General features: G+C 35.6%; 112 protein-coding genes and 4 riboswitches (2 of these 116 cut by a window edge). Of the genes, 79 read left to right on the forward strand and 33 right to left on the reverse strand.

Annotation, left to right across the window (positions count from 1 at the left end; translation table 11 throughout):
* The 12 genes from nfsA to MKX83_RS08135 form a co-directional block, all read left to right on the forward strand.
* A protein-coding gene (nfsA, locus tag MKX83_RS08080) for an oxygen-insensitive NADPH nitroreductase (RefSeq protein ID WP_095373493.1) crosses the window boundary here: on the forward strand, window positions 1–490 show its 3' portion. Its footprint begins 260 nt before the window's first position; only the last 490 of its 750 coding nucleotides appear in the window; its start codon lies beyond the left edge, outside the window; it ends in the stop codon at window positions 488–490.
* A 460-nt stretch (window positions 491–950) separates the two neighbouring features.
* A complete protein-coding gene (locus MKX83_RS08085; protein ID WP_307318272.1) occupies window positions 951–2846 on the forward strand; it encodes a PrkA family serine protein kinase in 1896 nt (631 codons plus the stop codon).
* Window positions 2847–2909: 63 nt separating this feature from the next.
* Window positions 2910–3074, forward strand: a complete 165-nt coding sequence (locus tag MKX83_RS08090) for a hypothetical protein (protein WP_180316988.1) — start codon at window positions 2910–2912, stop codon at window positions 3072–3074.
* 307 nt (window positions 3075–3381) lie between these two features.
* Window positions 3382–4554, forward strand: a complete 1173-nt coding sequence (gene yhbH / locus MKX83_RS08095) for a sporulation protein YhbH (RefSeq protein WP_095369979.1) — start codon at window positions 3382–3384, stop codon at window positions 4552–4554.
* A 267-nt stretch (window positions 4555–4821) separates the two neighbouring features.
* Window positions 4822–5772 carry an MBL fold metallo-hydrolase gene (locus tag MKX83_RS08100; protein ID WP_341054949.1) on the forward strand — a complete coding sequence of 317 codons (951 nt, stop codon included), beginning with the start codon at window positions 4822–4824 and terminating at the stop codon, window positions 5770–5772.
* 33 nt (window positions 5773–5805) lie between these two features.
* Complete coding sequence (locus tag MKX83_RS08105; protein WP_341054951.1) at window positions 5806–6432, forward strand: NUDIX hydrolase; 627 nt, start codon at window positions 5806–5808, stop codon at window positions 6430–6432.
* 65 nt (window positions 6433–6497) lie between these two features.
* Window positions 6498–6598, forward strand: a riboswitch (SAM riboswitch).
* A 180-nt stretch (window positions 6599–6778) separates the two neighbouring features.
* A riboswitch (SAM riboswitch) is annotated at window positions 6779–6889 on the forward strand.
* Window positions 6890–6965: 76 nt separating this feature from the next.
* Window positions 6966–8765, forward strand: a complete 1800-nt coding sequence (locus MKX83_RS08110) for a PLP-dependent aspartate aminotransferase family protein (protein ID WP_341054953.1) — start codon at window positions 6966–6968, stop codon at window positions 8763–8765.
* Window positions 8766–8789: 24 nt separating this feature from the next.
* The gene (locus tag MKX83_RS08115) at window positions 8790–9782 is read left to right on the forward strand and encodes an aliphatic sulfonate ABC transporter substrate-binding protein (RefSeq protein WP_341054956.1); all 993 of its coding nucleotides are present in this window, start codon (window positions 8790–8792) and stop codon (window positions 9780–9782) included.
* Between the two features lie 21 nt (window positions 9783–9803).
* Window positions 9804–10631 carry an ABC transporter permease gene (locus MKX83_RS08120; RefSeq protein ID WP_233435275.1) on the forward strand — a complete coding sequence of 276 codons (828 nt, stop codon included), beginning with the start codon at window positions 9804–9806 and terminating at the stop codon, window positions 10629–10631.
* A gap of 12 nt (window positions 10632–10643) precedes the next feature.
* A complete protein-coding gene (locus MKX83_RS08125; protein ID WP_095369973.1) occupies window positions 10644–11372 on the forward strand; it encodes an ABC transporter ATP-binding protein in 729 nt (242 codons plus the stop codon).
* Between the two features lie 21 nt (window positions 11373–11393).
* Window positions 11394–13118 carry an acetate--CoA ligase gene (acsA, locus tag MKX83_RS08130; RefSeq protein WP_341054958.1) on the forward strand — a complete coding sequence of 575 codons (1725 nt, stop codon included), beginning with the start codon at window positions 11394–11396 and terminating at the stop codon, window positions 13116–13118.
* A gap of 25 nt (window positions 13119–13143) precedes the next feature.
* Window positions 13144–14340, forward strand: coding sequence for a homoserine dehydrogenase (locus tag MKX83_RS08135; RefSeq protein ID WP_341054960.1), 1197 nt, complete (start codon window positions 13144–13146; stop codon window positions 14338–14340).
* 506 nt (window positions 14341–14846) lie between these two features.
* Here MKX83_RS08135 and MKX83_RS08140 read toward each other — a convergent pair.
* Together MKX83_RS08140 and MKX83_RS08145 are read right to left on the reverse strand one after the other, a co-directional pair.
* Complete coding sequence (locus MKX83_RS08140; RefSeq protein WP_191814601.1) at window positions 14847–15071, reverse strand: hypothetical protein; 225 nt, start codon at window positions 15069–15071, stop codon at window positions 14847–14849.
* A 157-nt stretch (window positions 15072–15228) separates the two neighbouring features.
* Window positions 15229–16074, reverse strand: coding sequence for a TetR/AcrR family transcriptional regulator (locus tag MKX83_RS08145; protein WP_224939063.1), 846 nt, complete (start codon window positions 16072–16074; stop codon window positions 15229–15231).
* A gap of 309 nt (window positions 16075–16383) precedes the next feature.
* On the opposite strand from MKX83_RS08145, the gene MKX83_RS08150 reads away from it, so the two are divergent.
* From MKX83_RS08150 to MKX83_RS08160, 3 genes are all read left to right on the forward strand, one after another.
* Entirely contained in the window at window positions 16384–19473 is a 3090-nt protein-coding gene (locus MKX83_RS08150; protein ID WP_341054963.1) for an efflux RND transporter permease subunit, read from the forward strand.
* A gap of 195 nt (window positions 19474–19668) precedes the next feature.
* Window positions 19669–20469 carry a pyrroline-5-carboxylate reductase gene (gene proC / locus MKX83_RS08155; RefSeq protein WP_341054966.1) on the forward strand — a complete coding sequence of 267 codons (801 nt, stop codon included), beginning with the start codon at window positions 19669–19671 and terminating at the stop codon, window positions 20467–20469.
* 265 nt (window positions 20470–20734) lie between these two features.
* Window positions 20735–22126: an L-cystine transporter gene (locus tag MKX83_RS08160; protein ID WP_224939066.1), complete on the forward strand. Its 1392-nt coding sequence runs from the start codon at window positions 20735–20737 to the stop codon at window positions 22124–22126.
* 129 nt (window positions 22127–22255) lie between these two features.
* On the opposite strand, the gene MKX83_RS08165 is transcribed toward MKX83_RS08160, so the two are convergent.
* The 3 genes from MKX83_RS08165 to MKX83_RS08175 form a co-directional block, all read right to left on the reverse strand.
* Window positions 22256–23551 carry an NCS2 family permease gene (locus MKX83_RS08165; RefSeq protein ID WP_341054970.1) on the reverse strand — a complete coding sequence of 432 codons (1296 nt, stop codon included), beginning with the start codon at window positions 23549–23551 and terminating at the stop codon, window positions 22256–22258.
* Window positions 23552–23735: 184 nt separating this feature from the next.
* Complete coding sequence (locus MKX83_RS08170) at window positions 23736–24734, reverse strand: inorganic phosphate transporter (protein ID WP_224939067.1); 999 nt, start codon at window positions 24732–24734, stop codon at window positions 23736–23738.
* Between the two features lie 13 nt (window positions 24735–24747).
* Window positions 24748–25365: a DUF47 domain-containing protein gene (locus tag MKX83_RS08175; protein WP_095369963.1), complete on the reverse strand. Its 618-nt coding sequence runs from the start codon at window positions 25363–25365 to the stop codon at window positions 24748–24750.
* A gap of 451 nt (window positions 25366–25816) precedes the next feature.
* Between MKX83_RS08175 and MKX83_RS08180 the strand changes: the two genes are divergently transcribed.
* The 3 genes from MKX83_RS08180 (at window position 25817) to MKX83_RS08190 (ending at window position 29276) form a co-directional block, all read left to right on the forward strand.
* Complete coding sequence (locus MKX83_RS08180) at window positions 25817–28084, forward strand: HelD family protein (protein ID WP_341054975.1); 2268 nt, start codon at window positions 25817–25819, stop codon at window positions 28082–28084.
* Between the two features lies 1 nt (window position 28085).
* Window positions 28086–28904, forward strand: a complete 819-nt coding sequence (locus MKX83_RS08185; protein WP_341054976.1) for an aldo/keto reductase — start codon at window positions 28086–28088, stop codon at window positions 28902–28904.
* A gap of 111 nt (window positions 28905–29015) precedes the next feature.
* Window positions 29016–29276, forward strand: coding sequence for a GlsB/YeaQ/YmgE family stress response membrane protein (locus MKX83_RS08190; RefSeq protein WP_224939070.1), 261 nt, complete (start codon window positions 29016–29018; stop codon window positions 29274–29276).
* A 190-nt stretch (window positions 29277–29466) separates the two neighbouring features.
* Here the strand turns inward: MKX83_RS08190 and MKX83_RS08195 are convergent, their stop codons facing one another.
* Entirely contained in the window at window positions 29467–30378 is a 912-nt protein-coding gene (locus MKX83_RS08195) for an RluA family pseudouridine synthase (RefSeq protein WP_341054979.1), read from the reverse strand.
* Between the two features lie 212 nt (window positions 30379–30590).
* Here MKX83_RS08195 and MKX83_RS08200 point away from each other — a divergent pair, with 212 nt between their 5' ends.
* On the forward strand, window positions 30591–30962 hold the full coding sequence (locus tag MKX83_RS08200; protein ID WP_224939072.1) for a DUF5365 family protein: 372 nt from the start codon (window positions 30591–30593) through the stop codon (window positions 30960–30962).
* Window positions 30963–31039: 77 nt separating this feature from the next.
* Here the strand turns inward: MKX83_RS08200 and MKX83_RS08205 are convergent, their stop codons facing one another.
* Both MKX83_RS08205 and MKX83_RS08210 read right to left on the reverse strand, forming a co-directional pair.
* A complete protein-coding gene (locus MKX83_RS08205; protein ID WP_341054984.1) occupies window positions 31040–31513 on the reverse strand; it encodes a thioredoxin family protein in 474 nt (157 codons plus the stop codon).
* Window positions 31510–31956, reverse strand: a complete 447-nt coding sequence (locus tag MKX83_RS08210; protein WP_251161268.1) for a disulfide oxidoreductase — start codon at window positions 31954–31956, stop codon at window positions 31510–31512. Before MKX83_RS08210 ends, MKX83_RS08205 begins: the two co-directional genes overlap by 4 nt.
* Before the next feature lie 263 nt (window positions 31957–32219).
* On the opposite strand from MKX83_RS08210, the gene MKX83_RS08215 reads away from it, so the two are divergent.
* The 4 genes from MKX83_RS08215 (at window position 32220) to MKX83_RS08230 (ending at window position 37848) form a co-directional block, all read left to right on the forward strand.
* Window positions 32220–33764 carry a bifunctional GNAT family N-acetyltransferase/carbon-nitrogen hydrolase family protein gene (locus tag MKX83_RS08215; RefSeq protein WP_341054991.1) on the forward strand — a complete coding sequence of 515 codons (1545 nt, stop codon included), beginning with the start codon at window positions 32220–32222 and terminating at the stop codon, window positions 33762–33764.
* 230 nt (window positions 33765–33994) lie between these two features.
* Window positions 33995–35737 (forward strand): phospho-sugar mutase, encoded by a 1743-nt coding sequence (locus MKX83_RS08220; RefSeq protein WP_341054993.1) that lies wholly within the window; start codon window positions 33995–33997, stop codon window positions 35735–35737.
* A 343-nt stretch (window positions 35738–36080) separates the two neighbouring features.
* Window positions 36081–37199: a GAF domain-containing sensor histidine kinase gene (locus MKX83_RS08225; protein WP_341054995.1), complete on the forward strand. Its 1119-nt coding sequence runs from the start codon at window positions 36081–36083 to the stop codon at window positions 37197–37199.
* Window positions 37200–37215: 16 nt separating this feature from the next.
* A complete protein-coding gene (locus tag MKX83_RS08230) occupies window positions 37216–37848 on the forward strand; it encodes a response regulator (RefSeq protein ID WP_095369952.1) in 633 nt (210 codons plus the stop codon).
* A 49-nt stretch (window positions 37849–37897) separates the two neighbouring features.
* Here the strand turns inward: MKX83_RS08230 and MKX83_RS08235 are convergent, their stop codons facing one another.
* The gene (locus MKX83_RS08235) at window positions 37898–38149 is read right to left on the reverse strand and encodes a YhdB family protein (protein WP_095369951.1); all 252 of its coding nucleotides are present in this window, start codon (window positions 38147–38149) and stop codon (window positions 37898–37900) included.
* A 199-nt stretch (window positions 38150–38348) separates the two neighbouring features.
* Between MKX83_RS08235 and MKX83_RS08240 the strand changes: the two genes are divergently transcribed.
* Window positions 38349–38693, forward strand: coding sequence for a DUF3889 domain-containing protein (locus MKX83_RS08240; RefSeq protein ID WP_095369950.1), 345 nt, complete (start codon window positions 38349–38351; stop codon window positions 38691–38693).
* A gap of 202 nt (window positions 38694–38895) precedes the next feature.
* Window positions 38896–40302: a SpoVR family protein gene (locus MKX83_RS08245; RefSeq protein WP_095369949.1), complete on the forward strand. Its 1407-nt coding sequence runs from the start codon at window positions 38896–38898 to the stop codon at window positions 40300–40302.
* Between the two features lie 117 nt (window positions 40303–40419).
* Here the strand turns inward: MKX83_RS08245 and MKX83_RS08250 are convergent, their stop codons facing one another.
* Window positions 40420–41283 carry a YitT family protein gene (locus tag MKX83_RS08250; RefSeq protein WP_095369948.1) on the reverse strand — a complete coding sequence of 288 codons (864 nt, stop codon included), beginning with the start codon at window positions 41281–41283 and terminating at the stop codon, window positions 40420–40422.
* Window positions 41284–41485: 202 nt separating this feature from the next.
* Here MKX83_RS08250 and MKX83_RS08255 point away from each other — a divergent pair, with 202 nt between their 5' ends.
* The gene (locus MKX83_RS08255) at window positions 41486–42397 is read left to right on the forward strand and encodes a cation diffusion facilitator family transporter (protein WP_341054997.1); all 912 of its coding nucleotides are present in this window, start codon (window positions 41486–41488) and stop codon (window positions 42395–42397) included.
* Here the strand turns inward: MKX83_RS08255 and MKX83_RS08260 are convergent.
* Complete coding sequence (locus MKX83_RS08260; protein ID WP_095369946.1) at window positions 42394–42705, reverse strand: ArsR/SmtB family transcription factor; 312 nt, start codon at window positions 42703–42705, stop codon at window positions 42394–42396. The genes MKX83_RS08255 and MKX83_RS08260 overlap by 4 nt on opposite strands.
* A gap of 217 nt (window positions 42706–42922) precedes the next feature.
* Here MKX83_RS08260 and MKX83_RS08265 point away from each other — a divergent pair, with 217 nt between their 5' ends.
* Together MKX83_RS08265 and MKX83_RS08270 are read left to right on the forward strand one after the other, a co-directional pair.
* Window positions 42923–43621: a response regulator transcription factor gene (locus tag MKX83_RS08265; protein WP_095369945.1), complete on the forward strand. Its 699-nt coding sequence runs from the start codon at window positions 42923–42925 to the stop codon at window positions 43619–43621.
* 58 nt (window positions 43622–43679) lie between these two features.
* Window positions 43680–45017: a HAMP domain-containing sensor histidine kinase gene (locus MKX83_RS08270; RefSeq protein WP_322909124.1), complete on the forward strand. Its 1338-nt coding sequence runs from the start codon at window positions 43680–43682 to the stop codon at window positions 45015–45017.
* Between the two features lie 47 nt (window positions 45018–45064).
* On the opposite strand, the gene MKX83_RS08275 is transcribed toward MKX83_RS08270, so the two are convergent.
* Together MKX83_RS08275 and MKX83_RS08280 are read right to left on the reverse strand one after the other, a co-directional pair.
* The gene (locus MKX83_RS08275; RefSeq protein ID WP_307318311.1) at window positions 45065–46423 is read right to left on the reverse strand and encodes a hemolysin family protein; all 1359 of its coding nucleotides are present in this window, start codon (window positions 46421–46423) and stop codon (window positions 45065–45067) included.
* 501 nt (window positions 46424–46924) lie between these two features.
* Window positions 46925–47473 carry a GNAT family N-acetyltransferase gene (locus tag MKX83_RS08280; protein ID WP_341055000.1) on the reverse strand — a complete coding sequence of 183 codons (549 nt, stop codon included), beginning with the start codon at window positions 47471–47473 and terminating at the stop codon, window positions 46925–46927.
* Between the two features lie 155 nt (window positions 47474–47628).
* On the opposite strand from MKX83_RS08280, the gene MKX83_RS08285 reads away from it, so the two are divergent.
* Window positions 47629–48858 carry a dicarboxylate/amino acid:cation symporter gene (locus tag MKX83_RS08285; RefSeq protein WP_095369941.1) on the forward strand — a complete coding sequence of 410 codons (1230 nt, stop codon included), beginning with the start codon at window positions 47629–47631 and terminating at the stop codon, window positions 48856–48858.
* 534 nt (window positions 48859–49392) lie between these two features.
* On the forward strand, window positions 49393–49860 hold the full coding sequence (locus MKX83_RS08290) for a helix-turn-helix transcriptional regulator (protein WP_191815030.1): 468 nt from the start codon (window positions 49393–49395) through the stop codon (window positions 49858–49860).
* 52 nt (window positions 49861–49912) lie between these two features.
* Here the strand turns inward: MKX83_RS08290 and MKX83_RS08295 are convergent, their stop codons facing one another.
* Complete coding sequence (locus MKX83_RS08295; RefSeq protein ID WP_157733753.1) at window positions 49913–50419, reverse strand: universal stress protein; 507 nt, start codon at window positions 50417–50419, stop codon at window positions 49913–49915.
* A gap of 102 nt (window positions 50420–50521) precedes the next feature.
* On the opposite strand from MKX83_RS08295, the gene MKX83_RS08300 reads away from it, so the two are divergent.
* Window positions 50522–52522 (forward strand): transglycosylase domain-containing protein, encoded by a 2001-nt coding sequence (locus MKX83_RS08300; protein WP_322909125.1) that lies wholly within the window; start codon window positions 50522–50524, stop codon window positions 52520–52522.
* A gap of 102 nt (window positions 52523–52624) precedes the next feature.
* Here the strand turns inward: MKX83_RS08300 and MKX83_RS08305 are convergent, their stop codons facing one another.
* Complete coding sequence (locus tag MKX83_RS08305) at window positions 52625–52945, reverse strand: hypothetical protein (protein WP_095369938.1); 321 nt, start codon at window positions 52943–52945, stop codon at window positions 52625–52627.
* Between the two features lie 240 nt (window positions 52946–53185).
* Here MKX83_RS08305 and fumC point away from each other — a divergent pair, with 240 nt between their 5' ends.
* Window positions 53186–54559 carry a class II fumarate hydratase gene (fumC, locus tag MKX83_RS08310; RefSeq protein ID WP_322909126.1) on the forward strand — a complete coding sequence of 458 codons (1374 nt, stop codon included), beginning with the start codon at window positions 53186–53188 and terminating at the stop codon, window positions 54557–54559.
* 56 nt (window positions 54560–54615) lie between these two features.
* On the opposite strand, the gene MKX83_RS08315 is transcribed toward fumC, so the two are convergent.
* Window positions 54616–54816, reverse strand: coding sequence for an alpha/beta-type small acid-soluble spore protein (locus MKX83_RS08315; RefSeq protein WP_157733752.1), 201 nt, complete (start codon window positions 54814–54816; stop codon window positions 54616–54618).
* A gap of 362 nt (window positions 54817–55178) precedes the next feature.
* Here MKX83_RS08315 and MKX83_RS08320 point away from each other — a divergent pair, with 362 nt between their 5' ends.
* Entirely contained in the window at window positions 55179–55439 is a 261-nt protein-coding gene (locus tag MKX83_RS08320; RefSeq protein WP_095369936.1) for a metal-sensitive transcriptional regulator, read from the forward strand.
* 53 nt (window positions 55440–55492) lie between these two features.
* Here MKX83_RS08320 and MKX83_RS08325 read toward each other — a convergent pair whose 3' ends face one another.
* The 6 genes from MKX83_RS08325 to MKX83_RS08350 all read right to left on the reverse strand — a co-directional run bounded on the left by MKX83_RS08325 (window position 55493) and on the right by MKX83_RS08350 (window position 61036).
* Entirely contained in the window at window positions 55493–55687 is a 195-nt protein-coding gene (locus MKX83_RS08325; protein WP_341055004.1) for a hypothetical protein, read from the reverse strand.
* Window positions 55688–55738: 51 nt separating this feature from the next.
* Window positions 55739–55951 (reverse strand): YheE family protein, encoded by a 213-nt coding sequence (locus MKX83_RS08330; RefSeq protein WP_251161279.1) that lies wholly within the window; start codon window positions 55949–55951, stop codon window positions 55739–55741.
* 66 nt (window positions 55952–56017) lie between these two features.
* Window positions 56018–57205: a YheC/YheD family endospore coat-associated protein gene (locus MKX83_RS08335; protein ID WP_341055007.1), complete on the reverse strand. Its 1188-nt coding sequence runs from the start codon at window positions 57203–57205 to the stop codon at window positions 56018–56020.
* On the reverse strand, window positions 57202–58572 hold the full coding sequence (locus MKX83_RS08340; protein WP_445293181.1) for a YheC/YheD family endospore coat-associated protein: 1371 nt from the start codon (window positions 58570–58572) through the stop codon (window positions 57202–57204). Before MKX83_RS08340 ends, MKX83_RS08335 begins: the two co-directional genes overlap by 4 nt.
* A gap of 7 nt (window positions 58573–58579) precedes the next feature.
* Window positions 58580–59656 (reverse strand): YheC/YheD family endospore coat-associated protein, encoded by a 1077-nt coding sequence (locus tag MKX83_RS08345; RefSeq protein ID WP_341055011.1) that lies wholly within the window; start codon window positions 59654–59656, stop codon window positions 58580–58582.
* Between the two features lie 21 nt (window positions 59657–59677).
* The gene (locus MKX83_RS08350; protein ID WP_341055013.1) at window positions 59678–61036 is read right to left on the reverse strand and encodes a YheC/YheD family endospore coat-associated protein; all 1359 of its coding nucleotides are present in this window, start codon (window positions 61034–61036) and stop codon (window positions 59678–59680) included.
* A 142-nt stretch (window positions 61037–61178) separates the two neighbouring features.
* Here MKX83_RS08350 and MKX83_RS08355 point away from each other — a divergent pair, with 142 nt between their 5' ends.
* From MKX83_RS08355 to MKX83_RS08380, 6 genes are all read left to right on the forward strand, one after another.
* Window positions 61179–62321: a DUF445 domain-containing protein gene (locus MKX83_RS08355; protein WP_307318328.1), complete on the forward strand. Its 1143-nt coding sequence runs from the start codon at window positions 61179–61181 to the stop codon at window positions 62319–62321.
* Window positions 62322–62406: 85 nt separating this feature from the next.
* On the forward strand, window positions 62407–62757 hold the full coding sequence (locus tag MKX83_RS08360) for a YlbF family regulator (protein WP_095369928.1): 351 nt from the start codon (window positions 62407–62409) through the stop codon (window positions 62755–62757).
* 304 nt (window positions 62758–63061) lie between these two features.
* Window positions 63062–63931, forward strand: coding sequence for a Cof-type HAD-IIB family hydrolase (locus tag MKX83_RS08365; protein WP_095369927.1), 870 nt, complete (start codon window positions 63062–63064; stop codon window positions 63929–63931).
* A 222-nt stretch (window positions 63932–64153) separates the two neighbouring features.
* Window positions 64154–65665, forward strand: a complete 1512-nt coding sequence (locus MKX83_RS08370; RefSeq protein WP_341055016.1) for a coproporphyrinogen III oxidase — start codon at window positions 64154–64156, stop codon at window positions 65663–65665.
* Between the two features lie 182 nt (window positions 65666–65847).
* Window positions 65848–67467, forward strand: coding sequence for a long-chain fatty acid--CoA ligase (locus tag MKX83_RS08375; protein ID WP_224939101.1), 1620 nt, complete (start codon window positions 65848–65850; stop codon window positions 67465–67467).
* Window positions 67468–67580: 113 nt separating this feature from the next.
* A complete protein-coding gene (locus MKX83_RS08380) occupies window positions 67581–68369 on the forward strand; it encodes an enoyl-CoA hydratase (RefSeq protein ID WP_341055020.1) in 789 nt (262 codons plus the stop codon).
* Between the two features lie 79 nt (window positions 68370–68448).
* On the opposite strand, the gene MKX83_RS08385 is transcribed toward MKX83_RS08380, so the two are convergent.
* Window positions 68449–68634, reverse strand: coding sequence for a YhzD family protein (locus MKX83_RS08385; RefSeq protein WP_341055023.1), 186 nt, complete (start codon window positions 68632–68634; stop codon window positions 68449–68451).
* Between the two features lie 151 nt (window positions 68635–68785).
* Here MKX83_RS08385 and MKX83_RS08390 point away from each other — a divergent pair, with 151 nt between their 5' ends.
* The 11 genes from MKX83_RS08390 (at window position 68786) to MKX83_RS08440 (ending at window position 81188) form a co-directional block, all read left to right on the forward strand.
* A complete protein-coding gene (locus MKX83_RS08390; protein ID WP_224939103.1) occupies window positions 68786–69685 on the forward strand; it encodes an ABC transporter ATP-binding protein in 900 nt (299 codons plus the stop codon).
* Window positions 69678–70931 (forward strand): ABC transporter permease, encoded by a 1254-nt coding sequence (locus tag MKX83_RS08395; RefSeq protein ID WP_224939104.1) that lies wholly within the window; start codon window positions 69678–69680, stop codon window positions 70929–70931. The genes MKX83_RS08390 and MKX83_RS08395 overlap by 8 nt, the downstream gene beginning before the upstream one ends.
* A gap of 279 nt (window positions 70932–71210) precedes the next feature.
* A complete protein-coding gene (locus MKX83_RS08400; RefSeq protein WP_251161285.1) occupies window positions 71211–72152 on the forward strand; it encodes an ABC transporter ATP-binding protein in 942 nt (313 codons plus the stop codon).
* Complete coding sequence (locus tag MKX83_RS08405) at window positions 72149–72880, forward strand: ABC transporter permease (RefSeq protein ID WP_341055028.1); 732 nt, start codon at window positions 72149–72151, stop codon at window positions 72878–72880. Before MKX83_RS08400 ends, MKX83_RS08405 begins: the two co-directional genes overlap by 4 nt.
* Window positions 72881–73567, forward strand: a complete 687-nt coding sequence (locus MKX83_RS08410; protein ID WP_224939107.1) for an ABC transporter permease — start codon at window positions 72881–72883, stop codon at window positions 73565–73567.
* A gap of 21 nt (window positions 73568–73588) precedes the next feature.
* The gene (locus MKX83_RS08415) at window positions 73589–74674 is read left to right on the forward strand and encodes a histidine kinase (RefSeq protein ID WP_341055031.1); all 1086 of its coding nucleotides are present in this window, start codon (window positions 73589–73591) and stop codon (window positions 74672–74674) included.
* Between the two features lie 2 nt (window positions 74675–74676).
* A complete protein-coding gene (locus MKX83_RS08420; RefSeq protein WP_341055033.1) occupies window positions 74677–75288 on the forward strand; it encodes a response regulator transcription factor in 612 nt (203 codons plus the stop codon).
* A 287-nt stretch (window positions 75289–75575) separates the two neighbouring features.
* Entirely contained in the window at window positions 75576–76799 is a 1224-nt protein-coding gene (locus tag MKX83_RS08425) for a metallophosphoesterase family protein (RefSeq protein ID WP_095369918.1), read from the forward strand.
* Complete coding sequence (locus tag MKX83_RS08430; RefSeq protein WP_341055036.1) at window positions 76796–79792, forward strand: ATP-binding protein; 2997 nt, start codon at window positions 76796–76798, stop codon at window positions 79790–79792. Before MKX83_RS08425 ends, MKX83_RS08430 begins: the two co-directional genes overlap by 4 nt.
* Before the next feature lie 71 nt (window positions 79793–79863).
* Entirely contained in the window at window positions 79864–80808 is a 945-nt protein-coding gene (gene yhaM, locus MKX83_RS08435) for a 3'-5' exoribonuclease YhaM (RefSeq protein ID WP_095369916.1), read from the forward strand.
* 191 nt (window positions 80809–80999) lie between these two features.
* Entirely contained in the window at window positions 81000–81188 is a 189-nt protein-coding gene (locus MKX83_RS08440) for a sporulation YhaL family protein (RefSeq protein ID WP_095369915.1), read from the forward strand.
* 105 nt (window positions 81189–81293) lie between these two features.
* On the opposite strand, the gene MKX83_RS08445 is transcribed toward MKX83_RS08440, so the two are convergent.
* Window positions 81294–82181 (reverse strand): peptidylprolyl isomerase, encoded by an 888-nt coding sequence (locus tag MKX83_RS08445; RefSeq protein ID WP_095369914.1) that lies wholly within the window; start codon window positions 82179–82181, stop codon window positions 81294–81296.
* A gap of 281 nt (window positions 82182–82462) precedes the next feature.
* Between MKX83_RS08445 and MKX83_RS08450 the strand changes: the two genes are divergently transcribed.
* Both MKX83_RS08450 and MKX83_RS08455 read left to right on the forward strand, forming a co-directional pair.
* Window positions 82463–82552, forward strand: a complete 90-nt coding sequence (locus tag MKX83_RS08450) for a YjcZ family sporulation protein (RefSeq protein ID WP_095369913.1) — start codon at window positions 82463–82465, stop codon at window positions 82550–82552.
* A gap of 63 nt (window positions 82553–82615) precedes the next feature.
* Window positions 82616–82717: a YjcZ family sporulation protein gene (locus tag MKX83_RS08455; protein WP_095369912.1), complete on the forward strand. Its 102-nt coding sequence runs from the start codon at window positions 82616–82618 to the stop codon at window positions 82715–82717.
* Window positions 82718–82790: 73 nt separating this feature from the next.
* Here the strand turns inward: MKX83_RS08455 and MKX83_RS08460 are convergent, their stop codons facing one another.
* The 7 genes from MKX83_RS08460 to MKX83_RS08490 form a co-directional block, all read right to left on the reverse strand.
* Entirely contained in the window at window positions 82791–82970 is a 180-nt protein-coding gene (locus MKX83_RS08460; RefSeq protein ID WP_095369911.1) for a hypothetical protein, read from the reverse strand.
* A 94-nt stretch (window positions 82971–83064) separates the two neighbouring features.
* A complete protein-coding gene (locus MKX83_RS08465; RefSeq protein ID WP_180316987.1) occupies window positions 83065–83616 on the reverse strand; it encodes a DUF3267 domain-containing protein in 552 nt (183 codons plus the stop codon).
* 243 nt (window positions 83617–83859) lie between these two features.
* Window positions 83860–84435, reverse strand: a complete 576-nt coding sequence (locus tag MKX83_RS08470; protein WP_224937656.1) for an HTH-type transcriptional regulator Hpr — start codon at window positions 84433–84435, stop codon at window positions 83860–83862.
* A 255-nt stretch (window positions 84436–84690) separates the two neighbouring features.
* Window positions 84691–85065: a YtxH domain-containing protein gene (locus MKX83_RS08475; RefSeq protein WP_157733750.1), complete on the reverse strand. Its 375-nt coding sequence runs from the start codon at window positions 85063–85065 to the stop codon at window positions 84691–84693.
* Window positions 85066–85209: 144 nt separating this feature from the next.
* Window positions 85210–85737, reverse strand: a complete 528-nt coding sequence (locus MKX83_RS08480) for a tryptophan transporter (protein WP_095369907.1) — start codon at window positions 85735–85737, stop codon at window positions 85210–85212.
* Between the two features lie 127 nt (window positions 85738–85864).
* Window positions 85865–86941 (reverse strand): 3-phosphoserine/phosphohydroxythreonine transaminase, encoded by a 1077-nt coding sequence (gene serC, locus MKX83_RS08485; protein ID WP_341055044.1) that lies wholly within the window; start codon window positions 86939–86941, stop codon window positions 85865–85867.
* A 301-nt stretch (window positions 86942–87242) separates the two neighbouring features.
* Window positions 87243–87665, reverse strand: coding sequence for an HIT family protein (locus MKX83_RS08490; protein WP_251161292.1), 423 nt, complete (start codon window positions 87663–87665; stop codon window positions 87243–87245).
* Window positions 87666–88233: 568 nt separating this feature from the next.
* Between MKX83_RS08490 and MKX83_RS08495 the strand changes: the two genes are divergently transcribed.
* The 4 genes from MKX83_RS08495 to MKX83_RS08510 all read left to right on the forward strand — a co-directional run bounded on the left by MKX83_RS08495 (window position 88234) and on the right by MKX83_RS08510 (window position 92527).
* Window positions 88234–88974, forward strand: coding sequence for an ABC transporter ATP-binding protein (locus MKX83_RS08495; RefSeq protein WP_095369905.1), 741 nt, complete (start codon window positions 88234–88236; stop codon window positions 88972–88974).
* Complete coding sequence (locus tag MKX83_RS08500) at window positions 88967–90184, forward strand: ABC transporter permease (RefSeq protein WP_341055046.1); 1218 nt, start codon at window positions 88967–88969, stop codon at window positions 90182–90184. Before MKX83_RS08495 ends, MKX83_RS08500 begins: the two co-directional genes overlap by 8 nt.
* 42 nt (window positions 90185–90226) lie before the next feature.
* Window positions 90227–90943, forward strand: a complete 717-nt coding sequence (locus MKX83_RS08505) for an EcsC family protein (RefSeq protein WP_224937662.1) — start codon at window positions 90227–90229, stop codon at window positions 90941–90943.
* Between the two features lie 183 nt (window positions 90944–91126).
* Window positions 91127–92527: a hypothetical protein gene (locus MKX83_RS08510; protein WP_095373488.1), complete on the forward strand. Its 1401-nt coding sequence runs from the start codon at window positions 91127–91129 to the stop codon at window positions 92525–92527.
* 122 nt (window positions 92528–92649) lie between these two features.
* On the opposite strand, the gene MKX83_RS08515 is transcribed toward MKX83_RS08510, so the two are convergent.
* Window positions 92650–93150: an antibiotic biosynthesis monooxygenase family protein gene (locus MKX83_RS08515; RefSeq protein ID WP_095369902.1), complete on the reverse strand. Its 501-nt coding sequence runs from the start codon at window positions 93148–93150 to the stop codon at window positions 92650–92652.
* A 175-nt stretch (window positions 93151–93325) separates the two neighbouring features.
* Between MKX83_RS08515 and hemE the strand changes: the two genes are divergently transcribed.
* The 3 genes from hemE to MKX83_RS08530 all read left to right on the forward strand — a co-directional run bounded on the left by hemE (window position 93326) and on the right by MKX83_RS08530 (window position 96022).
* Window positions 93326–94366 carry a uroporphyrinogen decarboxylase gene (hemE, locus tag MKX83_RS08520; RefSeq protein WP_095369901.1) on the forward strand — a complete coding sequence of 347 codons (1041 nt, stop codon included), beginning with the start codon at window positions 93326–93328 and terminating at the stop codon, window positions 94364–94366.
* Window positions 94367–94403: 37 nt separating this feature from the next.
* The gene (hemH, locus tag MKX83_RS08525; RefSeq protein ID WP_095369900.1) at window positions 94404–95339 is read left to right on the forward strand and encodes a ferrochelatase; all 936 of its coding nucleotides are present in this window, start codon (window positions 94404–94406) and stop codon (window positions 95337–95339) included.
* 104 nt (window positions 95340–95443) lie between these two features.
* Entirely contained in the window at window positions 95444–96022 is a 579-nt protein-coding gene (locus MKX83_RS08530; protein ID WP_095369899.1) for a TetR/AcrR family transcriptional regulator, read from the forward strand.
* Between the two features lie 501 nt (window positions 96023–96523).
* Here MKX83_RS08530 and yhfH read toward each other — a convergent pair.
* Complete coding sequence (gene yhfH / locus MKX83_RS08535; protein WP_095369898.1) at window positions 96524–96658, reverse strand: protein YhfH; 135 nt, start codon at window positions 96656–96658, stop codon at window positions 96524–96526.
* A gap of 158 nt (window positions 96659–96816) precedes the next feature.
* Here yhfH and MKX83_RS08540 point away from each other — a divergent pair, with 158 nt between their 5' ends.
* The 20 genes from MKX83_RS08540 to MKX83_RS08635 form a co-directional block, all read left to right on the forward strand.
* Window positions 96817–97551 carry an MBL fold metallo-hydrolase gene (locus MKX83_RS08540; protein WP_307318727.1) on the forward strand — a complete coding sequence of 245 codons (735 nt, stop codon included), beginning with the start codon at window positions 96817–96819 and terminating at the stop codon, window positions 97549–97551.
* 12 nt (window positions 97552–97563) lie between these two features.
* Window positions 97564–98550: a lipoate--protein ligase gene (locus MKX83_RS08545; RefSeq protein ID WP_095369897.1), complete on the forward strand. Its 987-nt coding sequence runs from the start codon at window positions 97564–97566 to the stop codon at window positions 98548–98550.
* Between the two features lie 208 nt (window positions 98551–98758).
* A complete protein-coding gene (locus MKX83_RS08550) occupies window positions 98759–100318 on the forward strand; it encodes a fatty acid--CoA ligase family protein (RefSeq protein ID WP_341055049.1) in 1560 nt (519 codons plus the stop codon).
* A gap of 61 nt (window positions 100319–100379) precedes the next feature.
* Window positions 100380–100491, forward strand: a riboswitch (SAM riboswitch).
* A 158-nt stretch (window positions 100492–100649) separates the two neighbouring features.
* The gene (locus tag MKX83_RS08555; RefSeq protein ID WP_095369895.1) at window positions 100650–102047 is read left to right on the forward strand and encodes an LLM class flavin-dependent oxidoreductase; all 1398 of its coding nucleotides are present in this window, start codon (window positions 100650–100652) and stop codon (window positions 102045–102047) included.
* Between the two features lie 17 nt (window positions 102048–102064).
* A complete protein-coding gene (locus MKX83_RS08560; protein ID WP_095369894.1) occupies window positions 102065–102880 on the forward strand; it encodes a MetQ/NlpA family ABC transporter substrate-binding protein in 816 nt (271 codons plus the stop codon).
* An 83-nt stretch (window positions 102881–102963) separates the two neighbouring features.
* Window positions 102964–103066, forward strand: a riboswitch (SAM riboswitch).
* A 257-nt stretch (window positions 103067–103323) separates the two neighbouring features.
* Complete coding sequence (locus MKX83_RS08565; RefSeq protein WP_095369893.1) at window positions 103324–104112, forward strand: alpha/beta hydrolase; 789 nt, start codon at window positions 103324–103326, stop codon at window positions 104110–104112.
* Window positions 104105–104254 carry a hypothetical protein gene (locus MKX83_RS08570; protein ID WP_157733748.1) on the forward strand — a complete coding sequence of 50 codons (150 nt, stop codon included), beginning with the start codon at window positions 104105–104107 and terminating at the stop codon, window positions 104252–104254. Before MKX83_RS08565 ends, MKX83_RS08570 begins: the two co-directional genes overlap by 8 nt.
* Before the next feature lie 20 nt (window positions 104255–104274).
* Window positions 104275–104442, forward strand: coding sequence for a YezD family protein (locus tag MKX83_RS08575; protein ID WP_095369892.1), 168 nt, complete (start codon window positions 104275–104277; stop codon window positions 104440–104442).
* Between the two features lie 32 nt (window positions 104443–104474).
* Window positions 104475–104795: a hypothetical protein gene (locus MKX83_RS08580; RefSeq protein WP_095369891.1), complete on the forward strand. Its 321-nt coding sequence runs from the start codon at window positions 104475–104477 to the stop codon at window positions 104793–104795.
* Window positions 104796–104808: 13 nt separating this feature from the next.
* Window positions 104809–106185, forward strand: coding sequence for an LLM class flavin-dependent oxidoreductase (locus MKX83_RS08585; protein WP_341055052.1), 1377 nt, complete (start codon window positions 104809–104811; stop codon window positions 106183–106185).
* Window positions 106186–106198: 13 nt separating this feature from the next.
* Window positions 106199–106747, forward strand: a complete 549-nt coding sequence (ssuE, locus tag MKX83_RS08590) for an NADPH-dependent FMN reductase (protein WP_095369889.1) — start codon at window positions 106199–106201, stop codon at window positions 106745–106747.
* A 207-nt stretch (window positions 106748–106954) separates the two neighbouring features.
* Window positions 106955–107758 (forward strand): alpha/beta fold hydrolase, encoded by an 804-nt coding sequence (locus tag MKX83_RS08595; protein ID WP_180316986.1) that lies wholly within the window; start codon window positions 106955–106957, stop codon window positions 107756–107758.
* A 152-nt stretch (window positions 107759–107910) separates the two neighbouring features.
* Window positions 107911–108687 carry an enoyl-CoA hydratase-related protein gene (locus tag MKX83_RS08600; protein WP_307318708.1) on the forward strand — a complete coding sequence of 259 codons (777 nt, stop codon included), beginning with the start codon at window positions 107911–107913 and terminating at the stop codon, window positions 108685–108687.
* 677 nt (window positions 108688–109364) lie between these two features.
* Entirely contained in the window at window positions 109365–109991 is a 627-nt protein-coding gene (locus tag MKX83_RS08605) for an NEAT domain-containing protein (protein ID WP_157733747.1), read from the forward strand.
* A gap of 2 nt (window positions 109992–109993) precedes the next feature.
* Window positions 109994–111787, forward strand: coding sequence for an NEAT domain-containing protein (locus MKX83_RS08610; protein ID WP_341055054.1), 1794 nt, complete (start codon window positions 109994–109996; stop codon window positions 111785–111787).
* A gap of 60 nt (window positions 111788–111847) precedes the next feature.
* Entirely contained in the window at window positions 111848–112741 is an 894-nt protein-coding gene (gene isdE, locus MKX83_RS08615) for a heme ABC transporter substrate-binding protein IsdE (protein WP_341055056.1), read from the forward strand.
* A gap of 13 nt (window positions 112742–112754) precedes the next feature.
* Window positions 112755–113738, forward strand: coding sequence for a FecCD family ABC transporter permease (locus tag MKX83_RS08620; protein ID WP_095369883.1), 984 nt, complete (start codon window positions 112755–112757; stop codon window positions 113736–113738).
* Window positions 113728–114498: an ABC transporter ATP-binding protein gene (locus MKX83_RS08625; RefSeq protein ID WP_307318695.1), complete on the forward strand. Its 771-nt coding sequence runs from the start codon at window positions 113728–113730 to the stop codon at window positions 114496–114498. Before MKX83_RS08620 ends, MKX83_RS08625 begins: the two co-directional genes overlap by 11 nt.
* Before the next feature lie 2 nt (window positions 114499–114500).
* Window positions 114501–115241: a class B sortase gene (gene srtB, locus MKX83_RS08630; protein WP_307318692.1), complete on the forward strand. Its 741-nt coding sequence runs from the start codon at window positions 114501–114503 to the stop codon at window positions 115239–115241.
* A gap of 6 nt (window positions 115242–115247) precedes the next feature.
* On the forward strand, window positions 115248–115343 hold the 5' portion of the coding sequence (locus MKX83_RS08635; RefSeq protein WP_341055059.1) for an ABC transporter substrate-binding protein. 834 nt of this gene lie beyond the right edge of the window; 96 of the gene's 930 nt are visible here — the first part of the coding sequence; the start codon lies at window positions 115248–115250; its stop codon lies beyond the right edge, outside the window.

The raw sequence follows: 115343 nt of genomic DNA on the forward strand, positions 1-115343 counted from the left end.
AGTCATTGCAGAACTAGAAGGGATAGATTTAACTGAGTCCATTGAAAGTACGGAAAAATTTATGGTGGCTTTAATCGATGCAGCTTTAGCAGCCGAAAACGCAAGCTTAGCAGCTGAATCCATGGGTCTTGGCATTTGTTATGTTGGTGGCTTACGGAATCAACTTCAAGAAGTAAGCGAAGTATTAAAAACACCTGATCATGTGATACCATTATTCGGACTAGCAGTTGGGTACCCAGCGAAAAGGAATGCGCAAAAGCCGCGTCTACCAATGAACCATATTTATCATGAAAATGAATATGAACAGGACAAGGACATATATATTCAAGAATTACAAGCATACAATGAAGTGATTTCTGCTTACTATAAAGAGCGAACAGCAGGTAAGCGTGATGATACTTGGACAAGTCAGATTGCTGGTATGTTTGAGCGTAAAAAGAGAATGTACATGAAGCAATTTGTTCAAGAAAAAGGTTTAGATAAACGATAAAAAAACTGCGGGAGTTAGACTCTCGCAGTTTTTTTTTGTGTTAGCGCATATTATTTAATGTGCTTACCAGGCTTATCATCATAGCCCGCTGTGAAAATTGAAACTAAAAATGCCACCATCACACCTAAAATTAGGACTGTACCCATTATGTATGGCCTCCTTTTTCCTAAAAATAGAAACACAACATATAACTTTATTATATCCTAATAAATTTAAATAGTGAATGCAAATCATGGATATTATTGGACAGTTCTGCATAGGAATGTGTATTAGATATTAGCGTTATTCAAGACCCACTTTTTATAGATCTTGGGGGATGGATAATCTAATGTTGTTTTTATTTGTAAAAGCCCTTTAACCGACTAAATTTTTTGTCATTTGTTTTCGGTAAGCATGTTTGTTTTTCTTCAAGCATAGATTGTAATAATCGTCTCTGATAATGTGACAGGGGGAGGTCCATATGGATATTCTAAAAAAAGTGGAGTTGTATAGACGAGAAGAGGAAAAGTTGAAATGGGAAGGGACTTTTGGAGAGTACTTAGAAATCATAAAAGAAAAGCCATGGGTTGCCCAGTCCGCACATTCACGGGTTTATAATATGATCAAAGACGCTGGTGTTAATGATGTGAAAGGGCAGAAAACATATGAATTCTTTAGCAATCAATTATTTGGCCTAGAAGAGTCATTAGAACGACTTGTCGAAGAATATTTTCATCCGTCGGCGAAAAGATTAGATGTGAGAAAGCGGATATTATTATTAATGGGGCCGGTAAGCGGCGGGAAATCAACCCTTGTGACGATGTTAAAGAGAGGGTTAGAAGCCTATTCATTAACAGATAAAGGAGCGGTATATGCCATTAAAGGCTGTCCAATGCATGAGGACCCACTTCATCTTATCCCACATCATTTGCGCAAAGACTTTTTAGATGAATATGGAATTAGAATTGAAGGAAACTTATCACCACTCAATATGATGAGGCTTGAACAAGAATATAATGGAAAAATTGAAGATGTAATAGTCGAAAGAGTGATGTTTTCAGAAGATAAGCGGGTAGGGATTGGTACATTTAGCCCCTCTGACCCTAAATCTCAAGACATTGCTGATTTAACAGGAAGTATAGACTTCTCCACAATTGCCGAATATGGTTCCGAGTCTGATCCAAGAGCTTATCGATTTGATGGGGAACTGAATAAGGCCAATCGGGGTATGATGGAATTCCAAGAAATGCTTAAATGCGATGAAAAATTTCTATGGCATCTCCTATCATTAACGCAAGAAGGAAACTTCAAAGCAGGCCGGTTTGCCTTAATATCAGCGGATGAATTGATTGTTGCTCATACAAATGAAACGGAATATCGTTCGTTTATAAGTAATAAGAAAAATGAGGCACTGCATTCACGGATTATTGTGATGCCAATTCCATATAATTTGAAGGTAACCGAGGAAGAGAAAATTTATGAGAAAATGATTTTTGAAAGTGATGTGTCAGATGTTCATATTGCTCCCCATACATTAAAAGTTGCTGCTATGTTTACAATATTAACAAGAATGAAGGATCCGAAAAAAGGCGATATTGACTTAGTTAAGAAGATGCGTTTATACGATGGTGAAAGTGTAGAAGGTTTTAATCGTGCAGACGTAGAAGAAATGAAAAAAGAACATGCAGATGAGGGAATGAGTGGCATCGACCCCCGTTACGTAATCAATCGCATTTCCTCTACCATCATTCGTAAAGAGATGACGTCGATTAATGCCTTAGATGTATTAAGGTCATTAAAAGAGGGATTAGATCAACATCCATCCATTACTGCTGAACTGAAAGAACGATATTTGAACTTTATTTCACTTGCTCGAAAAGAATACGATGAAATTGCGAAGAAAGAAGTGCAAAAGGCATTTGTTTACTCTTATGAAGAATCAGCGAAAACATTAATGGAGAATTACCTTGATAATGTTGAGGCTTATTGCAATAAGGCTAAACTAAGAGACCCACTTACTGGAGAAGAAATCAATCCAGATGAAAAACTAATGCGCTCGATTGAGGAGCAAATCGGGATTTCAGAAAATGCTAAAAAAGCATTTCGTGAAGAAATTCTCATTCGTATTAGTGCTTATGCTAGAAAAGGTAAACGATTTGATTATAATTCGCATGATCGCCTGCGTGAAGCTATTCAAAAGAAATTATTTGCTGACTTAAAGGATGTCGTCAAAATTACAACTTCTTCAAAAACACCGGATGAACAACAATTGAAGAAGATTAATGAAGTAGTAGCACGTCTTATTGATGAACATGGCTATAATTCCACATCTGCAAATGATTTACTTCGTTATGTGGGTAGTCTATTAAATAGGTAAACCGTCCAGTCTATTGTTTAAAAAAGACAGAAATAGGGTATTTAAACAATAGAGGTGACGAATATGTCAAAAGAAGAAAAAGTACCGGAAAATAGCTCAATGGCAAGCAATGAAGAAGAAATAGAAACTCTTGGAAAAGAAATGGAACAAATGAAATCGAAAGAAGAATTGAAAGAAATGCAAAAAACACCTGATCCTAAACAGGAAGTCGGTAAGCGAAAATCATAAAAGCTACAAACAATGAAAAAAGCAATGGACCCCATTGCTTTTTTCATTATATTCAATTTTGTATTAGTTGAACGATGGATGATAGATAGTAATCGCCCAACTTTAATAATTGTCTAAATAATATGTAAATAATTCTGTTTTAAAGCATAGGATAGAGTAATCAACATTTTTTGAACCTAGCTATAAGTAAATATTTTCAGGTTAGCAATGGACACTCGTCATAGTGTATGTTTTTGGGTGAGATATGTGAATGAATTCCGTAAAATCCTTAAAGTTTTTTATAAACAAAAAAGGAGGGCAAATGAGAATGACCGAAAAAAATCAAAACCATCAGTTTGTCGTGTCACAGGAAGATTGGTCCCTCCATCGTAAAGGGCATGATGATCAACAACGCCATCAAGAAAAAGTACAGGATGCCATCAGAAACAATTTACCTGACCTGATTACAGAAGAAAACATTGTCATGTCCAATGGTCGTGATGTCGTTAAAATACCGATTCGTTCCTTAGATGAATATAAAATTCGCTACAATTATGATAAGAATAAGCATGTCGGTCAAGGTGATGGCGATAGTCAAGTTGGTGATGTAGTAGCGAGAGATGGGTCAGGTCAGAAAGGGCAAGGTAAAGGGCAAGGTGCAGGGGATCAAGCGGGTGAGGATTACTTTGAAGCAGAAGTCTCTTTAATGGAAATTGAGGAAGCGTTATTTAAACAATTGGAGCTACCGAACTTAAAGAAAAAGGAACAAGATCAAATTGTCGTCGAGAATATTGAATTTAATGATATTCGCAAAACTGGTCTTATGGGGAATATAGATAAAAAGAGAACAATGATGTCAGCTTTTAAGCGAAATGCGATGCACGGGAAATCAGCTTTTCACCCCATTTATCAAGAAGACTTAAAGTTCAAGACTTGGAATGAAGTCGTGAAGCCTGAATCGAAAGCAGTTGTGCTAGCAATGATGGATACAAGTGGTTCGATGGGTATCTGGGAGAAATATATGGCGAGAAGTTTCTTCTTTTGGATGACTCGGTTTTTACGAACGAAATATGAAACGGTAGAAATTGAATTTATTGCGCATCATACAGAAGCAAAGGTAGTATCAGAAGAAGATTTCTTTTCTAAAGGAGAAAGTGGCGGCACAATCTGTTCGTCTGCTTATCGTAAAGCATTGGAGTTAATTGATCAAAAGTATAACCCAGTCAGATATAATATATATCCATTCCATTTCTCAGATGGGGATAATTTAACTTCAGATAATGCAAGATGTGTAAAACTTGTTGAAGAGTTAATGAAAGTATCAAGTATGTTTGGATACGGGGAAGTGAATCAATATAACCGCCATTCTACTTTAATGTCAGCATACAAAAATATAAAAAATGATTTGTTCCGTTATTATATTTTAAAGCAGAAGGCTGATGTATTCCATGCGATGAAAGGCTTTTTTAAAGAACAAGAACAGAAGGAAAAGTTAGCGTAATGAGAGCCTGTTTTGAAAGGTTCGCAACTAAGTTCTGAAGTGTAATAGCTTACTTACGAGCGTTTCGGAGGCAGGTTTTGAAAAATGATGAGAACAAAGCAATCGAGCTTTTTAGTTATATCACAGCGATTGATGCTGTGTTTTTTTTTTGCTCAACTGACTAAGCACTAGGTAGATTTGAGCACTTTTATCTGTAATTCTTTTAAGTAGCTCTCTTCATCTACTTATGTCATAATTTTCATAAAGAGTAATATGGAGGGGTTTCCTTTGCACAAAATTCAAGATTTAGGTAATGATATTCAACTGATTGATTTAATGGATTTACAAACACCTGAGCGTACGGGGGCGTATATATTAGGTGCTGAAGAATTAACAGTGATTGAAACAAGCGCTAGTCCTTCGATTCCTCACCTTATAGAAGGGTTGCAAGAATTGAACATTAACCTAGAAGATATCAAGCATATTATTGTCACCCATGTACATTTAGACCATGCTGGTGGAACTGGTTTGTTCTTAGAACAATGTCCAGAAGCAAAAGTATATGTTCATCCAAGAGGTAAACGGCATTTAGCTGACCCTAGTAAATTAATTGCTGGTGCTAGAATGGTATATGGCGATGAGTTTGATCAACTATTTAATCCGATTGTGCCAATTGATGAGAAGAGGTTAGTCGCGATGGAAGAGGGACAATCATTGGATATCGGTGGACGTTTGTTAACTTTCTATGATACCCCTGGCCATGCAAAGCACCACTTTTCAATCCATGATTCGAAAAGTAATGGCTTCTTTACTGGCGATACAATTGGCGTATTTTATCCTGGCATAGCAAGAAAAGGATATCCATTAGTCCTGCCATCGACTTCTCCTAATCAGTTTGATCCAGAGGCGATGTTATCTTCTGTTGAAAAAATCGAATCACTTCAACCACAACATATCTTTTTTGGGCATTATGGTGAGGGCCCTGAACCAAAGGATGTTTTTACACAAATTCGTTATTGGTTACCTATATTTACTTCAGTTGCAGATGACGTTTTTCTCCAAGGAAATGACATAATAAAAATGCAGGAAGCCATACAATCGGAATTGTTGGAACAAGTAAAACATTATTTATTAACAGCGCACGATGTTGAACTTAGTGCAGAGGATAAGAAGCTAATAGGCTTAGATTTAAATGTCTGCACAATGGGGATGATTGATAGATTGCAGAAAGAGAAATAAAGATTTAAGTCGTGTGGTTTGGAGGTAATTAACATGGATTTGGAAGAAATAAGATCAGAGATACAGCATCGTCAATCAGATATATTGGGTAGCTCTAGATTGGATAAATTCGCTGTTCTTCTTCCCCTAATAGAAAAAGATGGAGAAATACATATTTTGTTTGAAGTACGGTCTTTATCTATGAGAAGACAGCCAGGGGAAATTTGCTTTCCTGGGGGGAAAATGGATCAAGACGATGTGGATTTGATTGAGACGGCAAAAAGGGAGACCAGTGAAGAGTTAGGTATCCCAATTGGAGAAGTCTCTGTTTTTTCAGAACTTGATTATGTAGTGACACCTTATGATACAGTGATTTATCCGTTTGTAGGCACAATAGAGAGCATCAGTGATCTTAAGCTAAATCCAGAGGAAGTGGATCAAATTTTCACAGTACCACTTACTTATTTTTTGAAAGAGGGACCATCAATTCATTATATTGAGATGAAGCCAGAGCCTAATAGTAGCTTCCCTTATCATCTCATTCCTAATGGGGAAAAATATAAATGGCAAACGCGAAGGATGCAAGAAATTTTTTATACTTATAAAGGTCATGTGATATGGGGGTTAACAGCTAAGATACTGTATCATTTTTTGACACTTATCCAGGATGAAAATAAATAAATTTTCAAAATGTTATTGACGATTCCCTATAAAAGGGTATATGATGTTAAACAAATAAATAGAACTTCTTATCCAGAGAGGCGGAGGGACTGACCCAGTGAAGCCTCGGCAACCAGCAATCTTTTGTATGGTGCCAATTTCAGAGGATATTATCCAAAGATAAGGAGAAGGTGAGCGTGTGAATTCAAAGCCCTTCTGCCCTTCTTGGTGGAAGGGTTTTTTATGTGATAGAGCCAATATTTTATTGGAATATAAAATATATTCAGATTTTATATTGACGACAATTTGTTTTTTGGATATAATTCTATTTGTAATTAAAGTATTAACGCTTTAAAAAATAAAATATTTCTTATCGAGAGTGACGGAGGGATCAGGCCCTATGAAGTCCGGCAACCTTCAAGCAAATGCTTGAAAAGGTGCTAAATCCTGCAGGCAGTGAATGTCTGGAAGATAAGATGAGGCAACCCCCTCTTCTTATGAAGAGGGGGTTATTTATTTTAATTATCCGACTAAAAAGTAGAGGAGAGTATATAATGACGAATCAATTTAACACTTATGATGATGAGACGATTTTATTACATGGAGGTCAATCACCAGACCCGACAACGGGATCTCGTGCAGTTCCTATTTATCAAACGAGTTCATATGTTTTTCATAATACAGATCATGCGCAAAGCCTATTTTCATTGGATGAGACGGGAAATATCTATTCACGAATCGGTAATCCAACGGTAGATGTATTAGAAAAACGTATTGCTTTATTAGAAGATGGGGTAGCGGCAGTAGCGACTTCATCTGGAATGGCAGCTATAGCTCTTTCGATTATGAATATTGCCCAAGCGGGTGATGAGATTGTTGCAGCTTCGAACCTTTATGGTGGAACATATAATCTTTTTGCTATAACACTTCCGAAATATGGGATTAAAGTTCATTTTGTTGATGGTTCTGACCCTGAGAATTACCGTAAAGCGATTACGCCAAAAACTAAGGCTTTATATGGAGAGATTATTGGGAACCCAAGTCTTCATGTCCTAGATGTAGAGGCAGTTGCAAATATTGCTCATGAAAATGATATTCCTCTTATTATTGATAATACTTTCGCTTCACCTTATCTTTGCAAACCAATCCAATGGGGTGCAGATATTGTCATTCACTCGGCAACAAAATGGATTGGAGGTCATGGAACAACAATTGGTGGACTTGTAGTTGATGGCGGACGATTTAATTGGAATCATGATAAGTTTCCTGGTTTTACTCAGCCAGACCCAAGTTATAACGGTATTGTTTATGCGAATGAGTTTGGTACTCTCGCTTTCAGTACAAAGCTTCGTGTTCAGTTGCTGCGCGATTTTGGGTCATCATTAAGCCCACATAGTGCATTTCTTTTACTCCAAGGATTGGAAACACTCCATTTACGTATAGAGAAACATACGGAAAATGCAGCGAAGATAGCCCATTTCTTAAACGCTCATCCAGCTGTCGATTGGGTCGCATATCCAGGTTTAGCAGAGCATCCAGGGCATGAACTCGCGAAGAAATATTTAAACACTGGCTTCGGTTCCATTGTGAACTTCGGTATTAAAGGTGGCCGAGATGCGGGTAAAAAAGTGATAGATACCATTGCATTGTGGTCTCATGTAGCCAATGTAGGTGATGCGAAGTCACTCATTATTCATCCGGCTTCAACCACACATCAACAGTTAAGTGCAGAAGATTTAATTAAAAGCGGTGTAAGTGAGGAACTCATACGTTTATCAGTTGGGATTGAATCGGTTAGAGATTTAACCAATGACTTAGATCAAGCCTTCTATGAAGCGACTGGTATTTCTTCGAAGGGAGAACAAAAAGGAGAAACAGCAGTAAATGATGAAGGTGTTATTCGATGGGCATTACAATCATCCTCATTAAAAGAAGATGTGGATGGCAAAGAACTGCAAAGAGCAAAAAGGATAGCTGTTGTTGGATTAAGTGGAAATCCTGCTAGACCAAGTTACCGTTTAGCAAGAAAAATGCAAAGATTAGGTTATCAAATCGTGCCAGTTAATCCAAGAGAAACAGAAGTATTAGGTGAACAGGCATATCCAAATTTAAAATCCATTCCTTTTACCATTGATATTGTGCAAGTATTTAGAAGCCCTGAAGCTGCGATAGAAGTGGCGAAAGAGGCAGTAGAAATCCAACCGAAAGTTTTCTGGCTACAAGAAGGTGTCATTTCACCAAAAGCAGTTGAAATAGCAAAAGAAGCCGGACTTGAAGTGGTACAAAATCGCTGCACATATAAAGAGGCACAGAGATTAAGAGGTTCTATTGTAACCTTTGCTTGTGAAATTTAAAACCGAGATTGAGGAGAGTCATCGATGAAAAAATGGTTCGTATTTTTAATTGTCGTTTTATCAATTGGATTCATTAGTGCTTGCGGGGATAGTGAGGCAAACACCGATGATAGTAATGGCGAAGGAAAACCAGAAAAAATTGTTTTAGACTATGCCTATTATTCTCCAACAAGTGTAGTTTTAAAGAAATTCGGCTGGGCAGAAGAAGCGTTTGCCGAAGATGATATTGATGTTGAGTTTGTCCTCAGTCAAGGGAGTAATAAGGCACTTGAGTTTCTTAATAGTAGCAGTGTTGATTTTGGCTCAACTGCAGGTGCAGCGGCATTAATTGCAAAAGCAAATGGTGCTCCAATTGAATCAGTCTATATATACTCAAAACCAGAATGGACGGCATTAGTTGCACCGAAAGAATCAGCTATCAAATCAGTTGAAGACTTGAAGGGAAAGAAAGTAGCAGCAACGATTGGAACAGATCCATATATCTTTTTACTGCGCTCATTAAATGAAGCCGGATTAACATCAGCGGATGTTGAAATCGTTAACTTGCAACATGCTGACGGTGGAACGGCATTAACAACAGGGCAAGTAGACGCTTGGGCTGGTTTAGATCCACATATGGCTAAATTAGAACTTGAAGCAGACACAGAATTTATTTATCGAAATATCGATTTTAACACTTATGGCACATTAAATGTGAGAAGCGAATTTGCTGAGAAGTATCCTGAACAAGTGAAAAAAGTAATTGAGCTTTATGAAAAAGCTCGTACATGGGTATTAGAAAATCCTGAAGAAGCGGCAGAGATACTGGCAGAAGAAGCACAAATCACCCTAGAGGTAGCGAAAAAAGAATTAGAGAGAAATGACTTTAATGAACCAATACCTGGTGAAGTGCAAATAGAAGCATTAAATGCTGCTGGTGAGGTTTTAAAAGAAGAAGGCATTATTAAGAGTGATGACGTAGGTAAAGTGGTTGATGAATTAATAAACCCAGATTTCTCAACAGAGGTCATTCAATAGGGTTGGTAAAGGAGAATGAATATGAAGGAAGTCATAGCGATCCCCAAAGTAAATGAGGGTAAGGAGAAGCATAGAAAAATTAACCCTAGTATTCAAAGGGTATTACTTGGAAGTATCGTGCCAATCTTACTTATTCTTGCATGGGAGTACTTGAGTCGGATCGGTGTGTTCCCTCCTCATTTACTCCCGGCTCCATCAATCATTTTGCAATCACTTATGACAATGACGACAGATGGAAGTTTATGGACACATACGAGCATTACATTATATCGCCTTGTGCTTGGTTTCTTATTTGGCACTGCTGCAGCTTTAATTATCGGCGCCGCTGTTGGCTACTTTTCAACAGTTGAAAGTTTATTAGATCCGCTGATCCAAGCTTTTCGTTCCATACCTTCATTGGCATGGGTGCCATTATTTATTCTTTGGATGGGAATTGGGGAACCTTCCAAGGTGGTTTTAATCGCTGTCGGTGTTTTCTTCCCAGTTTATCTAAATATTGTTTCAGGCATTCAAGGAATTGACCGTAAACTAATTGAAGTGGGGAAAATCTATCATTTTAGCTCATGGCAATTAATTTGTAAGATTATCTTACCAGCAGCTTTGCCATCTTTTTTAGTAGGGCTGAGAAGCGGATTGGGACTTGGTTGGATGTTTGTTGTTGCAGCTGAATTAATGGGAGCTTCTACAGGTATTGGCTACTTGCTTGTTTATGGCCAAAACACTTATGCACCGGAATTAATTATTTCTAGTATCGTCTTATTTGCCATATTAGGAAAAATAACAGATGCCATTTTAAAAGGGTTAGAGACAAAAACATTGCATTGGCAAGATACGATCGTCAAGAAGTAGGAGGTGGCAAGATTGTTATCTATTGAGCGAGTGTCTAGAACTTTTTCAAATGGAACAACGGGATTCGAAAATATTGACTTAAAGGTAGAAAAAGGTGAAGTCATTGGAATCTTAGGAACAAGTGGTTGCGGTAAAAGTACGCTCTTACGTGTATTATCCGGCTTGGATAAACAATATGATGGCCAGGTTGTAATAGATGGCGAAACTGTCCATGATGTTCATAAGAAAATCGGGATGATTTTCCAAGAACCTAGATTGATGCCTTGGTTAAAAGTTTATGACAATATCGGATTCGGTCTACAAAAAAAAGTTCAAAGTAAAATAGCGCAATATATTAAAGCCGTTGGGCTAGAAGGATTTGAAAACCATTACCCGAAAGATTTATCTGGAGGGATGGCGCAAAGGGTGGCCATTGCCAGAGCCCTCGTTACCTCACCAGAAATATTACTTTTAGATGAACCGTTTAGTGCATTAGATGCTTTTACAAAAATGCAATTACAAGATTTATTACTGAATCTCTGGCAAACCTATCAATCAACTATCCTCTTAGTAACGCACGATATTGATGAAGCATTATATTTAGCCGATCGCATTATTATTCTTAGGGGACAGCCGGGAGAATTATATCAAGAAATAAAAATTGAAAAATCAAAACCAAGATCAAGAGGAGATAAAGATCTTGCTGCACTAAAAGATGAGATTTTGCAATTATTAGATTTATCTCATTCGAAAGCAATCTAAAGATAAAGGAGCTAATGAATTATGACAGTGATAGAGCGGCAACAGCTTGCCCCCATTGAAGGAGATTACAACTTAACAAACTATGAAGAGGCATGTCAAAATATTTCATGGGATGAGGTTAAACAACAGTTTAGCTGGAGCCAATCAGGTCTAGTCAATATGGCTCATGAATGTATTGATAAACATGTGGTTGACGGTTATGGAAACAAAATAGGGTTGCATTATGTGAATGGTTCATATGAAGAGACATACACATTCGCAGAGATTAAAGAAAAAACGGATCATATCGCCACCGTTTTAAGAAACCAAGGGGTGAAAAAAGGTGATTTCGTTTTTATTTTTCTACCTAAACATCCCGATTGTTATTTTACAATGATTGCCACCATTAAACTCGGCGCAATTGCGGGTCCTCTTTTTGAAGCATTTATGGAGGAAGCAGTAAAAGATAGAATCTCTGATTGTGATGGGAGATTTTTGATTACGGATACTGACTTACTTAACAGGGTACCAAAGAACGAACTGCCTTGTTTAGAGAAGATATTTCTTACTGATGCTGATGACGTACAATTATTAGGTGAAAAAGAAATTTCACTCATCAAAGAATTAGAGAAAACAGTAAAAGAAGAAGATATCACGACGTGGGTTGATCTCGAGCATGGTTTAAACATCCACTATACGAGCGGTTCAACAGGAAAGCCAAAAGGAATTATTCATGCTCATAGAGCGATGGTTCATCAATATCAAACAGGGAAATGGGTACTCGATTTAAAAGATGATGATGTGTATTGGTGTACCGCACATCCAGGTTGGGTTACGGGAACTGTGTATGGCATTTTCACACCTTGGTTAAATAGAGCGACAATTGTTGTTAATGGTGGCCGCTTTGATGCAAAGGGTTGGTATCATACATTAGAAACAACTGGAGTATCTGTATGGTATAGTGCACCGACCGCATACAGAATGTTAATGGCAGAAGGAAATGACCTACCAAATGATTATGATTTATCCAACGTAAGACATTTATTAAGTGTTGGTGAGCCGTTAAATCCTGAGGTCATTTATTGGGGACAAGAAACGTTAGGGAAAAGAATTCATGATACATGGTGGATGACTGAAACAGGGGCACAATTAATTGTCAATTTACCTTCAGAAGTAATTAAACCCGGATCAATGGGTCGACCTTTTCCTGGTATAAGCATCGCTATCCTCGATGATGATGGTGTCGAACAATCAAGAGGGTCGATTGGTCACTTAGCAATTAAAGCACCATGGCCAGGAATCATGAAAGAAGTATGGAAGAATGAGGAGAAATACCAGTCATATTTTCCTTTTGAAGGTTGGTATGTATCAGGAGATCTAGCTGTTCAAGATGAAGATGGATATATATTCTTCCAAGGTAGGAGTGATGATATGATCAATTCTTCCGGGGAGAGAATCGGACCTTTTGAGGTTGAAAGTAAGCTCATTGAACATCCTGCTGTAGCAGAAGCTGGAGTCATTGGAAAACCAGATGCATTAAGAGGAGAAATCGTCAAAGCCTTTATTGTCCTAAGAAAAGGATTTACAGGCAGTGATGTACTACTTGAAGAGATTAGAAGGTTTGTAAAAACAAGATTAGCTGCTCATTCTGCCCCACGAGAAATGGAAATTGTCACAGAACTTCCTAAAACAAAAATCAGTGGCAAAATATTACGCAGAGAATTAAAGGCAAGAGAGCTTGCCAAACTTAGTCAAAAAGTACAGTAATATGATGTAATGGGAGGTAAAAGGTTTGACGATTAATATCGCTTTACTTGGCTATGGTACTGTTGGTAAAGGCGTTTACCGTACAATTCAACAGCATCAAGGGCGTTTGCAAAAGTTATTAAGTGAAGAAGTAAAGGTTGTTGCTATTTTAGTGAGAGACATTGAGAAGCATACTGCCCCCGATCAGTCAGTTATTTTGACAAACCAATATGAAAAAATCCAACAACTGGAGAATATTGATGTAGTAATTGATGCAATTGTTGGTATTGAACCGGCTGCAACTTATTTACAAAGTGCGATTGAAAAAGGTCGCCACGTGATTACGGCAAATAAAGAGATGTTTGCTGAAAAAAGTAATATCTTAAGAGAATTAGCAAAAAAATATCACGTCTCAGTCGGCTACGAGGCTACTGTGGCAGGTGGTATTCCTATTATTCAAACTTTAAAAAAACTGCTAAATGCTAATAAAGTAACGAAGGTTGAAGGCATATTGAATGGTACATCTAATTTTATATTAACCAAAATGAGAGAAGAGCAATTATCATTTGATAATGCTCTGGCGCTAGCGCAAAAATTAGGTTATGCGGAAGTGGATCCGACGAATGATGTTGAAGGCTTTGATGCGTATTATAAAGCAGCTATCTTAAGTGAATTGATTTATGGAGAGAAACCAATAAGCGAACAGATTGAAAGAAACGGGATTACGAGTATTGCTAAATCAGATATTACTTTCTTTAATGAATTAGGTCTTAGATACAAGCACGTGGCAACTATTGAATACGCTCATTCTCAAGTGAAATGTGCTGTTCGGCCAGTGTTAGTTGAGGGTAACCATCCTTTATATCAGGTGGAAGGTGTGCAAAATGCTATCCATATCGAGGCGGATATTGTCGGGAGTATTAGTTTGCAGGGGCCAGGTGCAGGTATGTATCCAACAGCAAGTGCAATTATAGAAGATTTGATTCATTTAACAGAAAAGGATCAGGAGTATACTTTTAATGAAGAGTCCACCCTTGATCAACACCGTAGTGCGAAAACGAGTTGGATTGCATATGGACGTTCAGTCTTACAGCAATTACCTGAAGGAGCAGAAATTATGAAGATGATTGCTGATGATACATGGGTAGTAGAAATAGAGGGAGATTTACGTATAGAAGATGCTTCCTTTATTCAAATATTAGGTGATGCTACAAGATTAAAAGAAATGAAAAAAATCCATTAAAGTAGTAAATGATAAAACCTTATAGTTCTGTTGAAAAAACTAGACAATTGCAAGGATCATGGTCTATTTTACTTACCTTGTTCAACTTGAGGAAGCGTTCGTTGAACAAGGTAAGTATTTTTATGGCTCTGTTTGCATTGGTCAATAACAATAACTATGCAGTGAAAAGAAATCATCCATGAAATATTTGAATGATACGAATATTTATATGGTTCTTTTTGTAGTCCTGCTTACCTAAAATGAAGAAAAGAAGAATCCCCGTATTCATCAAAGTATATAAAATAATAGAGTTGAAATTCATTTGTGGCAATGTCATATTGTTAAAAAATAAAAATATCTAGTGAAAATAAGCGAAGGATGAATAAATTTTTTATGTAAACTTTTACATCATCAACAACCAACTGTTTTAATTTCATATATGTATCGTTCATTATCTAAATAAAAAAGGATAACTAGCCTTATTTTTATAGGCTAACTATCCCAGGAAATAGAATCTTTACCAGTTTTTAGACGGATTGCGATGGTGTTTTTACTGATTGTTTTGGAAGTAGCGTTTGGTTGATTTCTGAATATAAATCCTTTATATTGACAGTGACAATTTTAGCCCCGATCTGTACGTGAACCATATTATCAAAGACTGCTGTAACGAGACCATTTAAAGACACGCTTGTTCCGATACTTACATCTTTCTTTTCATTCTTTCTGATATTCGTAACTTTGTTATTTGCCATATTCTCCACCATCCATTCTTATAAATTATAAGTACAGAAGTTTTCTACTTCGTTTACACTATATCTCTTTATATTACCTGTTTATAGTAAAATAAACGTTTAAAGTGAAAATGTCCAGTAAAAAGGTTGGTCTTTTTATCGACAAATTTCTCTCATTCTATAATTGTAATAAATCATTCAGTTGCTTCTTTAAATCAGGATATTGATTAAAGTTAGTAATCATTCCTTTAATGACAGGAAGTCTGGGATATTCCCTTTGAGTTTCTTCTTCTATCATGTCGAGGGAAACCTCTAATGTTTCTTTATCATCGCATTCTTGTATTTGTTGTCTAATATCTGCGATGGTAGTCGATGGACTAGTATTTGGTAAAAATATATTAAATTTTTGCAGGAAACGGTTCATCTTAGCTTCAGTGATCAAAGGTTCTTCTTTTTTTAGACCCTCTGCTAAAGAGTCCATTCTATTTAATAAATAATCAGTCACATGCTCAGGCTTAAATATTTCTTTGTCAATAATTAATATTTTTACGTATGAATGAAAAAGACCATCAAGAAGTTGAGATAAATCCCATAAATAAGGAGTCATTTCTTCTCCATATATAGAAGATAAACTTTTGCGGTAAAATTCATTCATTTCAATTTGCTTTGTGAATAATAATTCTTTTATTGATTCATTAATAGGTATGGTTTGTTCTCTTGTTTGAGTAATAATAAAATCCTTATGTTGGATTAACATATCAATGGTTGTATTGATTTGTGCCTTGAATTTTTCTCTTGCAGTAAGGTTCTTGTTGTCCCACTGCATGATTTCTTCAGTTAATTGATCAAAATAATATATTAATAAAGACTCTAACAATTTTTCTTTCGATTTAAAATATAAATAAAATGCACCTTTGGAAATGCCGCTATCAGTGGCGATATCTTGTACAGATGTGGCAGTATATCCTTTTTTAGCGAATAATTTGATCGCAGCTTCAATAATTATTTTTTCTTTTTCTTTCATCTGTAACAACTCCTTAACCGAAGAAGTATCTCCGTGTTAACAAAAACTTCACAATAATATAATTGACACATGACTGACCGGTCAGTTATATTTATTGGTGATGTGACCCACTAGTCATATTCTATAGGATACCCGAGTTTGTCGTCAAGAAAACAAACAAAATAGATTCTATAGAACCAGTAATGGCTTCCTTTTGGGTATGATAGTTAGTATTCTTATTTGTTAGACTTCGTTTACACTGATTTCTACTATATACATAATGGTTATCGGGTAAAGGAGAATCGAATTTTTAAAAAAAGAGGTGTCAATGTGAAGGGCATAGTCAATTTCGTTTTAAAGAATAAGCTCGCTGTGTGGTTATTAACCATAATTATTACAGTTTCAGGTGTTTACTCAACTACACAGATGAAAACTGAAACAATCCCAGATATCTCTATTCCATTTTTAATGGTAAATGGTGTTTATCCTGGTGCCACCCCTGAGCAGGTGATGGAAGAAGTTTCAGTGCCAATTGAACAGGCAGTTGAAGGACTTGAAGATGTCAATGCTGTTTATTCTAATTCAAGTGCGAATGTAGGAAGTATTCAAGTAGAATATAAATATGGCGCTGATATGGATGATAAAAAGGTTGAGCTAGAAAGAGCGATTGCTAATTTAGATCTTCCTGAAGATGTGGAAGAGCCGACTGTGACATCTATCAGCATGAATATGATGCCAGTAGTTGCACTTTCAATTAGTAGTACAGAAGAAGATATTGTTGGACTGACTGAATTAGTTGAAGATGTAATCTTGCCTGATATTGAAAAGATTGAAGGTGTAGCATCTGCAACAATGACCGGTCAACATATTGAACAAGTTGAATTTACTTGGGATGAAGAAGAGCTAGCCAAGTTTGAATTGAATCAAGATGATGTAAAAGAACTGATTCAAGCAAGTGATATGGCATTATCTTTAGGGTTATTTGATTTTGAAGAAGCTGAAGAAGCTGTTTCGGTAGATGGGAAAGTAACAACTATTGATGAGTTGAAAGAAATGATGATCCCAGTAACACCAACTGCCGACCACCCACAACCATTTGTTGAGCTAAGTGAACTTGCTCAAATTGAACAAGTAGGTAAAGTAGAGTCTGTTTCTCGTACAAATGGAGAAAATGCGATTGCGATCCAAATTGTAAAAGGACAACAGGATAACACAGTAGATGTAGTTAATCGTGTAAAAGATTATGTTGAAGAAGAAACAGAAAAGTATGATGGCCTTGCCATTGATATTTCTTTAGACCAGGGTGAACCGATTGAAAAGTCTGTTAGCACAATGGTTGAAAAAGCACTTTTTGGTGGTTTAATTGCTGTATTAATTATTTTACTCTTTTTAAGAGACTTTAAGTCAACGATTATATCCATTGTTTCTATTCCGGTGTCGATTTTTATGGCATTTTTAGTGCTTAATTGGTTGGATATTACGTTAAATATTATGACTCTTGGAGCGGTTACAGTAGCAATTGGTCGTGTAATTGATGACTCGATTGTTGTTGTGGAAAATATATACCGTCGCTTACATTTGAAAGAGGAAAAATTAAATGGTCGTGCTTTAGTAAGGGAAGCGACTATTGAAATGTTTAAGCCGATTCTTTCGTCTACATTAGTAACTGTGGCCGTTTTTGCGCCGTTAATTTTCGTAGGTGGAATGGTTGGTGAACTATTTGTTCCGTTTGCTTTAACGATGACATTTGCATTGGGCGCTTCATTAATTGTTGCGATTACAATTGTCCCAGCCCTCTCTCATTTCTTATTTAAGAAAAAACTTTACGGTAAGAAAGAGGAGAGCAATCATAAAGAAGTAGGTAAACTTGCTTTATGGTATAAAGGCATTCTAAGTAAAGCGTTAAACCATAAAATTATTACGTCAGCTATTGCTATTCTTTTATTAGCTGGATCATTAGCATTGACTCCATTAATCGGTTTTAGCTTCCTTGGAAGTGAAGAAGAGAAGGTAATGTATTTAACATATACTCCTGAAACCGGCGAGAAGATGGATATAACGGAAGAGAATATTTCTGAAGTAGAAGAAGAATTATTAAAACGCGATGATATTGATATACTACAATTGTCCATTAATGACCCAGACAATGTAGATCCTGCTGCTATGATGATGGGTGGCGGCGCTAGTGGGGCTCTTATGTATCTGATTTTTGATCCAGATATGAAGAACTTCCCAGAGGTAAGAGAAGAAATTGAAGAATATGTATTTAATATTGAACAATCTGGTGAGTGGAAATCTCAGGACTTTTCTTCAATGGGTGCGAATACTAGTGAAGTAAGCTATACATTGTATAGTGAGGATTTAGATAAACTAAATGATGCCGTGGCACAAGTGGAAGATGTCATGCATGATACCGATAACTTAGAAGATATTTCATCTACAGCAGAAGATGCTTATGTAGAACATATCTTAAAAGTTGAGCAAGCAGACGTTATGCAGTATGGCTTAACGACAGGTCAAATCGTTATGGCGTTAAACGATAAAGGTAATAGTGAAGTGCTGACAACTGTTCAAAGTGATGGTAATGAAATAGATGTCATTATTCAAACTGAAGCCGCTGAGCCTGCGAAATCAATTGATGAGTTATTAGATACACAGGTTCCGACTGCAACAGGCCAAGAAATGCCATTATCTGAGCTTGTTAATGTAGAAGAAGGGACAACATTAAATACATTGTCTCGTAGTAAAGGTGAGTACTATGCAACTGTCTCTGCCACAGTAACTTCAGATAATTTATCCAAAGTTACGAGTGAACTGGATAAAGGTATCGATGATTTAGACTTGGCACAAGGGGTAACTCTTGATGTTGCTGGTGTAACTGCAGATATGAACGAAACGTTTACGCAATTAGGTTTAGCAATGCTTGCCGCTATTGCGATTGTATATTTCATCTTAGTTGTTACATTTGGTGAGGGTGTTGCACCGTTTGCCATTCTGTTCTCACTACCGTTTGCAGTCATTGGCTCCTTTGTCGGATTATACATTGCAGGGGAAACAATCTCTGTTACGGTTATGATGGGTCTACTCATGTTAATCGGTATTGTTGTTACGAACGCTATCGTATTAGTTGACCGGATCATTCATATGGAAAGAGATGGTATGACGATGAGAGACGCTATTCTAGAAGCGGGTGCCACTCGTCTTCGTCCGATACTAATGACAGCTATTGCTACAATGGGTGCGCTAGTTCCATTATTATTTGGTTCAGGCGGTGGAGGCTTAATCTCTAAAGGATTAGGTATCACAGTTATCGGTGGTCTTGCAAGTTCGACCTTATTAACTCTAGTCGTTGTTCCTATTGTGTATGAAGTATTATCAAAAATGTTTAAAAAGAATCGAAAAGATGTTCAAGATAATTAATTAATAAATAACCCAAAGCATTGATGCTTTGGGTTATTTTTTTCATGAAGTTTATCTAATGAATAAGGGTAGCTTATAGCAAATATGGTTATCATTTGTTCTGCGATTACCTTAAAGGAGTATATTAAACTTTTTTTCAATACAGCTGTGATAATGTTAAAATGAACCAGAGCATGGAAAAGGTGAGTGATAACAATGGAAAAAAAGATAGGGTTTATCGGTTGTGGAAAAATGGCACAAGCGATTATTGGCGGCATATTAAAAAACGGTTTAGTCAGTCATCATGAAATGATTTCAAGTGCAAGAACGAAAGAAACACTACATAAGGTAGAAGAAAAGTATGCGATTCATACAACCCACTCCAATAAAGAAGTGGCGAGAAGCGCCGAAGTAATCTTTTTAGCGGTTCCTCCTAATGATCATAAGGAAGTAATTGATGAAATAAAAGGGGAAGTAAATGAACATAGCATTATCGTAACCATTGCTGCTGGCATTACTCTACATGATATCGAAAAGTACTTTGAACGAAATGTAATGGCAGTACGTACAATGCCAAATACACCTTCATTGGTTGGTGAGGGAATGAGTGTGCTAAGTAGCAACCAGTATATTAATGAAGAGAAATTAAGTAAAGTAATACGCATCTTTTCTGCTATCGGGAAAGTGGAAGTAGTGGATGAGTCATTAATGGATGGCATTCCAGCAATTAGCGGGTCTTCTCCTGCATATGTGTTTTTATTTATAGAAGCATTGGCCGATGGAGCGGTAAAAGACGGTATACCAAGAGACACTGCTTATAAACTAGGTGCTCAGGCAGTATTAGGTGCAGCAAAGATGGTGCTTGAATCTGGTAAACATCCTGGAATGTTAAAAGATGAGGTTTGTACCCCTGGAGGTGCGACTATTGATGCGGTCAGCAAGTTAGAAGAAACAGGATTTCGTTCATCTGTTCTCACTGCTATGAAAGCATGCAGCGAGAAGGTAAGAAGCTTATAAGCAATAAGAGTTTTTATTTTAGCTGTAGCATCGTTAGCTTATTTTAAGCGATGCTGCAGCTTTTTGGCTTTCAAAGGGGATTAAAAAAATCGGCAAAAACAGTTGAAAATGTTAAGTAAGAAAGGCCTATAGATAGATTGGTATATATTCATGAAAAAAGCATATACCATAAAGGATAATTAAATCGTAATTCATACTTGACGTATAGGAATAATCGTATTATCATATAAAATTGTGCAAAAGTAAGATATTAGGAGGGGTAATGATGGATAATGTATGGTTTATTATTAACTTAGCATTAATGATTGGTTTTATTAGTTTATTATTTATTATGCAACGTAAACATATTTCATTTTCTAAAAGAGTCTTTACGGCATTGGGAATAGGTATATTGTTTGGTTTAGCATTGCAACTGATTTATGGATCAACTTCAGAAGTATTGGCAAGGTCGACGGATTGGTTTCAACTAGTTGGTGGGGGTTATGTTAAATTCTTACAAATGATTGTGATGCCACTCGTGTTTATTTCCATTTTAGGAGCATTTACAAGATTGAGCCTCTCAAGTAATATTGGTAAAATTAGTGTATTAATTATCGGAATACTACTTGGAACTACTGCTGTGGCTGCTATTGTAGGTATTGGTTCGGCAACCGTCTTTAATTTAGAAGCCATCCAAATTGAAGAGGGAGATGCAGAGGTCAGTAGAGGGACACAAATGGAAGAAACATCTCAATCACTAGCAGCTCAAACATTGCCTCAACAAATTTTAGAGTTACTTCCTGCAAACCCTTTTCTTGACTTAACAGGAGCGAGAGCGACTTCAACGATATCAGTCGTTATATTTGCAGCAATTTTAGGTATTGCCTACTTGGGCGTACGAAGAAAAACACCTGAGCAAGCAGAGATATTTGCAAAAATTGTCGATGCCTTTTATAGCATTATTATGCGTGTGGTTACACTAATCCTTAGATTAACTCCTTATGGCGTGCTTGCTATTATGACAAAGACAGTTGCGTTAAGTGATTTCTCTGCAATCTACAATTTAGGGAAATTTGTTATTGCTTCATATGTAGCGTTAGCGGTTATGATGCTAATTCACTTGTTATTATTACTATTTGTCGGATTAAGTCCACTACAATACTTAAGAAAAGCATTTCCGGTGCTTGCGTTTGCCTTTACGTCAAGAACAAGTGCTGGGGCATTACCTTTAAATATTAAGGCGCAAAAATCATTAGGGGTATCAGATGGAATAGCCAATTTCGCAGGCTCATTTGGTCTCTCTATTGGACAAAATGGTTGTGCGGGTATTTATCCGGCTATGTTAGCTGTTATGATTGCACCTACGGTTGGGATTAATCCATTACAACCAAGTTTTCTCCTTTCTGTTATCGCTATAGTTGTTATCAGCTCATTTGGCGTTGCGGGAGTAGGTGGAGGAGCAACTTTTGCAGCCATTCTCGTCCTTTCAGCCTTAGATTTACCTATTGCTCTTGCGGGTTTATTAATCTCAATTGAACCATTAATTGATATGGGAAGAACAGCGGTAAATGTAAGTGGATCTATGACTTCGGGTATATTAACGAGTAAAATGACGAAAGATATCGACCAAGAAGTTTATAATGACCCACATAATAAAATTGAAGAAGTAGAAGTCTAACTCATTCAATCCTATACTGGTAAAAAAGAAAATCCGAACACTCATCAATCAGATGCTTGCATTGCTTTAGCATTTGAAGAGGTGTTCGGATTTTTTATTTAGCCAATAGATGTTTCTATTCCTTCCACTTTAATGTGGTAAAAAGAGTAATTGAATGAGAAATAATACAGCGAAAATATAAACGAGTGGATGAACTTGTTTACCTTTGCCTTTAAATATTTTTAAGATGGGATGTGTTATAAACCCGAGTGCAATACCTGTAGCAATACTAGAAGTGAGCGGCATCGTCAAAATAATTAAAAACGCTGGGAAAGCTTCATCAAACTCACCCCATTTAACTTTAACTAAGCTTCCCATCATTAAGCTACCAACAATTATGAGTGCAGGCGAAGTAATGGCAGCAATGCCTGAAACCGCACTGACAAGCGGACTAAAGAATGCAGCAACGATAAAAAGGATACCTACTGTCAAAGAAGTTAGTCCGGTTCGACCACCGGCTGCAACCCCACTAGAAGATTCAATGAAAGCAGTTGTAGGGCTTGTTCCGAACATAGAACCGACAGATGTGGCTAATGAATCAGATAATAAAGCCTGTCTTGCACGTGGCAATTTATTCCCCTTCATTAAACCAGCTTGTTGGGCAACACCAATCATTGTTCCGGTTGTATCAAATATTGTTACTAATAAAAACGAGAAAACCACCGCATAAAGACCATGAGTGATGACGTCCCCAATAGCTGAAATGGGATTGAATACTAAAATGCCTTCTGGAAGCGAAGGTAAAGATGTTAGCCCGTCACTAAACTGTAGTTGCCCAGTAAAGAACGCGATTAAGCCTGTTATAATCATGCCGAAAAACAGTGCTCCAGATACATTTAATATGATTAAAATGAGTGTGATGACTAAACCAACTAGCGTTAATATTGCCGAAGTTGCTGTTAAATCCCCTAAAGCCACAAGATTGCTAGGATCACTTGTAATAATGCCGGACATTCGCAGTCCAACAAATGCAATAAATAAACCAATACCAGCAGAAATTCCTGCTTTTAAGTTTTCTGGAATGGCTTCAATTAATTTTTCACGAAAAGCAGTTAAAGATAAAATCACAAAGATGAGACCTGCTACGAATACGGCAGCGAAAGCTGTTACATAATCTAAGCCCCCACCAACGACAGAATACGCGAAATAAGCATTTAATCCCATACCGGGAGCGATAGCAATTGGATAATTAGCAAAAAGGGCCATCCAAAGTGTACCAACAACTGCTGCAATAATTGTTGCAGTAAAGACTTGATCAAATGGGACACCAGCGTCAGAGAGAATGACTGGGTTAACAACAACAATGTATGCCATTGTTAAAAAAGTTGTAAAACCGGCGAGTATTTCTGTTTTTGCTGTAGAATTGTTTTCTTTTAACTTAAACATTAGAATCCTCCAAGCTGTAAATACATGGTCGTGGAATAATACGAACGAAAAAAGGTCACATGGACTATAGTATTCGTTTTTATGAAGATTTTCAAGTTCTTTATAGTATTTGTTATATATGAGTTCTTATTAGAAGAAGACAAAAAAATCCTTAAGGATGTAAACCCTTAAGGATTTGTATGCATTATAAGAAAGAACTCAAAATCAAATAAGTTAACCCGGCTATTGTTGCTGAAATCGGCAAAGTAATAACCCAAGTTATTAACATACGTTGTGCTGTTCCCCATTTGACTCCTTTTACTCGATGGGCTGAACCTACACCGAGGATAGATGAAGAAATAACATGAGTTGTACTAACTGGCATATGCAGTGCGGTTGCACCAAAAATGACCATTGCCCCCGTAATGTCTGCTGCTACTCCGTTAACAGGGCGAATCTTCATGATTTTACCGCCAACTGTTTTAATGATTTTCCAACCACCAACAGATGTACCTAGTCCCATCGCGATTGCACAAGATAATTGGACCCAAAAAGGAATGTCCGTAGAAGTTACATAGTTATTGGAGATTAACGCTAGTGTGATAATCCCCATCGCTTTTTGTGCATCATTTGTACCGTGGGTATATGATTGCAATGCAGCGGTGAAAATTTGTATCGTTCTAAAATTTCTATTTGTCTTTGTTAAATTATTATTTCTAAAAACAACTTTAAAAATGCTATAAATAATAAATCCGGCTGCAAAAGCAATCAGTGGCGAAAAAATGAGTGCCTGTATGATACCGATAAATCCACTATAGTTTAATGCAGAAAACCCAGCTGACGCAATGGCAGCACCTGCAATTGAGCCAATTAAAGCATGAGAGGATGAACTTGGTATGCCGAAATACCAAGTCAATAGGTTCCAGAAAATCGCTGCTATAAGGGCAGATAGTATGACAATTGAGCCATTTTGTAATGTGAAAGGATCGACAATATCCTTCGTAATCGTTTTCGCTACACCTGTAAAAGTCATTGCACCTACAAAGTTCATTGTTGCAGCTAGTATAATAGCGTGTCTAGGTTTCAAAGCTTTCGTTGACACTGAAGTTGCAATAGCATTTGCTGTATCGTGAAATCCGTTAATAAAGTCAAAAATTAAAGCGAAAATGACGATTAATACTGTGATAATTAAAATTGCATCCATTAGTTATTGCTCCTCACGCGTTTTTCATTATAATTGTTTCGAATGCGTTGGCAACTGTTTGGCAGCTGTCAGCAATTTCCTCTAGGTTTTCGTAAATTTCTTTTTTCTGAATGATGCGAATTGGATCTTTTTCAACGGAAAAAAGATGTTTAATAGATTGGCGTAATACGCCGTCGCATTTTGATTCGAGGTCTTTGATTTTAATTGCATGATCTCGTATTTTTAGCAACTTTTTAGAGGATAATAGCTCAACTGATTTTTCAATTTCTACTGCACTTTGTTGAATAGCTTCTACAAACTTCAACATATATTCATCAGCATTAATGATGGAGTACATTTCAAATAAATCTGCTGTTTGTTCAAAACCATCTAATACGTCATCCATAGCCATTGCAAGATGAAGAATATCTTCTCTTTCAATTGGTGTAATGAAGGCATTGTTTAATTCTTTAATTGTTTCATGAACAAGTGTGTCGCCTTTTGTTTCGTATTCTTTCATTTTTTCTGAGAAAATTTTCAAGTCACTAATGTTATTTAGCTTATAATCGGCGAAATACATTGCTCCTTCTTTTAAGTTGATTGCAATATCACTTAACAATTTATTGAATTTATCTTGTTTTTTAAAAACCATCATTAATACCCCCAGTAATTTTCGGAAAATAAACCCTTCAAACGTTATTATTTTAAACGAAAAATTTTATTGTATAAAGCGTAATTTTCGGGTCTAGAAGAAAAATGTCGAATTGTGTTTAATTGTAATCATATTGTAATGTTTCTTATTATTCAATAAAAATCTTCATATCCCCTGTTACTACTGACTTTATAAGAGTGTGAGTGGGTAAAATTTATTCTATCTTTCATGAATTTGTTGTGTTCGCCTTTACAAAAAATTAATAAAGTTTTTCTTTACTTTTACATTATTCCTTAACTTAATTAATATCTATTCAAATTAGTGCGACTTAAAAGTACTGCGCATTTATTTGATTGTTATGTATTTTTCTGATAATATATATTTCTTCTCACTTACACAACGTCAGATTACTCTCCATCAGCGGCTAATTATAAAAATGGAGGTAAATGATATGACAACGGTACATCAACACCCCGATTACAATGAAGAAAACCAGCGCTTAGAATATACCAAAAGATATATGGAAGCTGTTATTAAAACAGCAGAGACATCGAAGGATAATTTTCAAGACAATATGAAAGCAGCCTTTAAAGATGTCGATTCCAGTTTGGGTTATTCGTCTTTATTAACGAATGCTCGCTTTTTTGATATGTCAAAAGAAGAGCTATCAAGCTTGAAAAAGTCCCGACTGAAACCATATTTTGCAAGAATTGATTTTTCCAGAGATGATCCACCAGTGGAAGAAGTCATCTATATTGGAAAAACATCTTTATACTCAAGAGAAAATCAGGATCAATTAATTGTCGATTGGCGTTCACCAATAGCAAATCTTTATTATGAAGGCAGACTAGGGGATGTTTCGTATGTCTCTAATGGAGAGAATTTTAACGGTGAGCTTTTATTAAAAAGACAATTTATGATGGAGCGTGGCCTCCTTACTGAGATTCGTGATATTGATTTGACAACAAATGATCAATTGCTACAAGAAACGCTAGCTGGAAGTGCAAGTAATCGCCTCACAGAAATCGTATCTACTATACAAGAGGAACAAAATAAAGTTATCAGAGCTGATTTGAATAAACCTATCATCGTTCAAGGCGGTGCGGGAAGTGGTAAAACGACGATTGCTTTACACCGAATTAGTTATTTTATCTTCCAATACAAAGAAAACTTTCAACCTGAGCAATTGATGATTATTGCCCCAAGTAATCTATTCCTTGATTATATTTCCGAAGCGCTACCTGAGCTTGGTGTTGAGAATATTAAGCAAAAAACGTACGAGGATTATGTCATAGGAGCATTACAAAAGAAAAATATAAAATTGAAAAAAGACGATAAGTTAATTCAATTGTTAGAGAAAAATCATCAAAAGGAAACAGTTCATGCGCTTCAAATATCAAAATTGAAGGGATCTAAAGTTTTTCAAACCATACTGAATGAATATATGAAAGAAATATTTCTAACTTTTCATCCGCCTACTGATTTTTATGTTGATAAGTATCGATTATATAAAAGTGCGCGATTTGTAAAATTATTGGAAGAAGATTTTTATTATTTACCTTTGTATAAGAGACTAAATAAGTTACGTTCGATTTTACAAAATGAAATAAAACATAAAAAAAAGAAAATGCTTGAGAAAATTGAAATGTTTTATGATGACAAAATTGAAAGAGCATTATATCAAGCGAAAGATCCCGTGAAGAGAAAAAAATATGTCTCACAAGCCCTTGATAAGAAAGAAGCAAGGTTGAAAGAGATGACAACGGCAATAAAGACATCGGTTGCTACATATATGAAGCAATTTCCTAAAAAGAATATTTGGACTTATTATAAAGATTTATTTCAAAACCCACAGCAATTAGTGAAACGTTCACTTAATCAGTTAACACAAGTAGAAGCAGAAAATATTATTCGTTATCAACAAGACTTGTTTAAGAGGCGAATGTATGAAAGAGAAGATTTAGCTTTATTATTGTATTTGCAGGTTCATTTGTTTGGAATTGAAAAAGAGTGGAAAGTAAAAAACATAGTCATCGATGAGGCGCAAGATTATACGTTCATGGAACTTCTTTCTCTTAAGAAAGCAGCTGATACCGATATGTTTACATTAGTTGGAGACTTAGCGCAAGGTATACACTCTTATAGAGGGCTTACATCTTGGGAGGACGTAAAAGCCGAGATTTTCCCTCGAGCCACTTATACAGAATTGCAGAAGAGTTACCGGACTACTGTAGAAATTATGAAAGCAGCTAATCATATATTAAAAAAACTGCCGTATACCTTTCCTGAAGTAAAGCCAGTTGTTAGACATGGAGAGCATCCGCAGTTTATTCCATCCCGCGAAGGCAAGCACTATATACATGTCCTAGAGGCTAAATTACTTAAAGTCAAAGAAGAAGGGTTTAAAACTTTTGCATTAATTGGGAAAACGATGAACGATTGTATGAAGCTTTATCAACAATTTGAAAAAAATGGCGAAATGCCGGTTTATTTACTAGGAGAACATGGACAAATTCCTAAAGAATCAGTCGTCATTGTTCCGGCTTATTTAGCCAAAGGTTTAGAGTTTGACGTAGTATTTATCTTTTCAATTGATGAAGTATTTACCTCAAAAGCTCCTTTAGAAATACAATTGTTATATGTGGCAATGACTAGACCGCTTCATCGTTTATATTTTTATGGAAATAAAAAAACAGACTTTTTACTTGAGGAGGATTAAGATGGTAAAAATACCTAATGTAAAATTAGCAAATGGGGTCTTGATGCCCCAATTTGGTTTAGGTGTATATAAAGTAGAAGAAGGTAAGGAAGTGGAAAATGTCGTAAGGAATGCGATTCAACTAGGTTATCGCTTAATCGATACTGCAAGCTTCTATGATAATGAAGAAGGTGTTGGTAGAGCAATTGAACAAAGTGGCATACCTAGAGAAGAGCTGTTTATTACGACAAAGGTTTGGAATGATGATCATGGATATGAGCAGACGATTGCAGCTTTTAAGAAAAGTTTGAAAAAATTACATTTATCTTATATTGATTTATATTTAATCCATTGGCCTATGCCAAATAAGTATAAAGATACGTGGCGAGCACTTGAGTATTTGTATGAAGAAGGGTTAATAAAGGCAATAGGCGTTAGTAATTTTCACGAACATCACTTAGAAGAAATAAAAAAAGTCGCAAAAATAATGCCAATGGTCAATCAGGTTGAGTTGCACCCGCAATTATCACAACAACCACTTCGTGAATATTGCTGGAGTAACAACATTCAAGTTGAGGCGTGGGCGCCAATTGCAAGAGGTGAACTTTCTTCGGAGCCACAATTTGTTACCTTAAGTAAAAAATATAATAAAACAGTCTCGCAAATTATTCTGCGTTGGCATATACAAAAACAGGTAATCGTTATACCTAAAACAACGAAATTAAAGAGGCTAGAGGAAAATCAAGCTATATTTGATTTTGCTCTGTCTGACGAGGATATGAGCGTTATTGACGATTATAATAAAAATAAACGGATGGGTAAAAATCCTGACGATTTGTAATTGCTATTTCCATATTAGGAAAAAACTGAATGAATGATTCGTTGAGTGCTTTCACAACCTAAGTGTACATCTAATGAAGATGAAATAGATGTAATGAAGGAGTGAAGAGCATTGTTTAGCTTTTTATGGTCATTAATTATAGGTGGACTTATCGGCTGGGTAGCGAGTTTAATCGCAGGTAGAGATATCCCAGGAGGAGTTATAGGCAATATTATTGCTGGCTTCATCGGAGCTTGGTTAGGGACTCTTATTTTAGGAGACTGGGGACCAGTAATCGCAGATTTTGCTATAATTCCAGCGATCATTGGTGCGATTGTGCTTGCCTTTATCGTAAGTTTCATCATGAGGTCCATGAGGAAATCGACAGATTAAAATAAGTAAAACGAACAATTTGAACTGTACTCCAATTGTTAGAAATGAGCTAACAATTGGAGGTGCAGTTTTTTTATGGCTAAATTTAAGGAGCACTTCACTTCGAATTTGCTCGTTGTTTTGTGTTTTTATTATCGATTGTAAATAGATAAATAAAAGAGCTGATAATAGACTTTGTACTTTGTTTCCTTTATGGACATAATGAGCGGAAGTCTGCTGGTGCCGGACAAGTGATCTCCTGTTTTTCTTTTGTGAAGGGGTGCTGCCATTCAAGTTTATAAGCATGTAATGCTTGTCTAGTTAGCAGGTTCTTTCCTCCATATAAATGATCACCAACGAGTGGATGTCCGATATGACTTAAATGGACACGAATTTGATGGGTTCTGCCTGTATCGAGTTGACAAGTAATGAGTGAAATATTTTTTTTGCTATCATAAGCTTGGACGTCATAGGTCGTTTTGGCATATTGCCCTGTAGTTGAGACTCTCCGCTTATTGGAATGATGGCGATCCTTTCCGATTGGGAGTTCAATACTATCATGTTTACTTTTTAGTTGGCCATGGACGAGAGCCATATACGTGCGCTTGATAGATCTTTGTGCAAGTGCTGTATCAAGGATAGCACCTGCTAAAGAATGTTTAGCAAACAGTATCACTCCAGATGTCTCCTTATCTAATCGGTGAATATGTCGAATGTAAGTAGATTCACCCTGAAGTTGCATATAATATTTGGCTGCATCTAAAAGGGTATTTTTTTGAACTAAGGTGTGTGGGTGTGTTTCCATCCCAGCAGGTTTGTTAAAAATGATTAAATGATCATCCTCGTACCTAACATCTACATCTGTATAGAAACCATCATTCTCAAGCGTTTCTACCTGAGGGTCCGTTAAAAGTTTGAATTGTAACCGATCTCCTTGGATTAGTGGCTTTTCCCATACAATAGGGTTGTTATTCTTTTTTACGCATCCCTCCATGCGCATTTGATGGGTCAGCTTTTTAGGGGCGCCCCAAATCTCTCTAAACAATTGCGTTGCAGATTGACCAGCCCATTTTTTTGGAATGGTTAATTCAAACCATTCTCCTTTTTTACTTACTGTTACCATTATTTACTTCCTTCCTTTTAAGCATATCATATAGTGTTTATTCATATAGATGAAAGTGTATTTAACAAGGATTATTCAAGTTCTCTTGTAGAAAACGATATTTGCATCAATAGTATATAAAATCATGGTGATAATTACCACCGAGAGGCAAAAGTAGTTTATGCTATTCTATTGGTAATCATGAAGTATTAGTGAACAAAGGTGGGTTACTTGTGAAAGTAGTTTTTGCGGCAACAACAGAACAAGAGGAGCAAATTGAAGCATTGGTCGATAAAATGTTTCATCATGTTTTACCTCATTATTTTTCAGAAAAAGAATTACAGACATTTGGTGACATGAATATTTTAAAGCCGACAGAGAAGTGTATGGAAACTTTAGGAGATGCTTATTCGGTATTGGCTAGCTTACAAACTTTAATGCACCTCCTTGAAGATGCAGGGCTGAAGAAAGAGCATTGTGAGTTATTTAAAAGAAATACTGAGATTTTAAATCGTTTTGATATCTCTTTTCCATTTTCCTTTCATCATTTCCTTCCTGAACAAACGAAAGAGCCAATAAATATAGACCAAGCATACTTACAGTAAGAATCATTTAAAAGGGAAATACAAAAAAACGACCAAATTTATTTATGAACATTGGTCGTTTTTTTATTTATCCGTTTTTATTCTGTTACGTTTTCTTCAAACCAATCTTGAAATACAGCTTCTTCTTGGTATCCTGTAATACGAGCTACTTCTTTTCCATCTTCATAATGCACAATAGTTGGTGTTTCTGAAATACCAAAGTCATTCCAACCTTGATCGAATTCTAGTAAGTTGTATTGTAATAAGTTAACGCCCATATCATCAGATAAAGGAGCAACAATCGGAGTTGTTCTTTGGCAGTGAGGGCATGTTGGGCTAAAAAAGTATACCGTAGCTTCGCCGCTTTCACTTAATTGACTCTCTAAATCCTCTGGTAACACAATATTGCTATAATTAGGATCATCTAACTGATCAATCGTTTCTTGCTCTAAATCAGTTGTTCCATAAGGGTTGTCCCCTGAAACTTTTTGATCGTTCTGCATTTTTGTTAACAGTGCAACTCCGCCAAAAAGAATAATAATGACTGCTAAGAATATGATGATTTTTTTCATTTGGTCTTCTCCCCCTTTGTTTTTTTCCATATCATGACACTACAAATAAAAATAATAATAAATGCAACCAATGCTAGAAATGGAATAGTGATAAAGCCAAACCAGTTAATATACTGTCCCGTACAAGGAACTCTGCCACATGCTGGAGCACTTTCAGTTAAAAAAGAAAGCTTTTGAATACCGTAATGGTAAATAGAGATGAGTCCTCCAATTCCAGATAAAATCATAGTATAAAAGCTGATTCGAAAGTCTTTTTTAACTACTGCTATGCCTAAAATGGCAATTAGAGGATACATAAGAATTCTTTGGTACCAGCATAATTCACATGGTTCATACTGTCTAATTTCCGAAAAATATAAACTGCCGAAAACAGCAATGACTGAGGCAGCCCATGCAGTAAACAGAATACTTTCCCTAGCATCCTTCTTTTCTGTTGGTTTCATAACGTTCTCCCTTTTTTCATATTTATAGGCGAAATGAAAAATATGTATACTAACGTATTTTAACAAATTATACGTCTCTTTAACGTAAAAATAAACGATGCTTGAGAAAATTCTATAAAAAGTCATAAAATCAACACAAATCAAGCATAGTTATGTGTTGACAAACGAATCTATAGGGAGAACATTTGACCAAGATTAGAAAAGGGTAAATAGGGGTATAAGAGTAACAAACGTTTGTTTCAATGAACATAAGGGGAGTATTTATGAGAAAATTAGATTTAAGCAAATTTGAGAAAAAAATGATTATTAGAAACATGAGAGAAGAAGATATCGATAAAATTATTGCGCTACAAGAGGTATGTTTTCCAGGAATGGATCCATGGAAAAGAGATCACCTTGAAAGCCATTTAAATATATTTTCGGAAGGACAATTTGTAGCAGAGTATGATGGTGAAATCATTGGTTCTTGTTCCAGTTTAATTATTAATTTTGATGAATATGATGATCGCCATACTTGGGCTGATGTCACTGATGACGGTTATATAACTAACCATAATGATGATGGCTACAATCTGTATGGTATTGAAGTAATGGTTCATCCTGAATATCGTAGAATGAAGATTGGTCACCGTCTATACGAGCAAAGAAAGGACCTAGCTCGGGAGTTAAATCTCAAGAGTATTATTATTGGAGGGCGAATCCCTAATTATCATAAGCATGCAAAAGAGATGAGTCCGAGAGAATATGTTAATGAAGTATCCCTTCATAAAATATATGACCCTGTACTATCCTTTCAATTATTAAATGGTTTTACACTAATGAGGATAAATCCTAATTACTTGCCAGATGATAGGCAATCCAATAAATACGCAACGTTAATGGAATGGAATAATGTTGATTATAAATCAACAACGAAAAGATTTTATAAAACAAGTTATCCAGTTAGAATTTGTGTTGTACAATATATGATGCGTCAAATTCAATCGTTCGAAGACTTCGCCAGTCAAGTCGAGTATTTCACAGATGTTGCCTCAGATGCAGAAGCGGACTTCGCAGTTTTTCCAGAGATATTTACGACGCAATTAATGTCATTTCTGGACGAGAAAGTACCGAGTCTTGCCATAAGGAAGCTTACTGAGTATACAGAAGAGTATATTCAATTATTCACTGATTTAGCAGTTAGGTATAACATAAATATTATAGGTGGATCTCATTTTGTAAAAGAGGATGAGGATAAAATTTATAATATAGCCTATTTATTTAGACGTGATGGTACGATTGAAAAGCAATATAAACTCCATATTACGCCTAATGAAAGAAAATGGTGGGGGATATCCCCTGGTGACGCTGTCCGCGTTTTTGATACGGATTGTGGAAAAATTGCGATTCAAATTTGTTATGATATTGAATTCCCAGAATTAGCGCGAATTGCGACTGATATGGGAGCAAAAATTATATTCGTTCCTTTTTGTACCGAGGACAGAGAAGGTTATTTACGTGTTCGATACTGTGCACAAGCTCGGGCCATTGAAAATCAAATTTATACAGCAATATCAGGTACAGTCGGGAATTTACCACAAACAGAAAATATGGATATACAGTATGCACAATCAGCGATTTTTTCACCTTCAGATTTCGAGTTTGCTAAGGATGGAATTGTCGGGGAGACGAATGCAAATATTGAAATGGTGCAAATTGGTGATGTAGACTTAGAGGTATTAAGAAGGAAAAGACAAGACGGTACAGTAAGACATTTGAAAGATAGAAGGCATGATATTTATCAAATTCAATATCGTAATCATAAATAAATTCTATAGACAGCTATCCTGCACGAACAAATTTATTTGTTCGTGTTCTTTTTGGGAAATGATGAATGTGGACTCTTAGGGATATATCCTTTAAAGAAATTGAAATAGAAACTGCAGTAATTGATTGAAAATTTTATAAAAATCCACTATTTTTAATAAGAGAGAATAGCTTACAAAATGGATTAATTTAGTCGATAATGGAAAGAGGTATTTAACTAGGGGGGAAAACGATGGATTGGAAAAGCAATGTAGATAGATGGAATACATATTCGCAATTGACTACTGAAATGAAAGAAGAATTAATTCAATTAAATGACAATGAAAACCACTTAGAAGATGCATTTTATAAAGACCTCGAGTTCGGAACAGGTGGGATGAGAGGAGAGATTGGTGTAGGCACAAATAGAATGAATATTTATACCGTTAGAAAAGCATCTTACGGTTTAGCCAAATACATAATTGAAAAGGGACAGGAAGCAAAAGCAAGAGGTGTAGTGATTGCCCATGATTCAAGACATATGTCACCAGAATTTGCTTTAGAAGCGGCAAAAACGCTTGCTTCAAATGATATTCAAACATATATCTTCGATGAGTTAAAACCCACACCTGAGCTTTCGTTTGCTGTAAGGTATTTGCATGCATATGCTGGTATTGTCATTACGGCTAGTCATAATCCAAAAGAATACAATGGTTTCAAAGTATACGGGCCGGATGGAGCACAATTGATACCAGAAGATGCCGATACAGTTATAGCAAAAGTAAATCAAATTGAAAACGAGTTACTTATTGAAGTAGAGGAAGAAGCACTGTTAAGAGAGAGAGAACTGATTGTTACAATCGGCGAATCTATTGATCGTGCTTATGTTCAAAAGTTACAGACAATTTCAGAAGACCGTTCTATAGGAGAAAAAACGGATCTTTCTATCGTATTTTCTCCATTACATGGCACTGGCAATAAACCGGTTAGAGAAGGGCTTGCAAGCTTGAATTATAAGCATGTTCATATTGTAGAGGAACAAGAAAAACCTGATGGTGATTTTCCTACAGTAGATAGCCCTAATCCTGAAGAAAGGTCTGCATTTACGTTGGCTATAAAAAAAGGGAAAGAGGTAAATGCTGATTTACTTATTGCTACTGACCCCGATGCGGACAGATTAGGAATAGCAGTTAAAAATGATAAAAATGAGTATGAGCTTCTGACAGGCAATCAGACAGGTGCTCTAATTCTTTACTACATGCTAGCACAAAAGAAGGATAAAGATAGCATTCCGTCAAATGGAATTGTATTGAAAACAATTGTAACTTCAGAGCTAGGAAGAGAAATTGCAGCTTCGTTTGGTTTAACTACAAAAGATGTACTTACAGGCTTTAAATTTATTGCTGAGAAAATAAAAGAATATGAAACAACAGGTGAGTATAAATTCCTTTTTGGTTATGAAGAAAGCTATGGTTATTTGATTGGTGATTTTGCAAGAGATAAGGATGCTGTTCAAGCAGCACTATTAATTGCTGAAGCAGCTGCTTTTTATAAAGAAAAGGGCCAAACCCTTTATGATGTATTAATGATGATTTATGAAAAGTATGGTTATTTCCGTGAAGGATTAAAGTCGATAACTTTAAAAGGCAAAGCAGGTACAGAAACAATTGCAAACATACTCTCTACGTTTAGAAATGCATCTTCAATTGATATAGAAGGTCTTAGTCATATCGCGACAGAAGATTATTTAATAAGTATTCGTACAGAAAGTGATCATCGTTCGGATATTCATCTTCCGAAATCTAATGTATTAAAGTACTTCTTCGCTGATGGTACATGGATTTGTTTACGCCCATCAGGAACGGAACCAAAGATTAAGTTTTACTTCGGTGTTAAAAGCGAATCATTAAGCTTGAGTCAAGAAAAGCTTGACCATGTTCAAGTGGAACTAATGAAGAAAGTGGATCAATTGATACAAGAGGAATTGAAAAACTAAAAAAATTCGAACATCATTCAAATCTTAAAGGATGAGAATATGTTCGATTTTTTTATTCAAGTAATGGCCTTGTTAATCCCTCATGAACCCTAGGGTAAATAAAAGTAAAGTTCATTAAAGAGATCATTGTAGTAAAGGTTTGTTTTAGCAGTAGCTTATTTAAAGCCAAACAAAGTGGATTCGCGTTTTGAGGATAATTGCTGAGGATTCACCAATTTTAGTTAAAAGTAGTAGCAAATAAGCTTCATATATACGACCTTAGGCTGAGATATTTTCATCGATGCGAATGAAGATCATTACATAAATACTCGTTATAATAGTCATAAAGAGAGGGTTAAAGAGAATGGCGGATCAACAAATTCGTGAAGCAGTCATACTTAAGGAAATAGCGGAATTACTTAATGAAGGAAGCGAAATGAAAGAAACATTGTCTGCTGTATTAGAAAGATTGCTACAAGTCACTCAATTACAAACAGGCTGGCTTTTTTTAATCAAGAACCATGAACCAACACTAATCGCACATCATCAATTGCCCCAAGCATTAACAACAAATCAGTTAGCTCCGATGTGTTCGAAAGAATGCTGGTGTGTAAATCGTTACAATAACGGTGAATTAAACCGTGCGAGTAATATTATCAATTGTAAAAGAATTGAAGAGGCAAAAAAGAATGGATATGCTGACATTGAAGGTTTAACCCATCATGCAACAGTTCCCCTTCGCTTTGGTGAAGAAATGTTCGGCATTTTAAATGTAGGAGCTCCGAATAAAATTCATTTCACAGAAAAGGAACTTTCTTTATTAGAATCTGTTGCTTTTCAAATAGGATCGACATTAAAAAGAATGGCATTAACTGAGAGGGAACGAGAAATGGCACTTATTGAGGAAAGAAATCGCCTTGCACAGGAATTGCATGACTCTGTCAATCAATTGTTATTTTCGGTTAGTTTAACGGCTCGAGGAGGAAGAGAGATAACAAAATCTAAAACTGTTCAAGAAACATTTACTTATATACAAGAGCTTTCCCAACAAGCACTTCATGAAATGCGTGATCTGATCTGGCAGTTACAACCAAAAAGTCTAGAAAACGGGTTGCTTACATCATTAAAAGAATACAGTGAAATGCTTGGGCTTCAGTTACATTGTCATGTTAATACATTAACAAATATTTCTCCACAAACAGAAGAAACTTTATGGAGGATAGCTCAAGAGGCAATGATGAATTGTAAGAAGCATTCTGGTCAGGATAAGATTGATATTGCAATTGATTTCAACCAGGATAAACAGATAATACAGATGAGTATAACTGATCAGGGTGTAGGATTTAATTACAGTCCATCTGTATTCTTACCTTCCCATGGATTGCGAAATATGCGTCAACGAGCTGAACGGCGGAATGGTACAATGGAAATAACTACTAGTGAAGGGGAGGGGACGAAGATCATTATACGCCTGTTCAATTGAGAGGAGGGTCTAACGGGTGAATGTATTAATTATTGACGATCATCATGTTGTAAGAAAAGGGCTTATCTTTTTTTTGAAAACACAAAAGGATATCCATATTGTTGGTGAAGGAAGTACTGGAGAGGAAGCAATAAAATTAACAGAACAATGTATGCCTGATCTTATTTTAATGGATCTTGATATGCCTGACATGAATGGAATCGAAGCAACTAAAGCAATTAGAAAGAAATTTCCTCAAGTAAAAATACTCATACTGACAAGTTATTCAGATCAAAGCCATTGTATCCCTGCAATAGCAGCCGGCGCATCAGGTTATCAACTTAAGGATGTTGAACCAGATGAGCTCGTAAAAACGATGAATGAAATAATGGACGGGGAAAATTATATCCACCCTAAAGCGACCACTCATTTAATGTCAAAATTCTCACATGAAAATGAGGACATACATTTATGGCATGAACTTACAAAAAGAGAAAAAGAAGTATTATCCGAAATGGGTAAAGGTAAATCCAATAAAGAAATAGCGACCGATTTATTTATAACAGAGAAAACGGTAAAAACACATGTGTCTCATATATTATCAAAGTTAGACGTCGATGACCGCACGCAAGCGGCCATTTTTGCAGTGAAAAATAACTTTGTCAAATAAAAGAAGAGCACTACAAATAGATAGTGCTCTTACATTATTTGGTGGAATTCTACATAAAATAGGGTGAAGCTGTTTTCATTTCTTCTTCCGATAATTGATTGGCGTGATCAATATAACGTAGAAGTGTATATAGATGCTGTTCGATAATCGTGTAATCTTTTTCAAAATTGTACGCATGTAGAAAATGCTCGATTTTTTTCGCTAAAAATTGATCACTTGTTCTAACCATAAGAATGAGTAAATTATCCCATTCGGATCGGTGAGTATAATATAACGCACGGTCATAATCCACTTTATTCATTTTCATTCTCCTCCCTTGGGAGTTAAGATTAGTTTGAGCCATAATGAATTATTTTTTCAACCAAAAATTTGGTCAACCTGTTATTGCACGTTTATCAAGTTTTACCTGTATAAAAATAAATTTCTTACATTGATACATAATCGAGTTACAATTTGAAAAAGATAGAAGTAGTAATTTTAGATAAACGGGGGTTTATTGTATGAAAAAGCTACTTTTATTGTTACTTACTGTAGTATGTTTAAACTACATTCAGGCACCAGTATTTGCCGACGTACATACACATGGAGAACATAAAGAAAAAGTCGATTATAAAAAATACGGCAGAATTGCAACAGTGGTTGTGAAGGAAGATTACCCAGAGGAAGAAGTTGTTGATTATCAGTATGCTGGAAGACGGATGATTTCAGAAAATGAAGTCATTGATACTTTTATATTTCAAGTAAAAGAGGATGGAAAAGATTTGACTGTGCTTGTTAAAGTAACTCATCGACTAGACGATAGTAAATTTTTAAATTTAACTGTTGAAGAGCAGGAGCGAAAGTGAAAAGAATGTAGTAAACGCCTAGCGTCTCCTTTAGAAAAAAATAATTATTTCACAAAGGATGCTCATTTTAAGGGCATCCTTTGTTTGTCTAAATGAGGATTAAATGGATCACTAAAAGTCTTGTTTGAAAGACTGAAGTATACTCATCATTCTCTTTTTTCTATCATAGATTATGTTAAAGGTGAAGATAGGGAGTGAGAGAATGCTTGGTAGTGAACATAAATCGTTAGAGTATGCAATAGACGAAATCACAGAAATCGCCACAGGTTTTGGGCTGGATTTTTATCCGATGAGATATGAGGTATGTCCAGCAGAAATAATTTATACTTTTGGTGCTTATGGGATGCCAACAAGGTTTTCCCACTGGAGTTTTGGAAAGCAATTTTTTAAGATGAAACTACATTATGATCTCGGTTTGTCGAAAATATATGAATTGGTGATTAACTCTGATCCCTGTTATGCTTTTTTATTAAATTCCAACTCTTTAATTCAAAACAAATTAATTGTCGCACATGTCCTTGCTCACTGTGACTTTTTTAAAAATAATGTTCGATTCCAAAATACAAAGAGAGATATGGTTGAAAGCATGTCTGCTACGGCAGAGCGTATTAGAAAATATGAAATTGACTATGGAAAAAAAGAAGTAGAGACATTTTTAGATGCCATTTTAGCTATTGAAGAGCATATAGATCCTTCTCTTATGCGCCCGAAATTTATTTGGGATCATGAAGAAGAAGAAGAGAGCTCGTCTTTCCATGTTGAAACGCCTTATGACGATTTATGGGGACTTGATCAAAAAGAAGTAAAACAGAAAAAGAAAAAAATGAAGAAGTTCCCACCTAAGCCAGAAAAAGATATACTTTTATTCATTGAACAATACAGCCGTGAATTGACTGATTGGCAGAGAGATATCTTAACAATGATGCGAGAAGAGATGCTCTACTTTTGGCCACAACTTGAGACGAAAATTATGAACGAAGGCTGGGCCTCCTTTTGGCATCAACGAATTTTAAGGGAGATGGATCTTACTTCTGGAGAAGCTTTGGAATTTGCGAAATTAAATGCTGGTGTTGTGCAACCATCAAAAACAAGTATTAACCCTTATTACCTTGGCTTGAAGATTTTTGAGGATATTGAAGAACGATATAATCACCCTACGGAAGAAATGATTAGGAGAGGAGTAGAGGTTGGCTCTGGTAGGGAAAAAATGTTTGAAGTACGAGAAATTGAATCTGATATCTCGTTTATCCGGAATTACTTGACAAAAGATTTAGTGATGAGAGAGGATATGTATTTATTTCAAAAGCAAGGAAAAGATTATAAAGTTGTCGATAAAGGATGGGAAAATGTGCGCGATCAGCTAGTTAGTATGAGAGTAAATGGGGGATTTCCTTATCTGACGGTAAATGATGGAGATTATATGAAGAATGGTGAGTTGTATTTAAAGCATTGGTTTGAAGGGATTGAGCTTGATTTGAAATACTTAGAGAAAGTTCTGCCTTATGTATATCAGTTATGGGGAAGAGCGGTTCATATGGAAACAATTGTAGAAGAGAAGGAAATGGTTTTTACTTATGATGGAAAGGCGCTTCATAGAAAATATCTATAAAGGTGACCACTGAAAATTCAATGATCATGACAAATACGAACAGTTGAGGATTCGCTTCTGTTCGTATTTTTATGGGTGGTGGTTAAACAGCAATAGATGAATGGCAGTATTTTAAAACTAATGAAGAGCAGATTTGAATTTACTACCTCGTGCTTCTTGTGTGTCCATTATGGTTGTAAAAGCAAGAGGATCAATCTCAGCAATGATAGTTTTAAGTTTAGATATTTCTAATCGAGTCACAACAACATAAATAATTTCTTTATCAGTATTAATATATCCACCTTTGCCGTTCAACTTCGTCACACTTCTTCCTAGCTTTGTAATAATACAATCAGCCATCTCCTTATAATGGTCAGAAACGATGAGCACAGCTTTCGTATCTCCTTCAAAACCTTGTACAACCATATCAATCGTTTTAGAAGCAATATAGTAAGTGATGATTGAATACATGGCTTGTTCCCACCCCAAGACGAATCCTGCCCAGACAAAAACGAAAATATTAAAGAACATGATAAATTCCCCTATAGAAAAGGGGATTTTTTTTGTTAAAAGAATTGCCATAATATCAGTTCCATCTAACGCACCACCATGTCGAATGACTAGCCCCACTCCTGCTCCTAGGATGACACCTCCGAATACTGTTGCCAGTAACGGGGTAGATGTAAAAGGAGAGGTATGATGAAATAGTGATTCGACTCCTGCTAAAGAGATAATGCCTATTAGGGAAGCAAGAAAAAAACTTTTTCCTAATAGCTTATAACCAGCAATTAAAAAAGGAATATTAAAACAAATAAATAATACACCGAAATGGATGGTTGTTAAATGGTTAACGATTAAGGAAATACCAATAATGCCACCATCTATAATCAGATTTGGTATAAGAAATAATTCAATTGATAAAGCAGCAAGTGTAGCACCAGCAATGATCATTAAGAACTTATAAATAAAATATGCTTTACGGTTGATGAGTGCTTTTATCATGAAAAATCCTACTTTCTGTTGAAGAAGCTTTAGTCGTATGGTTTTGTTATTATGTGTAAAATATTATTTTTGTAAACAATACCATATTTTGGACTATAAACAAACTTTTCATTCGATTTCATACAAAACAGTTGAACAATTTCGTTTAGTTCTTCATAATGTAATATATGAACATATATTCATATATAAGAGGTGAATTATAATGAGTCATGATCATTCCCATTCTCATCATCATCATTCGTCTAACAATCAAAATGTATTATTACTTACCTTCTGTTTAATTTTTGGATTCATGATTATTGAGTTTATTGGTGGTCTGTGGACGAATAGTTTAGCACTTTTATCAGATGCAGGCCATATGTTAAGTGATGCAGGAGCGTTAGGGTTAAGCTATATTGCCATCAAGGTAGCTCAAAGGGAATCAACCAACAAAAAAACATTCGGATTTAAAAGGTTTGAAATTTTAGCGGCGGCGATAAATGGGGTAACATTAATAGTCATCGCTATTCTTATCATGATTGAAAGTGTGAAAAGGTTTATCTCACCGCCAGAAGTAGCAAGCTTAGGTATGTTAACAATTGCTACAATTGGTTTTCTTATCAATATAGTAGCAGCTGTTATCTTAATGAAAGGTGACAAAGATGAAAACCTTAATGTGAAAAGTGCGTTTCTTCATGTAATTGGAGATTTACTAGGCTCTGTAGGAGCGATTATAGCAGGTTTACTGATCTACTTTTTTGACTGGGGTATTGCTGACCCAATAGCAAGTTTAATTGTTGCTATTTTGATTATAAATAGCGGCTATAGAGTGACAAAAGAAGCCTTTCATGTATTGATGGAAGGGGTACCTGACGGGATGCAAATAGAGGAAATTAAAGCCTCCATCAAAACACTTCAAAATGTAGAGGATGTACATGATATACATCTCTGGACGATTACTTCAGGATTCCCTGCTTTTAGTTGCCATATTGTCTTAAATGATGATGGGCACCATGATACTGTCCTCAAAGAAACAAAAGAATTACTTTCTCATCAATTTGGCATCAATCATAGTACAATCCAAGTTGAAGGCAGAAGCAGTGGTTGTCCAAACCATGAGGACGTGTGTAATTAAGAATGGCGAGTATGTTCTATTGTTTGTTTTAATAAATGCATAACATGTTCATCATCGTGACTATAATATAAAGTAGTTCCTTCACGTCGGAATTTAACTAGCCTCAAGTTTTTTAGGAATCTTAATTGATGGGAGACAGTTGATTGCAACAGAGAGAGCTTATCGGCAATCTCATTTACCGAGTGTTCTTCGTGAAAAAGTAAATGTAGGATTCTAAGCCTTGTCGGATCAGATAAGGCTTTAAAAGTTTGTGTGACTAAAAAAAGAGTTTCTTCGTCTAATTCGTTATAAGATGGATTGTCGTTCATTATTTTATTCACCTTCCTATTTATCATAAGTATACCTTTGTTAAAATCGAAAATAAATATCGAAGTCATCTTTCGATTGCATTTAGTGATGACGAAATGTGACTTTCATATTTTTAACACCGTTTTGACACATAAATGAGATATAATTCTTTTATTAAAATGAAAATATACCTATACAATAAACTTAGATTACCTGTTTAAAGGATGGTGGTTATACATGAATTTATTAGTAGTTGAAGATAATGAAAGTGTTTGTACAATGCTTGAAATGTTTTTCATGAAAGAAGGATATAAAGGAACCTTTGTCCACGATGGACAATCAGGATTTGAGGCGTTTAATAAAGGAGAATGGGATTTAATTATACTCGATTGGATGCTCCCAGCTATGGACGGTGTAACATTATGTAGAAAGATCCGTGATATTAGCAGTGTGCCCATTATTATGTTAACAGCGAAAGACAGTGAATCTGATCAAGTACTTGGACTTGAGATGGGTGCGGATGATTATGTGACGAAACCATTTAGCCCGTTAACTTTAATGGCGAGGATTAAAGCCGTATCTAGAAGATTTCAATCAGATACAACAGAGAAGGATCATCACTTTACGACAAGCCATTTTTTCAAAATTAGTAAAGAAGCTAGAGAAGTCTACTTTAAAGATGAACTGCTTTCAAATTTAACACCTAAAGAGTTCGATTTATTGTATTACTTTATTACCCATCCAAAACAAGTATTTTCGAGAGAGCAATTACTCGATAAAGTATGGGGATACCAATTTTATGGAGATGAAAGGACAGTCGATGTTCATATTAAACGTTTAAGGAAAAAGATAGGCAGTGCAGATCAACCATTTATCCATACTGTGTGGGGTGTAGGTTACAAATTTGATGAGTCGACGGATACCTATGAGAAATAAATATTTTCTTAAACTGCTATCCAGTCATGTTCTTATTCTAATACTGGCGTTTCTATTAATGGGTTTGATTTTTTCACAATTTGTAAGAAGTTATATATTCGAAAACAAAGTGGAAGAATTAAATGAATATGGCCAGCAGATTTTAGAAGATGTATCCATTCATGAAGAAAGTCCACAAACTTTTTTGAATAAATATAGTAAGCTACTTGAAGCAAGAAATATTCAATATATTTTATTCGATAGTAATGCAGATATCATCTACCCCAATGTTTCTATGGACCCTAGTATACGCCTTTCCCAAAAAGAGTGGGAAAAGTTGTCAAAAGGTGAGTCTGTAACAATCCTTCATGATATTAAACGGTTTGAACAGGAAGTATCATTAGTAGCTTTACCGTCAATGGAAGGTGAAAACATAACCGGTGGAATTTTATTACTTTCGCCGATAAGTACGTCTTTAAAAATGATTGGACAGCTTAATCAATATTTATTGTATACGATTGCTATAGCTGCAACGGCAGCAATCTTTTTAAGTTTAATCTTCTCCCGTAACTTATCAACTAGAGTGAGAGCGTTTAGAAAAGCAACTTCAATGATTTCATCAGGCGATTATAATGTAAATGTGCCAGATGATTCCAAGGATGATTTAGGTTATTTAGCAAGGGATTTTAATGAGATGGTTGTGCAATTAAAAAAATCTCAAGAGGAAATTGAAAGGCTAGAAAATCGCAGACAAAAATTTCTTGCCGATGTCTCACATGAATTAAGGACACCATTAACGACTATTAGTGGATTAGCAGAAGGAATTAAAAATCAATTGATTCCTGAAGAGGAAGTTGATAAAGGGATGAATTTAATTGACCGTGAAGCTAAAAGGTTGATTAGATTAGTAAATGAAAACTTAGACTATGAGAAGATTCGTTCAAACCAATTAGAATTACATATGATTGATATTCAAGCTATTGAGGTATTTGAAGTCGTAAGTGAACAGCTTCTAATGCAAGCAGATGAAAAAAATAACCAAATTTATATTGAGGCAGCAGATGATATCTATATTCATGCTGACTATGACCGCTTGATTCAAATTCTTATTAATATTGTTAAAAATAGTATTCAATTCACAGAAAACGGATGGATATCCATGCGCGCCTTTGAGAATGAGCATGATATTTGTATTGAAATTGAAGATAATGGAATTGGTATAGATCCAAAAGAAGTTGATTGGATTTGGGAAAGATTCTACAAGGCGGACAGTTCAAGAACGAACAGTTATTTTGGTGAATTTGGGATTGGTTTGTCAATCGTAAAACAATTAGTTTCTTTACACCGTGGTAAAATAGATGTTCAAAGTGAAACAAATAATGGAACCATTTTCCGATTGTTTTTTCCTAAAAAATGAATGGCAAAATAAAAAAATCGCGCTGAATTTCAGCGCGGTTTTTTATTTCATATTTGGACTTGTGATTCTGTAGACAAAGGAATTTGGGAAGGAGCTATTTCTTCAATTACTGGTTTCTTGTATACCTCCACTAATTTGATATGGTGATCTTCCATTTCTACAATAGTAAACACAAAGTTCTCCTGTTCAATAAAGTCGCCTTCTTTGGCTTCATAATTCTCAGTTAACAACCAACCACCTATTGTGTCAACATCTTCATCATTGATGGAAATATCTAAAATATCGTTAATTTGGCTAACTAAAACTTTTCCATCTAAGATATAATGATTATCTTTCACTTTTTGAACACTTGGTACTTCGTCCACATCAAACTCATCTCTAATATCACCGACAATTTCTTCGATAATATCTTCAACGGTCACCAATCCTGAAGTTCCACCATATTCATCCATCAATATAGCCATATGGATACGTTCTTTTTGCATTTTTAACAACAAATCATGAATCGGTGTAGAATCGATTACACGAATGATAGGACGAATATAAGTGGATATCGGTTTTATTGTTGACTGAGACTTAGAAGAAATTAGGTCCGTTAAGATTTCTTTCACATTGATCATACCGATGATATGGTCTTTATCACCGTCTATAATGGGATACCGTGTGAACTTTTCATTCTTGGCGGTAGGTAAAAATTCCTCTAGGGTATCATCTTTAGAAATAGAAATAATCTCTGTACGTGGGACCATAATTTCTTTCGCAATGCGGTCATCAAAATCAAATATTTTGTTCACATATTTAAATTCCGATTGGTTGATTTCCCCGCTTTCATAACTTTCTGAAAGAATAATCCTTAATTCTTCTTCAGAGTGAGCCATTTCGTGTTCAGAAGCAGGTTTTAGCCCAATCATTTTTGTTAACAATCTGGCAGATCCGTTTAGCACCCAGATAAATGGGAACATAATGCGATAGAACCAAATTAAAGGCTTGGCTACCATTAATGTGACCGTTTCGGCTTTCTGAATAGCAATTGTTTTCGGCGCAAGCTCTCCAACGACAACATGTAAAAATGTAACGATGGTAAAGGCGAATGCAATAATCAAAATATGAGATAATGAGGCAGGTATATGAAACAACTGGAATATCGGTAAAAGTAGATTTTCAAATGTTGTTTCACCAAGCCAACCGAGAGCTAATGCCGTAATCGTAATACCTAATTGACAGGCAGACAAATACTCATCTAAATGAGTAGTTACTTTTTTTACTGAGATGGCTCTCTTGCTACCTTCTTCGATTAATTGATCCACTTTTGAGCTTCGTACTTTCACTATAGCAAATTCTGAAACGACAAAGAATGCCGTTAAGCCAATTAAAATGGCAACAATAACCAAGTTTAATATGTCCAAATAAATTCCCCTAAACCCAATAAAGGGTAGGGTGTCACCTCCTGAGAATTGAAAAATAGATGAGCTCCTATAACAAGCAATCGAAGCAATCAATGAGTTAAGTATCTATTTGATATATACTTAAATTTTCCTATTTCAAATTTAGAGGTAAAGATTTATCGTCTTTAATTTAAAAAAATATGGAATAGCTTCGATTACCATGTAAATCACTGTATTTCTTTTCCATAGTAAGTTCATCATCATAATTAGAAAAAACTTCATTTAAGACTATTTCATGCAATAACTTAATTTTCGCTAATCCACCGATGCGATAGAATATCCCATTTTACCACCTCAGTTTGAATATTTTAAAAATAATTATACGTTAAGAAAATATAATCAGTCAAAGGGTAACTTCTTATTTAAGACTATTTTATTCGAAAATTCTGTAAATATGAAGGTCGAAAGAACGAATTACTGTTCCATTTAGGCTCAATTAAGGGTATAATATTCATACATCTTTTACCAATTGTGATCTGTACTTAACAGAGAATAAAGAACAAGGTCATGAAAATGGTTATTAATGTATTCGTTGTCTCTGAGAATACCTTCTTGAGTAAAACCTAATCTTTCTGGTATGTTACGGCTTTTTTCATTTTGTACGGCACATTTGATTTCTAGGCGATGAAGATGTAAAAGAGAAAACGTATAGTTAATGAGGTGATTAGCTGATTTCGTAATAAGACCTTTTCCTTGATGTGTCTGGTCTAATAAATAACCAATGCTTGCTTGCTTATTTTGCCAGTCTATTGTATGAAGACTAATAGAACCGATTAATTTTTGATTTATAAATATACCTAAAAAAATCCCGTTCTGTGTATGATATTGTTGGAGCCATGAGGAAATCATTGCACTTGTTTTTTCAATACTATCTGTGAATTGCACCCATGGCAACCACTCAGCTAAATACGCACGATTTTTTTCGATTAATAAATAAAAATCTTCTGAATGATAAGGCTCTAATAAGTGAAGTTTAAGAGAGGAATCGATACTCATTTTCCACTTCGACAAAAATCTCACCCTTTCGACATTTAAAAGTAAAATAAAACCATTATTATGGGTATAAAGTTCTATTTTTTATCACGAATGGACAAAATGTTTTGCAGAAACACACTTTTATATATTACGATTGTAATTCGAGTATATTATTTTATGGGAGGACTTCTATGAAAATTACCACAAAAATTATTATTGCGTTACTTGTCGGTGCAGTTGTTGGAATTATCTTAAATGTAACCGCTCCAAACGTATTTGAAGTACTAGATACGTGGTTATTTTATCCACTTGGACAAATTTTTCTTAATTTAATTAAGATGTTAGTTGTACCAATAGTTTTATTCTCAATAATTCTCGGATTTACTGGACTAGGGGATCCGAAAAAATTAGGGAGAATCGGTGTTAGAACCATTTCATATTTCCTTGTAACAACTGCAATAGCTATTGTCATTGCAATTTCTTTGGCTTTAATATTTAAGCCTGGCGAAGTTGGCACATTTGACACAGCTAATGCTGAATTCAATGCAGAAGAAGCACCACCAGTAAGTGATACCTTACTTAATATGATTCCTGCTAATCCATTTGCAGCGATGACTTCTGGTGATATGTTACAAATCATTGTTTTTGCAGCATTTATTGGTTTTGCTCTAACGATGTTAAGAGAAAAAACACAAGGTGTTATAAAGCTAATTGAACAAGGCAATGAGATTATGATGTATCTTGTTGGTGTTGTAATGAAATTTGCACCATACGGAACTTTTGGTTTAATTGCTTCAGCAATCGGAAGTCAAGGTTTCTCAGCAATTAAAGCAATGGGCTTATACTTCATCCTAGTTGTTGCTGCACTAATCATACATTTAATTATTGTATATGGAGGTACAGTATACTTCTTAGGTGGTAGAAAAAATCCTTTGAAGTTCTTTAAAGGGTTTACACCGGCAATGGGAGTGGCATTTAGTACATCTAGCAGTAACGCTGTTTTACCAATCTCAATGGAAGTAGCCCAAGAGAACTTAAAAGTACCTAAGCATATTAGTAGTTTCGTTCAACCTTTAGGAGCAACGATTAATATGGATGGAACAGCGATTATGCAAGGTGTAGCGACTATTTTTATTGCTCAAGTATATGGTATTGATTTAAGTATTGGTCAATTAGTGACAGTAGTTCTAACAGCGGTCCTTGCTAGTATTGGGACAGCAGGCGTACCGGGTGTAGGTTTAATTATGCTTGCCATGGTATTACAATCAGTTGGTTTACCTGTAGAGGGAATTGCGTTAATTCTCGGAATTGACAGATTATTAGATATGGCGCGTACAGCTGTGAATATTACAGGGGATGCAGCTTGTGCAGTTTATAATACAGCTGCAGAAGAAAGACGCGAAAAAAAATTAGCTAAATAATAATTAATAATGCATAAATAATTCATGCGTCATGCATTACTTCCGAACAACATGTGAATTCTTCTTAAAGGAGATTCACATGTGTTCGGTTTTTTTATGGGTTTTAAAGGATAAGTTTATAATTGAAATAATATTATTAAGCGGTTATGAATAGGAGAAGGATGCCATCATACATATGAGGAACGTACTTTTTGACAAAAAATAATAATATTTGATCAGTGGTAGGTGGTGGTGAAAATTGCCTGCTTCTCTTTAAAAATAATCCATTTTATATAGTCCGTATTTCTTAATTATTTGCAATTAGGTTATGTTCATTTGAGTAATCTTTCTTGCAATGTTAATATGATTATCAATCGATGTGGATTGGACTTTTAAATATTTTTATAACACAAAATGACATTTGTTGAAAAATGTATGATGTATATGTTGTTTATTCATTTCGATTTTTATTTGAAAGGTTCGAAAAATTTAATTATAATCGATATGAAAAGGTGTAAAAATACACGAAAAATAAATCAAGGGAATGAAATGATTTTGACTAGAGATGAAATCATATTAAAAGTTTCGGAAAAGATGCGCTTAATTCGTACTGAAGCTGGTTATACACAGGACAAAATGGCAGAAATCGTTGGTGTTTCAAAAAAAACACTTGTACAAATTGAAAAAGGCCGGGCCAATGCTGGTTGGTCGACTGTCGTTGCTGTATGTGCATTGTTTAGAGAAACAGAGACAGTAAGGTTTTTGTTCGGAAACGAGCCTTTAGAGGTAATTGAAACAGTAGTGAGAGAGGGAATTGATTTTCGTAAAGAGAAAACTCTAGGTGGAAAGATTTGGTGGAAAGAAATACAGAATAAAAGCGGCTATGTTTTGCAACAAAATATCATTAGTCAACATTACCGAATTATTGACGAAGAGCATTTCCGTATTTATAGTAGCTTTGATGAAACTTCTGCCAAGGAGAGATTCGCTGAAGTCATTGAAGAACTTCAACATCAATATTAATTCATTTAATACATAGCTGCAAAAAACCCAACAAAGTTGGGTTTTTTGCTTATTATTTGACGACCATTACGCTACATGGCGCTTCTTTTGTTATTTTTTCACTATTGCTTCCTAAGAAAATTCTTTTTAATCCTTCTTTTGAGGAACTTCCTACGAATATAATGTCTGCTTTTAATTCTTCAGCTAATTCGCATATAGCATCTGCCGGTTTGCCTCCCAATATTTTTATTTCTAATTTTTTTCCAGCTTCATCAGCAATTTGTTTAGCATGTGTAATCGCTTGGTCGACGCTGTTAATTATTGTTGAATGTGTCGTCTTTTCTTCTGCGTGATTACTAATATGGAGCGGTTGTATTTGCATGCCTTCAACAATCATATTATTCGATCTTAACTGAGGGTTTTTTTCAGTTGCTGAATAAGAATTTTCAATCACTTCTTCATCAGCATGAGCTAGAATGATTTTTGTGTCAGTCGTAGAGAAAGAAAGTGCTTTTTCCAATGCGTGACGGCTGTTTTCAGAATCATCATACCCGACAATAATTGTTTGAAAGTTTAACAATCTTATCACCCTTTCGTCTTATGTTATACTTTACCCTTATTGATGAAGTATAATCCTATAATAATAGAAATTTTCTTGCTAGGAACATAAGGTGGAGATGTTATGAAAAGGGAAAAAACACCATTTGTTTGGTTGAAAAACATGATAAAGAAATTGCATATATGGCAGGTAATATTATTACTCATATCACTGGGAGTCCTTTTTGGTTTAATCTATATCATTCCATTTGCAACAAATAATGATATTGAAGGTCTAAATAGTCAATTAAGCAAGCCAACGATTATTTATGATAAAAATGGTGAAGTAGCTAGTAAGGTTTCTGCTAACAAAAATGAAGGAGTAGCCTTTGAAGAGATACCGGAATCACTCATACACGCTGTTATTGCTATTGAGGATCATCGTTTTTTTCAACATGAAGGCGTCGATTATCAAGGGATTGGCCGCGCTTTTTTAACCAATATACGAGCTGGTAGAATTGTTGAAGGCGGAAGCACAATCACTCAACAACTTGTAAAAAATGAACTTCTCACTGCAGAAAAATCATATGACAGAAAGCTTCAAGAGTTTTTTATAGCTAGAGAAGTAGAACACCAATATAGTAAAGAAGAAATACTACAAATGTATTTGAATAGAATTTATTTTGGTGAGGGTGCGTATGGGGTGAAAAAAGCAGCTAATAAATACTTTGCTAAAGATTTAGGCGAATTATCGTTAAGTGAATCTGCAATGTTGGCTGGTTTAATTAAAGCACCTTCTACGATTAATCCATACAATGACAAACAAAAGGCAATAGCAAGAAAAAATCTTGTTTTAAAGCAAATGAAGCAACATGGATATATTAATGAAGAGGAAATGAATCAAGCAATAAATGTAGAAATGAGTTTTAAAGAAGGGGAAGCTGATCCAATGAAAGGAAAGTACCCTTATTATGTTGATGCTGTTCTCGAAGAAGCAATGAATCGATATGATCTCTCATTAGATGAGTTGTTAACGCAAGGTTATCAAATATATACCGAATTAGATCCTAGTATGCAAGCTGATATAGAGTCTACTTATCAAAATGATGCGATTTTTCCTTCAACAACAGGGGAGCGACCGGTTCAAAGTGGGATGATATTAATGGATCCTGAAACTGGTGGTATTCGTGCTTTAGTTGGTGGGAGAGGTGAGCATACGCTCCTTGGACATAATAGAGCCATTCACCCTGTGGGAGAACCAGGTTCAACGATGAAACCGATTATTCCTTATGCTGCTGCAATTGAAGCTGGATGGGAAAATACAGATATGTTGAAAGATGAGAAATTATCATTTGGTGAGTATGCTCCAAATAATTATAATAACCAATATCTAGGTGAAGTACCAATGTATGAGGCTGTGATGCATTCTATCAATTTACCGGCTGTATGGTTATATAATGAAATAGGTGTAGATAGAGGAAAGAAGATGGCCGAGCAATTCGGCATTCCGAAGAATGTATTGGATGGAGGCCTAGCTCTTGCTTTGGGTGGGACAAGCCGTCCTGTGTCTCCTAAAGTGATGGCTGAAGCTTATAGTGTTTTTGCTAATGGTGGTAAGAAAGAAGAAGCTCATACAATTATTGAAATAAAAACCCAATCTGATGAGCCTTTCGTTCAATGGGAAAGTAAGAAGGAAACAGTAATCTCTGAACAAACAGCAAATCAAGTGACAGCAATGCTATTAGGTGTCGTCGATTATGGTACAGGGAAAGCTGCTAAAATTGATGGAGTTGAAATCGCAGGGAAAACTGGTTCAACACAGTTAGGGATTGAAGGTTTAAGTGGGACAAAGGACCAATGGTTTGTTGGTTATACTCCTCATCTAGTAGGTGCCATCTGGGTTGGCTATGATCAAAGTGATCGTAATCATTATTTGACGACGAGTAGTAGTGAAGGCACAGCGCCAATTTTCAAGGAAGTAATGGAAAAAGTGCTTCAAGGAAAACCGATTGAAAGCTTTAATGTCGATAAAATCGATGATAAATATAAAAAGCAGCAACGTAACAAGGAGAAACAGGAACAGAGGGATGAAATAAGAAACTGGTTAGAAGATAAAAGGAATCAGTTTTTTGACTGGTTTAATTAAATATGATATTTAAAGGGAAATAATGAAAAATCTACTGAGAGAATCTTTATTCTCATGGAGAATCTTTCTTATTTCCCTATACCTTTACTAAAATAAGATATCTTATACATGTACACTTCTGTTCAATAATAAACTTTTAGGCTCTGCTGTAAAGTGAACATCATTCGTACACAACGTTTTAATTTGAATAAGTATTTCTTCTGGCTCAGTACCTTCCACAATCACTTTCAATTCGTCTTTCGGTCGGACCATCATCAGAAAGGTTACTAGTTTTGACAAGTGAGAAGGGATCACTACATTATGTTGATAAAGAAAATAAATTGTGCCGTCGTATTTATATGCAGTTTGGTATATAGCAATCATTTTCTTTATATTTAATGATTTTTCAAATTTTAAACTGGAAGAGATAATTTTTCTATTCATGATATGTAACTCCTTTTAAAAGAATTTAATAAAAAATTACCCCTTTATTTTTAAGTTAAACATTTTATAATTAGAATGTTTTACGTTTAATCTTTGTCGGATTTATTAATAGAAAAGTCGAATAACTTGATTCTGTTGATTAGGAATGTAAAACTAAGGATGGAGCTTTTATAAACCTATTTTAAAATGCTTTAAATTAGGAAAATAATAGATAGACAAGAATTTTTGGGAGGTAGTAAGATGACTGAATATCGTGTAGAGAAAGATACGATTGGTGAAATTAATGTGCCTGCTGAAAAATATTGGGGTGCACAAACAGAAAGAAGTCGCAATAATTTCAAAATAGGTATTGAAAAAATGCCATTAGAGTTAATTTATGCTTTTACTACGATTAAGCGCTCAGCAGCGATAGTCAATCATGAATTAAATAAGTTATCAGAAGAAAAGAAAAATGCAATTGTTGCAGCGTGTGATGAGGTGTTAGCTGGGAAATTTGATGAACATTTCCCTTTAGCTGTATGGCAAACAGGCAGTGGAACGCAAACAAATATGAATGTCAATGAAGTAGTGGCAAGACGGGCAAATGAATTATTGGATAATGAAGATATTTCCATTCACCCAAATGATGATATAAACATGTCGCAAAGTTCTAATGACACTTTTCCAACAGCGATGCATATTGCAGCACTGAACAGTGTGGATAAACATTTAATTCCTGCGCTTATTCGTTTAAAGGATGTCATTCTACAGAAGGAAAACGATTTTGCAGATATCGTAAAAATAGGAAGAACTCATCTTCAAGATGCAACTCCTCTTACATTAGGACAAGAAATAAGCGGTTGGCGTTATATGTTAGAGAAGGATGAGCGCCTTATCAATGAAGCGAAACTAGCACTAGGAGAACTGGCTATCGGTGGAACTGCTGTCGGAACAGGTATTAATGCTGACCCGTCGTTTGGTGATAAGATGGCTAGTGAGATTTCTAAATTAACGAAGCTCTCGTTCACTTCTTCTCCTAATAAATTTCAAGCACTAACAAGTCATAGTGAGATTGTTCATCTTCATGGAACTTTAAAAGGTTTAGCTGCAGATTTAATGAAGATTGCTAATGATGTTAGATGGCTTGCGAGTGGACCAAGAAGTGGGATTGGAGAATTAACGATACCTGCTAATGAACCAGGAAGTTCAATTATGCCAGGAAAAGTAAACCCAACACAAAGCGAAGCGTTGACAATGATTTCAAGTCAAGTATTTGGAAATGATGCAACGATAGGCTTTGCTGCCAGTCAAGGTAATTTTGAATTAAACGTCTTTAAGCCAGTAATCATTTTTAATTTGCTTCAAAGTATTACATTACTTAGTGATGGTATGAATTCTTTTAATAAAAATTGCATTGTTGGTTTAGAAGCTAATACTGAAAAAATCTCTCTGTTTGTCAATCAATCCCTCATGTTAGTGACAGCTTTAAACCCCCATATCGGGTATGAAAAAGCAGCTGAAATTGCTAAGTTAGCTTTTAAAGAGGAGCTAACATTGAAGGAAGCGGCATTAAAAACAGGATATATTACTGAAGATCAATATGATAAATGGGTTGTACCAGAAAAAATGATCTAAACAAATAAAGCCCCCTAGGTGATAGGGGGCTAATCCATATTATTAAGTTTTGCAGCTTAGAACTTTCCGCCACCAAGTTGTTGTTCAGCCATTTGAACAAGACGCTTAGTAATTTCTCCACCTACAGAACCGTTCGCACGAGATGTTGTTTCAGCGCCAAGGTTAACTCCGAATTCACTTGCGATTTCGTACTTCATTTGATCTAAAGCTTGAGCTACTCCTGGTACTACTAATTGATTTGAAGATTGGTTTGCCATAATGTGTTTCCACTCCTCTAAATTTTTTTTTGGCTGGGTTAGTTGGCAATGAACCAACGCAATTTTCTTTGCACCATATTTGGTTTAACCCATCGATAGTAGAAGTTTTAAGCGTGTTTGCCGCTTGTAATAGTTATTATGGTTGATATTTAAAAGATTATGCCTGAATATTTTTAGGGAATTATTTCCTTATAAATGTTTTGTTGTCTTTTTATTGTGCATAGGGAGGAACAGTAGAAACATGATATAATATAAATCATCAATTTAATCGTCATTAAAATTATGGGTATGCTTTTACATTCGCTAACACAGATGATTAATGATGACCCTAATCATTGAAAATGAGGTTAGAAGGTGAATAAATGGATTATACAGAGGATATGAAAAACAGGCTTAAAAGATTAGAAGGTCAAATGAGAGGCGTATTACGGATGATGGAAGAAGAGCAACATTGTAAAGATGTCGTTACTCAGCTTTCAGCTATTCGCTCGGGCATTGACCGAACGATTGGTTATGTTGTCGCAAAGAATTTGGAAGCTTGTATAAGAGAAGCAAATTCAGAAGGTAGAAATGCAGAAGAAGAGATACAACAAGCTGTTAATATGATTGTGAAAAGTAGGTAAGATGTTTTTGGTAAAAGGAAAGGAACGATTGCTCACAATCGTTCCTTTCTAGTCTATTCTTCATCACAGCAATGCGGAGGTTGTTCTTTTTCTAGTTCTCTCGCTTCTTCGATATTCGTATGTCCTCCACTAACATGCACAGTACCTCCGGACATTCCTTCGTTAATATAACGATCAACATCGAGAAAGGCTTCATCGCGTCCTTCATATGGTAAATCTTTTACTAAATCGTCTTTTTTGTTTGCCATAAATGAACCTCCTTAATTTCAGAAGAATGGTTCATATTCTTCCACAATTCTTTACCGGTCATACACATGGTAAAGCATGAGTTCGTGAATATGGCTTTTTAACTTGTCTTCATGATTTTGGTCCGGAACAGTGGATAACCATTCAATTTTTCCATCACGATGATATATACCTAAATACTTTTTGCCATGATGAAAAAAAGAAAATTTCCATCCTGGTAATTCTTTGTTTTCATATAATGATTGAAATTGAAAATGTGAAATCATGATTATTCCCCCTTGTTCTCATTTTAACTTGAATCGAGGAGTTCTGAAAATGAAAACAAACATAATTTAATGAGGAAAAGTGGGAAAACCGCTTAATTGCATACATAAGTGACAAATTGCTTTGATTCGTTTGTTTTCAATATGCTCTTCATCAAAACTCATAGGCTTGGAATTTACTTCATACAAGTAGAATTTACCGTTCGCACCTACACCTATATCTAAAGAGAATTCCCCGAATAAACCAAGTTGTTTATTTAATAAATGACCCACCTCTTGTATGATTGAATTGAAAAATATATAGTCCTCTTCTTTAGCAAATAGTTCATAAGGCAATATCTTCCCACCATTGGGTACATGTGTTGTGACTTGTTGGTGACTGCTAGATTGCCTTATACCAATCCCAGAAATGACAAAATTGTTCCTCTCTTTATGTGATAATATTCTGAAATCATATCTTGATTCATCATATAATGCTGGTTCAATTGCTTCTTGTATGATATATCGGTCCTTAGCTAAATGAACTTTTAATTTATTCCATAATTCGTTTAAGGTAGCGAACTCTTTTGTTAGATGAACACCTTCCATTAAATAGTGATTTTCCTGTAGGGAGATTCGAAAGATTCCTTTTCCCTTTGCACTACTAACGGGTTTGATATATATTTTTTGTTTGTCTTTCAGCCAATCATGTAGCATTTCTTCAGAAGTTAATAACGAAGTTTCTGGTAATAAAGGTTTTAATGAGGAAGATTCCATTAATAAATGATGCATTTCCAATTTATTTATAAAACAGGGATTGAAAAAAGGAATATTATGTTTTTGTAAGAACGATGTAAGTGCAGTAAAATCAGTTTCTTTTTCTAGGTTGCGGAAAGGAATACGGTTATATATGACATCAGGTAGAGGGGATGAGACCTGTATCCATTTTCCTAGAGATGGATGAAATGTATAACCAGTTACAAATGAAACTCCAAAATCATCTGGCGTAAAGACAATAGGTAATGCGCCTATTTTTGAAAATTGTTGGACAAGAGATAAAAATAGCGGACCATTGCCCGCTAATTTTTTATTTTTTCCTTTGCTTGTTAAGATCCCTATAATTGGACCGATTCGATGAGAATCTTCATTTAATGAGAATGGCAACCATTTTTTTGAATAATGAAAGAGTTTTTCTGTTTTTATTTTATTGTTTCCAAACATTTTTTCCTGTGCGTGATACCACTTTTGAGATAAAGGGTCATAGTAGGAAGTAGTCATCTAAACAATGCCTCAGGGCTTTTCATTGCTTGTTCTGTTAGGTAGATACTATATGCTAAAGAAAGTTTTCGTGTTAAGAAATCAAATTTTTTCATACTTGGATGTGTAAAGATTGAACGTCCTGGTTTTGAATTCGCTTCGAAAAACCAAACTTTTCCTGACTGGTCTATGCCTAAGTCAAAGCCTATTTCTGCGACAAGACCTTCCATATTATTTTCTATTGCTTCGCTTAACTTTAAGGAAGCTGTTTGCAATTTATTAGCAATTTCTTCTCTTTCAATTGGATCCTCGAAAATTTCATCTAATGATTGAATCGTACCTCCACTTTTTACATGGGTTGTAACACTTCCATTTCCAGCTACTTTTGCTGCACAAGCAGTAACAATCCACTGTCCTGTTGAATCTTTATTCGTGTGTAACCGAAAATCAATGGCGCATTTCTCTTTCTTCAACAGATATATACCCTGTTGGATAATCATTCTTTCGAGGTTTTTACCTGCAAAAATATGCTTCATTAACCCTTCTAGACTAGAGAATTTCTTTAGTTTATTCATACCGGCTTTTAAATCTCTGTACCGACAATAATAAGCACTGTCTTCTCTGTTATAAATAATCTGATGAATACCTAATCCCAGACTGCCATTCATTGGTTTAATGTATATATGGCCATATTTGGCGAGCATGTTTTCGATGGCGGAATAAGAACTAAACGGCTGTGTTTCAGGTAAATACTCCGAAATTTCCTCGACTTGAAATAAACGATCATAAATATCCATTTTATTAAAAAAGCCTGGATTATACCAAGGAATTAAATATTCTTGTTCAAGTCGTGACTTTACTTCTTTTTGTTGTTTTTGCCGTTCACTTTTTCTATTTGGAAGGCGATCATAGATTACGTTTGGGAAAGGCACTTCAATTGTCTTCCACCCATTTTGTAAATAAAATAAACCTTGTATAGTACCAGAATCCCAATTGATATGCTTCTCTCCAAATACGAAAGGAAGTGCACCGACACTAGTACTTACAGATAAGAGTTTAGAAAAAATAATTGAGCGATCACCGATAGGCCGCATGGGAAATGATGTGAACCCTGACGTGAAAATGCCAACAAGGGGTCCGATTGTTAATGTTTCATCATGTATAAAAATATGAAGAGGGTGTTTGACATAAGGGAAGAAAATATCTTTAGCGAGATCTTCACTGATGGTGATTGCTTGTTTGGAGCTCGGTTGTTGCTTAAATTTAGCATCAATGGTAACTGTACCGAAATTTAATTTGTAAAGGGCAGTATTTAGATTTATATGGTTTGGCAAGAATACACAGCCTTTATAGTCTGAGGTGATATCTATCATAAATGTTTGATTCATCATTCTTTCACTTCCTTTCAGCTAATGCCCGTTGGGATAATAGGTAATCTCCATACTTAAATGGAGAAGTGTAAAGGACATCTGCTAATTGTGGATTTGTTTGTAAGACCAATTTCCTGCCAGGTTTAGAGTTAATATCAAGAATCCAGATGCCACCTTCTTGATCAATTCCGATGTCGATACCTAATTCAAATAGTGTTGAAAAGCATGATTCCATAATTGAGGGAAGAATAATTAATATTTCCTTTAATTCTTCCTGTAAAAACGACTTTTGGCTTTTTGGAATACTATCTAGCCAATGCTCATAGGAAGAGGTTGTTCCACCGGCACTTAAATTAGAAATTATGCCGTTTTCATGACCAGTTCGCATGGCTCTTGCTTGTTCTTGCCATTCACCGTTAGCATCCTTTTGCAGAAAAACGCGTAAATCAAAGGGGCGATTCTGTTCATCAACGAGTAATAAGAATGGTTGGATTAGATATTGATATCTTTTTGTCAGCCTCTCTAACCAAACCGTTGCTTTATGAATGGGAAGCGTTTGTTCAATCTGCTTAGAGCCTTTGTCTGTTTTGATAATCATTGAGTCACCTTTGATTGAGATAACATAAATACCTATACCTTGTGACCCATTTACTGGTTTTAATACGAGTGGTGACTGCTTTTTTAACTGTTTAATGAAAGATTTCGCTGAAGTGAAAGGCTCTGATTGCAGTAAATAAGGAGCGAGTCTAGAATGTTTTAGGGCATCATATATTTCGAGCTTATTTGGAAGTCCTTGACCTAAGAATTGGGTCTTACCACTCTTTTTTAACCAATTTGTTATGACTTTGCATTTTTTTGAATGATCATCTTCTTGATAAAAACAACGGTCATATAACAGTTCAGGTAATGGAAAAACCGTAGACTCCCATTGTTCGGTTACTTCATTAAATAGCTCTCCATTTACTTCATTATTGTGTGGTAGGATGTTTTTCGGAATAAAACGAAAGCATTGATAGCCGTGATGTTTAGCTTGTGAAGCAATAGCTGTTATATAGGTCCTTTCACTTGTTTCGTAAAGTGTCATAATACCAAGTGTTTTCATGCTGATTTTTCCTCCTTATTGTTATGTTGAAAAAGCTAAAAAAGTACAATACTCTACAAGTGCTCTTGCAGAAGGTCTGATCTGATTGAATTCACCATCAATTTGCTTAGATGGTTTAGAGTTTGCTTCAATCATCCACAAATGCCCCTCATAATCAACGCCCATATCAATGCCAAGTTCACCATATAGGCCAAATGTTTTTTGATCAATCATCGTGCATAGCTCTATTGAAATTTCTTTCATTAATGCTAATATTTGTATTGCGGTGGTTTTATCAAATAGTGTAGTTAGCAGTGCTAGTGGTTTTCTCATTTCCCCTCCTTGGGCAAGATTAGATACAAATTGTTCTGCATTAGAGATTCGGGCTACAGCAGAGGTAACTTTCCAAATGTTTTGCCTATTTTTATGACAAAGAATGCGAAAGTCAATCGGTCTATTGTTGAGTTGAATGAGCGGTATGCCTTCTTGGATAATATAGTTACTTGTTCTATGCTCTTTCTCGAATTGCGATATGAAGCTATCAAGATGATGGAATGGGTGGCTTGTTTTTGCCTTTTTCCCTGATGAGTAACCAACGGCGTACATATCTTTATTTTTACGTATGTGAATAATTTGTTTCCCTTGACTTCCATTTACGGGCTTTATGAAGATAGATGGATACTTTTCTATAAAATAAAGTAACTTTTCTTTCGAATAATCTTCTGTTTCTGGTAAATAGGTACGTAAATGAGTTTCGTCGAATAAGAAATCATATACATCTTTCTTTGATAAAAATTGTTCATTAAAAAAAGGGATGGCATTTTTATATAGCAAATTTTTAAGGTTTGCAAAGCTAGGTGAGCTTTCAATCTTTCTAGAGTGAACGCGGTTATAAATAACATCAGGAAGTGGCAGTAGTTGTTTCTTCCATTCACCCTCGATATTTATATAACCATGGACTTCAGTTTCTTTAATATCTTTGGGATGACAAACATAAGCAATTCCTCCTAAAAGCTCAACAGTTTGATTGATTTCATGGCAAAATTGATGGATGGTGCGAAAATGTGGAGGAGATTGATCTGCCATTTCAAAAAAGTCAGTCATGATAGCAATAATTGGCCCGAGTGACAATACCTTGCTTTGAACAATATAATTAACAAGCATGAGGTGCCCTTCAAATGGTATATTGAAATAATCGAATACTGATTGACTAATGAACAGTTCCTTTTCATCTACTTGACGATAAATGAGGCGAATGGTTAATTGTTTTTGCCCTAATGATAAACGGATATGTTCCTCATTAGAAATTAGTAAATGTTCTGCTAATGCTGGGTTGAGCTCTAGAACCATCTTATTTTCATACGGAAGTACTCTCATTTTAATGTTTGTATATCGTGTCATCATTAATCCCCATTTGCCCGCAAGAAGCGAGTAATTATATAATAAAATCTAGGCGAATGCTGATACGCTATCTTATGAATGGCAAGATAAATTGGTGCGATTGCACAAAGAATTTGGTGAAAGAAGAAAGGTAGAGAGCGGAATGAAAGAAATTTTTACGACCCTACTAATGATGGTTGCTACTGGTGCCATCATTGGAGGAGTTACAAATTATTTAGCTATTAAAATGATATTTAAGCCTTATAGAGCGATTTATATTGGGAAATGGCGTCTTCCTTTTACACCAGGGTTGATTCCTAAACGTAGAGGTGAGATGGCCGAACAAATGGGTAAGCTTGTCATAAATCATTTGTTAACACCAGAAGGGATACAAAAGAAACTACAAAATGAGCGTTTTCAAACAATGCTGACACAATTTGCCGTGGTAGAAGTAGAAAAGAAATTGAAAACAGAAAAAACGTTAGAGCATCTGTTGGAACAAATAGATATAAATGAACCTGCAAAAATGGCTGAGGATAAGATTGGTGCGTTTTTAGAGGTGAAATATGAGAATTGGATGCGTACAAATCAAGATGTAGCAATGAAAGAAATCTTGCCACAAAAACTTGTAGGTAAAGTGGAGGAACAGTTGCCTCAACTAAGCAATTGGATTGTGCAATCAGCAAAGAATTATTTCGCAAGTGAAGAAGGAAAAGAAAGTATTCAAAGGATGGCCGATGATTTTGTCCAAAAACGAAGTGGCATGATTAAAAGTATGCTACAAATGTTTTTAGGCAATGTGAAATTAGGGGAAAAACTACAACCTGAAATCGTAAAATTCTTAAATCATCCTGGAACAGATGAGCTTTTAACATCACTCCTTAGAAAAGAATGGCGAAAATTATTAGATAAAAATATTGCTGAGTTTGAAGATAAAATAGGAAGAGATAACCTCCTTCCATTCATAAAGCAGACTGTGTTTCGATTTGTTCAAGTTCATGAAATATTTCAAATGCCAATTAGTCAACTAACAGCAACAATAAGACCTTATATTATTACTGAACTTATCCCGAAAGCAACAGTAGGAATAAGTAAGTTATTAGCTGATAGAATATCTGTTTTAATGGAAAAAATGAAGCTCAATGAAATTGTAAAAGAACAGGTAGACTCATTTTCTGTTGAAAGGTTAGAGCAAATGGTGTTCTCGATTATTAATAAGGAATTAAGAATGATTACATTTCTTGGAGCCTTACTGGGTGGTCTAGTAGGTGTGTTTCAAGGTATTACTGCCATATGGATATTATAAATCCTTATATTTTATAGGTTTTTCCTCGATTTTACTTCCATTGTCTGTTATAGTGGTGGAAGTCTATGAAAAGGAAGTGTTCAATTTGGCAAATAATTTACAAGACGCAGCAATCGAATTAGAAAAAGCAATCCGTGAAAGCAATGAATATCAAAGCTTAAAGGATTCTTATGATAAGGTGAATGCAGATCCATCAGCTAAATCGATGTTTGATAACTTTAGAAATATTCAAATTCAGTTACAACAGAAGCAAATGTCTGGTCAAGAAATTACACAAGAAGAAGTGGATCAAGCGCAAAAAACAGTTGCCCTTGTACAACAACACGAACTGATTTCTAAACTTATGGCCGATGAACAAAAAATGAGTGAAGTTATCACAGACTTAAATAAAACAATCATGAAGCCTCTCGAAGATTTATACGGTGCAGCCGAGTAATTCATGAGTAATAGACTTGGTTCTATTTCATAAAAGCACAACCTTGCTTTCAATAGCAAAGTTGTGCTTTTTTTCGTGCAGGTGTAAAAACCTCATGCCTTCTTAAGGATGTGACGGCTTATATACAAATACAAATGTCGCGGAATTTTGATAAAAAAAGATTAAGGAACGGCAGGAAACGTAACTATGTTTAAAACGCAAAGAGAACAGACTTCTTTATCTCTATTCTTCCTGTTCTATTTTCTGTTGCGGGTACATAAAAGTGTCATAAGGACAATTTTCATCCAGAATAGGGGGCAAAAAGATGATTTATCGTCTCTTAGCTATAAATATTGATGGTACCCTTCTTCAAAGTAATGGAAGGCTGCATAAATCAACAAAGGAAGCAATCGAATACGTCCAGCAAAAGGGAATTTATGTGACGTTAGTAACAGCAAGAAGTTTTCCATCGGCTAAGAAAGTGGCTAAAGCATTAAAATTAAATTCCATCCTTGTAACATCAGCTGGAGCTTATACAGCGGATAAATTGGAACAACCAATTGAAGTAAAACGCATCAAAAAAGAAGTAACCTTTGATATTGTACGCTTATTAGAAGGATTCCCTTGTCAAATAAGACTTGTGCATGAAAAGTTTTCACTAGCAAATAAGACAAAAACAAATAATAATATCCTCGCTAAAACGGTGTTCTCAACAGGTGATCCTGTTTTTTATTCCCACCAGTTTGTTGAGTCTCTGAGTGAAAATTTGCTAGAAGATCCAGTTAAACCACCAAAAATTGAAATTTACTTTGAAAATACCAATGATCTTATACATGCCAAAAAAGCATTAGATGTCATGTATGATGAGGAAATTGCTATTACCCAACTAAATGACTCTCGTTTAGATATTGTCCCTTATGGTGTATCCAAATGGAATGGTTTACTCAGATTAAGTAAGGAACTTGGTATTGCACCGCAAGAAATTGTAGCCATTGGAGATGGCTATGATGATTTGCAGATGATTGAAGGTGCGGGTTTAGGTGTAGCGATGGGGAATGCCCCTCATGTCTTAAAAAAGCAAGCTGATTGGGTAACAAGAACAAATGATGAACATGGTGTAACATATATGGTAAAAGAGCATTTCCGCAAACAACATCCTATCCAATTTTTAAGGAAAATGAATCTCTTGAAGTAAAGTAGAAGCTCTGAAGGTGGTAGAACGGTTGCTACCTTCAAAGCTTCTTATTCGTTTTCCTTAATTTAAGGGGGGGTGGTCTTTTAGCAGCATATGCCAAATATAGCTAACAAACTGATATACTAAAATACAAACGACCTATGAATGGAGATTGACCCGTAAGGTCTTTTTTTTGTAAACTTAAAGAAGTTTGATCAAGAGAAAGTATAAAGGTGATTAACAATGAATATATCTATTTTAGGTTTGAATGATAACCGTTATATAAGACCATTGCAGTTAATTGGTAATTTATTTTTTGAAGAATGCTCTGTAAAACTTGATAAACATGAGGGTGCAGATGTAGTTATATCTTTCCACTATGAAGTAAGTGAAGAGATTAACATGAGTGTTCAGCTTACTACAAGCGAGGAAGAAGTCTATACCGCTAACTATAGAAAGAATCTTAAGGCGTTTGAGACAGAAAAGGAATTCTTTAATCAATTAAAGTATGCAGCTTCCCATGTGTATTTAACTGTATTACAAGATTGGACAGGTATTGTGCAGAAATGGGGCATATTAACAGGGATAAGGCCAACAAAGCTTTATCATCGTCATATGATGTCTGGAAGTAGTAAGGAAGATGCTCATCAAGCTTTGAAAAAAGATTATTTGATTTCAGATGAAAAAATTAATCTAATGGAAAAAATCGTTGCACGACAATTAACGGCGATTCCTGACCTTTATGATTTAAAAAAAGAAGTCAGTATCTATATCGGCATTCCCTTTTGCCCAACAAAATGTGCTTATTGTACATTTCCTGCTTATGCAATTGGTGGTAAACAAGGTAGAGTCGATTCCTTCTTAGCTGGTCTGCATTATGAAATGAGACATATGGGAGAATGGTTAAAGGAAAATGGGATCAAAGTGACAACCGTATATTATGGTGGAGGTACGCCAACAAGTATTACAGCAGAGGAAATGGATCTTCTATATGAAGAAATGTATGAGTCGTTTCCAGATGTGAGTCACATTCGGGAAATTACGGTCGAGGCAGGTAGACCGGATACGATTACTGCAGATAAGTTAAATGTACTAAAAAAATGGAATATTGATCGTATCAGTATCAACCCACAATCTTATACGCAGGAAACGTTAAAAGCGATTGGTAGGCATCATACGGTTGAGGAAACAATCGATAAGTTCCACCTGGCGAGAAGTATGGGTATGAACAACATTAATATGGATTTAATCATTGGCTTACCAAATGAAGGCACAACAGAGTTTGCACACTCATTAAATGAAACAAAGCAGTTACTACCCGAGTCACTGACTGTCCATACATTATCTTTTAAAAGAGCTTCTGAAATGACAAAGAACCGGCAGAAATATAAGGTTGCAGATCGTGAAGAAGCAGAAAGAATGATGAATATGGCAGAAGAGTGGACGGCTGAACATCATTATGAGCCCTACTATTTATATCGTCAAAAAAATATTTTAGGAAATTTAGAAAACGTTGGCTATGCGTTACCGAAACAAGAAAGTCTCTACAATATTATGATTATGGAAGAAATGCAAACGATTATCGGAATTGGCTGCGGGGCAGCAAGTAAGTTTATCCATCCGGAGACAGGTAAAATTACTCATTTTGCAAATCCGAAAGACCCTAAATCCTACAATGAAAGTTTTGTTGAATACACGGATAAGAAAATCGCTATGTTAAATGAGCTCTTTAATATTGAGGCAAACTCTATATAAGCAGAATAATATGAGCTGTACCTAGGTTAGAGGTGCAGCTTTTTTGTTTGTGAAAATAGACTAGATTTAATTATGGCAACTTTAATAGAGGATTTTAGTAAAAAAACAAGAATGTAATAGGTACAAAAGCGCATATACATCTATGATAATGTAAACGGTTACTATAAGGGAGGCGATTGGTGATGAATCATTCTTCTTTGACGATGGCACAGATGATAAAAAGAGCAGAAACGTTTTTCGCAAAAAAAGAGGTTGTATCTAGAACAGCAGGTGGTATTCAAACATTTACGTATAAGGAAATGGCAGAACGAACACGAAGACTTGCTTCAAGTTTACAAAGGCTTGGTATTAAAAGAGGGGAGAAGGTAGGGACATTTGCTTGGAATCACCACCGCCATCTGGAAGCATATTTTGCGATTCCCTGTAGTGGAGCGGTGTTGCATACAATTAATATTAGACTCTCATCTCAGCATATCACCTATATTATTAATCACGCAGAAGATAAAATTCTCCTCATAGATGAAGAGTTAGTTCCATTAATTGAACAATGTAGGGACGAACTTTCCAATGTAAAAGCATTTATCATTATGAGTGACCATAAGGAACCTCCAACTACAACTTTATCTCCAGCATATAATTATGAAAGTCTACTAGAAGAAGCAGATCCCAATTATCAATATCCCGATGATCTAGATGAAAATGACCCGGCAGGGATGTGTTATACTTCCGCGACCACCGGAAATCCTAAAGGCGTCATTTACTCTCACCGGGCAATTGTGCTCCATAGCTTAGCATTAGGTTTAGCGGATAGTGTTGGTGTAAGTGAAAAAGATATTGCCCTACCTATCGTCCCGATGTTTCATGTCAATGCATGGGGCTTACCTTTTGCAGGTGTGTGGTTTGGCACAAAATTGATCATGCCTGGACCTGCATTTACGCCTAAATTAATTGCCGAACTAATAGAAGAATATAAAATTACAATTACTGCAGGTGTCCCAACTATTTGGCTTGGATTATTGAAGGAATTGCAAGCGAAAAAATATGATTTAAGTTCTTTAAGAAGCATTCTGTGTGGCGGATCTGCTGCACCAAAAGGCATGATTCGAGTGTTCGAAGAAAAGTATAAGATACCGTTTCTTCATGCTTATGGAATGACAGAAACAAGTCCACTCGCAACTGTCTCCAATCTGAAAAGCTATCAAGAAAATATAGATTTTGAAGAGAAACTGGAGTTAAGAAGCAAGCAAGGATTATTGGTTCCGGGATTAGAAATGAAAGTGATTGACGAAAAAGGGGTTGAAGTGGAGTGGGACGGAAAGCAGATGGGCGAGCTCTGCTTAAGAGGCCCGTGGATTGTAACCGAATATTATAATGACGAGCGGACTGCCTCTAGTTTTAAAGATGGCTGGCTTCATACGGGTGATGTTGTCACGATAGATGAAGAAGGACTTTTGAAAATTGTCGATCGCACGAAGGATTTAATAAAAAGTGGTGGGGAGTGGATTTCTTCTGTTGACATAGAAAATGCGCTCATGGCTAATGAAGCCATTTTTGAAGCTGCTGTTATTGGTATTCCGAGTGAAAAGTGGCAAGAGCGTCCATTAGCCTATGTTGTATTACATGAACAATATAAAGGGAAAGTGACAGCTGAAGAAGTGCTTCAGTCATTAAGCGCTCAATTTGCAAAATGGTGGATTCCTGATGATGTCATTTTTATTGATGAAATTCCCAAAACATCTGTAGGGAAATTTTTAAAACGTGATTTACGAGAGAAATATCAAATGGATAAAATTAATCAGTAATTATTTGCAATATGAAGAGTCATTCATTTTCTAGTAAAAAAACTCAATTATATTTGGAAAATAAAAAATATTTTATTTATAATAGAGGTATCCAAACTTAAGGAGGAAAATGAATGGCGCTTGATTTTGATACAAAGACCGTTAATTATTCGATTGAGGGAAGAGTGGCGCATGTGGAAATGAACCGGCCTGAGTCATTAAATGCACTAAATGTGGAAATGATTCATGAGCTGGCTGCTGTTATGAAAGAGTTAAGTAATTTAGAAGAAATAGATATCGTTGTTTTGAAAGGGGCGGGTAGAGCATTCTCCTCAGGCGGAGACATTAAAACGATGCTGATGGATGCGAATGAAAACGATTTCCCCGTTGTAATGGATGAGATTAATGAGTTAGTTGTTACATTGTATAGTATGCCTAAAATCACCATTAGCGCAATAAAAGGTGCAGCTGCAGGGCTCGGATTAAGTTTAGCATTAGCTACGGATTTCATTTATGCTCATAAGGAAAGTAAATTAGCGATGAACTTTATTGGTATAGGGTTAATCCCGGACGGTGGTTCCCACTTTTTCCTTGAGAGTAAGTTAGGGCCCGACCAAGCAAAGCACCTCATATGGGAAGGGAAACCGATGACAGCTGAAGAAGCATGGGAGAGAGGACTTGTTCATGAAGTCGTAGATGATCTTAACGAAGCAGTAAATAAAAAAGTGTACCATCTGAGTCATCTTCCAATCCTTGCGATGATTAAAACAAAAAAAATACTGACAGATAAGAATCGCCCATTATTATTAAAATTATTAGAGCTCGAAAAAAGTGGTCAAGCACAAATGAGGAAAACAGCTGATCATAAAGAAGGCATAAACGCTTTTATTGAAAAAAGGCAGCCTCGATTCACAGGGAAATAACAGGAATGAAAGACACGCATGTTTTATCAGAAACATGCGTGTCTTTATTTGATACGTGGTGTATAGTATAACCTGAGGTCTACCGGTGAAGTAATATAAGCTTTCCTGCTGGAGAAGAGCAACGATGTGTTTTCTCATCTAATCCTTTTTCTTTCAGGAGGTTTTCTCCGGTCACCTTGGCTTCTTGATCATTTGCTGATTCGAATGATTCATCAAGAATTTTTTCACCGGTTGGTTCGAATGCCGTTAATTTATAAGTTTTCATCATAAAGACTCCTTGTAATGTAGTTGAATATTCCGATATTTAATTATATTTTGGCATAATTCCATCAATCTTGCAAAAAGAAACATCCTTATTTAATGAATCTTTTTTAGTTTTATACCGTAAATAAATGAAAGGGAGGGACAAAATTTATATGTCTTTAAAATTAGAAAATGTTACGAAGAAGTTTGGTCAATTTACTGCAGTAGATGATATATCTATAGAAATACCTGAAAAGGAAATGTTTGGTTTTTTAGGAGCGAATGGTGCTGGAAAGACGACTACTTTTCGAATGATTTTAGGGTTAATTGATGCAACCAAAGGAAACATCAGTTGGCAAGGGAAACCCATTAATTATTCAGTGAGTGGTCAAATTGGTTATTTACCTGAAGAGCGTGGGTTATATCCAAAATTACAAGTGAAAGAACAACTTGTATACTTAGCAAGGCTAAGAGGGATGGATAAACAATCTGCCTTAAAGGAGTTAGACAACTGGCTTGATCGCTTTAAAGTACCGGATTACAAAACAAAAAAGGTAGAGGAGCTATCAAAAGGGAATCAACAAAAGATACAATTTATATCTAGTATTTTACATAAACCTAAACTATTGATTCTTGATGAGCCGTTTAGCGGGCTAGATCCAGTAAATGTAGAGCTGCTAAAAGACGCAGTTGTAGACTTGAAAAATAGTGGTACATCAATCGTATTTTCTTCCCACCGCATGGAACATGTTGAAGAGTTATGTGAGCATCTTTGTATCATGCAAAAAGGTAGACCAGTCGTACATGGTGAATTGAAGGAAATTAAGCGTTCTTATGGAAAAAAAACATTAATCATTCATGGTGATTTTTCGATGGCTTTTTTACAAGACCACCCTGCTGTGAAGAAATTTAAAATGACAACAGAAGGGGTGCATCTGCAAATTGAAAATGAATTGGCAGCGGACGATATACTAAAAGATATTGTTGGCAAAGGATTTATTCGCAAGTTTATGCTTGAAGAACCATCTTTAAATGATATCTTTATCGAAAAGGCAGGTGCTTCTTATGAGTAATTTTTGGACAATTCTATGGCATACGTATTGGACAAAAATAAAAACAAAGTCTTTTCTTATTACGACAATCATTACGGCACTTTTATTTGTGCTGTTAGCCAATATTACAACCATTATCGATACTTTTTCAAATGAAGAAACACCGAAAGTGGCAGTGATAGATGAAACAAACAGTTCCATCCAAGCAATAGAACGCATAGAGGCATATACATCGGAGGAAGTTATCTTAGAAAGTGTACAACAGTCAGAAGCTGAAGTGGACGAGAAGGTAATATCTGGGGAATTTACAGGTGCACTTTACTTAACTTCTAACGGTGAAGATCTCATTAGCGGTGAATATAAATCCTTGAGTATAGCTGACACTACTATCTCTAGCTTATTGCAAACAGCTTTGCAGCAAATAAAGACGGAATTAACTGCAGAGAGTATAAATTTATCACCAGAGCAATTGCAAACATTGTATGCACCTGTATCGTTTGAGACGACTGCACTTGAGGAAAATGCGAAGTCTCAAGAAGAATTAAGTCAGGCAAGAGGTCTTGTTTATGTGGTCTTATTTTTAATTTATTTTGCTGTCATCATGTATGCGAGTATGATTGCTAATGAAGTGGCAACTGAAAAGTCATCTAGAATCATGGAAATTCTTATATCAAGTACCCCACCTGTTCAGCAAATGTTTGCTAAGATACTCGGGATCGCTCTGTTGAGTGTGACACAAATGCTGATTTTAGGTTCCATTGGTTTCTTTGCATTGAGAGAAAGCATGTCTAAGCTTGAAGGTGGCTGGTTCGAAGCGTTTGGGTTTAGCAACTTATCACTTGGTATATTGGTTTATGCAGCCATCTTTTTCTTATTAGGCTATTTTTTATATGCGACCCTAGCCGCTTTTCTTGGGTCTTTAGTTAGTCGGATTGAGGATGTTCAACAAATGATTATGCCAATGACGATGTTAGTAGTTGTGGGCTTTTTACTCTCAATGTATGGTCTATCTAACCCAGATACAACTTTTATTACTATTGCCTCTTATATTCCTTTTTTCACGCCAATGCTGATGTTCTTAAGAGTAGGAATGCTTTCATTGCCGGTATGGGAACCAATATTAGGCATGGCCGTTCTTATTGTGACGACAATTATTTTGGCGATATTCGGTGCACGAGTGTATCGTGGCGGTGTTTTAATGTATGGTCGCTCATCTTCGTATAAAGATATTAAAAAAGCGATTCAATTAACGAAGAAAGAAAAATAAGTAGTTATTTACATTCAAGCTTCTCATACTTGTGTATGAAGAAGCTTTTTTAGCAAAAAAGAATTGATAAATGTAGTAGTGACCAATTTACATTTATTAAAATAATGATAAGACAACTAATCTGCGGGCTCTGCTAATGTTTATTTATCGGTTCGTAACAACCTTCCTACTTTATTGAAAAAGAGGCAGTGAAGCAAAATAAATTAATGACAAATGTAACTATTTGCTTTTTGCCTTTCTTGACATACTTACACTAACAAGGCGAAAGGGTGTGAGCGGATGATTGCCTCACTAAATGGGATTGTGAAACGTTATGATTCGAAACTAGTGTTGGACTACATTGATTTGGATATAAATGAGGGTCAAATTATTGGTTTACTTGGTCCTAATGGAGCGGGAAAATCAACATTAATTAGATGCCTAACAGGAATGGAGACAGTTAATCAAGGGAATGTTACGTTATTTGGGGATGGAAAAAAACCATTTCAGAATAAAAACAAAGAAAAAATTGGTTTAGTCACGCAGGAAATATCGATTTTTCCAGAATTAACAGCACAGGAGAATGCGAACTTTTTTGCCGGAATTTACGGGTTAAAAGGGGAAGTGAGAAAAAGAAGGGTAGCAGAGGCCTTAGCGTTTGTTGGATTAGCAGAACATACAAAGGGAAGGGCACAAAATTTTTCTGGAGGAATGCAAAGGCGGCTGAATATTGCATGTTCCTTAGTTCATGATCCTAAGTTTTTAATTATGGATGAGCCGACGGTGGGGATAGATCCTCAATCGCGAAACCATATTTTGCAAGCTGTAAAGAAATTACAAAGAAACGGAACGACTATTCTATATACAACGCATTATATGGAAGAGGTTGAGGCGATTGCCTCAGAGGTTGTGATATTAGATAAAGGGCAAATCATTACAAGAGGAACAGTTCAAGATTTGATTCGCAACATTCAGCATGAAGAGAGAATCAAGGTAGAAGTAAGTCATCCTGAAGAAGTCTCTTTGGAGAGTATTCAGGCACTGCCAGATGTAAAACAAGTCATTAAAGATGGGAATCAAATTTTGGTTGTATCTTCTGCTAATTCAGGACACCTTGACCGTATTTTAACGATTATAAAAGAGGACTCTGGTGTTGTCGGCATTAATGTAGAAAAAGCAAATTTAGAGGATGTTTTCTTAACTTTGACTGGAAGAACCTTAAGGGATGGAGGTAGTGCATGATGCGTGTCCTAAGAACCATTCCTTATACAGTGATTCGAATGAGTAGAGACTATATTACGCTATTGTTGCTCTTAGTTGTTCCGATTATCCTTATTACCACTTTTTATTTCGTATTAGGAGACTTAAAAAATCAATACGGTGATCCTGCGTTCTATGATACAGCACAGTTAATGACACTTGTGTTTCAATTGTTTGGCGGTTCAATCGTGATTGCCCATATTCAAGATGATTTATTTTCTCCAAGACGGCAACGTTTAATGGTGGCGCCGATGAGTCGACCTTTTTATGCTCTCTCAATCTCATTATGTGGCATGTTATATTCCATTTTTCTGGGTTTTTTGTTATTTCTATTTACAGGAATAGGCTTAAAGGTGGAGTGGGGAAATGGATTTTGGGTAATGTACATCATTGGCTTATTGGCTGTACTATCAAGCCTTGTAAGTTTAATTCTTATTTTTGCTGTAAAGAACTTTAAATTAGCAGAACGGTTAAGTGAAGTATATGGCATTGGATGTATTGTGTTGGCAGGGTTGTTTTTTCCAATTCCTGATTATACGGTTATCACATTCATTAATGAATACCTTAATCCTTTATTGTTAGCTGCTAATGCAATTGGCTATGCACAAAGCAATTTATTTCCTGATGCTTATATTTATATGATTCGGTTAGGAGTCGGAATTGTAATTACTTTTATTATTGTGTTTGTGCTCGGTAGGAGGAAGATTTAAATGACTGTTTTCCACTTTGTTCTGAAGAGAAGTATTGCGAATAAAACAAGTTTGTTGATTCTATTTCTCTTCCCAGTTGTTGCGATCTTTCTGCCATCAGGAGAGTATTGGCCACATCTTCCATACGGATATCAATATTTTGGTATTTTTATTTTGTTTATTAGTTTGAAGCTCTCCGGATTAATTTTAGAAGATAGAATGAGAGGAATTGCTAAAAAGGTATCAATTGCCCCCATCAGTCATTTTAGTTATCTAGCACAGAATTTGCTAGCGTATTTTTCCATTTTAATATTACAATGTCTGATTTTAGTTTATGGAGGCGTATTAGTTGGGAAAGAACTTTATCAGCCCTTTTGGTTATTCATTTTATTTATTACATTTAGTATGGCATCGATTGCCTTTGCACTAATGTGGATTTCATTTTTTCGTAATAAAGAAATATCCATGTTAATTTTTATGTCAATTATCAGTGTCATTGCTTTAATCGGTGGCGTCTTGATTCCAATTGAGTTGTTACCTGAAATTTTACAAAAAATAGCGATTATGTTGCCGACTTTTTGGCTAGCTTGGGGAATAGATTGGGTTGTTTTTGGTGGCGAACTGAAGGAGTTTCTGCTTGTGAATGGAATGCTTATTTTGTATATGTTTTTATTTTTAATTACAGGAAGTGTGAAAAAATTGCATTGATAGCTGAGGAGAGGTGTGCATATGAGAGTGTACGAGCGATATTTTAGATTTGTGATATTTTGGCGAATAGCACAATTACTTATCCTAGCACATCTTTGGCTCATAAGTACTGCTGGCTTTGAGGCGATTGTTTTTATCCTGCTTTTGCTCATTGTTATGAGCATACGTATAAGATTTTCAATACCAAAATGGAGTTTTCTTATTGAAATAGTCCTCTGTATCGTTTTCATTCCATATTTTCCATTTGCCCTATATGGTTTAGCCATCGCTATTTTCGAAGCAGCAATAGTCGGGAAGTGGTGGTTGATTTTCCCAATGACGATTTTCATGATTGCTTACCCTGCCTTTGATATCACTTTGATTTCGTATAGTTTACTCACAGTATTAGTCGGAAGCTTCACTTATCAGTCAATGAAAGAACGTAAGCAACTAGAAAAGACTTTAGACAAGGAAAGAAAAGAAAAGCATGAGCTTGAACAGATCAAAATGGAGCTTTTAGAAGCTTATTTTGAGGTGGAAAAGGCAGCTGAATTGAAGGAGAGAAATCGGATTTCAAGAGAACTGCATGACCACCTAGGGCATGATTTAACAGGTGCCCTTCTAGCTATTCAGGCATATGAACAAGTAGAAAATGAAAATCAAGCGCACTCCCTTCTGGAACAGGTGAAAATTAGGCTTTCGAGGAGTACTACGAGATTAAGAAATACAGTTCATAATCTCACACCTGTTACTTATATAGGTGTTGATAAGTTGCAAAGAATCGTAGCAGATTCAGAGCCATTACTCATAGAATTTCAATATAATGGAAATGTGGATAATGTATCTTCTCAATATTGGCTGATGTTGGAAGCGTGTCTTAAGGAAGCTATTACAAATGTAAGTAAATATAGTAATGCGACGAAAACGAAAGTTGAACTTGATATTACTGAAACACTTGTAAGGTTGAAAATCCATGATAACGGCACCATTACCCAAAAATCAGTGAACGGAAGTGGACTAAGAAGTTTACAATTAAGAGCAAGAATGTTAAAAGGAAGCTTTACAATTGATCGTCAAAATGGGTACTTGCTCGTATGTGTTTTACCTATACAGAGAAGGGGGAAGTAGCTATGGATATATTAATTGTCGATGATGATCGTTTAATTTGTCAGAGCTTACAATTACTTCTCGATAAAGAAGAAGATATAAAAATTGTTGGTGTGGTTGAAAATGGGAGTGAAGCGATTTCTTTTTGTGAGAAAGTGCAGCTAGACCTTATTCTAATGGATATCCAAATGCCGGTGTTGAATGGGATAGAAAGTACAAAGGTTATAAAAAGAAACTGGCCACATATTAAAATAATGATGTTGACAACCTTTCAAGACGAAATGAATATTCGGCTTGCTTTAAAAGCAGGTGCTGAGGGCTACATCATAAAATCTAGTTCGATTAAAGATATGGCCAAACAGATCCATGCAATCGGATCAAATGCGAGGGTTCTTACTCCGGAAGTACTTGATAAACTTGTGCTACAAAATAAGTCAGATGGGTTCTGGTCATTAACCGAAAGGGAGAAAGACGTGATGGAGCTTGTGGTGGAAGGTTTATCGAATAAAGAAATATCGAAGCAGCTTTATTTAAGTGAAGGGACCGTTCGTAATGTTCTATCTATTGTTCTTGATAAACTGGAGCTACGCGATCGTACACAACTAGCCATTTACTATTGGCAACGGCAAAAATAGGGTGTCAACTCGAATCTTACACCGCATGTAGAGAAAAGCAGTTGATTATTATCTAAACAAAACCGGGAGATGAGTCCGGTTTTTCTTATGCGATAAAAAACGAATATTTCTTAATAGAATTTAGCAAGTTGATATAAAGGTCGAAACTACCATTATGGTGACGGAGCTGAGTCGTCTAATCCCTTCATTAAAATTGAACATTTTTAATTCTACAATCGACCAAGTAAGAACGTGCATTCGCTTTTGGTTTGCGTTAAAATAAAAGAAAAATGTAAGAGGGATAAAAAATGGAGCCTATCAAATTTATTCATGCTGCAGATTTACATTTAGACAGCCCTATGGTGGGATTAAAAGACTTACCCGACTTCATATTTGAGCGGTTAAAGGAAAGTACATTCCGTTCATTTATTAAGCTCATTGATGTTGCAATAAGTGAAAAAGTTGATTTTGTTATCTTAGCGGGAGATTTATATGATGCAAGTGATCGGAGTATAAAAGCACAAAACATCTTGCGAGAACAGATGTTACGTTTACATAAGGCTAGAATTCGTGCATTTATTGTTCATGGTAACCATGATCATCTAGGTGGAGAGTGGATTAAATTAACGATGCCAGAGAATGTATTTATTTTTGGTGAAATACCAGAAGTAACTAGATTTAAAAAAAACGATACAATTATTCATCTTTATGGCTTTAGTTACAAAGAACGACATGTCGATGAAAGAATGGTTCAGCTTTATCAGAAAGAAGAAGCGGCTGGTTATCATATCGGCATTTTACATGGCAATTTGGAAGGATTAACAGAACACGGGAACTATGCACCGTTTACGATTTCTGACTTGATAGAAAAGCAGTTTGATTATTGGGCCCTTGGTCATATACATAAAAGAGCTGAAATCAATACAGTGCCGCCAATTATTTATCCAGGGAATATACAAGGACGACATAAAAAGGAAACAGGTATAAAGGGTTGTTATTTAATAGAATTACAAGAGCATATTTGCGAGAAGCGATTTATTGAGACAAATGATGTGGTTTGGGATGAAGTGGTCCTTGATTGTAGTTCATTCAATTCTTTTGAGGTTTTATTATCAAATTGTATCAAATTGTTAGAATCAAAAAGAAGAGAAGGAAAAGCCATTATACTTAAATTAGAATTACAACACTTGAGTATGAGTGAAATAGAAGAAAAGGCCTTTAGGTCAGGTGAATTAATAGAATTTCTCCAAGAAACTGAACGAATACAACAATCCTTCGTTTGGGTAAATGAGTTAAAAGTTAAAAAGCAGTTAGTGTGGGATGAGGAAAGTTTACGAAGTCAGTCACCTTTTTATAAAGAAATGTTAGATATAGCAAATGAAGAAATAGTACTGAAGGCATTATCCCCATTATATAGGCATAAACAAGCAAGTCGATGGATAGATGAAATATCACAAACAGATCAAAAAGAAATTGTTGCAGATGCAAAGCAATTGTTACTTGAACTATTAGTGGAGGGGGTGAACGAATGAAGCTTAAAGGTATGGAGATCTATGGTTACGGAAAATGGGAAAATATCAAAATTAAACAGTTAAACGATTTTCATTGTTTTTACGGGCAAAATGAAGCGGGTAAATCAACACTGATGTCTTTTATTCATAGTATGTTATTTGGTTTTCCATCTAAAAAAGGAAATGAAAGAAATTATAAACCTAAGAATAGTAGTCAATATGGTGGAAAATTGATTTTCACTTTACCAGATGGTCATGAAGCAATGATTGAGAGAGTAAAGGAAAGAACACCGGATGAAGTGAACGTTGTGCTCAGTTCCGGAAGAAGCGGTGGTTCTACGTTATTAGAGGAATTGCTCCAAGGGATGGACCAACCATTATACCGAGCGATCTTCTCTTTTGACCTGTTTGATATTCAAAATGTGCAATCATTTAGTAAAGAAGATTTAGGGCATTTTTTATTTTCTTCCGCGGTTGTTGGAACAGATGGCATTTTAAAGGCAGAACAATATTTGCAGAAGCAACTCGATTTGCGTTTTAAGCCATCTGGAACAAAGCCAGTTTTAAACAGCGGTTTAAAAGAGCTAAAAAAAGCATATGAAAATCTAAAAAAAGCGGAAAAAACGAATAACCTTTATAAAGAACGAACTGAGAAAAAAGAAGAATTAATTTGTAATAACGAACTACTTGAACAAGAAGTGGAACAGTTAGAAGGGATGCTAAGCTCTTTAAGGAAGTGGTTTACGGTTGAGAAAGTATATCTTCATTATTTAAGTTTACTAGATGAAGAAAGTCAATTAGACGTAGATGAATTTCCAATAGATGGGTTAAAGCAATTAGAGGCTATACAACAGAGTAAGGAAGTATTAGAAGACCAAAGAAATGAACTCATCATGAAAAGAAGTACCCTTGACGAAAAATTAATGAATGCAGGATTACAGAAGCAAATACTTGAAAATAGAGCAGAAATCGAAGCTGTTTGCGAACTGAATACTGTCAGAGAGAATCAAGTGCAGACGAAGAATGAATGGCAACTCGAAATAAAAGCTTTGGAGGAAGAATTGCAGCATATGTCAGATAAGCTGCATATGCAAATATCTGACGAAGAGATTTTATCTTTTGATACGAGTATGTTTCAAAAAGAACTTATCTCTAATGTAATGAAGAAAAAGTCGCGGTTGTCCGATAGAAAAGTACAATTGGATGAAGAGTCGGAGACTATAAGAACTGAATTAAATGGATTAGAAAATAAAATAAATGAAAGTAGAAAGAAGTTACTATCAAGAGAAGAGAGAGCAAACATTCTTAAACAAATCACTACTTTTGAGCAAAAGGAAAGTCACCATCAGAGATTAACTGAAATCAATGTCAATATACAATTGCTCACAGAGAAACATAAACAAGCAATTACTAAGGATAAGAGATCCCAAAAAATTGAATATATGAAGATAAGTTCACTTTTATTATTATTTATTTTCATTGGCATATGGGGATTCTTTGAAGCTTCATTCCTCATCCAAGCATTAGCGATTGGTGGAATCTGTATTACTTTTATTAGTTCTTTTTTTAAACAGAAGGCAGTCTACTCTGATGGAATAAAGGATGAATTAGATTATTTAAGACAACAAAAAGTGGTATTAGAAAAACAAGAGCCCATCGCTGCTAAGGAGCAGGTAGATGAATGGAAGCAGCAAATTGAAAGGGATAAAGAGCAAGAAGCCGAAGTCGCCGAATACGCTCGGCGATTAGATTATGTCAATAGTCAGTATGAAAAAATCATTGCCGCATATGAAGTGTGGGAAGGTGAGATGAGAGAAGTTGATAGTAAGATAGATCTCATTGCCGAGCCATATAGATTAAATAAATCAACTATGAAAAATCAATTACTTGATGCCTTCTTATTGATTGAAGAGATGAAGGGCACGATTAGAAAAAGGAAGATAAAGAAAGCGAAATTGGATGACTTAAGCCAATCTATTACTAATATAGAGGAGAAACTATCTCATTATTTCTCGTTAGTGGTTATCGAACCACGCTCTTATGCTGATGGCGTGATTCAGTTAAAAGATATCATCGATAAAGAAAGAAACAAACTTGCAAACTTTGAAAAAAATAAGGAAATAAGAGAATCAATCCAATCAGATATTACGATTATAGACGAGAAAATAGCAAATAGAGAAAAGCATATTCAATCGTTACTAGAAGAAGCAGGTGTGTCTTCAATCATAGCTTTTAAAGAAAAAGGGATGGCTGCTAAAAGGAAGCAAGCCATTAAAGAAGAGCTACGAACCGAAAAATTAAAGTTAAATATGACAAACTTATCACAAGAGACATTAAATAAATATGTTGAATTAAGACCGACAGAAGAACAAATAAAAGAATACCAAATAAGCATTGATACGAAGAAAGAAAGAATAACCAAGCAACAAGAAATACTACATCATCTTTCTTATGAAATTAAACAATTAGAAGAAGGTGGAATTTATGCTGAACTATTACACAAATACAAACAATTAAAAGCAGAATGGAATGAGTTGGCAAAGGAATGGGCCGTGTATGCAACAGCAAAGAGCTTACTATCTGAAACGGTAAACACCTTTAAAGAAGAAGAATTCCCAAAAATATTAAAGAAAGCTGAGAGGTATTTTTCTGATTTAACATTAGGTCAATATAAGCGGATTTTTTATGATAGCGACAAAGAGCATTTATTATTAGAGCATAAGGAAGGGATGTTTTTTGAGCCAAGATCGTTAAGTCAATCAACAGCTGAGCAACTTTATATTAGTTTGCGGTTGAGCTTGGCAGAAATTGTGTTCCATCGGTATCAGCTCCCTTTTATAATTGATGATGGATTTGTGAACTTTGATCATAAAAGACTGGAAGAAGTAATGAGAGTACTAAGAGGTAAAGAGGAGCAGATTATTTTCTTTACTTGTCATAAAGGGATGTTGCAAAGTTTTAACGGGGATGAAGTGATTGATTTAAGTGAACTACAAACAGCAACAAGCTTTTAAAAATGAAGGCTTTAAGATAGATATGATATACTTTTACTTAAAGGTAAGACTTAGAGGAGGCAGGTGTAACGATGACTAAAGGAATTGTTTATTACGATACAGGAGAGCAGGTTGAATTGTTCTTACTAATAAAAAATGCTACAAAAGGTGTGGCAAGTAACGGTAAACCTTTTTTAACTTTGATTTTTCAAGATAAAAGTGGGGATATCGAAGCAAAACTTTGGGATGTTTCCGAACAGGATGAAAATAATTACGTGCCAGAAACAATTGTCAAAGTGGCGGGAGATATCTTAAATTATCGTGGACGACAACAGCTACGGATAAGACAGATTCGTACGTCAAATGAAAACGATACGGTAAAGTTAGCAGACTTTTTAGAAACTGCCCCTATTGACGCTGAAGAAATGATGGGGAAAGTCACACAATACATTTTTGAAATGAAAAACCCTAATATTCAAAGAATCACTAGACATTTATTAAAGAAATATCAAGCTGAGTTTCTAGAATATCCTGCAGCGACTAAAAATCATCATGAATTTGTCTCAGGTTTAGCTTATCATGTTGTTTCAATGTTAGATCTCGCTAAAGCGATTGCAAATCTTTACCCTACGTTGGATAAGGATTTATTATATGCAGGTATCATTCTGCATGATTTAGGTAAAGTTACAGAGCTATCTGGTCCTATATCCACAACTTATACAGTAAAAGGAAACTTACTCGGCCATATTTCCATCATGGTAAGTGAGATTGAGACGGCGGCTGAGGAGCTATCAATTCAAGGAGAAGAGGTCGTTATTTTACAGCATATTGTTCTGTCTCACCATGGTAAGGCAGAATGGGGTAGCCCGAAACCGCCTTTAATTAAAGAAGCGGAAATCATTCATTATATTGATAATTTAGATGCGAAAATGAATATGCTTGATCGATCATTATCTAGAGTCAAACCAGGTGAATACACAGAAAGAGTTTTTGCGTTAGATAATCGGGCATTTTATAAGCCGACCTTTCATGAATAACTTAGAAAAGCAAGTATGTGAAATGTAAGAATGTCACATAACTTGCTTTTTTTGCGGTTTACCAGTCGGGTGTATGTGTTCGTGATGGCTATGGAAATGAGAGTAAGGTGAGCAAAATGGTTATGAAAAATTTTTTGCATATTATGGGACGAGCAGACATATTTTCTAATAAGAGAGTAAGGAGGAGTCCAATGATACCTATATGGCTTTACTTTGTGATTGCAGGTATTTTCATTAGCGCATTTATGGCGATTAAGACAGGTAGGGATGAAAGAAAGGCGGAAACTGCTCAAATTGAGCAGGAAGGTGAAGTTTATATGCAAAGGTTAGAATCCGCTAGGGATGACAAACGAGAACAATATGAAAGGCAAGAAGGATAATAAAGGTCGAACCATAGATACGAAAGGAAATATACACATAAATAGTCTAATGGGTTCGAGACCAAAGAAAAGACCTGGTTATGTCATATAACCAGGTCTTTTATGTTATTGTTCTTCTTTTGCTTCAGCATCATCGGCTTCTGCTTCAGGAGCTTTGAATAACTCTTTAAAATCATTATCTTTTACTTCCACACCTGAATTTTCTAATTCCCTCTGCATTGCTTCTTGAATAATTGTACTGTCGACTTTCGCTACTTTCACTTGATATTCAATTTCTTCTTTCATATCTTCATATGATTCTTTTTCTTTTTTGTCAGTTACTTGAATGATATGGAAACCATGTTGTGACTCAACAGGATCACTAATTTCATCTACTTCTAATGCATAGGCAGCTTCTTCAAATTCTGCAACCATCTGGCCAGCTCCAAACCAACCTAAATCGCCACCATTGGCAGCAGATGCTGTATCAGTTGAATATTCTTCAGCCACTTTTGCAAAGTCTTCGCCATCATCTAATTTCTTTTTCACTTCTTCAGCTGTTTCTTTATCGGCTACAAGAATATGACGCGCTTGGATTTCTGGCTTATAATTCTCATAGTATTCCTTCATTTCTTCTTCGGTAGCTTCAACATCTTTAATTGCCGCTTTTTCTTGCATTAGACCTGTTCTTAACATTTCTTTTAGGTCTTCTTCACTTTCCATACCGTATTGTGCAAGTGCTAATTGGAAGTTAGAACCTAATTGTTCTTTCATTGTATCTACTTGTTCATTAAGTTCATCCTCGGAAACCTCATAATTTTCTGAGAGGACTTTCTCATAAACGAGTTCTTGAAGAACTTGTTCACCATATTGTTCTTTCAAGGCTTGATAAAAGTCTTCTTGTGTAATATTTCCGTTTCCTGTTTCGACTACTACTTCAGAATCTCCTGAACTACAAGCGCTTAAAACTAATACACCTGTTGCAACAGAAAGGGATAAAATCCATTTTTTCATGTTGAACACTCCCACGTTTATTGTTGTATATACACAGTAAATACTATAACACAAATCATTTCCTTAACAAAAATATTTACTACAAAATTAGGTTTATTTAAGAAAATTTTGGGTATTAGACTAACCATTCTGGAGAGTCCAACATAGGATATAAAGAAATTGAAAATGATATTTCGTCCAAAGAAGTTTAGAGAAAATATAAAAAGACGAGATACGCGCCTATTCGCACGACAGAGTGTTTGAATAGTATGTGGTAACAACCTAATAAGGGAGGTGTTATCATGGGTGGAGGATTTGGATACGGCGGAGGCTTCGCTTTAATTGTTGTTCTTTTCATTCTATTAGTCATCGTAGGTGCTGCTTGGTTATAAAAAATAGCGTTATAAGACAATAAAGAAAGAACTTATAACGGACGATAGAAGGGAGGAAAATCCATGTCACACGGCGGTGGAGGATTTGGATACGGTGGAGGTTTCGCTTTACTCGTTGTCCTTTTCATTTTATTAGTAATTATTGGAGCTTCTTGGGTTTGCTAATTAATTCATACCTCAAGCTTTTCCATAGAGAGAAAAAAGCGGCGAAAATCTCGCCGCTTTTTTTACATTTATTTTAAGTAAATGCAATTTCAACAAAGGAAGAAATAAGCAGTATCGTAATTAAAACATTAATTGTTCGATATACTTTAGGTTGTTTCTCCTCTGGGATTTCCTTTTGTAAACATAAGGAAAAAGTAAGTCTGTTAATATTGTATAGAATAAATACAGCAAAAATAATAAAAATGGAGATCATCGATGATTCCCTCCCCTAGTCAATCGTAGTCTATTGTTTTACAATATCAAAAATAATCATAAAAAGATAGTATAAAAGGTTGGAAGAGTGGATTTTATCTAGTTTCCTTGATTTGTATTAATATATTGAGTCCAACCTCATTCTCTTCAATATATGAAAATTTAGGTGTGTTCATTACGATTTTTATATAGATTAAATCACGGCATGATAATCCAATATGCAAAGATAAAAGAATGATGAAAAACGCTCCATATTGTTGAAATGATAACATTAACAACAAAAGTGTTCCATTAATAAATAGTATTGGTGCGATTAAAGCACTTAGATACATCAATTTAGGTACTGGTTCATTGACTTTTAATTGTATCATGGGTACACATTTTGATCGTAATTCCAACGATTTCTTTATATTTTTATTTACCGGCATTAATGGAATATAATGAATCAATTTATGGATAGGATACAATCCAATCAGAAAGAGGGTAAAGATACTTAAACTTTCTGTATTAATCACTGTATCAGGAAACAAATAATTCATTGGTAAATATGTGATAATAAAGACTGTAAATGCCAGTATAGCAGACATGAAGTCCAACCATAATTGTCCATACTGCTTGTTAACATTTATCTCCTTTACACAGCTCATAAACAAAATAATCCCTCGCAGTTCAGCGCTCATGTTTTAAATTCAAACACTACTTTACTCTCCTCTTTAAGAAAAATCAATACCATTTTTTCGATAAAAAAATGATTGTTATATTTCAACATAAAAGTGAAGGGATGTAAGGGTTTTCATTATTTTATTTTATAATCAATGAATATATTGTCTTTTATACCAAAATAAAAAAGCGGAGAAGTTTGTTTATAATTCCGCTTTTATGGTACAAAATTATACTAATTCTTTTGTATATTCTTTCTTCTTTAATAGTTTACCATCTTTTTCCTCAAATTCGTTATCAATATTTGAAAATGATTTTTCGAATATTTCCATAAAATCATCTCCGTAAATGTTGCGGATAATGGCCATCACTTCAATGATTTCTGGGAATTTTCCATATAATTCTTTTAAAGGCATCGCACCTGAAAAAACAGAATTTTTATCTGGATGATATGTTTCCATTAATTCTAGAAAAACGCTTTCACCTTTATCCGTTAATTTAATGTAAGTATTCCTTTTATCACTTTCTCTTTTTGAAAATTCAAGATATCCTCTTTCTTCAAGCTTTTTAGAAAAATTAAATGCGGTAGATACATGCATAACGCCAAACTTCGCTACATCAGAAATGGATGCGCCATTTAAATGATAAGCAATCCATAAAATATGGTGTTCATTGATATTTAAGTCATATGGTTTAATCCATTGTTGCCAATCTTTTTCAATAGATTTCCATAAAGCTTTACTCAATTGAGCAACCCTTTGACTGAAAAGCATGGCTTCCTTGATTGAGAAATTCGTTTCTGACATTTCGCTTCACCTACTTTTTTATTATTGTATATTTATTATGCCAATAAAGCAAAAATTAATAAAGATATTAATTTGCATAATTTTTAGATTTTGTTTCTTGTTTTTAGGAGTAATACTTCTGTTAGCATTTGGCATAATCTTAAAGCAAACCATTTTTATAACATAATATATTAGATTTCTTTTTTAAAATAAGAAATCCTTCTTTTTTTCTAAAATAATTAGAGAAAAAAGAAGGATTGTAAAATAGAAGGGTATTTATTCTTTGTCCATTGGATTGGCATGTTTTAATGTTTGTTCTAATTCAGCTATTGATTTTTCAATATTTGCGATTTCTTGTTGTAAGTTTTGCTGATGGGGCAGTATTTCACTTTTCCATTGTTTAATGGAAGATGATACGTCTTCGGTTAAAGTGGAAAGAGCTTCTTTCCCTTCTTCACCTACATGGACGATCTGATTCTTGATATCAGTTAGTTGTTTACCTAATTCTTTTATTTGAATAGAAGCCGATTTTGATTGTACAGTAATATATTTTCGGGTATCTTTACCAGAAGCAGGTGCAGTAAAGAGTGTAGCTGCAGCAGCTGCTACCCCGCCAACGACAAAGCCTAAAAAAAGTGATTTCGCTTTCAATCTAAACTCTCCTCTCAATTTTAATGTCTACGTATATCATACATGAATCCAGTAAAAAGAACATCTATTACCCCTTATATTCCACGCTTAGTAGCTATATTAAACATAAAAAAAACACCTGTAGTCTACTACAGGTGAGGACGTTTATAAATGAATCGCATGTTCATTTAATTTAGTCCTTTTATTAATAGATTTTGTAATTGGGAACAATACTGCCATTAAAACGGCATTTAATAATACGGTTGGTAAGACGCTTGCTGCAAATAACCCGATAAAGGCACCTGGTAGACCTACAATGATGTAAGCAGATGTTAAAAATATAAATCCAGATATCAGTGTGCCAATCGCTGTTAAGACAATAGCGACAATTGATTTAGCGCTGATATTCTTTAACAGTGACAAAAGACCATAAAAGATAAAGGCAGTTATCAGCTTATCAATAATATTAGGAATTTGTCCTCCTGGAAATCCTGTAGTCAAGGCTGAAAGAATACCACTTACAAGTCCAATAAGAACAACGCTTTTGACGTCGGTAAATAATAAAATGCCTAAAAACATCATGACTAACATCATGTCAGGCTTTACACCCATAAAAATCGGTGGAGTTATGGCATGTAGGACAACACCCATTCCTGCCAAAAGGGCAAGGGCCACAATATTTTTACTTTTCATTTTCTCATCTCTCCTCAAGCTAATCTCATTTTGAACTGTATTCTCCTACAATGCACTCATTGCTTGCAGCGAGAACTTTTATTAATTATAACATCACAAATATCATATGAACATATCTATTTTATGGTTAATATTTTTCTTTGAAGTTCTTCATAAATGATACTAAAGCTTCTACATGTTCTAATGGAACAGCGTTATAAATAGATGCTCTACATCCTCCAACAGAGCGATGTCCATTTAACCCAACAAATCCTATTTGTTTCGCCTCTTCAAGGAATTTGGTAGAAAGTTCTTCGCTTTTTAAGTTAAAAGTGACATTCATATGAGATCGGCTCTTCTCATCAGCATGCCCAATGTAAAAGCCATTGCTATTATCAATCATATTGTATAAGAGGGAAGACTTCTCTTCATTTCTCTTGCTTATTGCATCTATCCCACCATTTTCTTCTACCCACTCTAAAACTAGAGAGAGAAGGTAAATCGCTAGTGTTGGAGGTGTGTTATATAAAGAGTTATTTTTTGCAAACGTTTCATAGTTTAACATAGTAGGTAGTGCTGGTTGACTTTGAATGAGTTCTTTACGAATAATAACTACTGTTACCCCAGAAGGTCCTAAATTCTTCTGTGCACCTGCATAAATAAGGTCGAATTGCTCTATTTGAAGTGGGCGGGACAAGATATCGCTTGACATATCTGCAATAAGCGGGACTTGTGTATTTGGATATTGGTGCCATTGTGTTCCAAAGATCGTATTATTACTCGTTAGATGAAGATAAGCTGCATCTTCTGACAAATTAATTTCCTCTAGCTCAGGAATGCGATGATAGCCCGTTTCCTTCGTCGAAGCAGCAACATGGGTGGAACCAACCTTTTTGGCTTCTTTTAATGCTTTATCTGACCATGAGCCAGTAAGGATATAGTTTGCCGTCTGATCTGGCTTTAACAAATTCATTGGGATCATAGAAAATTGTAAACTCGCTCCACCTTGTAGAAAAAGAACTTCATAATCATCTGGGATGGATAGGATGTTTCTTAATGAGGCAATAGCTTTGTTATGTACTATTTCATAATCTTTACTTCTATGGCTTAACTCCATTAAAGCCATACCTGTTCCATTAAAATCTAGCCAAGCTTCTTTTGCTTTTTCTAGGACCGCAAATGGCAAAGTTGCTGGACCTGCATTAAAGTTAAATGCTCGTTTCATGCTTTTCCCTCCATCATTCACAATGTTGTACTATATCGCTGTAGCGAAATAAAGATATCATTATGTTATCAAAAAAAACACATTTGTACAGAATTAATTAAAAAGATTTTGAATTTTTTTAGAAATATTTTAAGTAAGGTTTCTTTCAGGACGATGGTTAAAGGAAAGTGAGATGGAGAGGAGAAAATATATATTTATTGGCTTTGTGGTCTTGAGTGTAGATACAACTACATGGAAGGTTGATAGAAATATTGTAAATAGGTTTTATCAGACACAGATCTTGCTGTGCCTGATAAAAGGTTTATGATAAATGACTATGTATTTGCTGTGACATCTTTTGGAGATCTTCAGGTGTATATTCTGAAGTATGTGTTTTCCATACGACACCTAAACCATCACCTTGGCCATATCTAGGAATAAGGTGCATATGATAATGAAAGACCGTTTGGCCAGCAATTTCCCCATTATTATTAATCGTGTTTAATCCATCAGGCTGGAACTCTGCTTTAAGCGCACGGCTAATGGCTGGAACAGCTTCAAATACGTGACGGGCTGTTTCTTCATCTAGTTCAAAGATATTTTCTTTATGAACCTTTGGAATAATCAACGTATGTCCTTTGGTTACTTGACTGATATCTAGAAATGCAACGACATGCTCATTTTCATACACTTTTGCTGAGGGGATTTCCCCAGCTACTATTTTACAAAAGATGCAGTCACTCATATTTTTTTCATCTCCCTTATACTTGAATTGACCATATTTTATCATAAATTAAGACCAATCATAAATAAAAGAAGCAGGATTCAATAAGAATCCTGCCGAAATTGAAGGGGAATGCTTCTTGGCTTCTACTCTTGGAAATACTCTTTAACAAACACCTCATTTGACAGTTTTGTTAAATGCATTGAATAACTACCATCACAAACTACTTGTAATTGGTATCTTTAATAAACACCTCATTTAGAAATGATGATTTAAACCACTTTCGGTAAAGCGATTTAAATGTTTAAAAAAAGCTCAATGCGTTTTCATTACATTTGTGCAATAAAAACATCTCCTTTAATAGTTGCATTTGAAGCTACAATCGGTTTGAAAGATTATTGTCTGCCGTAGACACCTCATTCAAGTTCATTCATTAAGATAATGAATGTTGATTTGTATTCCCCTTCATAAAATAGAATGCCCGTAATAAGAAGAGATATGCGTCACCCAAAAAAATAGTTGTTTTCTTTACAATATGGTTTTAATTTACTTACAATAAGAATAACTTTTTACAAGGAAGGTCGATCAAATGACTTTATTAAATATTAAAGAGGTAACAGGTGGTTATACGAGAAATCCCGTATTAAAGGGTATTTCCTTTGATGTCAAACCGAATGAAATTGTAGGATTAATTGGACTGAATGGCGCAGGTAAAAGTACAACAATCAAGCATGTTATTGGTCTTATGGAGCCAAATAAAGGTGAGATAACAATTAATGGGAAAACATTCTTAAGTGACAAAGATGCGTATCGTAGACAATATACCTTTATACCAGAAACGCCTATTTTGTATGATGAATTAACTTTAGATGAACATTTAGAAATGACAGCTATGGCTTATGGACTCGAACGTGAAACCTTAAAAGAAAGAAAAGCACAGTTACTTAAAGAATTTAGGATGGAAAAGCGCTTAAAATGGTTTCCTGCCCATTTCTCTAAAGGAATGAAACAAAAAGTAATGATTATGTGTGCTTTCCTTGTACAACCTTCCTTATATATTGTTGATGAACCTTTTGTAGGGCTCGATCCGCTCGGAATTCAATCACTATTGAATTTAATGGAGAAAATGAAAAATACCGGCGCAGGTATCCTGATGTCCACTCACATTTTAGCAACTGCAGAAAGATATTGTGATCGCTTTGTGATCATACATGAAGGTGAAATTAGAGCGAAAGGCACATTAGAAGAGCTAAGGGTACAATTTAATATGGCTGGTGCTACATTAGATGATTTATATATCCAGTTAACAAAGGAAGAAAATTATGAATGATATACAAAGTATCTGGAAGAATCGCTTAGCGAATAGAACAAAGGAACTAAGTCGCTACTTAAAATATATTTTCAATGGCCACATCGTTATTGTAATGGTATTTCTTATTGGTACAGTGGCCTATTATTATCAAGAGTGGCTAAAAACGCTCACTTCGGATTTTCCAGTGGCAGAAATTATGGCCATTCTACTTGGTCTTATCGTTACATATAGCCCGATTTATACCTTTTTAGAAGAAGCAGATCGTGTGTTTTTACTGCCATTAGAGAATAAACTAGGTAGGTATTTCAAGAAAGCAATTTTAACTAGCTTTTTATTATCCTCCTACTTAATTCTTATTGGGTTGGCCGTGTTAATGCCGTTGTATGCAAGTGTAAATCAAGGAGATTTCAGTTCGTTTTTTCCGTTTTTAATTATTTTGTTGTTAGTAAAAGGTGTGAATATGCTTATTCGTTGGCGAGTCCAATATGAGATGGATTATACAACCCATTTAATTGACTCATTTGTTAGATTCGTCATTAATGTTGCGTTGTTATTTTTCATATTTAGCTCAGCACATATTGGGTTCACGATCGCCACTATAGGTATTCTCCTATTACTTTATTTGTATTTTTATCAGAAAACAAAAGCAAAAGGATTAAAATGGGAATTCTTAATTCAATCGGAAGAGAGAAAAATGGCCAAGTTTTATCGTGTGGCAAATATGTTTACAGATGTACCACATTTACGTGATCAAATTAAGCGGAGAAAATGGTTGGACTGGTTATTACAATCGGTTTCCTATCAGCAGGAAAACACCTTTCATTATTTATACTTAAGAACTTTTCTCCGAACGGGAGATTATCTAGGCATCTTTTTCCGTTTAACAGCCATCGGCGGTGTGTTGATTTATTTTATTAATAATGGAATCGCGCAAATTGTTATTGCCATGCTTTTTATCTATCTAACTGGGTTTCAACTCGTGCCATTGTGGAGACAACATCAAAATAAATTATGGATAGATCTATACCCAGTCGATGTTAAAATTCGAGAAAATTCATTTAAATGGTTAATTGCTCGTGTGCTGATCATTCAAGCCATCATTTATGCGTTACTCATTATGATAAAAGGGAATTTCTTTGTAGGTTTTGGTGTGCTCGTTTTAAGTGGGTCAGTAGCCGTTGGTTATGCATATCTTTATATGATGAAAACATTGCGTTCTCAACCGTAAGCTGATAGAAAGTAATAATTGATAATGGAGTGTGGTGATATTATGGGGAGTTATGAGGAGGCTGTCTCAAGAGAAGTAAAAGATTGGCTTTATCAAATGCGGAAAAAGTCAAGATTATGGAAAAGAACCTCCAAACAGGCCCAAGATAAATTCAATGGATTAATCCCAGAAAAAGCTCATCACTTGATAACAGATGCGATAAAGCATATGGTAAAAGCTACATTATGGGGGAGTGAATATACAACAAAGAGACCTTCTCAAATAGTGGTTACATTACAGGAACAAGATGAAAAGTTAACAGAGACGTTGATTAAATATAGAAATACGGCTTCCGTTGAAGGAGCAGGAACAGGTGCTGTAGGTTTTATAGGTGGGTTAGCAGATTTCCCACTGCTTCTTAGCATAAAAATGAAGTTCCTATTTGAAGCAGCAATGATATATGGCTTTGATACTTCAGAATATGAAGAAAGATTATTTTTACTTCATATTTTCCAATTAGCATTTTCAAGTGATGATAAACGCAGAGAAACAATGGATATCATTGAAGATTGGGAAAATAGGAAAGCAGAACTTGTAGATATGGATTGGCAGGTATTTCAACAAGAATACAGAGACCATATTGACTTAATTAAAATGCTACAAATGATTCCTGGGATTGGTGCGGTCGTTGGTGCATATGCTAATTTTCACTTATTAGAACAATTAGGGGCGGTCGCTAAAAATGCTTATCGTTTAAGAAGAATCCAACAAAATAACTGAACTAAGTGCCACAGATGTTACTTCTGTGGTTTTTTGTTATTAAAACATATTTCCCGGGGAATTCCGACAAAAAAATTGGCCATGTCGAATGGTGATACACACAACTTTTTCTCCCAAACATATTTTAAAGTAATCCATTAGGGCAGATGCCTAATAAATGGATGAGGGGGGAGAATGACGAACATGGGCGTCGAATTAACAGCAATACATTGGATTTATGTTGTGTTTATTTTGTTAATTATTGGATTTATGGTCGCTAGAAGAGATACAACCTTTATTTGTATAGTCGGGATATTCTTAATCGCGATCACAGCAACGAATTCGATTAATTCTTCGATCAGTGGAATTTTTAACAGTTTTATTTTTGCTATTACGGAATTACTACCTACAATATTAGTCATCTCAATTATTGTAGGTATGAGTAAAACATTAACATCAACAGGCATTAATGATGTCATGATTTCACCATTTACAAAACTGATTAAAACACCAACGTTAGCTTATTGGGTAATAGGGATTTTAATGATGGGAATTTCATGGTTCTTTTGGCCGTCCCCGGCAGTTGCTTTAATTGGTGCAGTGTTATTACCAGTTGCTTTAAGAGCAGGTCTACCTGCACTAGCAGTAGCGATGTCAATGAACTTATTTGGCCATGGTATAGCATTATCAGGAGACTTTGTTATTCAAGCTGCTCCTAAACTGACTGCAGACGCAGCAGGGTTACCAGTTGGCGATGTCATCTCAGCAAGTATTCCACTCGTTATTGTTATGGGTGTTGTGACCACCTTAACAGCGTTTTTCTTTATTAAGAGGGATATGAATTCAGGCAAACTTAATATGTCAACTGCTATGACGGAAAGTGCAGATTTACCAACTGATTTACCGCAAGCAAACCTACTTACACCAATACAAAAAAAGATTTTTGCTATTCTTATTCCCGTTTTATTTGTGATTGATGTGGTTGTTATGTTTTTATTCGACCTTCAAGGAGGGGATGCAACCGCTTTAATTGGGGGTACAGCTATTCTCATTTTACTCACGATTACATTATTTTCTCATAGACAAAAAGGCCTCGAAAAAATAACCACTTATTTAGTCGAAGGATTTCAATTCGGGTTTAAAGTATTTGGACCAGTGATTCCAATTGCTGCATTCTTTTATTTGGGAGATGCTGGGTTTCAAGCAATCATCGGAGAGCGGCTTCCTCAACATTCACATGGAATCGTCAACGATTTAGGCGTTGCACTTGCATCTGTTGTACCATTAACTGCACAAGTTGGTGCGATTACATTAACGGTAGTAGGAGCAATAACTGGCTTGGATGGTTCAGGTTTTTCAGGAATATCATTGGCTGGATCTATTGGTAGTTTGTTTGGTACAGCGATTGGTGATGGTGCAGCAACATTAACTGCTTTAGGTCAAATTGCAGGAATTTGGGTAGGTGGCGGAGCGTTAATTCCATGGGCAATGATTCCCGTTGCCGCTATATGTAAAGTGGATGTATTTGAGTTAGCGAGGCGTAATTTTCTTCCTGTCGTCATTGGTTTGATTGTGACAACAATTGTAGCGATGTTTTTAATATAGTGATATAAAATTGATAGGGCTGAGGCGAAGTGAAGTAGCCTCAGCCTTTTTATAAACATTCTCGTCGCTGGCGTTTTTTTCTATTACTGTAATTGGCTGATGTTTTTTCAAGTGGGAAGCTTTTATTTATCTGTCGTTTGTATATAATAAAAACTGGTATATGCAGGATCTGATAGTAATTCTTTCTTATTACTTTGTTCTTCCTGTATTTTTTTTGCTATAGGATTTGTACTTTCCCAGTTCTTATATGAAGATTCGGAGTCCCAGGCTGTAATAATTACATAAGTATGACCTTTCATCGGAGTTAAAACCCTAGCTGCTCTAAAACCAATTGTATTTGTAAAGTTTGAAGAGAATTGCTGAAATTTGAATTCGAAAATGGGTTTTCCTTCATCAGTTAAGGGGATATATTGAATAGCAATAAATTTACTTCTATGAAGGTCTCCAGTTGAATCATGGATGTGATAAGATTTTGGTTGTTGAAACTTACTTTTTTTGCTTTCTGTTTCATGTACTAACAGGGTATTCTGACTATTTTGCATGAGAACGATATTCTCATTACTGAATTTTTCCATCAGGGGAAGTAGGAAATTTTTAGTGCCGCTTGTCATATAAAGATTCATTACTTTCACCTCGATTTTAGTGATAAAAACGTCAAATTTTCGACATTTGAAGCGGGTACTGTACAATAAACACCGAAAAAAGTTATAGTTAATGTGAACATTTACTAAATAAGAATAATTCTAAGCTTATTTGTATGGAAAATACATAAGGCAAATGAAAGGTGGACTTAATTTAATGACTATAAATGATACATTCCTAAAGGCGGCTCGAGGAGAGAAGACTGATTATGTGCCTGTGTGGTATATGAGACAAGCAGGCAGATCACAGCCGGAATATCGCGCAATTAAGGAAAAATACTCTTTGTTCGAGATTACACATCAACCTGAATTATGCGCATATGTAACAAGACTTCCTGTAGAACAGTATAACAATGATGCGGCTATTTTGTACAAGGATATCATGTCACCGCTTCCAAGTCTCGGTGTGAAAGTTGACATAAAACCTGGTGTGGGTCCAGTCATTGATGAACCAATTCGTTCGATGCAAGACGTTGAGAAGCTCGGCGAGATACATCCTGAAGAAGATGTTCCATATATTCTAGATACGATTAAGTTATTAACAAAAGAGCAATTAACTGTACCGTTAATTGGTTTTACCGGTGCACCATTCACATTAGCGAGTTATATGATTGAAGGTGGACCTTCTAAAAATTATTATAAGACAAAAGCGTTTATGTATTCAGAACCAAAAGCATGGTTTGCACTTATGGATAAATTAGGTGAAATGGCAATCACATATGTAAAAGCGCAAATTAAAGCAGGTGCTAGTGCCATTCAAGTTTTTGATTCTTGGGTTGGTGCATTAAATGTAGAAGATTATCGTATTTATATTAAACCCGTCATGGAAAAAATCTTCTCTAGTTTGAAAGATGAAGGGGTACCACTTATTATGTTCGGTGTTGGCGCGAGTCATTTAGCGAATGAATGGAATGACCTTCCAATTGATGTTGTAGGCCTTGACTGGAGGTTGCCAATTAGTGAAGCAAGGTCAAGGGGTATTTCAAAGACAGTGATGGGGAATTTAGAGCCAGCCTTGTTACTTGCTCCGTGGGAAGTAATTGAGAAAAAGGTCCGTGCTATTCTTGATGAAGGCATGAGTCAACCCGGATATATTTTTAACTTAGGACATGGTGTCTTCCCAGAAGTAAATCCTGAGACATTAAAAAAACTCACATCGTTTATCCACAGTTATTCTAAGGAACAATTTGGGAAATAATAAAAGAAAAAGTAATCATTTTTAAAGAGGTGTAAGAATGAATAAAGAAAAAATTGGTTTGTTAGTAATGGCTTATGGAACACCTTATAAAGAAGAAGATATTGAACGTTACTACACACATATTAGACATGGTAGAACTCCATCGGAAGAGATGTTAGAAGATTTAAAGAGTCGCTATAAAGCGATTGGAGGAATATCGCCATTAGCAAAAATAACTGAGAATCAAGCGCTATCACTTCAAGAACATTTAAATCAGATTCAAGATCAATATGAGTTTAAAGCTTATATCGGTTTAAAGCATATAGAACCATTCGTTGAAGATGCAGTTCAACAAATGCATAATGATGGGATTACTAAAGCTGTCAGTCTTGTTCTTGCACCACATTATTCTACTTTTAGCATCAAATCTTATAATGGACGAGCAGAAGATAAAGCTCAGACGCTTGGTGGTCCAACTATTTACTCAGTTGATAGTTGGTATAAGGAACCGAAATTTATTCAATTTTGGGCAGATGGTGTGAAGAAGCAAATCGCTAAAATGTCAAGTGAAGAAAGAGATCAATATATATTAATTGTCTCTGCACATAGCTTACCAGAAAAAATTAAAGAATATGGTGATCCATATCCTGATCAACTACAAGAAACAGCTGAGTTAATTGCTAAAGAAGCTGGCGTTCGTGAATTTGCTGTCGGTTGGCAAAGCGAAGGAAATACACCTGACCCATGGTTAGGGCCTGATGTGCAGGATTTAACAAGAGATTTACATGCAAAAAAAGGCTATAAAGCATTTATTTATGCACCAGTCGGTTTTGTCGCTGATCATTTAGAAGTCTTATATGATAATGACTATGAATGTAAGGTGGTTACAGATGAAATAGGAGCTGCCTACTATCGTCCAGAAATGCCAAATAGTCATCCAGCGTTTATTGATTCTTTAGCAACAGTTGTCTTAGACAGAATGAAAAATAAGTAATGAGTTGATTGCAACCGCTTTTTTTATTTTCATAAAGGAGCGGTTTCTTTTTTAAGGATTTTTTGACAATATGAACAGTTTGGTCATAGAGAGGGGAGAAGTAAATGGCCGTTGACCGTAAACAATTAATTATTCAAGCTGCCACAAAATCATTTTCTCTTTTTGGCTATAAAGCTACAACAATGGAGCAAGTAGCCAAAATTGCTAATGTAGGAAAAGGGACTATATACACTTTTTTTAAAAATAAAGAAGAATTATTTGATGAAATTATTACGGCACTTATTAGAGAAATGAAAATAGAGGCAGAGCAGGTTTTGTCACCAGATTTATCTTTACAAGAAAATTTACATTTAGCTCTATATCGCATTTTGGAATATAGACTAGAGCATCAATTAACAATTAAGCTGTTCCAAGAGGGAAAAGAAATGGGGACCACTGCAGTTATAGAGATGACGAACAAAATGGAAAGAGAAATCATTTCTTATATAGGAGAAAAGGTAAAAACATTAGGTATTGATAAAGGAGAAATCGAGCCGTGCGACCCTGAATTGACTGCCTTTATTATGTTAAAGTTATACATATCACTCATTTTTGATTGGGAAAGACAGCATGCCCCACTTTCGAAAAGTGAAATCGCTGAGCTTATGGAAAGGTATGTGTTTAAAGGGCTTATAAAATCATGAATGTAGGATGGAATCATCATCAAATCAGCTCGCACATCAAGTGTGGGCTGGTTTTTTTGTTTCTAATAAAGTGATTTTAGATAACAGTTATTTCACTGTGCTTATTTAAAAGGTAAATCTAAGCAGCGCTAAAATATTGTATGAATTAGCTCACTCCAGCAAAACCAATCTTCACTCAGCGGGGTAAGAGAGTCCGGACTTAAATAAGTCATTCTGTTTGAATAACACAAATGAAGCCGAGCAAATAGAGTTTCCAAGTCAGTCAAAATCGGAAATTGGAAATGAGAGCTGAGCAAAGGTGATTTGCGTCTCACTCAGATCAAAAACCAGAAAGAAATGCCAAGCTGAGGTTTCCTGTAACAGTATTTATTCTTTTTACACCTGGATTCAAAAGTCATTCATACTAGAAGGCTTGTTGGAGTAAAACAAAAAGAAGACTTGCTAAGGGGAGCAGGCCTTCTTCTTCCAATGGTTATATATTAAGGGATGGAAACTAGCATTCTATAAATCTGAGACACCTAAACAATGGTCACACTTATTACCGTAACATTCATGTTGCTCTTCGATGGACTTCCCGCATTCAGTACATTGCTTTTGTGGGAGATTCCTAAAGAAATCTAAAATGTTTTGAACCATGGTTGAAGCCTCCTAATCGTTAATTGAATTGTTTTGATATTTACATTGTATTATAACAGTTTAATATAGTCAACAACTGTTTCAATACAAATTAGAAAAAATGAAAAAATGGGCATTATTTAGTATAGTTAGAGATGAATCAAAAGGAGGGAAATGCAATGAAGTTAACGGTTATAGGTGCATGTGGAGGTTATCCAAAAGTGGGAGAAGCAACTGCGGGGTACTTATTAGAGCATGATGATTTTACATTATTAATTGACTGTGGAAGTGCTGTTATATCCAAAATGCAAGAGATTAAACAACCAGAGGAGTTAGACGCAGTCATACTTTCCCACTACCACCCAGATCATCATGCTGATATAGGTGTACTTCAACATGCTCGTTTAATTCAAGGGTACTTAGGAAAAAAAACAAGTATTTTACCGATTTATGGGCATGATGAAAATGAATATGAATTCCAAAAATTAAATTATAAAAATATCTCAGAAGGTGTACCTATTAAAGAGAGCCTACCATTAACAGTTGGCCCCTTTACAATTACTTTTCAACGGACTAACCACCCTGTATTATGCTTTGCGATGCGCATAAAAGTAGATAATAAAGTAATTGTATATACAGGTGATACCTCATATAAAGAAGAGTTAGAAGGGTTTGCTCATGAAGCAGATATACTTCTATGTGAGTGTAATTTTTATGGACATCAAGAAGGTAAAAATGCGGGACATATGAATAGCTATGATGCTGGTCGGTTAGCACAAATAGCTAAAGTGAAGCATCTTCTATTAACCCATTTGCCCCATTATGGTAATATAGAATCGTTAAAGGATGAAGCTTTAACAGAGTACAAAGGACCGATTAGTCTAGCCGCATTTGGCATGACTTTTGAAATTTAAAGGAGTGGTACCATGAAATTTATAGATAATCAAGGAATTACAGATCCTCGCATTAATTTAGCTATTGAAGAATATGCGTTGAAGAATTTAGATATTAATGAATCATATCTATTGTTCTACATAAATAAACCATCTATCATAATTGGTAAAAACCAAAATACGATTGAAGAAATCAATACAGAATACGTTGAAAAAAATGGACTGCATGTGGTGCGCCGTTTATCTGGTGGCGGTGCTGTATACCATGATCTTGGTAATTTAAACTTTAGTTTCATCACAAAGGATGATGGCGAAAGCTTTCATAATTTCTTAAAATTCACTGAACCAGTAATTACTGCTCTAAAAAAGTTAGGTGTAAATGCAGAATTAAGCGGTAGAAATGATTTGACAGTAGATGGGAGAAAGATTTCTGGAAATGCACAGTTCTCTACAAAAGGGAGAATGTTTAGCCATGGAACATTAATGCTCGATTCAGAAATTGAAAATGTTGTCTCTGCACTTAAAGTGAGAAAAGATAAGATTGAATCAAAAGGAATCAAATCTATTCGTAGCCGGGTAGCAAACATCTCTGAATTTTTAACTGAAAAAATTTCTATCGAAGAATTTAGACAGCTAATTTTACATCATATTTTTGAAGGTAGTGAAGTAAGTGAATATCGCCTAACAGAAAAAGACTGGGAAGAAATTCACAAAATCTCAGAACAAAGATATCAAAATTGGGAGTGGAACTATGGCAAGTCACCAAAATTTGATTATGAGCATTCTAAAAGATTCCCAGTGGGTTCTATTGACATTAGACTGAATGTAACAAAAGGACAAATTACTGAATGTAAAATTTACGGTGATTTCTTTGGTGTCGGAGATGTAACCGATATTGAAGAAAAGTTAGAAGGCATCCGCTACGAAAAAAGCGAAATTGAAAAGGCGCTAGCTGGTGTAAATATAAAACATTATTTCGGTAATATCACTATAGAAGACTTTGTAAATTTAGTTTATTAGAGCTGTATCAGTCTGTTTTTACTAAGGCATGAAAGTATTTTCACCGTTTAGGATGAAGAACTTTTATGCTTTTTATTTTATTATAAAGAAAAAAATAGAGTAGATATCCGTAGACTACTTGAATCCTGAAATTTCTTTTAATATAATAAATTTAGAAAATTTATATTATAAAAATGAATGACTATTCATTCAGAAAAGAGGGAGAAACTTGAATTTAACAAGTCAGCTTCACAAGATTGCCTTAGAAAATGGGGAAAAAAATGCGTATTATTTTATGGATCAAGCATGTACATACGCAAAGCTCGATGAACAAGTAACAAGGTTTGCATCAGGACTTTCGTCATTAGGTATTAAAGAAGGTGATCATATTGCCTTGCTACTTGGTAATTCGCCGCATTTTGTTATTAGTTTATATGGTGCGTTAAAGCTAGGAGCAAAGGTCATACCGATAAACCCTATCTATACGCCTGAAGAAATTGGCTATATTTTAAGAGATGGTGATGTAAAAGCGGTGATTATGCTTGAGCAATTATTACCATTAGCAGAAAAAATGCATCATTTATTAACAGATATTAAGCATTATACTGTCTGCGAAACCGGTCAAACAAGTGGACTTCCAGCTCTGGGAGATAAGTCGGTATTTCCTAAATTGAAATCGTTTTCAGAGCTTGTTTCCAATGGAGATGTAACATTTGTTGATGCAGATGTTACACCCGATGATGTCGCGATTATACTCTATACATCAGGAACAACAGGCAAACCTAAAGGAGCCATGTTAACTCATCGTAACCTGTATAGTAATGCGAGTGATGTCGCGGACTATTTGCAGATTAATGAACGTGATACGGTGATTACAACCTTACCTATGTTTCACGTGTTTTGCTTAACTGTTGCTCTGAATGCACCTCTGATAAGTGGAGCAACAATCTTAATAGACCCTAAATTTAGTCCGAAAGAAATTTTCCGTTTAGCGGAAAAATACAAGCCAACTGTTTTTGCCGGCGTGCCTACAATGTATAATTTTCTTTATCAATATCCTGAAGGCAACCCTGGTGTCTTCCAATCTATGAGATTATGTATTTCTGGAGGTGCTTCACTTCCTGTTGCATTGTTAGAAAATTTTGAGAAGAAATTCAATGTGGTTATTTCTGAAGGCTATGGCTTATCAGAAGCTTCTCCGGTCACATGCTTTAACCCACTAGATCGTCCACGGAAACCGGGGTCGATTGGCACATCTATTATTCATGTTGAAAATAGAGTAGTTAATGAATTAGGAGAAGAGGTCGCTGTAGGTGAAGTAGGGGAGCTTGTTGTGAAAGGCCCTAACGTTATGAAAGGATATTACAAAATGCCTGAAGAAACATCTGCCTGTTTAAAGGAAAATTGGTTATATACAGGTGACTTAGCTAAGAGGGACGAAGAAGGATACTTCTACATTGTTGACCGTAAGAAAGATATGATAATTGTTGGTGGCTATAATGTGTATCCAAGGGAAGTAGAAGAGGTTTTTTATGACCATCCTGACATTGTAGAAGCGGCTGTTTTAGGTGTACCTGATCAGAATACAGGAGAAAAAGTTTTAGCCTATATTGTACCTAAAACTGAAAATTTAACAGAGGCACATTTATTGACTTATTGTAAAGAAAAGTTAGCCAAATACAAAATTCCTTCCTCTATAGAATTTTTAGAAGAATTGCCGAAGAATACAACAGGAAAGATACTGCGACGTGCTCTTAAGAAAAAGGTACTAGAAAATCAGGAAGCATAAGTTAAAAAACATGTTGACAAAAGATTCTAAATATTTTAGAGTAACTATATCAATTAAATAACCACTATCTAGAGAGGTGGAGGGACTGGCCCTACGAAGCCTCGGCAACAGACTTAGCATTGCAAGTACTGTGCCAATTCCAGCAAGCTAGCATTTAGCTTGAAAGATAGGAAGAGAATGAAATATTTATGAGCGTACGTTACCTCTTCCTTTTTGGAAGAGGTTTTTTTATGGCTGATTGGACCACCAAAAGCGATAAACATTCTTAGCACAATTGATAAATACATTATTATGCTTCTTTTGTAGAAGTATTAGAGGAGGTAATGGCAGTATGAGTTATAAAAAACAAATGATATTGAATGCATTTGAAATGACAAGTGCAATGCACAATTCTCATGGGCTATGGAAGCATAAAGATTCCAAACGACATCGTGCCTATAAAGATATTAATTATTGGATGGAATTAGCCAAAACACTCGAGAAGGGAAAATTCGATGCTGTCTTTTTTGCGGATGTATTAGGTGTTTATGATACGTATAAAGAAAGTAAAGAACCTTCAATTAACGATGGATTACAGTTTCCTGTTAATGATGGGGCGTTTGTCATCCCTGCTATGGCAGCAGTGACAGAGCATCTGTCATTTGCATTAACGGTGAGTACAACATATGAGCCACCTTTTGGGCAGGCAAGACGGTTTTCCACATTAGATCATTTGACAAAAGGAAGAGTGGCATGGAATATCGTTACTTCTTATCTTCCTAATGCAGCAAGAAATTTTGGTTTCAAAGATATGATCAAACACGATAAGCGTTATGAAATTGCCGATGAATATATGGATGTCGTTTATAAACTGTGGGAATCAAGCTGGGAAGATGGAGCAGTGATAGAAGATACAGAACAAGGGGTATTAATCGACCGTAAGAAAATCCATGAAATTCACCATAAAGGAGAATATTTTGATGTCGAAGGACCGCATTTAACAGAACCGTCACAACAAAGAACACCTGTTTTATATCAAGCAGGGACTTCTCCTAAAGGACGTGCTTTTGCAGCAAAACATGCAGAATGTGTATTTGTAGGTGGGCCAACACCTGAAAGAGTAAGACATTATACAGAGGATATTCGAAAACAAGCGGAAGAATATGGCAGGAATCCGGAAGATATTAAAATATTCACTTTCCTAACAGTCATCGTAGGTAAGACAACTGAAGAAGCGGAAGAGAAATTTGCTGAATACAACCAATTATGGAGTGCAGATGCAGCGAAAGCACAGTTTGGGGGCGCAAGCGGTTATAATGTTGCGGAATTTACAAAGGATGAGTTAGATAACCCATTTGAATTTAAAGCTACAGAGCATGGGCATTATAAAGCTGCTTCATTAACGAAAGATGCGAAGAAAAAACTATCGATTAAAGAAGCGATTTCAAAATTAGAAGGATTAGATAGAGACAATATAATTGTCGGCAATCCATCAGAAGTAGCAGACCAAATTCAATATCAGTTTGAAGCCTCTGGTGTCGATGGTTTTAATTTAAATCATTTAGTAACGCCAGCAGATTTGGAAGATTTTATTGAGCTTGTTATTCCGATTCTACAAGAACGTGGTTTATATAAAAAGGAATACAAAAAGGGTACGTTAAGAGAAAAGCTTTTTACTCATGGCTCGCCCCTTTTACCGAGTGGTCATCCAGGAAGTAAATATCGTAAAGGTGAAAAGATAAATAATTAAAATAAGAGGTGAAGGGTATGAGAAAAGTTTGGTTATTATTTTTTGTACTGACTTGTTGCACTGTTTTAAGTGCATGTGGGACATCAGGTTCATCCGGCGAAGAAAAGAAAGAGATGGTCTTAGGGGCGACAGTTCCTTATAGTGATATGCTTGAGCAAGGTGTAGCACCACTACTTGAGGAAAAAGGGTACAAAGTAGAAGTAAAGGAATTTAATGATTATGTTCAACCGAATATTGCTTTAGATAGTGGAGATTTGGATGGTAATTTATTTCAACATAAAGTGTACTTAGAGAATTTTAACACTGAAAAAGGGATGGATCTAGTAGATATTATTTCTGTTCCTACAGCTCCAATTGGTATTTATTCAGAAAAATTCAACTCCCTTGAAGAAGTGAAAGATGGCAGCACGATGGCCATTGCTAATGATCCTACAAACTTAGCGAGAGGATTAACAGTTGCGCGTGATGCTGGTTTAATAGAATTGAAAGATGATATAAACCCAGTCAATGCAACAGTAAATGATGTATTATCTAACCCGAAAAATTTGAAATTCCATGAAGTAGATGCAGCCCAACTGCCAAGGTCTCTTGAATCAGTTGATCTTGCTGCTGTTAATGGTAACTTTGCGGTTGCTGCAGGATTAGATTTAACAACAGCAATTTATCGGGATCAAATTCCTGAGGAAATCCAAAATAGGATTGTTGTTCGTAAAGAAGATAAGGACGCCCAAATGGCAAAGGATATCATTGAAGCCATAGAGTCGGAGGAATTTGCAAAAGTAATTGAAGAAAACTTTAAAGGTTTTCATAAACCAGAATGGATGGGCGAATGAGTAAATCATCTTAATTTTTAAAAAATAATTGACAAATATTGATAAATATTATAGAGTAAATGATATAAAATTTAATATGATTTTTCTTATCCAGAGAGGTGGAGGGACTGGCCCTTTGAAGCCTCGGCAACAGGCAATTTATTGCACTGTGCCAATTCCAGCAAGCTGTTGCTTGAAAGATAAGGAGAGATAAAGAACGGAACTTTAACCTCTTCTTGTCAGAAGAGGTTTTTTATTTTGCATGATTTAATCACCAAGGGATGATCTCCTCTATACAAATGCTGTTTTTAAACTGATTAAACCTATTTGTTAAGTTGGAATTAAAGTTGCTGATTGGACCTCCAAAGGCAGTAGTGCAGCTAGATTTACATCAACGGGAAAAATCGGCAATGGTAGTCAACCATTGTCCACCAAAATGTTGCAATATAAAGGAGGACGAAAAAATGAAAAGAGTAGAATCAACAGTTATACCAGGTGCAGATTCTTTTTATTATGAAGGTGGGGACATTGGTATTCTCCTCATTCATGGCTTTGTTGGAACACCGCAGAGCATTGAGGACTTGGGTGCGGAACTTGCAAATAGGGGTTTTACTGTTCATGCCCCAAGGCTCACGGGACATGGAACAAAAAGCAGAGATTTAGAGTTATATGGTTATGATGATTGGTTCAATGATGTTGTTACAGCTTATAAGCAATTAAAGGAGAAGTGCAAACAAGTCTATTGTTTAGGTCAATCTATGGGCGGTGCATTAGCGCTGTTGTTAGCTAAGAAATATGGAGAGCTGGATGGTCTGATCCTAATTAATACTGCACTGACATTACCAGATTACGAGTATTTAAGATATTACGATGAGAAACACTATATTGACGAAGGTAGCCCAGATATCAAAAATCCGACTATACATGAAATTACTTACGATAATATTCCGGTAAAAGCAGTTCACTCTTTACAAAAGGTAATGAGTGACGCAGGAAAAAGTTTATCTCAAATTCATTGCCCAATATTATGCTTTAAGTCTATCCATGATCATGTTGTACCTCCAGAGAATACAGATCGTATTTTTATCGAAATTCAAACAGATCATAAATGGCTTCGAGTCCTTTACAACTCATACCATGTAGCATCCATGGATTATGATCAGACCAAAATTATTCAGGATACAACAGAATTTCTAGATACGATGAATGAAGAAAAAAAGAACACCGAGTGGGGGGGAAAAGAGGTTGGCTAAGTTTTTACAAAAAGCGATAGCAAAGAGAAAACAAACCTTAATCAACCTTATGCTTACTATAGATGAAATAAAGTTCAAGCGACATGAATTAGAACAGTTAACACTTACAGAAATAGAGGAGCTTGTAAAAAGACTAAAATAAGTCCCATAAAGGAGAATTTTATGGAAAAACACATTGATCAAGATAAAATTCATACCATTCTCACAACATTAAAGGAACTCGAATATGGTTGTGTCACCATTACTGTACACGAAGGGGATATTACCCAAATTGACATTACCGAGAAGAAACGATTTGCTCTGAAAAAGAAACAACAAAATAAAAAATGATGGAATGGAGCAAATGAAAAGGAGTGAGTTACATGCAGTCAACAATTAGTAATCAAGCACCCAATGTAGCTAAAAACCTATCAGGCTGCATGTACTTGAATCTACCTGACTTTCACTTTATTAGATGGTGTTGTCAATCTTTTAATATTAATAAAGGAATCTTCCATACGGTTGAACAATCGCTTTATGACAAAGGGTTGCATTCAATAATTGTTAGGAGACTGTTCGTCATCGCGTTTTTGGATTTTGCCTCGAATCAAATTGAAAATCGAAACAATAAAACGAGAATCAAATTTGGAAAAGGTGGTTTAAGTAAAGCACTTGATGAGTTTTTTATAAAATATGATCACTAAAGGAGAATTAAAAATGACCGCGAAAAGAATGTACCTCAATGCTTTTGATATGAACTGCGCTGGGCATCAATCACCAGGACTATGGACACATAAGGATGATCAATCTTCCACTTATAAAGACATATCATATTGGACACATTTGGCTCAAGTACTTGAAAAGGGACGTTTTGATGCCATTTTCCTGGCAGATGTGCTTGGTACATATGATGTTTATCAAAATTCTAGAGAAGCAGCGGTTAAACAAGGGGTACAAGTGCCAGTTAATGATCCTGCTTTCGTTGTTCCTATAATGGCGCAAGTAACAAAACATTTAGGGTTTGGTCTAACGGTTTCAACTAGTTTTGAACATCCATATGTATTTGCAAGGAGGATGTCCACTCTCGATCATTTAACAAAAGGAAGAATAGGTTGGAATATTGTCACATCTTATTTAAATAGTGCCGCACTAAATATAGGACTAGATCAACAAATCAGCCATGATGAACGTTATGAGATAGCTGATGAATATTTAGATGTCACATATAAACTGTGGGAACAAAGCTGGGAAGACGACGCAGTGGTTTTAGACAAGGAAAAAGGGCTCTATACAGATCCAAGTAAAGTTCACGATATTAACCATGAAGGGAAATATTTTAAGGTGCCAGGTGCACATCTATGTGAACCTTCTCCGCAAAGGACACCGGTTATTTTTCAAGCGGGTGCATCTACAAGAGGGAGAAAGTTTGCTGCTAAACATGCAGAGTTGGTCTTTATAAGTGTGCCCACAAAAGAAGCCGGTAAAGTAATAGTCGATAAAATTAGGGAAGCAGTAAGAGCGGAGGGGAGAGACCCCAGTGAAGTAAAGATTCTCTCTCTCGTCACGCCTATTATCGGTGAAACAGAGGAAGATGCTAGAGTTAAGTATGAGGACTATCAAAACCATGCTAGTTATGAAGGATCATTAGCGTTATTTGGGGGGTGGAGTGGTATCGACTTCTCAGAGTATAAAGCAAATCAACCAATCGAGTACGTTAAAAATGACGCCATTCAGTCAATCGTTGAAACATTTACGAATATAGATTCTACAAAGAGTTGGACGGTCGATGACATTGCCAAATTTGTTGGTGTTGGCGGGATGGGTCAAGTGGCTGTTGGTACAGCACACTCTGTTGCTGATCAATTAGAAGGATGGAAAGAAGAGACAGGAGTTGACGGGTTTAACGTTGCATATGCCGTCACTCCAGGTACATTCGAAGAGTTCGTTGAGCATGTCATTCCAATCCTACAAGATAGGGGGCTCGTAAGAAGAGAGTATGAAGAAGGTACTTTAAGAAAGAATTTATTTGGGTATGACCATTTGCCAGAGCATCATTATGGTAAAAAATTTGGTAAGTTGACAGTTACAAAATAGGAGGCATCTGAAGATGACAAATGTTGTAATCATATCGGGAAGCACATCAAACAATTCCCGTTTAAACGGATTAGAGCAAGAAGCGATTGCTTTTTTAAACAAAAAGGGCGTGCCATATGAGCAAATTACAGTAAGGGAGCTACCTGCTGAAGATTTAATTCATGCAAAATTTGATAGCCCAGCAATTATCGCAGCGAATGAAAAAGTAGAAAAATCAGATGCTGTAATTATATTAACACCAGTATTTAAAGCCTCTTATACAGGTGTACTAAAAGCTTATTTGGATTTATTACCTCAAAAAGGCTTCGTTGATAAATCTGTATTACCGCTTGTGATAGGGGGCTCATTCGGACATTTACTTATGATTGATTATGCATTGAAACCAGTTATATCCAGTTTAGGAGCAGAAACAGTCCTTCAGGGTGTATATGTTTTAGATAAAGAGATTGAAAGAACAGAAGAACATCGTTTTATTGTCGAAAATCATGTAAAGGAAAGATTAGATAAAGAATTAAATCGTCTGCATTCTTTATTGTCTATAAAGGAGTTACAACTAAAATAACTGAAAATATATTTTTTGCCGAACAACTCCTGTTTGTTCGGCTCCTTTAATTGTTTGAAAAAACTTTGAGATACAATATTTTTATAAAATTTAGAGTTATATAATAAATAAGAGAAGATAAATTTTAGCTATTGTTTTGCCACTACTTTTATAGATTGAGGCATAGATTATATTATTATTGAATTTTTTAAAATGGAGGTTGATGATGTGACAATAATGAAATTAAGTGACGGTACAAGTATTTATTTTGAAGATGTAGGTAATGGTGAACCAGTCATTTTTATTCATGGTGTATGGATGAGTGGTCGATTCTTTGAAAAGCAGATAGAATACTTTAAGACTGATTATCGTGTGTTAATACCAGATTTACGAGGACATGGTCAATCAGAAAAAATCCATCATGGCCATACCATTGCACAGTATGCCGAAGATATTAGACAATTTATCACAAATTTAAAACTAGAGAATGTGACCCTTGTTGGCTGGTCGATGGGGGCATTTGTCATATGGGAGTACTTAAAGTTATTTGGTGATAAACATATTAAATCGACAGTAATCGTAGATGAACTTGCCTCCGATTTTAAATGGCCTGATTTCTCAATAGGCGCCTTTGATATGGAGACTTTAACTAGTTTTATGAGAGAAGTGCAAAGAGACCAAAAAGCCTTTTTAAAAGGCTTCATTCCACTAATGTTTAAAAAAGAATTAAGTCTAAGCGAGCTAGATTGGATGCTTGAAGAAACGACAAGATTACCTGCTTCCGTTGCAAGTGCCATTCTGTTTGATCAATCAGTCGTTGATTATCGTAGCTCTCTACCCGATTACGACATTCCCACACTTCTATGCTTTGGTAAGGAAGAAAAGTTGATACCAGTAGCGGCAGGCAAGCATCTTTTAAATGCTTTACCGAATGCAAAGCTGCATATATTTGAGGAAAGTTGTCATTGCCCTTTTCTAGAGGAAACTGATGTTTTTAACAAAATCGTAGATAACTATATTAAAGGTTTATAAAGAAGGTAACTAGCTTTTCTTCATAGGGAAGGCTAGTTTTTCCTATGTAATTTTTTAAGGTGAATGGCTTTGTTTTATATTTGAAAGGGTTTTCATGATTTAGTGGCGAATATTGTTATGAATATTTTTTAAAAAAGAAAAGGAGCTAGAGTATGGAACAAATTCAATTAGATATCAACGATTATATTGCTACAATAAAATTAAATCGTCCTGATGCGTTAAACGCATTTAATTATGAAACGTTAATTGAGTTACAACAGCAAGTAGAAAATGTTCGAGCAAACCCAGAGGTGAGAGTAGTTATTTTAACTGGGACGGGCAATCGTGCATTTAGTGTTGGTGCAGACCTAAAAGAAAGAAGAAATCTTACCGATGAGGAAGTAAGGCGAAACCTATATAAAATGGGGGACGTTTTTAATATGATTGCAGAGTTGCCTCAGCCGACGATTGCAGCTATTAATGGTTTTGCGTTTGGTGGCGGTTTAGAGCTTGCTCTATGTTGTGATTTTAGATTTGCGGCGGATGTTGCTAAGGTAGGCTTAACTGAAACAGGTCTAGCTATTATTCCTGGAGCAGGAGGGACGCAGAGGCTTCCTCGCTTAATTGGTGAAACAAAAGCAATGGAATTAATACTAACAGCGAAGAGGTTATCAGCCATAGAAGCACAGCAATACGGTATCGTAAATGAGGTATGTAATGAAGATATATTGTTAGATACAGTCATACAATTTGCGAGTAAAATGCTTAATAATGGCCCAATCGCACTTAAACAAGCAAAGTTTGCTGTTAAACAAGGAATGAATACTGACTTACATACAGGATTACATATTGAAAGAAAAGCTTATGAAGTGTTACTACCAACAAAAGACAGAGTGGAAGCATTACAAGCCTTCGCAGAGAAAAGAAAGCCGAATTTCCAAGGAAACTAACTGTTTAAAAAACCCTTTAACCACTATTTGTTCATTAGTTGTTAAAGGTTTTTTTGTGGAGATAATAACAGCTGTAAAAAAACTAAATATATTTACTTCAGTACCAGAAGGAGAACCTAGCATACACCATATAAAACAATACCTTCATTTTGTTGTAAAGCGCGCAAAAGGAATTTTGTCGCATCACTCACGGAAATGAGAGCTGGGCAAAATCATGCGTAACGCTTTAGACCCGGAATAGGAAAATAAATCTAAGAAAATAGGAAGAAGTATATGGGAAAGTCACAAATAAGATACTTGCTATCTATAAAAGGTGAGTATGTTTTAGCTTAGTAATCAAGTAGATAGTAATGTGCTTCTTGACAAAGTAGGGTAGTATTCATTCGACCAAAATATAGACCAATATTTGGTGTTGAACGAAAGAAGTGAAAAAAATGTTAAATATTTGCGAAAAAACAATTGACTATGATAATCATTATCAACTACAATTACGTTGTAACGGTCATCATCCTAATTACCTAGTCCATAAAGGGGAAGGAGGCATATTATTTTTTTGTATAACGTTGAGAATGATAATCAATTAAATTCCTATGGCTTATTGTATAAGGGTGAAGATAAGTTTTTTTATTTCAATATAATTGAGAATGATAATCAATTATATAGAGGAGGGTATATTTTTGTTAGTCAAAAAGTTTTCGGCTCTACTTTTATCAGTAATTGTATTCTTAGTCATTACTCCAGCCCTACATACGTCAGCTGCACTAACTGATGGTACATATTCTGTGTCGTACTCAGTTATTAAACCAGATAGTGGCTCAGCATCCATGGCAGATGGGTATTTTGCTAAGCCAGCAAAAGTAAAAGTAGAAGGTGGCAAAATAACGGTCCAATTAACAACAACGAGCAGCATGATTAAAGATTTCCAAGTTGAATCAAAAAATGTATCTGTGCTATCAACTAGCGGTGAAAATGAAACAGTTCAGTTTACAGTAAATAGTATTTCTCAACCTGTAAATGCAAAAATTCATGTCGTTGCAGATGCCTCTTATGATCACTGGTATTCTATTAGACTGTCTTTTGATGAAGCGAATGCAAAGTTAATTGAGGCGGCAACGAATAATCAAGAAACAGCACCTGCTTCATCTGGTGGTGAAGAAGATAATAATACCAGCGGACAGAATCAAGAACAAGAAGTTGTAGCTAATCCAGAGACTGGAGACAATGTTCAACTTTATGTTCTACTAGCTATCGGTGCAGCTTTATTTATTTTATTCACTTATCAAAAACAAATGAAAAGGGGTTAAATATGAAACGCTTATTAAGAGTAACAGTTGCACTATTTGTCCTTGCCTTAGCTGTTTTACAAAATGCCTCACCAATAAAAGTAAATGCTGCGCAAGATTTAGCAAATGGGAAGTATACCATTAATTATCAAATTTTATATAATGGTCAGCCTAATGCAAGCTGGAATAGCTTTTTTGAAAATCCTGCATCATTAATAGCAAAAGATGGAGCATTAAGCATCACGATAAAAATTAATGGTGCCAACCAAGTAATGCAAAAGATCCAAACAGAGTCCAATGGTACCTATCAAGATGCCCAAGTTGTAAGTGAAGACCAGGCTTCAAGAGTATATCAATTTCCTATTGATGGACTGAATCAATCAACAAATGTGAAATTATTCATGTCTTACGGAACCCATAACATTCAACTTTCTTTTGATGAAAATTCAATTACTACTGTTGAATTAGATCAACCTGAAGAACCAAATCCAGAAGAGCCAAGCACGGAAGAGCCGGGAACTGAGGAGCCAGGAACGGAGGAGCCAGGCACAGAAGAGCCGGGAACTGAGGAGCCAGGCACAGAAGGACCGGGAACTGAAGAGCCAGGCACAGAAGAGCCGGGAACTGAGGAGCCAGGCACAGAAGGACCGGGAACTGAAGAGCCAGGCACAGAAGAGCCGGGAGCTGAGGAGCCAGGCACAGAAGAACCGGGAACGGAAGAGCCAGGAAATGAAGAGTTAGCAGATGGTCAATATACAATCAAATATCAAGTGTTATATGATGGGCAACCAGCACCTGCAAATTGGGCAGGATTTTTCCAAAGCCCAGCGACGTTAACGATTGCAAAGGGTGTTCCTTATATTTCTTTCAACTTAGGGGCAAGTCATGTAATTACTAATCTTCAATCAGAATTAAATGATGTTTTTGAAGATGTAGAAGTAGTAAGTGAGAACGCTGCAGAACAAACAAAACTAGTTAAATTCCAAATAGCAGATGTGAACCAATTGACTAATTTACGTATGGTTATGTCTTATGGTAGTACTCATGATGTAGCACTTGAGTATGATGTAGACAGCATCCAACCAATTGGAAATGATCCAGGAACTGAAGAACCTGGAGGAGAGAATCCGGGAACTGAAGAACCAGGCACAGAAGAACCAGGTGATAATGAGCCAGCACCAAATGATGATGTGTTAGCAGATGGTGAGTATCCATTACCATTATCTATTCTTGGTGTAGATTCTGATACGGAATCTGCATTTGCGAAATATTTTGCGAATGAAGCTTTATTAACTGTAAATGACGGTGAGTATTCCCTGCAATTTACACAAGTGACGGGGCTTGATACGTTAGGAACAATTGAATTTGATATTGCTGGTGAAAAGGTAGCTTTAGAAGAAATAAGTAGAGACGAAGAAGCTGAAGAACGTGTATTATCAGTTGATATCGAAGCAATCCAAGAAACATATGTAGCTGCTATTGAAGCCATTGGTGCACCACATCTTTATCCTGTTCGATTTGTGTTAGATGTATCGAGCTTGGATGTTGAAATTGACGATGATGGTAATGGTCAAACACCCCCTCCAATCACTCCTGGGGAAGATAAGGGTAGCGGAAGTGGAAATAACAATGATAGTCATTTGCCATTTGACCGTAATGATAATCAAGAACAACCAAAAGATAATCAAAAAAATGTAACCAATGTAAAAACAGGTGATTCATTAAATTATCTTCAAGTAGGCATTTATGCAGCATTACTTCTTTTGTCTGGATTCTATTTATTTAGAAAATACAGATTAAAAGGAATGGGTATGTAAGGAATTTAGTAATAAACTGCTGTTCGCATTTTGAACAGCAGTCCCATTTGGAGGTTTCTTATGAAAAGAATTCAACTAATATTTTACATCATGCTATTATTTTTCATTGCTGGGTGTGCAGGCGGACAGACTGCAGGTGAAGAGAAGGAAGCGAAAGATGAAGGTCAAACAGAAGAGGAAAAAGTAAGAATTGTTGCAACAACTACTGCTATAGCAGAAGTGATGAACGAACTGGAGCTGGATTTAGTCGGAATACCTACCACTTCATTTCCACTACCTGAACGATATCAAGATGTTGTCGAGGTTGGAAATCCTATGAAGCCTGATATGGAGGTCATTAAAACATTAAATGCTGATAAGGTTTTATCAGTGACTACATTAGAATATGACTTGAAGGACTCGTTTGTAAATGCAGGAATTGAAACAGAATTTCTCAACTTTCAAAGTGTAGAAAGTATGATCACAACAATCAAGGAATTAGGAGGTACATATCATCGTGAAGCTCAAGCAGAAGCTCTATCTCAAAACGTTGAAAGTAAAATTGAAGAGGTACAAGAAAAAACCGCACAATATCAATCTCCAAAAGTACTAATCTTACTCGGGATTCCTGGAAGCTACTTAGTGGCAACAGAAAACTCTTATGTAGGTAATTTAGTGAAGGTTGCTGGTGGTGAGAACGCAATTACTGGCTTTAACGAAGAATATATATCAGCAAATACAGAGTATTTACATGAAGCAGATGCTGATGTCATTTTGCGATTATCACATGGGATGCCCGATGAAGTAGTTGAAATGTTTAATAGTGAGTTCAAAGACAATAATATTTGGCAACATTTTAATGCAGTTAAAAATAATCGCGTATACGATCTGAGGGAACCTTTATTTGCCACAACCGCTAATTTGAATGTAACAAACGCACTTGATGAGCTTGTAGACATACTATACGTAGATTAAAAGGAAGAAGCTTATGAATAAAAAAAATTTCTATTTTGTAATAGTAACCATTCTTTTGTTAGTAGTGACGGGCTTTTCTGTTTTAAGTGGAAGTGTATCTGTCACGATCAAAGAATTAATAATGGACCTGTTTTATGGAGGAAATGAGGAAGTAGCTGTCATTCGCGATTTACGCTATCCCCGCATTATCGTTGCAATGTTTGCTGGTGCCGCCCTATCAGTAGCGGGTGTTCTGTTTCAATCAGTGATGAGGAATCCATTAGCTGATGCAGGGGTCATTGGGATTTCTGCCGGGGCGAGCTTCTTTTCTTTGTTTGGTATGTTGTTTCTTCCGGGCTTATATATAAGTGGGCCGTTATTTGCTTTCATTGGGGGAAGTATCGCTTGTTTTCTCGTTTATTCTATGAGCTGGAAATCAGGATTAAGTCCTTTACGTATTATCTTAACGGGTATTGCTGTTAGCGCAATGTTTACAGGATTAAGAGAAGCACTCTTAATGATCTGCAGTTATTTCAATATCGCCCTCGGTCCATCTAATAGCTCTACGTTAACAATGAAAACATGGGCAGAGGTTGAAATCATTGTCATGTACGGCATTCTTGGTCTCGTGCTAGCATTCTTAGTCAGTCCATGGTGTAATCTATTGGCATTGCAAGATAAAAAGGCTAAGAATTTAGGTATGAATGTCAATGTCTCAAGAATAATGATATCAGCCATCGCTGTACTTTTAGCTGCAGTTGCAACGTCTGTTGCCGGAGTCATTGTATTTGTTGGCTTACTCGTTCCTCATATTGCTAGGCAATTAATCGGTACGGATCATAAACGATTAATCCCATTTTCTGCTATTGCAGGTGCATTATTAATTTTGACGGCTGATACACTAGGTCGTACGCTAATCGCTCCACTAGAGATACCAGCTTCGACGATTATGGCTGTCATCGGTGGGCCGTTCTTAATATTTCTATTAAGAAAGAGTGATAAAGTTTATGGAATTTAAATCCATCCAATTTTCATACGATAAGGAAAAACAAATATTAAAAGACAATACTGGGGTTTTTCCAGCAGGGAAAATCTCTACCATTATAGGGCCTAACGGGTCCGGTAAATCAACGCTATTATCATTATTAGCAAGAGATGAAAAGTTGACAGCTGGATCGATAATGATCGATGGCAAACAAATACACCACTTTAAAGCAAAGGAGTTCGCAAAGTTAGTAGGAACAGTCTACCAGCAAAATGAAGCGCCGATAGATTTAACAGTAGAGAAGCTCATTGCTTTTGGTAGATTACCATATAAGCGAGCCTTTCAAAAGTTGTCCTTAGAGGATGAGGAAGTCATCGATTGGGCAATTTCATTAACCAAGCTTGAAGACAAACGAGAGCGGCAGTTGAATCAATTATCTGGCGGTGAACGGCAAAGAGTTTGGATAGCGATGGCGTTAGCGCAGAAAACAAAAATGCTTTTCCTTGATGAGCCAACAACGTATTTGGATATGTATTATCAGTTGGAATTATTAGAGCTGATTCAATTACTTAACCGAGAATACGGTTTAACGATTGTGATGGTGCTTCATGATATTAATCAGGCAGTACGCTATTCTGATCAGCTTATTGTCATGTGTGATGGTGAAATTGTTGCATCTGGTCTGCCCCAAGAAATCGTCAACGAATCCTTAATTAAAGATATATATGGCGTAGATGTTTGTGTAGAGCATAATATTCGTACGGGACTGTATTTAGTTCCTTTAGGAACATGACAATGAAAATGCTCAAAACATTAGTTAACCTTTTGGCTATTGGTGTTTTCCTCTATGCTGGTTCACAACTTTTTCTCATTTTTTATGACTATTATGAGAACAGGCAAAACATGAATAATGTGCAAGAGATTTATCGGGCAGATGAACATGAGCCAAATACGCAAACAACGGGATTAAGAGCGCAGTTTGAACCATTAAAAGAATTAAATGAAGATATTATAGGCTGGATTACGGTTGACGATACAGCGATTGATTATCCGATATTACAGACACGGGATAATGACTACTATTTAACAAGAAATTACTTGCGAGAAGAAACTAGAGCTGGAAGTATCTTCATGGATTATCGCAATAATATCAGCGATGAGGAGGATCTTAATACGGTCATATATGGACATCGAATGAAGGATGGTACAATGTTCGCTGGTTTGAAGAAGTATTTGGATTCATCTTTCTTTAATAAGCACCCAGTCATCTATTACGATACGCTTTATCAAGGCTATGATTTGGAAGTTTTCTCTGTTTATCAAACGAAGACTGATTTTTATTATATTGATACAGATTTTTCATCTGACAAAGAATATGGCGACTTTATTCATTCGCTAAAGGAAAAGTCTGTACATGAGACAGATGTGCAAATAACAGGAAATGATAGAATTGTCACCCTTTCAACTTGTGATTACTCTTTAGATCGAACAGAAGGAAGGCTAGTTGTCCATGCGAAGTTAGTAGAAAGGGGATAAAAAGTGATGAGAAAATGGTTAGGCGCTTTTTTGCTTGGCACATCCATTAGTTTAGTAGGCTGTGGTGTACAAGATATCGAACATGCGGTCTCCTCTTCAGTA

The organism is Cytobacillus sp. FSL M8-0252, from assembly GCF_038007345.1.
Classification (GTDB): Bacteria; Bacillota; Bacilli; order Bacillales; family Cytobacillaceae; genus Cytobacillus; species Cytobacillus kochii.

What these genes read in the sequence shown, in the direction of transcription:
- MKX83_RS08085 (WP_307318272.1), top strand. Translation starts at nt 951, where the DNA reads ATGGATATTCTAAAAAAAGTGGAGTTGTATAGACGAGAAGAGGAAAAG.
- MKX83_RS08090 (WP_180316988.1), top strand. Translation starts at nt 2,910, where the DNA reads ATGTCAAAAGAAGAAAAAGTACCGGAAAATAGCTCAATGGCAAGCAAT.
- yhbH (WP_095369979.1), top strand. Translation starts at nt 3,382, where the DNA reads ATGACCGAAAAAAATCAAAACCATCAGTTTGTCGTGTCACAGGAAGAT.
- MKX83_RS08105 (WP_341054951.1), top strand. Translation starts at nt 5,806, where the DNA reads ATGGATTTGGAAGAAATAAGATCAGAGATACAGCATCGTCAATCAGAT.
- MKX83_RS08110 (WP_341054953.1), top strand. Translation starts at nt 6,966, where the DNA reads ATGACGAATCAATTTAACACTTATGATGATGAGACGATTTTATTACAT.
- MKX83_RS08115 (WP_341054956.1), top strand. Translation starts at nt 8,790, where the DNA reads ATGAAAAAATGGTTCGTATTTTTAATTGTCGTTTTATCAATTGGATTC.
- MKX83_RS08120 (WP_233435275.1), top strand. Translation starts at nt 9,804, where the DNA reads ATGAAGGAAGTCATAGCGATCCCCAAAGTAAATGAGGGTAAGGAGAAG.
- acsA (WP_341054958.1), top strand. Translation starts at nt 11,394, where the DNA reads ATGACAGTGATAGAGCGGCAACAGCTTGCCCCCATTGAAGGAGATTAC.
- MKX83_RS08140 (WP_191814601.1), bottom strand. Translation starts at nt 15,071, where the DNA reads ATGGCAAATAACAAAGTTACGAATATCAGAAAGAATGAAAAGAAAGAT.
- MKX83_RS08145 (WP_224939063.1), bottom strand. Translation starts at nt 16,074, where the DNA reads ATGAAAGAAAAAGAAAAAATAATTATTGAAGCTGCGATCAAATTATTC.
- proC (WP_341054966.1), top strand. Translation starts at nt 19,669, where the DNA reads ATGGAAAAAAAGATAGGGTTTATCGGTTGTGGAAAAATGGCACAAGCG.
- MKX83_RS08160 (WP_224939066.1), top strand. Translation starts at nt 20,735, where the DNA reads ATGGATAATGTATGGTTTATTATTAACTTAGCATTAATGATTGGTTTT.
- MKX83_RS08165 (WP_341054970.1), bottom strand. Translation starts at nt 23,551, where the DNA reads ATGTTTAAGTTAAAAGAAAACAATTCTACAGCAAAAACAGAAATACTC.
- MKX83_RS08170 (WP_224939067.1), bottom strand. Translation starts at nt 24,734, where the DNA reads ATGGATGCAATTTTAATTATCACAGTATTAATCGTCATTTTCGCTTTA.
- MKX83_RS08175 (WP_095369963.1), bottom strand. Translation starts at nt 25,365, where the DNA reads ATGGTTTTTAAAAAACAAGATAAATTCAATAAATTGTTAAGTGATATT.
- MKX83_RS08180 (WP_341054975.1), top strand. Translation starts at nt 25,817, where the DNA reads ATGACAACGGTACATCAACACCCCGATTACAATGAAGAAAACCAGCGC.
- MKX83_RS08185 (WP_341054976.1), top strand. Translation starts at nt 28,086, where the DNA reads ATGGTAAAAATACCTAATGTAAAATTAGCAAATGGGGTCTTGATGCCC.
- MKX83_RS08195 (WP_341054979.1), bottom strand. Translation starts at nt 30,378, where the DNA reads ATGGTAACAGTAAGTAAAAAAGGAGAATGGTTTGAATTAACCATTCCA.
- MKX83_RS08205 (WP_341054984.1), bottom strand. Translation starts at nt 31,513, where the DNA reads ATGAAAAAAATCATCATATTCTTAGCAGTCATTATTATTCTTTTTGGC.
- MKX83_RS08210 (WP_251161268.1), bottom strand. Translation starts at nt 31,956, where the DNA reads ATGAAACCAACAGAAAAGAAGGATGCTAGGGAAAGTATTCTGTTTACT.
- MKX83_RS08215 (WP_341054991.1), top strand. Translation starts at nt 32,220, where the DNA reads ATGAGAAAATTAGATTTAAGCAAATTTGAGAAAAAAATGATTATTAGA.
- MKX83_RS08220 (WP_341054993.1), top strand. Translation starts at nt 33,995, where the DNA reads ATGGATTGGAAAAGCAATGTAGATAGATGGAATACATATTCGCAATTG.
- MKX83_RS08225 (WP_341054995.1), top strand. Translation starts at nt 36,081, where the DNA reads ATGGCGGATCAACAAATTCGTGAAGCAGTCATACTTAAGGAAATAGCG.
- MKX83_RS08235 (WP_095369951.1), bottom strand. Translation starts at nt 38,149, where the DNA reads ATGAATAAAGTGGATTATGACCGTGCGTTATATTATACTCACCGATCC.
- MKX83_RS08240 (WP_095369950.1), top strand. Translation starts at nt 38,349, where the DNA reads ATGAAAAAGCTACTTTTATTGTTACTTACTGTAGTATGTTTAAACTAC.
- MKX83_RS08245 (WP_095369949.1), top strand. Translation starts at nt 38,896, where the DNA reads ATGCTTGGTAGTGAACATAAATCGTTAGAGTATGCAATAGACGAAATC.
- MKX83_RS08250 (WP_095369948.1), bottom strand. Translation starts at nt 41,283, where the DNA reads ATGATAAAAGCACTCATCAACCGTAAAGCATATTTTATTTATAAGTTC.
- MKX83_RS08255 (WP_341054997.1), top strand. Translation starts at nt 41,486, where the DNA reads ATGAGTCATGATCATTCCCATTCTCATCATCATCATTCGTCTAACAAT.
- MKX83_RS08260 (WP_095369946.1), bottom strand. Translation starts at nt 42,705, where the DNA reads ATGAACGACAATCCATCTTATAACGAATTAGACGAAGAAACTCTTTTT.
- MKX83_RS08265 (WP_095369945.1), top strand. Translation starts at nt 42,923, where the DNA reads ATGAATTTATTAGTAGTTGAAGATAATGAAAGTGTTTGTACAATGCTT.
- MKX83_RS08270 (WP_322909124.1), top strand. Translation starts at nt 43,680, where the DNA reads ATGGGTTTGATTTTTTCACAATTTGTAAGAAGTTATATATTCGAAAAC.
- MKX83_RS08285 (WP_095369941.1), top strand. Translation starts at nt 47,629, where the DNA reads ATGAAAATTACCACAAAAATTATTATTGCGTTACTTGTCGGTGCAGTT.
- MKX83_RS08300 (WP_322909125.1), top strand. Translation starts at nt 50,522, where the DNA reads ATGAAAAGGGAAAAAACACCATTTGTTTGGTTGAAAAACATGATAAAG.
- MKX83_RS08305 (WP_095369938.1), bottom strand. Translation starts at nt 52,945, where the DNA reads ATGAATAGAAAAATTATCTCTTCCAGTTTAAAATTTGAAAAATCATTA.
- fumC (WP_322909126.1), top strand. Translation starts at nt 53,186, where the DNA reads ATGACTGAATATCGTGTAGAGAAAGATACGATTGGTGAAATTAATGTG.
- MKX83_RS08315 (WP_157733752.1), bottom strand. Translation starts at nt 54,816, where the DNA reads ATGGCAAACCAATCTTCAAATCAATTAGTAGTACCAGGAGTAGCTCAA.
- MKX83_RS08320 (WP_095369936.1), top strand. Translation starts at nt 55,179, where the DNA reads ATGGATTATACAGAGGATATGAAAAACAGGCTTAAAAGATTAGAAGGT.
- MKX83_RS08325 (WP_341055004.1), bottom strand. Translation starts at nt 55,687, where the DNA reads ATGGCAAACAAAAAAGACGATTTAGTAAAAGATTTACCATATGAAGGA.
- MKX83_RS08330 (WP_251161279.1), bottom strand. Translation starts at nt 55,951, where the DNA reads ATGATTTCACATTTTCAATTTCAATCATTATATGAAAACAAAGAATTA.
- MKX83_RS08335 (WP_341055007.1), bottom strand. Translation starts at nt 57,205, where the DNA reads ATGACTACTTCCTACTATGACCCTTTATCTCAAAAGTGGTATCACGCA.
- MKX83_RS08340 (WP_445293181.1), bottom strand. Translation starts at nt 58,572, where the DNA reads ATGAATCAAACATTTATGATAGATATCACCTCAGACTATAAAGGCTGT.
- MKX83_RS08345 (WP_341055011.1), bottom strand. Translation starts at nt 59,656, where the DNA reads ATGAAAACACTTGGTATTATGACACTTTACGAAACAAGTGAAAGGACC.
- MKX83_RS08350 (WP_341055013.1), bottom strand. Translation starts at nt 61,036, where the DNA reads ATGACACGATATACAAACATTAAAATGAGAGTACTTCCGTATGAAAAT.
- MKX83_RS08355 (WP_307318328.1), top strand. Translation starts at nt 61,179, where the DNA reads ATGAAAGAAATTTTTACGACCCTACTAATGATGGTTGCTACTGGTGCC.
- MKX83_RS08365 (WP_095369927.1), top strand. Translation starts at nt 63,062, where the DNA reads ATGATTTATCGTCTCTTAGCTATAAATATTGATGGTACCCTTCTTCAA.
- MKX83_RS08370 (WP_341055016.1), top strand. Translation starts at nt 64,154, where the DNA reads ATGAATATATCTATTTTAGGTTTGAATGATAACCGTTATATAAGACCA.
- MKX83_RS08375 (WP_224939101.1), top strand. Translation starts at nt 65,848, where the DNA reads ATGAATCATTCTTCTTTGACGATGGCACAGATGATAAAAAGAGCAGAA.
- MKX83_RS08380 (WP_341055020.1), top strand. Translation starts at nt 67,581, where the DNA reads ATGGCGCTTGATTTTGATACAAAGACCGTTAATTATTCGATTGAGGGA.
- MKX83_RS08385 (WP_341055023.1), bottom strand. Translation starts at nt 68,634, where the DNA reads ATGAAAACTTATAAATTAACGGCATTCGAACCAACCGGTGAAAAAATT.
- MKX83_RS08390 (WP_224939103.1), top strand. Translation starts at nt 68,786, where the DNA reads ATGTCTTTAAAATTAGAAAATGTTACGAAGAAGTTTGGTCAATTTACT.
- MKX83_RS08395 (WP_224939104.1), top strand. Translation starts at nt 69,678, where the DNA reads ATGAGTAATTTTTGGACAATTCTATGGCATACGTATTGGACAAAAATA.
- MKX83_RS08400 (WP_251161285.1), top strand. Translation starts at nt 71,211, where the DNA reads ATGATTGCCTCACTAAATGGGATTGTGAAACGTTATGATTCGAAACTA.
- MKX83_RS08405 (WP_341055028.1), top strand. Translation starts at nt 72,149, where the DNA reads ATGATGCGTGTCCTAAGAACCATTCCTTATACAGTGATTCGAATGAGT.
- MKX83_RS08410 (WP_224939107.1), top strand. Translation starts at nt 72,881, where the DNA reads ATGACTGTTTTCCACTTTGTTCTGAAGAGAAGTATTGCGAATAAAACA.
- MKX83_RS08415 (WP_341055031.1), top strand. Translation starts at nt 73,589, where the DNA reads ATGAGAGTGTACGAGCGATATTTTAGATTTGTGATATTTTGGCGAATA.
- MKX83_RS08420 (WP_341055033.1), top strand. Translation starts at nt 74,677, where the DNA reads ATGGATATATTAATTGTCGATGATGATCGTTTAATTTGTCAGAGCTTA.
- MKX83_RS08425 (WP_095369918.1), top strand. Translation starts at nt 75,576, where the DNA reads ATGGAGCCTATCAAATTTATTCATGCTGCAGATTTACATTTAGACAGC.
- MKX83_RS08430 (WP_341055036.1), top strand. Translation starts at nt 76,796, where the DNA reads ATGAAGCTTAAAGGTATGGAGATCTATGGTTACGGAAAATGGGAAAAT.
- yhaM (WP_095369916.1), top strand. Translation starts at nt 79,864, where the DNA reads ATGACTAAAGGAATTGTTTATTACGATACAGGAGAGCAGGTTGAATTG.
- MKX83_RS08440 (WP_095369915.1), top strand. Translation starts at nt 81,000, where the DNA reads ATGATACCTATATGGCTTTACTTTGTGATTGCAGGTATTTTCATTAGC.
- MKX83_RS08445 (WP_095369914.1), bottom strand. Translation starts at nt 82,181, where the DNA reads ATGAAAAAATGGATTTTATCCCTTTCTGTTGCAACAGGTGTATTAGTT.
- MKX83_RS08450 (WP_095369913.1), top strand. Translation starts at nt 82,463, where the DNA reads ATGGGTGGAGGATTTGGATACGGCGGAGGCTTCGCTTTAATTGTTGTT.
- MKX83_RS08455 (WP_095369912.1), top strand. Translation starts at nt 82,616, where the DNA reads ATGTCACACGGCGGTGGAGGATTTGGATACGGTGGAGGTTTCGCTTTA.
- MKX83_RS08460 (WP_095369911.1), bottom strand. Translation starts at nt 82,970, where the DNA reads ATGATCTCCATTTTTATTATTTTTGCTGTATTTATTCTATACAATATT.
- MKX83_RS08465 (WP_180316987.1), bottom strand. Translation starts at nt 83,616, where the DNA reads ATGAGCTGTGTAAAGGAGATAAATGTTAACAAGCAGTATGGACAATTA.
- MKX83_RS08470 (WP_224937656.1), bottom strand. Translation starts at nt 84,435, where the DNA reads ATGTCAGAAACGAATTTCTCAATCAAGGAAGCCATGCTTTTCAGTCAA.
- MKX83_RS08480 (WP_095369907.1), bottom strand. Translation starts at nt 85,737, where the DNA reads ATGAAAAGTAAAAATATTGTGGCCCTTGCCCTTTTGGCAGGAATGGGT.
- serC (WP_341055044.1), bottom strand. Translation starts at nt 86,941, where the DNA reads ATGAAACGAGCATTTAACTTTAATGCAGGTCCAGCAACTTTGCCATTT.
- MKX83_RS08490 (WP_251161292.1), bottom strand. Translation starts at nt 87,665, where the DNA reads ATGAGTGACTGCATCTTTTGTAAAATAGTAGCTGGGGAAATCCCCTCA.
- MKX83_RS08495 (WP_095369905.1), top strand. Translation starts at nt 88,234, where the DNA reads ATGACTTTATTAAATATTAAAGAGGTAACAGGTGGTTATACGAGAAAT.
- MKX83_RS08500 (WP_341055046.1), top strand. Translation starts at nt 88,967, where the DNA reads ATGAATGATATACAAAGTATCTGGAAGAATCGCTTAGCGAATAGAACA.
- MKX83_RS08505 (WP_224937662.1), top strand. Translation starts at nt 90,227, where the DNA reads ATGGGGAGTTATGAGGAGGCTGTCTCAAGAGAAGTAAAAGATTGGCTT.
- MKX83_RS08510 (WP_095373488.1), top strand. Translation starts at nt 91,127, where the DNA reads ATGGGCGTCGAATTAACAGCAATACATTGGATTTATGTTGTGTTTATT.
- MKX83_RS08515 (WP_095369902.1), bottom strand. Translation starts at nt 93,150, where the DNA reads ATGAATCTTTATATGACAAGCGGCACTAAAAATTTCCTACTTCCCCTG.
- hemE (WP_095369901.1), top strand. Translation starts at nt 93,326, where the DNA reads ATGACTATAAATGATACATTCCTAAAGGCGGCTCGAGGAGAGAAGACT.
- hemH (WP_095369900.1), top strand. Translation starts at nt 94,404, where the DNA reads ATGAATAAAGAAAAAATTGGTTTGTTAGTAATGGCTTATGGAACACCT.
- MKX83_RS08530 (WP_095369899.1), top strand. Translation starts at nt 95,444, where the DNA reads ATGGCCGTTGACCGTAAACAATTAATTATTCAAGCTGCCACAAAATCA.
- yhfH (WP_095369898.1), bottom strand. Translation starts at nt 96,658, where the DNA reads ATGGTTCAAAACATTTTAGATTTCTTTAGGAATCTCCCACAAAAGCAA.
- MKX83_RS08540 (WP_307318727.1), top strand. Translation starts at nt 96,817, where the DNA reads ATGAAGTTAACGGTTATAGGTGCATGTGGAGGTTATCCAAAAGTGGGA.
- MKX83_RS08545 (WP_095369897.1), top strand. Translation starts at nt 97,564, where the DNA reads ATGAAATTTATAGATAATCAAGGAATTACAGATCCTCGCATTAATTTA.
- MKX83_RS08555 (WP_095369895.1), top strand. Translation starts at nt 100,650, where the DNA reads ATGAGTTATAAAAAACAAATGATATTGAATGCATTTGAAATGACAAGT.
- MKX83_RS08560 (WP_095369894.1), top strand. Translation starts at nt 102,065, where the DNA reads ATGAGAAAAGTTTGGTTATTATTTTTTGTACTGACTTGTTGCACTGTT.
- MKX83_RS08565 (WP_095369893.1), top strand. Translation starts at nt 103,324, where the DNA reads ATGAAAAGAGTAGAATCAACAGTTATACCAGGTGCAGATTCTTTTTAT.
- MKX83_RS08575 (WP_095369892.1), top strand. Translation starts at nt 104,275, where the DNA reads ATGGAAAAACACATTGATCAAGATAAAATTCATACCATTCTCACAACA.
- MKX83_RS08580 (WP_095369891.1), top strand. Translation starts at nt 104,475, where the DNA reads ATGCAGTCAACAATTAGTAATCAAGCACCCAATGTAGCTAAAAACCTA.
- MKX83_RS08585 (WP_341055052.1), top strand. Translation starts at nt 104,809, where the DNA reads ATGACCGCGAAAAGAATGTACCTCAATGCTTTTGATATGAACTGCGCT.
- ssuE (WP_095369889.1), top strand. Translation starts at nt 106,199, where the DNA reads ATGACAAATGTTGTAATCATATCGGGAAGCACATCAAACAATTCCCGT.
- MKX83_RS08600 (WP_307318708.1), top strand. Translation starts at nt 107,911, where the DNA reads ATGGAACAAATTCAATTAGATATCAACGATTATATTGCTACAATAAAA.
- MKX83_RS08610 (WP_341055054.1), top strand. Translation starts at nt 109,994, where the DNA reads ATGAAACGCTTATTAAGAGTAACAGTTGCACTATTTGTCCTTGCCTTA.
- isdE (WP_341055056.1), top strand. Translation starts at nt 111,848, where the DNA reads ATGAAAAGAATTCAACTAATATTTTACATCATGCTATTATTTTTCATT.
- MKX83_RS08620 (WP_095369883.1), top strand. Translation starts at nt 112,755, where the DNA reads ATGAATAAAAAAAATTTCTATTTTGTAATAGTAACCATTCTTTTGTTA.
- MKX83_RS08625 (WP_307318695.1), top strand. Translation starts at nt 113,728, where the DNA reads ATGGAATTTAAATCCATCCAATTTTCATACGATAAGGAAAAACAAATA.
- srtB (WP_307318692.1), top strand. Translation starts at nt 114,501, where the DNA reads ATGAAAATGCTCAAAACATTAGTTAACCTTTTGGCTATTGGTGTTTTC.